Source organism: uncultured Veillonella sp. (assembly GCF_900545795.1).
Taxonomy (GTDB): domain Bacteria; phylum Bacillota; class Negativicutes; order Veillonellales; family Veillonellaceae; genus Veillonella_A.
Genome location: NZ_URAR01000010.1, coordinates 1 through 90,521 on the forward strand (window position 1 = coordinate 1; position 90,521 = coordinate 90,521).

At 40.5% G+C, this 90,521-nt stretch carries 78 protein-coding genes and 4 tRNA genes; 15 read left to right on the plus strand and 67 right to left on the minus strand.

The window, feature by feature from the left end; all coding sequences use genetic code 11:
• Positions 1–315: 315 nt before the first annotated feature.
• From QZR90_RS05845 to recQ, 17 genes are all read right to left on the minus strand, one after another.
• Positions 316–391 (minus strand) — tRNA-Lys (locus tag QZR90_RS05845).
• Between the two features lie 4 nt (positions 392–395).
• A tRNA-Gln gene (locus tag QZR90_RS05850) sits at positions 396–470 on the minus strand.
• A gap of 7 nt (positions 471–477) precedes the next feature.
• A tRNA-His gene (locus QZR90_RS05855) sits at positions 478–553 on the minus strand.
• Positions 554–685: 132 nt separating this feature from the next.
• Positions 686–1,534, minus strand: coding sequence for a polyamine aminopropyltransferase (speE, locus tag QZR90_RS05860; protein WP_295789787.1), 849 nt, complete (start codon positions 1,532–1,534; stop codon positions 686–688).
• 12 nt (positions 1,535–1,546) lie between these two features.
• Positions 1,547–2,194 carry a hypothetical protein gene (locus QZR90_RS05865; RefSeq protein WP_295789789.1) on the minus strand — a complete coding sequence of 216 codons (648 nt, stop codon included), beginning with the start codon at positions 2,192–2,194 and terminating at the stop codon, positions 1,547–1,549.
• Positions 2,195–2,224: 30 nt separating this feature from the next.
• On the minus strand, positions 2,225–2,656 hold the full coding sequence (locus QZR90_RS05870; protein ID WP_295789790.1) for a peptidylprolyl isomerase: 432 nt from the start codon (positions 2,654–2,656) through the stop codon (positions 2,225–2,227).
• Positions 2,657–3,358 carry a tRNA threonylcarbamoyladenosine dehydratase gene (locus QZR90_RS05875; protein WP_295789792.1) on the minus strand — a complete coding sequence of 234 codons (702 nt, stop codon included), beginning with the start codon at positions 3,356–3,358 and terminating at the stop codon, positions 2,657–2,659.
• Positions 3,359–3,426: 68 nt separating this feature from the next.
• Positions 3,427–3,798, minus strand: coding sequence for a VOC family protein (locus QZR90_RS05880; RefSeq protein WP_295789794.1), 372 nt, complete (start codon positions 3,796–3,798; stop codon positions 3,427–3,429).
• Positions 3,799–3,954: 156 nt separating this feature from the next.
• The gene (locus tag QZR90_RS05885) at positions 3,955–7,323 is read right to left on the minus strand and encodes an SMC family ATPase (protein WP_295789796.1); all 3,369 of its coding nucleotides are present in this window, start codon (positions 7,321–7,323) and stop codon (positions 3,955–3,957) included.
• Positions 7,320–8,522, minus strand: a complete 1,203-nt coding sequence (locus tag QZR90_RS05890) for an exonuclease SbcCD subunit D (RefSeq protein ID WP_295789798.1) — start codon at positions 8,520–8,522, stop codon at positions 7,320–7,322. The genes QZR90_RS05885 and QZR90_RS05890 overlap by 4 nt, the downstream gene beginning before the upstream one ends.
• Positions 8,523–8,589: 67 nt before the next feature.
• The gene (locus QZR90_RS05895) at positions 8,590–9,423 is read right to left on the minus strand and encodes a deoxyribonuclease IV (protein WP_295789801.1); all 834 of its coding nucleotides are present in this window, start codon (positions 9,421–9,423) and stop codon (positions 8,590–8,592) included.
• 195 nt (positions 9,424–9,618) lie between these two features.
• A complete protein-coding gene (locus QZR90_RS05900; protein WP_295789802.1) occupies positions 9,619–10,038 on the minus strand; it encodes a Fur family transcriptional regulator in 420 nt (139 codons plus the stop codon).
• Positions 10,039–10,290: 252 nt separating this feature from the next.
• The gene (locus tag QZR90_RS05905) at positions 10,291–11,883 is read right to left on the minus strand and encodes a DEAD/DEAH box helicase (RefSeq protein WP_295789804.1); all 1,593 of its coding nucleotides are present in this window, start codon (positions 11,881–11,883) and stop codon (positions 10,291–10,293) included.
• Between the two features lie 183 nt (positions 11,884–12,066).
• Positions 12,067–14,538, minus strand: a complete 2,472-nt coding sequence (locus tag QZR90_RS05910; protein ID WP_295789806.1) for a Tex family protein — start codon at positions 14,536–14,538, stop codon at positions 12,067–12,069.
• A 66-nt stretch (positions 14,539–14,604) separates the two neighbouring features.
• Entirely contained in the window at positions 14,605–15,093 is a 489-nt protein-coding gene (locus tag QZR90_RS05915; RefSeq protein WP_295789809.1) for a dihydrofolate reductase, read from the minus strand.
• A 54-nt stretch (positions 15,094–15,147) separates the two neighbouring features.
• Positions 15,148–15,939, minus strand: coding sequence for a thymidylate synthase (locus QZR90_RS05920; RefSeq protein ID WP_295789810.1), 792 nt, complete (start codon positions 15,937–15,939; stop codon positions 15,148–15,150).
• 42 nt (positions 15,940–15,981) lie between these two features.
• Entirely contained in the window at positions 15,982–17,817 is a 1,836-nt protein-coding gene (recQ, locus tag QZR90_RS05925) for a DNA helicase RecQ (RefSeq protein ID WP_295789812.1), read from the minus strand.
• Positions 17,818–18,259: 442 nt separating this feature from the next.
• Here recQ and putP point away from each other — a divergent pair, with 442 nt between their 5' ends.
• Complete coding sequence (gene putP / locus QZR90_RS05930; protein WP_295789814.1) at positions 18,260–19,741, plus strand: sodium/proline symporter PutP; 1,482 nt, start codon at positions 18,260–18,262, stop codon at positions 19,739–19,741.
• 80 nt (positions 19,742–19,821) lie between these two features.
• On the opposite strand, the gene QZR90_RS05935 is transcribed toward putP, so the two are convergent.
• Positions 19,822–21,522: a WG repeat-containing protein gene (locus QZR90_RS05935; protein ID WP_295789816.1), complete on the minus strand. Its 1,701-nt coding sequence runs from the start codon at positions 21,520–21,522 to the stop codon at positions 19,822–19,824.
• A gap of 484 nt (positions 21,523–22,006) precedes the next feature.
• Positions 22,007–25,540 (minus strand): pyruvate:ferredoxin (flavodoxin) oxidoreductase, encoded by a 3,534-nt coding sequence (nifJ, locus tag QZR90_RS05940; protein ID WP_295789818.1) that lies wholly within the window; start codon positions 25,538–25,540, stop codon positions 22,007–22,009.
• A 729-nt stretch (positions 25,541–26,269) separates the two neighbouring features.
• On the opposite strand from nifJ, the gene QZR90_RS05945 reads away from it, so the two are divergent.
• Positions 26,270–27,196 carry a LysR family transcriptional regulator gene (locus QZR90_RS05945; RefSeq protein WP_295789820.1) on the plus strand — a complete coding sequence of 309 codons (927 nt, stop codon included), beginning with the start codon at positions 26,270–26,272 and terminating at the stop codon, positions 27,194–27,196.
• A 52-nt stretch (positions 27,197–27,248) separates the two neighbouring features.
• Positions 27,249–27,662, plus strand: a complete 414-nt coding sequence (locus tag QZR90_RS05950; RefSeq protein ID WP_295789822.1) for a hypothetical protein — start codon at positions 27,249–27,251, stop codon at positions 27,660–27,662.
• A 429-nt stretch (positions 27,663–28,091) separates the two neighbouring features.
• Here QZR90_RS05950 and citF read toward each other — a convergent pair whose 3' ends face one another.
• The 18 genes from citF to moaC form a co-directional block, all read right to left on the minus strand.
• Positions 28,092–30,932, minus strand: coding sequence for a citrate lyase subunit alpha (citF, locus tag QZR90_RS05955; protein ID WP_295789823.1), 2,841 nt, complete (start codon positions 30,930–30,932; stop codon positions 28,092–28,094).
• Positions 30,933–31,052: 120 nt separating this feature from the next.
• Positions 31,053–31,931: a LysR family transcriptional regulator gene (locus QZR90_RS05960; protein WP_295789825.1), complete on the minus strand. Its 879-nt coding sequence runs from the start codon at positions 31,929–31,931 to the stop codon at positions 31,053–31,055.
• Positions 31,932–32,152: 221 nt separating this feature from the next.
• The gene (gene pyk / locus QZR90_RS05965; RefSeq protein WP_295789827.1) at positions 32,153–33,901 is read right to left on the minus strand and encodes a pyruvate kinase; all 1,749 of its coding nucleotides are present in this window, start codon (positions 33,899–33,901) and stop codon (positions 32,153–32,155) included.
• A gap of 125 nt (positions 33,902–34,026) precedes the next feature.
• Complete coding sequence (locus QZR90_RS05970) at positions 34,027–37,443, minus strand: DNA polymerase III subunit alpha (protein WP_295789830.1); 3,417 nt, start codon at positions 37,441–37,443, stop codon at positions 34,027–34,029.
• Between the two features lie 3 nt (positions 37,444–37,446).
• On the minus strand, positions 37,447–38,229 hold the full coding sequence (locus QZR90_RS05975) for a M48 family metallopeptidase (RefSeq protein WP_295789832.1): 783 nt from the start codon (positions 38,227–38,229) through the stop codon (positions 37,447–37,449).
• Between the two features lie 2 nt (positions 38,230–38,231).
• Positions 38,232–40,043 carry a translational GTPase TypA gene (gene typA, locus QZR90_RS05980; RefSeq protein ID WP_295789834.1) on the minus strand — a complete coding sequence of 604 codons (1,812 nt, stop codon included), beginning with the start codon at positions 40,041–40,043 and terminating at the stop codon, positions 38,232–38,234.
• Positions 40,044–40,249: 206 nt separating this feature from the next.
• Positions 40,250–40,693 (minus strand): cupin domain-containing protein, encoded by a 444-nt coding sequence (locus QZR90_RS05985; protein WP_295789837.1) that lies wholly within the window; start codon positions 40,691–40,693, stop codon positions 40,250–40,252.
• A 68-nt stretch (positions 40,694–40,761) separates the two neighbouring features.
• Entirely contained in the window at positions 40,762–41,067 is a 306-nt protein-coding gene (locus tag QZR90_RS05990) for a heavy-metal-associated domain-containing protein (RefSeq protein ID WP_295789839.1), read from the minus strand.
• A gap of 75 nt (positions 41,068–41,142) precedes the next feature.
• Positions 41,143–41,382 carry a twin-arginine translocase TatA/TatE family subunit gene (gene tatA / locus QZR90_RS05995; RefSeq protein WP_295789841.1) on the minus strand — a complete coding sequence of 80 codons (240 nt, stop codon included), beginning with the start codon at positions 41,380–41,382 and terminating at the stop codon, positions 41,143–41,145.
• Positions 41,383–41,553: 171 nt separating this feature from the next.
• On the minus strand, positions 41,554–42,303 hold the full coding sequence (gene pgl, locus QZR90_RS06000; protein ID WP_295789844.1) for a 6-phosphogluconolactonase: 750 nt from the start codon (positions 42,301–42,303) through the stop codon (positions 41,554–41,556).
• Complete coding sequence (gene zwf, locus QZR90_RS06005; RefSeq protein WP_295789845.1) at positions 42,288–43,817, minus strand: glucose-6-phosphate dehydrogenase; 1,530 nt, start codon at positions 43,815–43,817, stop codon at positions 42,288–42,290. Before zwf ends, pgl begins: the two co-directional genes overlap by 16 nt.
• Before the next feature lie 381 nt (positions 43,818–44,198).
• Positions 44,199–45,386: a multidrug effflux MFS transporter gene (locus QZR90_RS06010; RefSeq protein WP_295789847.1), complete on the minus strand. Its 1,188-nt coding sequence runs from the start codon at positions 45,384–45,386 to the stop codon at positions 44,199–44,201.
• A gap of 609 nt (positions 45,387–45,995) precedes the next feature.
• A complete protein-coding gene (gene rpsI, locus QZR90_RS06015) occupies positions 45,996–46,388 on the minus strand; it encodes a 30S ribosomal protein S9 (protein WP_295789849.1) in 393 nt (130 codons plus the stop codon).
• 23 nt (positions 46,389–46,411) lie between these two features.
• Positions 46,412–46,852, minus strand: coding sequence for a 50S ribosomal protein L13 (rplM, locus tag QZR90_RS06020; protein ID WP_295789851.1), 441 nt, complete (start codon positions 46,850–46,852; stop codon positions 46,412–46,414).
• A gap of 164 nt (positions 46,853–47,016) precedes the next feature.
• Complete coding sequence (gene murB / locus QZR90_RS06025; protein WP_295789853.1) at positions 47,017–47,952, minus strand: UDP-N-acetylmuramate dehydrogenase; 936 nt, start codon at positions 47,950–47,952, stop codon at positions 47,017–47,019.
• Entirely contained in the window at positions 47,939–48,292 is a 354-nt protein-coding gene (locus tag QZR90_RS06030) for a YlbF family regulator (protein WP_295789855.1), read from the minus strand. Before QZR90_RS06030 ends, murB begins: the two co-directional genes overlap by 14 nt.
• Positions 48,293–48,354: 62 nt before the next feature.
• The gene (gene trmL, locus QZR90_RS06035; protein WP_295789856.1) at positions 48,355–48,849 is read right to left on the minus strand and encodes a tRNA (uridine(34)/cytosine(34)/5-carboxymethylaminomethyluridine(34)-2'-O)-methyltransferase TrmL; all 495 of its coding nucleotides are present in this window, start codon (positions 48,847–48,849) and stop codon (positions 48,355–48,357) included.
• 81 nt (positions 48,850–48,930) lie between these two features.
• Positions 48,931–49,410, minus strand: coding sequence for a cyclic pyranopterin monophosphate synthase MoaC (gene moaC, locus QZR90_RS06040; protein ID WP_295789857.1), 480 nt, complete (start codon positions 49,408–49,410; stop codon positions 48,931–48,933).
• A gap of 95 nt (positions 49,411–49,505) precedes the next feature.
• Between moaC and QZR90_RS06045 the strand changes: the two genes are divergently transcribed.
• Positions 49,506–50,177, plus strand: a complete 672-nt coding sequence (locus tag QZR90_RS06045) for a metal-dependent hydrolase (protein ID WP_295789858.1) — start codon at positions 49,506–49,508, stop codon at positions 50,175–50,177.
• A gap of 188 nt (positions 50,178–50,365) precedes the next feature.
• Here QZR90_RS06045 and QZR90_RS06050 read toward each other — a convergent pair whose 3' ends face one another.
• From QZR90_RS06050 to QZR90_RS06105, 12 genes are all read right to left on the minus strand, one after another.
• The gene (locus tag QZR90_RS06050) at positions 50,366–50,734 is read right to left on the minus strand and encodes a helix-turn-helix domain-containing protein (RefSeq protein WP_295789859.1); all 369 of its coding nucleotides are present in this window, start codon (positions 50,732–50,734) and stop codon (positions 50,366–50,368) included.
• A 117-nt stretch (positions 50,735–50,851) separates the two neighbouring features.
• Complete coding sequence (purD, locus tag QZR90_RS06055) at positions 50,852–52,129, minus strand: phosphoribosylamine--glycine ligase (protein ID WP_295789860.1); 1,278 nt, start codon at positions 52,127–52,129, stop codon at positions 50,852–50,854.
• A gap of 61 nt (positions 52,130–52,190) precedes the next feature.
• Positions 52,191–53,720, minus strand: a complete 1,530-nt coding sequence (gene purH / locus QZR90_RS06060) for a bifunctional phosphoribosylaminoimidazolecarboxamide formyltransferase/IMP cyclohydrolase (protein ID WP_295789862.1) — start codon at positions 53,718–53,720, stop codon at positions 52,191–52,193.
• A 48-nt stretch (positions 53,721–53,768) separates the two neighbouring features.
• Complete coding sequence (purN, locus tag QZR90_RS06065) at positions 53,769–54,386, minus strand: phosphoribosylglycinamide formyltransferase (RefSeq protein WP_295789864.1); 618 nt, start codon at positions 54,384–54,386, stop codon at positions 53,769–53,771.
• Positions 54,370–55,434: a phosphoribosylformylglycinamidine cyclo-ligase gene (gene purM, locus QZR90_RS06070; RefSeq protein ID WP_295789867.1), complete on the minus strand. Its 1,065-nt coding sequence runs from the start codon at positions 55,432–55,434 to the stop codon at positions 54,370–54,372. Before purM ends, purN begins: the two co-directional genes overlap by 17 nt.
• Positions 55,421–56,842: an amidophosphoribosyltransferase gene (gene purF / locus QZR90_RS06075; protein ID WP_295789869.1), complete on the minus strand. Its 1,422-nt coding sequence runs from the start codon at positions 56,840–56,842 to the stop codon at positions 55,421–55,423. The genes purM and purF overlap by 14 nt, the downstream gene beginning before the upstream one ends.
• Positions 56,843–56,854: 12 nt before the next feature.
• Positions 56,855–57,559, minus strand: coding sequence for a phosphoribosylaminoimidazolesuccinocarboxamide synthase (gene purC / locus QZR90_RS06080; protein ID WP_295789871.1), 705 nt, complete (start codon positions 57,557–57,559; stop codon positions 56,855–56,857).
• A 97-nt stretch (positions 57,560–57,656) separates the two neighbouring features.
• Entirely contained in the window at positions 57,657–58,148 is a 492-nt protein-coding gene (gene purE / locus QZR90_RS06085) for a 5-(carboxyamino)imidazole ribonucleotide mutase (protein ID WP_295789872.1), read from the minus strand.
• A gap of 190 nt (positions 58,149–58,338) precedes the next feature.
• On the minus strand, positions 58,339–58,953 hold the full coding sequence (locus QZR90_RS06090; protein WP_295789873.1) for a hypothetical protein: 615 nt from the start codon (positions 58,951–58,953) through the stop codon (positions 58,339–58,341).
• 28 nt (positions 58,954–58,981) lie between these two features.
• On the minus strand, positions 58,982–59,488 hold the full coding sequence (locus QZR90_RS06095; protein WP_295789874.1) for a YbjN domain-containing protein: 507 nt from the start codon (positions 59,486–59,488) through the stop codon (positions 58,982–58,984).
• Positions 59,489–59,923: 435 nt separating this feature from the next.
• Positions 59,924–60,499 carry a xanthine phosphoribosyltransferase gene (locus tag QZR90_RS06100; protein WP_295789875.1) on the minus strand — a complete coding sequence of 192 codons (576 nt, stop codon included), beginning with the start codon at positions 60,497–60,499 and terminating at the stop codon, positions 59,924–59,926.
• 57 nt (positions 60,500–60,556) lie between these two features.
• Positions 60,557–61,438, minus strand: coding sequence for a LysR family transcriptional regulator (locus tag QZR90_RS06105; protein ID WP_295789877.1), 882 nt, complete (start codon positions 61,436–61,438; stop codon positions 60,557–60,559).
• A 385-nt stretch (positions 61,439–61,823) separates the two neighbouring features.
• On the opposite strand from QZR90_RS06105, the gene QZR90_RS06110 reads away from it, so the two are divergent.
• Together QZR90_RS06110 and QZR90_RS06115 are read left to right on the plus strand one after the other, a co-directional pair.
• Positions 61,824–65,564: a phosphoribosylformylglycinamidine synthase gene (locus QZR90_RS06110; RefSeq protein WP_295789879.1), complete on the plus strand. Its 3,741-nt coding sequence runs from the start codon at positions 61,824–61,826 to the stop codon at positions 65,562–65,564.
• 229 nt (positions 65,565–65,793) lie between these two features.
• Positions 65,794–67,032 (plus strand): FprA family A-type flavoprotein, encoded by a 1,239-nt coding sequence (locus tag QZR90_RS06115; protein ID WP_295789881.1) that lies wholly within the window; start codon positions 65,794–65,796, stop codon positions 67,030–67,032.
• A gap of 156 nt (positions 67,033–67,188) precedes the next feature.
• On the opposite strand, the gene QZR90_RS06120 is transcribed toward QZR90_RS06115, so the two are convergent.
• The gene (locus QZR90_RS06120) at positions 67,189–67,524 is read right to left on the minus strand and encodes a zinc ribbon domain-containing protein YjdM (protein ID WP_295789882.1); all 336 of its coding nucleotides are present in this window, start codon (positions 67,522–67,524) and stop codon (positions 67,189–67,191) included.
• Between the two features lie 402 nt (positions 67,525–67,926).
• Between QZR90_RS06120 and rbsK the strand changes: the two genes are divergently transcribed.
• The 7 genes from rbsK (at position 67,927) to QZR90_RS06155 (ending at position 74,876) form a co-directional block, all read left to right on the plus strand.
• A complete protein-coding gene (rbsK, locus tag QZR90_RS06125; RefSeq protein WP_295789884.1) occupies positions 67,927–68,817 on the plus strand; it encodes a ribokinase in 891 nt (296 codons plus the stop codon).
• Between the two features lie 2 nt (positions 68,818–68,819).
• A complete protein-coding gene (gene rbsD, locus QZR90_RS06130) occupies positions 68,820–69,233 on the plus strand; it encodes a D-ribose pyranase (protein WP_295789887.1) in 414 nt (137 codons plus the stop codon).
• A 172-nt stretch (positions 69,234–69,405) separates the two neighbouring features.
• Positions 69,406–70,887, plus strand: a complete 1,482-nt coding sequence (locus tag QZR90_RS06135) for a sugar ABC transporter ATP-binding protein (protein ID WP_295789889.1) — start codon at positions 69,406–69,408, stop codon at positions 70,885–70,887.
• Positions 70,887–71,822, plus strand: a complete 936-nt coding sequence (gene rbsC, locus QZR90_RS06140) for an ABC transporter permease subunit (RefSeq protein ID WP_295789891.1) — start codon at positions 70,887–70,889, stop codon at positions 71,820–71,822. The genes QZR90_RS06135 and rbsC overlap by 1 nt, the downstream gene beginning before the upstream one ends.
• Positions 71,823–71,831: 9 nt before the next feature.
• A complete protein-coding gene (gene rbsB / locus QZR90_RS06145) occupies positions 71,832–72,740 on the plus strand; it encodes a ribose ABC transporter substrate-binding protein RbsB (RefSeq protein ID WP_295789893.1) in 909 nt (302 codons plus the stop codon).
• Positions 72,741–73,183: 443 nt separating this feature from the next.
• On the plus strand, positions 73,184–73,696 hold the full coding sequence (locus QZR90_RS06150; RefSeq protein ID WP_295789895.1) for an Lrp/AsnC family transcriptional regulator: 513 nt from the start codon (positions 73,184–73,186) through the stop codon (positions 73,694–73,696).
• Positions 73,689–74,876, plus strand: coding sequence for an aminotransferase class I/II-fold pyridoxal phosphate-dependent enzyme (locus QZR90_RS06155; RefSeq protein ID WP_295789896.1), 1,188 nt, complete (start codon positions 73,689–73,691; stop codon positions 74,874–74,876). The genes QZR90_RS06150 and QZR90_RS06155 overlap by 8 nt, the downstream gene beginning before the upstream one ends.
• A gap of 184 nt (positions 74,877–75,060) precedes the next feature.
• Here QZR90_RS06155 and QZR90_RS06160 read toward each other — a convergent pair whose 3' ends face one another.
• The 14 genes from QZR90_RS06160 to QZR90_RS06225 form a co-directional block, all read right to left on the minus strand.
• Positions 75,061–76,626, minus strand: coding sequence for a nitrite/sulfite reductase (locus tag QZR90_RS06160; RefSeq protein ID WP_295789899.1), 1,566 nt, complete (start codon positions 76,624–76,626; stop codon positions 75,061–75,063).
• A 247-nt stretch (positions 76,627–76,873) separates the two neighbouring features.
• Positions 76,874–77,467 (minus strand): hypothetical protein, encoded by a 594-nt coding sequence (locus tag QZR90_RS06165; protein ID WP_295789900.1) that lies wholly within the window; start codon positions 77,465–77,467, stop codon positions 76,874–76,876.
• 11 nt (positions 77,468–77,478) lie between these two features.
• Positions 77,479–78,486 (minus strand): flotillin-like protein FloA, encoded by a 1,008-nt coding sequence (gene floA / locus QZR90_RS06170; RefSeq protein ID WP_295789903.1) that lies wholly within the window; start codon positions 78,484–78,486, stop codon positions 77,479–77,481.
• Positions 78,487–78,567: 81 nt separating this feature from the next.
• Entirely contained in the window at positions 78,568–79,032 is a 465-nt protein-coding gene (locus tag QZR90_RS06175; protein WP_295789905.1) for an NfeD family protein, read from the minus strand.
• A gap of 105 nt (positions 79,033–79,137) precedes the next feature.
• Complete coding sequence (locus tag QZR90_RS06180) at positions 79,138–79,470, minus strand: zinc ribbon domain-containing protein (protein WP_295789907.1); 333 nt, start codon at positions 79,468–79,470, stop codon at positions 79,138–79,140.
• Between the two features lie 13 nt (positions 79,471–79,483).
• Entirely contained in the window at positions 79,484–81,043 is a 1,560-nt protein-coding gene (locus tag QZR90_RS06185; protein WP_295789908.1) for an AAA family ATPase, read from the minus strand.
• Between the two features lie 28 nt (positions 81,044–81,071).
• Positions 81,072–81,512, minus strand: coding sequence for a hypothetical protein (locus QZR90_RS06190; protein ID WP_295789910.1), 441 nt, complete (start codon positions 81,510–81,512; stop codon positions 81,072–81,074).
• Entirely contained in the window at positions 81,509–81,751 is a 243-nt protein-coding gene (locus QZR90_RS06195; protein ID WP_295789912.1) for a hypothetical protein, read from the minus strand. The genes QZR90_RS06190 and QZR90_RS06195 overlap by 4 nt, the downstream gene beginning before the upstream one ends.
• Positions 81,752–81,834: 83 nt before the next feature.
• The gene (locus tag QZR90_RS06200; RefSeq protein WP_295789914.1) at positions 81,835–83,538 is read right to left on the minus strand and encodes a hypothetical protein; all 1,704 of its coding nucleotides are present in this window, start codon (positions 83,536–83,538) and stop codon (positions 81,835–81,837) included.
• Between the two features lie 46 nt (positions 83,539–83,584).
• A complete protein-coding gene (locus tag QZR90_RS06205) occupies positions 83,585–84,115 on the minus strand; it encodes a hypothetical protein (RefSeq protein ID WP_295789917.1) in 531 nt (176 codons plus the stop codon).
• Between the two features lie 228 nt (positions 84,116–84,343).
• Positions 84,344–84,772, minus strand: a complete 429-nt coding sequence (locus QZR90_RS06210; RefSeq protein WP_295789918.1) for a hypothetical protein — start codon at positions 84,770–84,772, stop codon at positions 84,344–84,346.
• A gap of 331 nt (positions 84,773–85,103) precedes the next feature.
• A tRNA-Ser gene (locus tag QZR90_RS06215) sits at positions 85,104–85,194 on the minus strand.
• A 101-nt stretch (positions 85,195–85,295) separates the two neighbouring features.
• Positions 85,296–86,222, minus strand: a complete 927-nt coding sequence (locus tag QZR90_RS06220; protein WP_295789920.1) for a hypothetical protein — start codon at positions 86,220–86,222, stop codon at positions 85,296–85,298.
• Positions 86,223–86,493: 271 nt separating this feature from the next.
• A complete protein-coding gene (locus QZR90_RS06225) occupies positions 86,494–87,159 on the minus strand; it encodes a helix-turn-helix domain-containing protein (protein ID WP_295789921.1) in 666 nt (221 codons plus the stop codon).
• A gap of 268 nt (positions 87,160–87,427) precedes the next feature.
• On the opposite strand from QZR90_RS06225, the gene QZR90_RS06230 reads away from it, so the two are divergent.
• Positions 87,428–87,931 carry a site-2 protease family protein gene (locus QZR90_RS06230; RefSeq protein ID WP_295789923.1) on the plus strand — a complete coding sequence of 168 codons (504 nt, stop codon included), beginning with the start codon at positions 87,428–87,430 and terminating at the stop codon, positions 87,929–87,931.
• 172 nt (positions 87,932–88,103) lie between these two features.
• The gene (locus QZR90_RS06235) at positions 88,104–88,568 is read left to right on the plus strand and encodes a low molecular weight protein-tyrosine-phosphatase (protein WP_295789926.1); all 465 of its coding nucleotides are present in this window, start codon (positions 88,104–88,106) and stop codon (positions 88,566–88,568) included.
• Between the two features lie 204 nt (positions 88,569–88,772).
• Here QZR90_RS06235 and QZR90_RS06240 read toward each other — a convergent pair whose 3' ends face one another.
• From QZR90_RS06240 to QZR90_RS06250, 3 genes are all read right to left on the minus strand, one after another.
• A complete protein-coding gene (locus QZR90_RS06240; protein WP_295789928.1) occupies positions 88,773–89,627 on the minus strand; it encodes a pirin family protein in 855 nt (284 codons plus the stop codon).
• A complete protein-coding gene (locus QZR90_RS06245; RefSeq protein WP_295789930.1) occupies positions 89,611–90,045 on the minus strand; it encodes a MarR family winged helix-turn-helix transcriptional regulator in 435 nt (144 codons plus the stop codon). Before QZR90_RS06245 ends, QZR90_RS06240 begins: the two co-directional genes overlap by 17 nt.
• A 269-nt stretch (positions 90,046–90,314) precedes the next feature.
• Positions 90,315–90,521: AzlD domain-containing protein (locus QZR90_RS06250; RefSeq protein WP_295789932.1), on the minus strand; the 207-nt coding region annotated here is incomplete at its 5' end.

Here is a 90,521-nt window from a genome sequence, read left to right on the forward strand (position 1 = left end):
TATGTTCATTTCGTATTGAAATGATTACCTTACATTGTTCAGTTTTCAAAGATCTATCAGGCTTTTTTAACGTCGGTCCCTAGCGACTTAATTATTTTACCAATTTTGTTTTTTCTTGTCAACTACTTTTTAATGCTTTTTTCAAAACTTTTTTCTTTCATAAAAACTTAGAAATCAGCTAATAGTTCACATAAAACAACTCGGTCATCTAATCATTCCGTTACCTACTACACTCTATAATGTATATAAATTACACATAGTATACTAGGCCCCACAAAAAGAAAGAAAAATGCTGACCGAGGTCAGCATTTTTAGTGGTGACTCACCCGCGACTCGAACGCGGGACACCCTGATTAAAAGTCAGGTGCTCTGCCAACTGAGCTAGTGAGTCATACTGGCAGGGGCGGCTGGGATCGAACCAGCGCATAATGGAGTCAAAGTCCATTGCCTTACCACTTGGCGACGCCCCTAAAAATGTGGGGTGAGTAGTGGGGATCGAACCCACGCATAACGGAGCCACAATCCGCCGTGTTAACCGCTTCACCATACCCACCACTGTGGATTTACAGGGAACAGTGCCCCGTAACGAAAATTAGTATATCACCGCCACGGGGACTCTGTCAACACCTTTTTTACAAATTTATAAATTCTTTTATTCGAGCCTATAACAAGTTAATAACTAGACCTATTTACTCTCTGCAATCCCCAAATACTCTTTTACAAAATTTGGCAATGCAAAGGCTGCTTTATGAATCTCTTGATTATAATACTTCGTTTTGAAATTCTGCACTCTATTAGGCTCCCATGCAAGTGGATTATACGTCTTAGAGCCTAGTGTAAAGCAATGCATGCCTGTTGGGTAAATAGGAATATAAGACATGAATAAATTAGTATAAGGGAAGTGTTTGTCCACAAAACCAAACACTTTCTTTACTAATGGCTGATGCATCATAGGTGATTCTGTCTGTTGTACAAATAAACCATCAGGCTTCAATGCTTTTAATGTATTAGCATAAAACTCTTCTGTAAAGAGTCCTTCCCCTGGTCCAATAGGATCAGAACAATCCACAATAATAACATCATATGCATTTTCAGCTGCTTCCATATGAGCAATGCCATCGCCAATTTTTACAGTCAATTTAGGGTGATTGTTAATCATTGCGTCTGCTATAGTCGGTAAATATTCTTTAGCTAATTCTACTACTTTACCATCAATTTCTACCATTGTAACAGATTCAACACAGTCATGACGTACGCATTCTCTAGCTACGCCACCATCACCACCACCAATAATCAACACATGTTTTGGATTCGGATGCAAGAACAAAGGAATATGAGCAATCATTTCATGATAGAAAAACTCTTCACGCTCAGATGTTTGAAACACGCCATCTAGGACTAGCATATTGCCGTATTCTAAGCTATGTGCTACTTCGATAGTCTGAAACTCTGAAGCACCTTTATATAAAATTTTATCTACTTCTGCTCTTAATGTTAAATGTTCTGATTGACGTTCTTCAATCCATTGCGTCATATCCAATTCCTCCTAAACTACTTTACTTGCTGTATTTAACTTTTGAACATACGCAAAACTACCGCCTAAGATAGTATCCTTCAACCATTTAGTTAGTGAGAATTCACGCGCTATTTCTTCATCATATACAACGCATCGCACATCGTCTCCATCATCAGTTAACTTTACAATAGGTACCCAATGCCAAGTAGACAATTCTTTTTCACGTCCTCTATGACGATTTAAAAATGCCACTGGTGAGTCATTGCCTAAACCTTGTTTAATAAAATTAACGACTTCGGAAAGTGGTGCACGACTTACAGCAAAAGGATAAATACCCATCATTTTAACCGTGTAGGGCAAACCCTTATCTTTAATATAGTTTTCCAAACCTTCTTCTAGCCATTGTGTTTTATATAAACCACCACCAAAACGGGGCTTTACATAATTAAACACTTCTTCCATACGCTTTAAGGCTGCTTCGCCATCAGCGCTGGTATTTAGATCAAGAATTTGATCGCGAAATTGTACATAACTAATTAACTGTGTTGCCGTTGTAGGGCCACAACCAGCTAATCGTTGCCAATCATCGTGGTACCATTCTTGGTTGTATCCATAGGAGTGGCGCCCATCTTTTTCAACCTGCAACCACTCTGGATGTTTGATTGTCAAACTTTCCATACCAGGTCCAACCCTCTTTTTCTTCTCTTACTACGCTTCAACAACTTCCACAGAAAGCATGCGGTCGCCTTGATTAATGCGGTCTACAATATCCATGCCTTCAATAACTTTACCAAATACAGTGTGAACTCCATCTAAATGAGGTTGTGGCTCATATACAATGAAGAACTGGCTGCCACCAGTATTAGGACCGCGATGTGCCATAGATAAAGCACCACGATCATGTTTGTGTGGGTTGCCTACTAATTCATCTTTGATTGTATAGCCAGGACCACCTGTGCCATTACCATTAGGGCAACCACCTTGAGCTACGAAACCAGGGATTACGCGATGGAATGTTAAACCATCATAGAAACCTTCCTTAATTAATTTTTCAAAATTCTCCACTGTACCAGGAGCTTCTTTTTCAAATAATTCGATTTTAATATCGCCTTTTTCCATATGAATAATTGCTTGTTTCATTTATTCTACCTCCAATAAAGTTCGTAATACATAACTAGCCAACATAAGTCCAGAAACAGAAGGCACAAAGCCACAAGAGCCTGGACTTCTGGAGTCATCATCGCGAGTTGGCGTCATTGGTTTTTCCGTCGAAAACACTACTGGTTGACGTTTAATGCCACGCTTTCTAAGCTCACGGCGCACCACTTTTGCCAAAGGGCAAGTATGGGTTTTGCTAATATCAGCAATAGTCAACATTTCTGGATGCATTTTATTGCCTGTTCCCATAGAAGAAATACAAGGAATACCTAGTTTCTGACACTCTTCGATAATAGCTAATTTCGCCGTTACCATATCTATAGCATCAATAACAAAATCCACCTTAATATCTTCAAAAAACGTAGGATACTCGTCCTTGGTATACACAATATCATATGTGTCTACTACCATATCAGGGCGAATGGATAAAGCGCGCTCCTTTGCCACTTCTACCTTACGGCGGCCAATGGTGGCCTGAGTAGCAATAAGCTGACGGTTTAAATTACTCACTGTTACTTTATCCCCATCAATGAGTACTAAGCGACCTACGCCGGTGCGTACTAATGCTTCCATAGCAAAACCACCAACGCCACCACAGCCAAACAAGGCTACGGACTTGGTCCCCAAATCCGCCATTTTTTCTTTTCCCACTAACCACTCTAAACGAGTAAACATATGCTCCATGCTCAAACTCCAACAATCTCAATCAAACGATGTATTTCTTATTTCTTACTCTTAACTTTTATTTAAAATTAACGCTTAGCAGGAATTACTTCCAACCAATATCCATCTGGGTCAGCGATAAAATAAATCCCCATATTAGGATTTTCATACACAATGCAACCCATTTCTTCGTGTAATTTATGAGCCCCTTCATAATCATCCACTTTAAAGGCTAAATGGAATTCATTGTCCCCTAAATTATATGGACGATCCCAGTCGCGAAGCCAAGTTAACTCTAATTGATGAGGGCTATCTGGACCATCTAAATATACAATCTTAAACGCTCCATCTTCTGGTTCAATACGACGACCAGGTTTCAAACCTAAGGCTTTGTCATAAAAAGCTATGCTCTTGTCTAAATCTTTAACATTAAAATTATTGTGAGCCATAACGAATTTCATCCGTAACCACTCCTTTCAAACTATTACATTTTATAGTTATATACGATTAATATACCGTCCCTTATATCCTACTAAATACAAGGGTACTGCGTATATAGTATCATATTTTTCTATATATTGCTATATTTCGATATAGTGAATTCCTACAATCGACTCTTACGGCACCACAAATTTCGCTACACTACCTTGTTCCACTGGTTTCACTTCTAAGTGCGCCGGAATTCTAGATTTTAGCTCCGGCACATGAGATATAATCCCCACCAGGCGACCACTAGCTTGTAATTCTAAAAGGCTTTCCATAGCTACATCTAATGAATCAGGATCCAAGGTTCCAAAGCCTTCATCAATAAATATGGTATCTAAATGAACGCCACCTGCATATGCTTGAATCACATCAGCGAGCCCCATGGCTAGAGATAAAGAGGCTAAAAAAGTTTCCCCACCTGATAAAGTATTCGCCGGTCGCGCTACGCCCGTATAATTATCGAATACAGATAAATCTAATCCGCGATGTCCTCGCCCTAAACCTTCCACTGGGGTCCGCTGTAATTCATAACGCTGACGGCTCATGCGCCGAAGCCGTAAATTAGCAGCACTCACTACTTCCTCCAATATGGCCCCTAGAACATAGAGCTCAAACGTTACACCACGCAAGCCTGTAGTTCCACCATTAGCCATATCAGACAAATTATACAAAAACTCGCTGCGCTTAGTAATTTCCAAATTATTTGCCACTAAGGCAGTATATTGAGCCAGCACCTTTTTTAAACGCGCCACTTCTTTTTCATTTACCGCCACAGCTTGCAAACCAGTTTCATACGCAGCAGCTAATTCTTTGACCACTTCTTCTGTAATTTGAACCGGCATAGATTCGCTTTTAAAAGCCTCCCCTGCCTGTTTACCTTCAACAGTTATGTCCAAAAGCGTGTCCGAACCGCCTAAATCATTAACGCCACGCTCATCTATAGCAATCCATTCCGCTTCCGCTATGGACAGCGAAGACTCAATAGTTTGCCTTTGCTTTTCTAATTCATCAAGGCGAGTTCGCACCTGTACGCAAGCTTCTTTATATCGTTCCCACTGTTGCTCTAGTGCGTGCTGCTCATCACTAAGTTGGACTAATTCATTCAAACGCTCATCACTTAACCCAGCCTTTTCTACAGCCTCTACATACTGCTTACGAGCTGCAGACTGCGCTTCTAAGCTATTATCCAACTGCTCTCTTAGATTCACTTGATTGGCCAAACAGGTCGTGTGTTCTCTATCAATAGCCTTCCACTTTTCATCATAAGTGTTTAGCTCTTCTTTATACTGTTTAAGCCATGACTCGATCTCTTTTCGTTTAGCCATCCACGCATTCCAATCATCAGTCGGCATATAACGACTCAAAGTCTCAATACCGCTTGTCAGTGCTACCTGCTGATTCTTTAGCCCCTGATAAGCCACTTGTACCGCATCAAGCTCTGCTTGCAAAGATTTTTGACTCTCCTCGCTCTTCTGTAACCGCTGTTCCAGCGTGGCCAAGTCGTTTCGTCCATTTTGGATATGAGCTAACACAATTTCATACGTCTCTAAAGCCTGTTCAAGCTCATGAATAGGTACAACACAGGCTATAGAGGCCTGTATAGTATGAGTAAAAAGGGCCTTTTCTAAGCTCACTAGACCATAGATTTTGCCATCTACTAAATTACTAGCTACTAAAGACTCCATAGAGCCTAATCGTTTTACGACTTCAGCCTTAGCATCTATAATCCCAAGAGCTTTTTCCCACGCTTTAAAGTCTTCATTCCAACTATCTATCCACAGTTCTACCTGATGCTGCGCTTGCTCACAATGCTCAGCACCGGCCTTGACTTGCTCTTCAATGTGATTCCAATTTGTCTGCGCCCTAGAATGAGCACCTAAAGCCTCTTTATAGGCTAACTCCAACTGCGCTAAACGGTTTTTATCAAACTGCTCTGGATAAATGGCTTTTTTAGGATGATCTGAGGAGCCACAAACAGGACAAGGTTCATTTAATACTAAACGTTCTGCTAAAACAGCCGCCTCTTGTTGTGAGACTAGTTCCTTTTCTAATAAAACAGCGTGCTCCGCCTCAAGCTCAGCAGTCTTAGCCTTAGCTAAGACTAGTTCCGCACCCTTAGACCTTACCAGCAGTTCTTCATACTGTTTCCATCCGTCTTGCCAACTGTCCCAAGCTCGTCGCCCTGCTTGACACTGCATTTGCATTTGCAAATATAAGGCTTCATGCTGAACTAATTCACTTAATTGTGCACGAGCCTCTTGATCTCTTTCCAATTCCTTAGCCTTTAACTCTGAGGTCTTTTGCTGTGTTTCAATTAGCTGAGCCTTAGCATCTAACTGACTATTTAAATTTCGCAACTCCGCCTTCTGTTGCAAAAGTTCATCATATTTTTCTTGAATACTATCAGCTTGTTGTAAAAAGCTTTGATAGGATTCATATTGTTCTTTTTTATCCTCTAGACGTTTTCCGACCAACTTAAGTTCTTCGACTTGAGACTCTATATCTTTTTGAGTCACTTCTAAAGCTTGTAATTTATGCCTTAAACGTTCCTCCGCTTTGACTAAATCAGCATATTGAGCCTCATGTAAGCGAATTGTTTCAAAAGCCTTTAACTGCGCCAATGTCTCCCCTAAGGATTGCATTGCCTCATCCTGAGCCGCTAAGTCTGCCTCGTTTTTTCTTTCTAAAAGTAAGGACTCTTCCAGCTTACGTTGTTGTTCCTTAAGCTCAAACACAAGAGCTGCTTTGTCATAGCGCGCTTTCAGTCCCTTTAAAGCTGCTGCTGAAGCTTGCCACCCTTTATCTTTTAAAGCTAATAATTCCTCTAGTTCTACTTGCGTACTCACTTGTTCGCTATGCAATAAATACTGCTGCTCATCAATTACACTCTTAGCTGATGCAACAACTTGATTGTATTCTTCCTTTAACAATTCTTGCAGTCGTTTAAAAATATCTGTTTTAAACAAGCTATTCATCAATGCTTCTCGTTCAGAAGTAGGCGCAACTAAAAGCTTTCTAAATTCCCCTTGAGGTAAGAGAACAACTTGCAAAAACTGATCCACTCGAAAGCCCAAAATCTCTTGTATTTTATTAGCAATATCAGTGCGGCGACTACTGTATTCTTGCCAAGCATCATCCTCCCAAAACCAAAGGATGGCGGTGGCTTCCACCTCGCGCGTCCCTACGCCGCGTTTTTTCTTCAACGTTTGCTTCGGGGCACGCTCAATTTTATAACGCCTATCGCCAATAGCAAACTCAAATGTCACCACTGTCGGCATCGTATCCGTCGCATAATCACTACGCATAGTCTGTCCATTGCGCAGACGTCCACTAGTCTCGCCAAAGAGAGCAAATACCATGGCATCTAAAATACTCGTTTTACCAGAACCAGTGGGGCCAGAAATAAGGAACAAACTATGCTTCTTTAAATCTTCAAAATTTAAAGTCGTGGTGCCACTAAAGGGGCCAAAGGCACTAATATTTAATGATATAGGTCTCATCCCTTGTCCTCCTTTAAAATACGCTCCCACAAACCACTTATATACTGATGCTCTTCAGCAGATAAAGGTTCAGACCGCACAGCTTGAGTAAATTGTTCAAATAATTCTTGCTCAGATAGCTGTTTATACTGTACGTCCTTTGCCTCTTTTTCCTGTACTAATCGTCCCGTTAACTCAAGACTCATAGCTAACGGATAGGCCGCACGAAGTCGCGCCATGCCGTCAAGTACAGGAGCTGTATCAGTAAGACGGAACAAAATATAATCTTCTTTATGTTGCGCTTGTAAATCAGCATTTAATAGTAAATCATCAAAACGACCTTCTAACACTACTACATCATGCAATGGTTTTATAGGTACTTCTTCAATCGAAACAGTGCCATCAGGTCCTAAATCCACAATAGTAAAGCTTTTTTTATGATGTGCTTCATCAAAAGAATACTTCAGTGGCGAGCCACTATAGCGAATGGATTCACACCCCATTTTTTGCGCTCTATGAATATGCCCTAAGGCTGTATATTGAAAAGGGGTAAATACCTGTACATTAATATTTGAAGACCCTCCAATAACAAGAGGGCGCTCAGATGCAGAAGTTTCACTGCCTGCCACCATTACATGTGCCATAGCAACTGCTCGTGCCCCTAGAGGCACTGTAGATTGCATATAGCAAGACCACGCCGCATAAGTAGCGCCATACTCAGCCACTACATCTGTATCAACAATGGGTTCGGATAAAGTGCCTTCAGCCTCTAACTTAGCTTGTAATACCTCCAACTCATGTTTTACTGACCGCGGTTCCGTAAAAGGGAAGGGGCAAAAATATACTGGCCCCGTAGCATCTTCCAGGCATAGCGGTGCTAAGGCTCGATTCATACGCCCCCAGATATGAACCCCCATAGGCGACAATAAATCTTTATTGATTTCTAAACGCTCCGCACTATCATGATTGCCCCCAATCACGAGTACTGGAATTTTAAGCTCTAATGCCACCTTAGCTAGCACCATATCCCATAATTCTACCGCTTCCACGGGCGGTACTGCGCGATCATATACATCACCTGCTATAATCACCACATCAATTTGAGCCTCTTTTAATAGCGAGAGAAATTGATGCTCCAATACATAGGCCTGGTCTTCAGTCAAATGACGAGCGTAGAAAATCCGCCCTAAATGCCAATCACCAGTATGTAATATCCTCATAGAATCTCCTTACCTACTTCACCAGGATTTATTCATGCTTCATATTGTACAAATTAATCCTATACTATTACCCCTTGTACATGCTCCGCAAGAGGGCAATTTCTTTTGCATACCCTTCCAACTCATTAGGCGTTTCTAAATAAAATGGTAAAGCTTTAAATGCTTCATGATTAATAATACGCCCAATGGCCTCTAAACCAATGTGGCCTTCCCCAATTTTTTCATGGCGATCCTTATGCGCACCGCGAGGATTTTTAGAATCATTTAAATGTATAGCATGAAGTCGGTCCAAGCCAACAATTCGATCAAACTCCGCCACCACTTCGTCCAGATTGTCTACTACATCGTAACCACCTTCATGGATGTGACACGTATCTAAGCATACGCCCATATGCTCTTTGAGCTTAACGCCATCAATAATGCGGGCAATTTCTTCAAAGGTCCGTCCCACTTCAGTCCCCTTCCCCGCCATAATTTCCAATAGCACCGTCGTCTGCATGCCTTCAAAGAGCGTTTCATTCAAAGCTTCTACTATATATTCAATGCCTTGATCTACGCCTTGTTTTACATGACTGCCAGGATGAAAATTATATAAATGACCTGGTAAATATTCAAGACGTTCCAAATCTTCGCGCATCATATTCTTAGCAAAGCCACGAAGTCCTGGATCAGCAGCGCAAGTATTCATCGTATACGGAGCATGGCCTAAAATCTTGCCAAAATTATGCTCCTTAGCAAATGCTTCTAAAGCCTTCATATCAGCTTCGTCAAAAGCACGCGCTTTACCGCCACGAGGATTGCGCGTGAAATACTGGAATGTATTGGCACCTAAACTAAGCGCCTCCTCCCCCATATGTAAATAGCCTTTACTAATTGATAAATGACAACCAATCGTTAACATCTATACTCTCCTTTAATAATATAAATTTTCTAAAGAAATATACTCAATACTAGTATAACAAAAAAGAGCCTTCTGAACTGCCTAAAAGTTAAACACTTTACCTCGCAATTCCTACGGCTCTTTTCTTTGTAAATTTGTTTTCAAATTTGAAGTTATCCCATGCTAACACAGGGCCTCTACAAAAGCCCCAGTCTATTAATGTAGACCTTTATGTTGACAGTCTGGGCAAACACCTTCAAATGTAATCTGTTGTCCTGTTACTTTATAACGACTCAAAGTCTCTACGTCATGGAAAATCTCTTCCATGTCCATGCCATCTAAATCATCAACACGATTGCACACTGTACAGCGCAAATGTGGGTGATTATGGGTGTCCCAATCATAACGACTGCATTCGTCGCCAATATCTAGCACTTTCACAAGGCCAATTTTTTCAAAAATTTCCATGGTCTTATACACAGTGGCTAAACTCATGGTTGGATGCTCGTTGCGCAAACTTTGGTAAATCATTTCCGCTGTTGGATGCTCATTTTGCCCATAAAGCACTTGATAAATCGCAATTCGTTGAGGCGTTACTTTAAAGCCTTCAGAACGTAATTTTTGAGCAATATCCATTTGAATCAACCTCTCCACTCGGATGTAAATAAATACGCACTACTCAGTACAAATTTGCTAATAAATACCCTTAATGAAGAATAATTATTATTAAGTAATTATATCAAAGTCATCAATTTTTTGCAAGATTAAACCCTTAAAATGATACGATTGAACCCGCAAAATAATCTACATTTTGCGGGTTCTTCTTATATTTTACCAACATATTGTATATGAAGTCCATCATACTAAAAGCTGGTATATATCTATTAATTAGTCTTTAAAGTATGGTTTAAATGCACCGCTTTGATTGTTGCGGTTTTTATTGCTGTCGTTATTTTTACGACTATAGCCATTGCTCTTGCGATTATCGCGACCGCGGTTTTCTCCGCTTGCACGGCGATCATCATAGGAGCGAGCGCTGCGGCCCTCACCTTTTCGGCCATCACTCTTGCGACCATCGCCGCGGCGGTTGAAACGGCTATTACGCTGTCCATCACGGCGGCGCCCATCTTTGCCAAATGTGCGTTTTTTACGAACGCGAAGTGGCGCTTCTTCAGTGATTTTAACCGGTGTAGTATCTGGCTCTTTAGTAAGTAATTTAATAGCCGCTGCTACGAGACTAACGGAGTCAATATCAGAGAGCAGTTCTTCAGCACTAGCGCGATACTCTTTTAAATTTTCAGTATCTTCTACCATGTGAATTAAGCTTTGAACAGCTAATTTTTGTTGCCCTTCTAATACTTCACCTAAAGATGGAGCACGACGGCGAGCAATTTTACGCTTAGTTAAACGCTCAATGGCATGGAGATGTTCCATTTCACGAGGAATAACAAAGGTGTTAGCCATCCCTGCTTTACCAGCACGACCAGTACGACCTACACGGTGTACATAGCTTTCTGGATCCTGTGGCAAATCATAATTATATACATGAGTTACACCACTAATATCAAGGCCTCGAGCTGCCACATCTGTAGCGACTAAAATATCAATAGTGCCTTCACGGAATTGACGAATTACGCTATCGCGTTTTTGTTGAGACAAGTCACCATGAATACCTTCAGCCATGTAACCACGCTTTTTCAAACCTTCTGTTACTTCATCTACACGGCGTTTCGTACGACCGAATACAATAGCGAGCTCTGGCGCTTGCATATCAAGCAAACGGCAAAGTAAATCGAACTTTTGACGGTCTTGTACTTCGATGTAGTATTGCTCGATTAAGTCCATCGTAACTTGTGTAGCCTTCATGCGAATAAGGCGTGGTTCTTTTAAATAATTCTCTGCTAAAGCCTGAATAGCTGGTGGCATAGTAGCGGAGAATAATAAAGTTTGACGCGCTTCAGGTACAGCGCCTAAGATTTTATTAATATCATCCACAAAGCCCATATTAAGCATTTCATCAGCTTCATCAAGTACTACAACGCACACTTTATCAAAACTTACGGAACCACGTTCCATATGGTCCATTAAGCGACCTGGCGTAGCCACGATGATTTGAGGATTTTTACGAAGACTACGGAATTGGCGTTGAATATCCTGACCACCATAAATAGGAAGGGCTTGGATTTGAGTGTGCTGAGCCATTTTATTAAGCTCTTCAGCTACCTGAATAGCAAGCTCACGAGTTGGCGATAAAATAAGCACCTGTACGGCACGAAGATTTTCATCAACCTGCTCTAAAGCCGGAATACCAAAGGCTGCTGTTTTGCCGGTACCGGTCTGAGCCTGGCCAATCATATCAAGGCCACTCATAGCCACTGGAATCGCTTCCTGTTGAATCGGCGTAGGTTCTTCAAAGCCCATATCATTTAACGCACGTAATATGGGTTCACTAATCTGTAATTCTTCAAATTTTTCAAGCATGAACTGTATAAGTCCTCCTTATTTAAAAACATTTTATTATCTATATAATTAATCAAAAACTATTATATCTAAATTGATGTATTATCTATTATAACACAGAAGACGCATAATAGCCAAACAAGAAGTGATTTTCTTGTTTGGCTATATAGATATTCTTACACTATGCTTATTTTTTTACTATACTTATTTCTTCTTACTATAGGTAATCGTAATATTATTATTCACAAAAGGTGCCGGTTCACGATGACGATTTCCACGGCCCTCACCATTACCTGAGCGCTGCCCACCTTGACGACGTCCCTGGGCATTGCGATTATTTCGCTGACGGCGATCATTTTGTTGATTGCTAGCTTGTTCACCACTTTGGCGTCGGCCCTCACGGTTAGCCCCCTTCGAGCTATTCGATGTATTAGATCTATTAGAGCGACGAGAATTATTGGACTGATTAGCCTGATTGGACGCTCCGTCACCACGAGCCGCTTTCTCTTTATCGCGCAAAGCTTTCATGGATAGGCCAATGCGATTTCGTTCTGGCTCAACAGAAATAATTTCTGCTTCAATAATATCGCCTACCGCCAAAACATCAGAAGGATGTTCATTGCGACGGCAAAATTCACTGCGATGAAGAAGTCCATTGACTTTGAGACCAAAATCCACGAAGGCACCAAAGTCAACTACATTATGAACTGTGCCTTTTACTACTGTACCTACTTTGACATCTTCAAGACTCATAATATGTTTACGCGTCATAGGTGCTGGTAAGTCTTCACGCGGGTCGCGACCTGGCTTAGCCAATGCCTCTAAAATATCACGCACTGTAGGCACCCCAGCATCCAATTCACTAGCTAAACTTTCAGCCTGCACATCACCTAACTTAGCAAGTAGTTCTTCGTGCGCTGATTTATCAGTAAGCTGAACCAATTGGAATCCCAATTTATTAATAATTGCTTCCGCTAATTCGTATGACTCTGGATGAACTGGCGTATTATCTAATGGATTCACACTATCTTTAATACGCAAGAAACCTGCACATTGAGTAAATGCAGCCGGTCCTAAGCGCTTAACTTTTAAGAGCTCTTTACGAGACGTGAACGTACCCACATCTTTACGATAATCTACTATATTATTAGCTACAGCGCTACTAATCCCAGCTACATGCTGCAAGATAGCTGGTGACGCCGTATTGAGTTCTACGCCTACATGGTTTACTACCGTTTCCACCACTTGATCTAAGGTAGCAGTCAATTGCTTCTGATTCACATCATGTTGATACTGTCCTACACCAATCGATTTAGGATCGATCTTAACTGCTTCTGCCAATGGATCTTGTACGCGACGCGCAATAGACACAGCACCGCGGATAGATACATCTAAATCAGGTAATTCTTCAATAGCAAGCTTAGATGCGGAATAAACAGATGCGCCCGCTTCATTAGTGATAATGTAATGACAATCTAATTGCTCTGCCTCTATCAAATTAGAAACAAATTGTTCGGTTTCATAAGACGCTGTACCATTGCCAATGGAAATAAGTGTTACCTTCCACTTGCGAATCTTAGCTGGCATATCTTTTTTAGCTGCTTCTATGCCACGTTCACCAGAAGTTAGATGGTAAATTCCTTGGTCTAATACATTGCCCTGTGCATCAATAATGGCCATTTTACAGCCCATGCGATAGCCTGGGTCAAGGCCCATAATTACATGCCCTGCCAATGGTGGTTGAAGCAATAAATTGCGAAGATTCGTGCCAAACACTTTAATAGCTTGCTCATCAGCCGCTTCAGTTAAGGTCTTACGAATCTCTCGTTCTAAAGCCGGTAAAATGAGTCGTTTATACGCATCCGCTACCGCTTCCTCACGATATGTTGCCAAAGCTGGTGCTCCATCGCTTGGGATTTTGCTCAACATATACGCAATATATGTATCATCGCTAGCATTTAGACTCACCTTTAAGGCCCCCAATTTTTCACCGCGATTAATAGCGAGAATTCGGTGTGATGGCATTTGATGGATAGGCTCTTCATATTCATCATATTGCAAAAAGCCTTTTTTTACCTCTTCATCATCCCCTGTAAGAGCTGCTGAAATAGTATCTTTCTTCCACATAGACTCACGTAAATAGGCGCGGAAATCGGCGCGATCACTTACATCTTCGGCCAAAATATCCATGGCCCCCTGCAAGGCTGCCTCTACAGATTCCACCGCATCAGTAATGAATGGACTAGCTAGTTCGTCTGCACTGGCCTTATTATCACTACCTGCTTTCCATAATAAATCCGCTAGTGGCTCAAGCCCTGCTTCTCGCGCCATAGAAGCACGCGTGCGCTTCTTAGGACGATAAGGTAAATACAAGTCTTCTAGCTCTTGTAATTTCATAGCATTTTGCAAAGCCACTTCCAGTTCAGGTGTCATTTTCTCCTGTTCTGTAATCGAGCGAATAATCTCTTCACGGCGACTCTCTAAATTGCGTAAATATTTAATACGTTCTTCAATTTCACGTAATTGCTCATCCTTTAATTCGCCTGTTTTTTCTTTTCGATATCGAGCAATAAAAGGTACGGTATTCCCTTCATCCATAAGTTCAACAGCTACTTTTACTTGCCAATCCTTTACACCCAGTTCACCGGCTATATGGTGAGCCATTTTTTCTAACATGTACTACTTCCTCCAACAATTTTATTTCTATCCTTAACTAGGCTATAAGAGTCTTCCCTAGCATTACTATATGCGACTGTAAATAACAAAATCAAACGCTACCTCATCGGTCTCATCTGATCCTGTCATACGCACCGACTCCATAAATTCATCTGCCATAATCGGTGGGAATAGGGCATCCCCGTCATAGTCTTTATAAATCTCTGTCACATAAAGACGGTCTGCATAAGGCATAAGACTCTTGTAAATCTCAGCGCCTCCAATGCAGAACACAATATCATTTAATTTTTCCGCTTCTGCTACAGCTTCTTCAGGGCTGTGAAATACGCGCACCCCTTCATATGGTGGTACATAATCTGCTTGACGAGTAATCACCCAATGCTCCCGTTTAGGCAATAAGAATGGCAAAGACTCCAAAGTCTTACGCCCCATGATGATAACATGACCTGTGGTCAACAATTTAAAATGCTGTAAATCCTTAGAAATATGCCAAATTAACTTATTATCCTTCCCAATAACGCCATTGCTGGCACGCGCCACGATCATCGCTAACATAAGACACCTCCATCAACCTAACCAATACATTTTATAGTCCCTGCATTCTACGTCTTATACGGCTACATCCATAGGCAGTTTACCTAAATGCTCATAACCTTCAAGTTTTGCATCATCTGGTGTAATCCCATAGAAATCAGTTACGTCAGGATTAATCCAAATCTTCGGCGCTGCTAACGCTTGGTCACGACGCTCTAATTGTGTTTTTAATGCGTCCACATGATTTTCGTAAATATGGGCATTATTAATAATATGGGTAAAGCGACCAGGTTTTAACCCACTCACTTGAGCAATTAAGCATACTAATGTGGCATATTGGGCCATATTAAATGGCACGCCTAAGCCCATATCACCACTGCGCTGTACAAGCATACAATTGAGGCGGTCTCCAGCCACATCCCAAAGAGTCTCATAAGCGCAAGGTTGTAACGCCATGTCTGGCAAATCTTCAATATTCCAAAGTGTTACAATCATGCGGCGACTTTGAGGGTCCTCTTTAATCATGCGCAATAGATTGTCTACTTGTTTATACTTTGCTAGCTGATAACCATAAGCCTTGCCAATAGTGCCATCTTCGCGCATCCATTCATCCCATACATGAACGCCCATAGCTTGCAATTCTTTTACATCATTACTCTGCTTTTGCCAAATCCAAAGCAATTCTTTTAAGGCTGTTTTAAATGCTACAAACTTAGTTGTTAAAATAGGAAATTCCTTAGCTAAATCAAACTGCATCACTTGATGAGGCAATTTGTATGTAGGGATGCCAGTGCGATTATTTGCATAGTATCCATCCTTTAAAATGCGCTCAATAATATCTAAATACTGTGTATCCGCACTACTCATGGTGGTTCTCCTTTATCATAACCAATTTATATATTTATCTGACTACTTATACTGACTAATAACAGCTAAAAAGGACAGGCCAAACTCTTGTAATTTAGCATCGCCTACGCCTTTTATATTGCTCAAATCCGCTAAGGTTCGCGGTCTAGTAGAAGCCATATCAATTAAAACTGTATCTGGGAAAATTAAATATGGTGGTACATTCTTAATTTCACTAAGTTTCTTTCGATGTTCCCTAAGTACATCAAACAGACTTTTCTTGCCACCGCGACTTCGCTGTGCTGCCCATTGTTTAGCCATACCTCCAGCTCCAGCAGTTCGATAAGGTTCTTCACGCACTGTTACGACTTGACGTCGCACTTCTTGTACTGTAGCCTCACCTTCGAGCACAGCTTCACCAGCGGGCTCAATACTTAATATAGGGTACTTCCCTGTAGCGCAATGCAAATATCCTAAGGATACAAATTGACGGATTAGACCTTTTATATCCTTGTCATCCATATCGCGCAAAGCGCCAAATACAGGAAGGCGATCATATCCATATTTGACAATGCGATCCGTCCGATTGCCGGCTACAATATCAGCAATCATCGCAGCCCCATAGCGCTCTTCAGTATCTACAATGGCCTTAAATATATATTTAGCTTCCTTCGTCAAATCACGGAGCTGCCCTTTATTTTTACAAGAGCTACAATTATCACAACGCGTCCATTGTACTTGCTCACCAAAGTAATTGAGCATATATTTGCGCAAACAGTCCGTAGTAAAGCAATAGTTAATCATTTGCTGCAATTTAGTCATTTCAATGCGCTGGCGAGCCGGCTCATGAACAGATTCATTGATTAAATACTTATGAATCATCACATCGCGCCCACTATAGAGGAGTACGCAAACAGCAGGCCCCCCATCACGGCCAGCACGACCGGCCTCTTGGTAATAACTCTCCATATTGCGCGGCATTTGATAATGCAATACATAGCGTACATTACTCTTATCAATACCCATACCAAAAGCACTGGTGGCAACCATGATTTTCACCTTATCATAAGCATAGCGCTCTTGCTGTAATTTACGCACTTCATCAGATAGACCAGCATGGTAATAGCCAGCTTCATAGCCATGCTTAATAAGTTCTCCGTAAATCTTTTCCACATCCTTGCGCGTGGAGCAGTAAATCACACCATTCTCATCTTTATGAGCTTCTACAAATTGAAGTACATAAGGTAACTTACGACTCGGCTGCACTACGGAAAATGCTAAATTAGGACGGTCAAAGCCGGTAATATGAACTCGAGCTTGCGTAAGGCCTAAGAGGCGCTTCATATCTCTCTCTACTTCTTGTGTAGCACTTGCTGTAAAAGCACCCACAACAGGGCGCTTAGGCAAACGCTCTATAAAAGGCCCAATCAATTGATAGGAAGGTCTAAAGTCATGCCCCCATTGTGACACACAATGAGCCTCATCTATTATTACTTGTGAAATAGGCAATTCACATAAAAAGTTTTGAAAATATTCTGATCCTAGTCGCTCTGGAGCTAAGTATAAAAGTTTTATTCGCCCAGCTCGCAACTGACGCATGAGGGCTACAACTTGATCTTGCTCAAGAGTGCTATTCATATAGGCTGCCGGAATATGTTGTAGGCGCAGGCCTTCTACTTGATCTTGCATAAGCGAGATGAGTGGAGAAAATACAATAGTCAGCCCTTGCCGCAATAGCGCTGGAATCTGGAAGCATATAGACTTCCCCGCGCCAGTAGGCATAATGGCTAATATATCTTGCCCTGCCAACAAGGACGCTACCGGTACCTCTTGAGCTGGTCTAAAGGAAGAATAGCCAAAAAATCGCTCTAATGCTGCTTCAGCTGCCTTATGTGCCATCTCATCACGTCCTTTACAACAAAATCAAATCTAGCTAACTTTTGCCTTATTGGCTATCTTATTATTTTATCATTTCTACTAACTTCGGGCAAACTATGAAACCTTCAATTTATCCTAAAATTCCTGATATTTCTGGCGGTCTTTATTTTAAACTTAATAGTTTCACCTTTACTAATACCTGTTGTTAGGTCTTCTCCAAGCGTGCTATAAAAAACTCCTAGCATTGCTTAAAATATCTCCTCAACATCGCTTAAATAGCTCCTTAACATCTCTTACACGTTATTCTTCACATGGCTTAAAATTTATCCTTAATATCTCTTAAAGGCACTTCTTAACATCTCTTAAAATTTCTATAGACTTTATTCTTATAATATAGTAGGACGCCCCCTATTTATGGTACAATATACTAATATTAAACTTTATATAAAGGAGGGTACTGCCTATGTACTCACAAATTTCCATCATTATAGCCTTTGCCATATATTTAGGGCTCATGATGTATATTGGAATTTATTATTATCGAAAATCTAAAAATCTAAGCGATTATATTCTAGGTGGACGCCAATTAGGCCCCTGGATTACGTCTATGAGTGCTGAAGCATCAGATATGAGTGGCTGGATGCTAATGGGATTACCAGGCTTTGCCTATAGCACAGGGATTTCTGCTATTTGGATTGCTCTCGGCCTCGCTGGTGGTACCTGGCTCAATTGGGCTTTTATTTCCAAAAGGCTCCGCAACCACACCGAAGTGGCTAGCAATAGCTTGACTATTCCAGATTATTTAAAAAATCGCTTCCGCGATCACACTAAAATCCTGCCTATCGTATCAGCCCTATTCATAGTTATTTTCTTCCTCATTTATACATCTTCAGGCTTCGTAGCAGGGGGCAAACTATTTAATACCATCTTTGGTCTCGATTATGTAACGTCCTTATTAATTACTGCCGGGGTTGTTATTTTCTATACCTTCTTAGGTGGCTTCCTTGCTGTTAGTTGGACTGATTTAATCCAAGGCACCATGATGTTCTTTGCCATTTTAATTGTACCAGTTACAGCAGCCTTCATGATGGGTGGCCCCACTGATACGATGAATCTCATCGCTACCGAGTTCCCTCAAGGCCTATCTATTTGGGGGCCGGAAACAGACACCTTTACGTTAGTCATCGGCATTATTTCCTCTCTCGCTTGGGGCCTTGGTTATTTTGGTCAGCCTCATATTTTAGTGCGCTTTATGGCCATCTCCAGTGCCAAAGAACTAAAAAAAGCAACTAACATTGCTATGGTTTGGGTAATTATTTCACTTATAGCCGCGGTTGTCGTTGGTCTTGTCGGTAAAGTATACTTAACAACACCACTAGAAGGGCCTGATGTGGAGCGCGTGTTCTTAGTTATGAATGAACAACTCTTCCCTCCATTTGTGGCCGGCCTCATTTGGTCTGCTGTACTTGCTGCTATCATGAGTACAGCTTCTGGTCAATTGCTCGTAACCGCCTCTTCAGTAGCACAGGATTTATACAAAAATATTGTGCGTCACAAAACTAATGATTATGAGCTCGTTATGATTAGCCGTATTACAGTACTTGTGATCTCAGCCCTAGCCCTTTGGCTTGCGCTAGATCCTAGCAGCTATATTTTAACCATGGTTGCCTATGCTTGGGCAGGCTTTGGTGCTGCCTTTGGTCCAGCGATTCTGCTTTCGCTTTTCTGGCGCCGTATGACCTTAAAGGGCTGTGTTGCTGGCGTAGTCGTAGGTGGCTTAACGGTGCTCATTTGGAAGCAATTTGGTTGGTTTGGACTCTATGAAATCGTACCGGGCTTCATTCTTTCCACCCTTGCCATTTATATCGTGAGCCTACTCGATACACCACCTTCAAAAGAAATTACTGATGAATTCGACGAAGCGCAACGCATGCATATTCTATAATAAAATATAACAATCTATGCTAAGACACAATGCATAAAAAAGGCGACTTACCAATTGGTAAGTCGTCTTTTTATCTGTCTCTAACGAATCATCATAGTCGCATTACCTACTGGCAATACAAAGCGAAGATTTTTATAGCTTGGCTCAACAATCCAATGTCCATGCGTATCCATAATCCCCCACTTGCCATCTACGCGAACAGCCGAATAATAGGACACAAAGTTAGACACATCTTGAATCTTTACATCCTTTGCTTCATATACCACTTGACCAGAAGTATCAATAATTTTATACCCGGTGAATCCAGATCCTAATAAAGAATCATCTACAACCCAGGCATAGCCTTCAGCACCAAAGAAACTATGTTTTGCCCCTTTAGACAAAGTAAACATTTCTTGTCGTTGCGGTTCCATTTTATACACATGTTTAACATCAGAGCTTTCAGCAACGATATATCTATCGTTCATAAAGTCTATGGAATTGTAAATAAATGGCAACACCTCGGTATTGTCATTATAGTTTAAAACACCTCGTTTTTCAGTCATCGTATTTTTCAGTGCAATATATGGATCAAAAAGACTAATGCTATCTAGTTCATAGTCTCCAAAAGGAATTAAGAACTCACCTTGACGATTAACTACAGCTAATTTATGGTCATTTTCAATAATTGTACCGAATGGCATCATCGGATATACAAAATCATTCTTACTATCTACTACCACTCGACCATCTCGGTCAATATAGCCTCGTTTTACTTTATCGCGCACTACAGTCACTCCGCCAAAGAAGTGATGATGACGATGGTCCCAAAAATCATCGTATCCATAACCATGACCTATACCAAGGCCAATGCCATCACTGCCAAAGCTTATGCCAATCCCTGTATCATGGCTACCGCCAAAACCACCAAAAGCAATGCCCGCAATAGCACCGAGTAAATTAAAACCAGATGCTTTGCGTTGAATTTCAGCTAAACCATTGTGATAAGGAGATACCGAATCTGCATTAACCGTAAATAATTGCGTGCCCGTACTATCAATAGCTACTATTTGGCCTTTTTCATTCTTTACAAAAGCGCGGTCTTCACTAAAATCAGTGTATATATCCTTATATTGCGGTGCAATCACAATCTCTTCACTAATCGTCCTAAAACCATAACGCTTAGTTTTTTTATCTTTAAATGGCAAATATACATCAGATTCATAACGAGTCTCTGTTACCTCTGGTGCTAGTACACGCACCCCTACATATCGCTTAGCTTCAGTAGTTTCTCTACTCTCTGGCTGGCCCTTATCACTACTACCAGCTTCGTTAGTTGATCCATTCTTGCGTTCTGTCTCCTCGTTTACCTTATTCTTTTTATTTTCTTTGTTCTTCTTTTTCTCTACAGGATTACTAAAAACAAGCGCGTGCCCTCGATTAGCTGACTCTACAAATTTATACTGTGCTGGTACAATTTCACGACCTTGATTGTCGATTAAGCCATATCCATCCTTAGTTTCTACAATAGCCAAAGCCGTAGGCACTGCTTTATAATCCTCTGCTGTAGCTCGTCCTGATTCATCTGGATCTACTAGCCCTTCAGTTAGGGCTACAGCCTTGAAGTTTTCTAAACTACTGAGAGGCTGTTCATTAATATATTCTACCTCATCACTAAACACGACTGTCTTAGGCAAATAAGTTACGGACTCCGCAATAGTCGCCTGGCTCTCACCCCAGCCTAAGCAAAATGTACAAACAGCGGCTAATAGCCATGCCTTGGAACGCTTTGATGACTTCATATTAGGCCTCCTTGCAAATAATATAGCAAAATCACTATAAAACAATACTATTACATATACACATAAATGCATATATACATCTACACATACATTTTAGCTTATTAGTTATTTTTAAAAGATGTAAGTAAACTACTTGTGAATAGTCTAGATATGAGTAATCTATTTATAAGTAATCTAGTTATGAATAAACCACGTTTATAGAAGCTACTTTTGAAAAAGCTACTTTTTATACTCTGCGTTTGAATAATCTACTAATGATTAACCTCCTTCGAAATAAGCTACTTTTATATTTCGACACAAACTTGGTTTTGTCCTTTTAATACTATGTATTTAAAATAAGCAGATAAGATTAAGTATTTAATATTCGGCCTTTAATCTTAAGTATTAAATAACAAAAAACCACAAGCCCCTCTTTCGAGAGTCTTGTGGTTTTTATTTACTTCAGTTTATGACTATTGAACAGTCTCACTAAGCCAGTCTAAGATTATAGAATTTCTTCAAAACCTTTTTGTAGACGAACATAAGATTGACGGCGTTCTTTAGCATCAGCTTCAGTTTTTGCGAATAATTCTTCAGCAATTTCTGGAGCAGCTTTCTTCAAGGAAGCATAACGAACTTCATGCATTAAGAAGTCACGGAAGTTTTCAGTTGGTTCTTTAGAATCAAGGCTGAATGGGTTTTTACCAGCAGCTTTAAGAGCTGGGTTGTAACGGTATAGATCCCAGTAACCGCAAGCAACTGCACGGCGTTGTTCTTCTTGAGCACCGCCCATACCACCTTTGATACCATGGTTAATACATGGGGAGTAACCAATGATTAAGGATGGTCCTGGATATGCTTCAGCTTCAGTGATAGCTTTCATTAATTGGTTTTTGTCAGCGCCCATGGATACTTGAGCTACATATACATAACCATAAGACATAGCCATCATGCCAAGGTCTTTCTTCTTAGTACGTTTACCGGAAGCAGCGAATTGAGCTACAGCAGCTGTATGAGTGGATTTGGAGGATTGACCACCAGTATTGGAGTAAACTTCAGTATCGAATACGAATACATTGATGTCTTCGCCAGATGCTAATACATGGTCAAGACCGCCGAAGCCGATATCATATGCCCAGCCGTCACCACCGAAGATCCATTGGGAACGTTTAACAAGATATTGTTTCTTATCAAGCATTTCTTTAATGTCTTCAGTTTGTTCAGCTTTTTCAAGTTCAGCAACTAAAGCAGCTACGCGTTCACGAGAACCTTCGCCTTGGTCTTTAGCTTCTAACCAGCCTTCGATAGCAGCTTTTAAGCTTGGAGCAGCAGTTTCAGCAACTTTTTCTGCAGTTTCAGCTAATTGAGTGCGGATTTTCTTAGCACCAACTAACATACCATAACCGTATTCAGCATTATCTTCGAACAAGGAGTTAGCCCATGCTGGACCATGACCTTGTTGGTTTTTAGTGTATGGAGAAGCTGGCATGGAAGCGCCCCAGATGGAGGAACAACCAGTAGCATTCGCAATAACCATACGGTCACCGAACAATTGAGTAATCAAACGAGCATAAGGAGTTTCGCCACAACCTGCGCAAGCGCCGGAGAATTCGAGCAATGGTTGTTCGAATTGGCTACCCTTAACTGTATCTTTCTTCATTGGATTTGGTTTAGTTGGTAAGTTAACTGCATAATCCCAAGTTTCTGCAAATTCCATTTCTTCGTCGATTGGACGCATTTCGATGGCTTTACCTTTAGGGGATGGACAAATGTTAACACAGTTGGAACATCCTAAGCAGTCAAGTGGAGATACGGCAATGCGGAATTGTAAGCCGTCTTTGCTGCCAAGAGCTGGTACAGCTTCAAAGTTTGCAGGACCGTTTTTAACTTCTTCTTCAGTAGCAAGAATTGGACGGATTGTAGCATGTGGACATACGAACGCACATTGGTTACATTGGATACAGTTTTCTTTAATCCAGTGTGGAACGAATAATGCAGCACCACGTTTTTCGTAAGCAGCAGTACCAGAAGGTAAAGTACCATCTTCATGAGTTGTGAAAGTACTTACTGGCAAGTCATAACCTGCTTGCGCATTAACTGGTTGGCAAATGTTTTCCACATAGCTTGGGCAAGATTGGCAACCTGGTTTAACAGCAGCAGCTTTTTCATCAACAGCATTTTTCCAGTCAGCTGGAACGTCGATTTTAACTAATGCGTCAACACCTTTGTCGATAGCCGCGTTGTTCATATCAACAACGTTTTGACCTTTTTTGCCATATGTTTTTTCTACGGAATCTTTTAAGTATTCAATAGCTTTATCAACAGGGATAATGTTTGTCAATTTGAAGAATGCAGCTTGACAAATCATGTTGATACGACCACCAAGACCGATTTCTTGAGCGATAGCAGCAGCGTTGATAACGTAGAAGTTCAATTCTTTTTCTGCAATGGTACGACGAAGCTTAGCAGGTAATTTTTCAGCTAATTCTTCTGGAGTCCAAGTACAGTTCAATAAGAATGTACCGCCTTTTTTGATGCCACGAAGTAAATCGTATTCGTGAACATAGGATTGACGATGACAAGCGATGAATTCTGGTTCAGTTACAAGGTAAGGTTTGTTGATCGGAGTCTTACCAAAACGTAAGTGAGACATAGTTACGCCACCAGATTTTTTGGAGTCGTAATCGAAGTATGCTTGAGCATACATGTCAGTGTAGTCACCGATGATTTTGATAGCAGACTTGTTAGCACCAACAGTACCGTCGGAACCGAAGCCCCAGAATTTACAGCCAGTTAAGCCTTCGTCTTTAATGTCAACGCCTTCAACGCGTTTTAAGGATAAGTTAGTTACGTCGTCTTCGATACCTAAAGTGAATTGACGTTTAGGAGCGCTAGCTAACATGTTGTCAAATACAGCTACGATATCGGAAGGAATAACGTCTTTGGAGCTTAAGCCATAACGGCCAGCGAATACTTTAGCGTTAACATCATGTTGTACTAAAGCAGCTTGAACGTCTAAGAATAAAGGTTCAGCCAATGCACCTGGTTCTTTTGTACGGTCTAATACAGCGATGCGTTCTACAGTCTTAGGAAGAGCTGCGATGAAACGATCAGTTGCAAATGGACGGAACAAATGAATCTTAACAAGACCAGTTTTGCGGCCTTGAGCGTTTAAGTAGTTAACAGTTTCTTCTACAACTTGGCAGCTAGAACCCATAGCTACGATAACGTCAGTAGCATCTGGAGCACCGATGTAGTTGAATAATTGGTAGTTACGGCCAGTAAGTTTGTTGATTTCAGCCATGTAATGTTCTACTACATTTGGAACTTCTAAGTAGAATGGGTTAGAAGATTCACGATGTTGGAAGTAGATATCAGGGTTTTCTGCAGTACCACGAGTTACAGGGGAATCTGGATTCAAGGCACGTTGGCGGAATTCTTTAACAGCTTCCATATCTACTAATGGTTTTAAGTCTTCATAGTCAAGAACTTCGATTTTTTGAATTTCATGGGAAGTTCTGAAACCGTCGAAGAAGTTAATGAAAGGTACGCGAGTCTTAATTGCAGTCAAATGTGCAACTGGAGCAAGGTCCATAACTTCTTGAACAGATGCTTCGGAAAGCATAGCACAACCAGCAGCACGAGCTGCCATTACGTCTTGGTGGTCACCAAAGATGGAAAGTGCATGAGCTGCTAACGCACGAGCTGCTACATGGAATACGCCTGGAAGTAATTCACCAGCCACTTTGTAAAGATTTGGTAACATTAAAAGTAAACCTTGAGAAGACGTAAATGTAGTTGTCAAGGCACCTGCCTGTAAGGAACCGTGTACAGCGCCTGCAGCACCAGCTTCAGATTGCATTTCTACAACTTGTACTGGATGACCGAAGATGTTTTTACGGCCAGTAGCAGCCCATTCATCAACATGTTCTGGCATTGGAGATGATGGTGTAATTGGGAAAATCGCAGCTACTTCGGTAAAACCGTATGCAACGTGAGCCGCAGCCTGGTTGCCGTCCATAGTTTTCATTTTACTCATGTTAAAAAAGCCTCCTTAAGCATTAAAAATGAGTTGTACACTTGCTTACCCTTATTATCTCAGGAACAAATTCCCCCGCACCTAGCGCATCTATATAATTCGTTGCGTGTAAATAGCCTATAGTATACTAGTATATTGAATACACTATAGGATTGACTAAAACGCAATATATTATGTAATACACCGGGCCAATCGCCTCTTCAAAGGCATTTCTATACTCACTAAGCAACATATACTGTTAGAAATTAATGCATTATATGTCGTATTTTTCGTAAAAGCATTGCCTATCTTGCAAAAATGTAATAATATAATACTATTAATACTCATTTACAAGAGGAGGACTTATTTCATTCCTAAAATAACAAATCGATATAGCCTCATACGTTCATTATACAATTATAGAATTGAGATAGCAATATGAAGGCAACGTGTTGGTTTGCTAATTATGAGATTATCAATTTACTTTTATTCATAGGTCCTTTACATTTACTCATACATTTAAATGTATCGATTTAATTGCATTCTTATTAGTTGTATTAAATGTTTTATTGAGTTTCTCTCTTGTTGTATATTGAGAATAGGACCTGTACCATACATAGTAGGTAGTATCAATTCTACCTAGTATTGTATTCCGTAATTTGAATCATTTTATTATATTCTAGTTAGTTGTATTACTTTTATTAGCATTACAATTATTTTTAATTTTTCTTAAGATACTCGAGGTGTACCATGGACTTTCATCATTTAAAATACTTCGTAGAAGTAGCCGATCAAAAAAGTTTTAGTAAGGCAGCACGCAATCTTCATATCTCGCAATCTGCAATCAGCCGTACTATTAAAGCATTAGAAGATGAATTGGGCGTGGTTCTCTTCATGCGTAATGCCAAATCAGTAGAATTAACTGATGGCGGCACAATTTTCTTAACTCACGCTAAACGCGTAGTATTCATGTTTGAACATTTAAAAGTAGATTTCGAAAACGAATTCCGTCTAGAACAAGGTTCCATTCTTATTGGTTTACCACCTATTACGGATGCACCAATTTTCGCCCAACTTCTTGGGGAGTTCAAACGTGCCTACCCTCAAATCGAGCTTGGGCTTTATGAATATGGCTCTAAAAAAATCGAGCTCAACGTACAAGAAGGTATGGTAGATATTGGCATCATCTGTACTAAGCCAAATCCAAAAGAATTTGAATCCTTCTATTTAACTAGTGATCCACTCTCTGTTGTATTACCACGTGATAATCCATTAGCCAAAGAAAAGGAAATTTCTCTTGAAATGCTAGCGGACGAATCCTTCGTAATCCATAAAGATGACTTCAATCTTCATGATGAACTTATCAAAGCGTGTAAACACGCTGGTTTCCAACCACATGTAGTATTTGAAACAAGCCAACGAGACCTCATGTTGCAAACTGTAGGTGCGCATTTAGCCGTGGCTATCCTTCCTAGTCGCCTCTGCCCTACTAAGGGAGAGAATACTAAAATCGCGACTAATGTAGTAGTCCGTCCATTAGTAAAACCAGAAATTACCCATACATTGTATGTAATCTGGAAGAAAGGTCACTACCTTTCCCACGCATCTCGCTTATGGTTAGACTTTGTAACGGCTAAACTTCCATTGCCAACTATTGCTAATCCTGAAATAAAATAAAATAAAATAAAATAAAATAAAATAAAATACTATATAGAAGGAACACTATCTTATGAAACGGTCTACCGTTTATAAAACTGTCATTTCATTACTCTTTGCAGTACTCATAGGTTTTATCGCCTATCAACAAGCTCAAATTGACGAACTTGCCACCCGCGTATACGGGGAGCATAATATGAGCGATTACGATAGCTTTGACTACCGCATCACAAATCTAGAACACATTAGTAACAACCATGCGGCTCGAATCAAAACCTTAGAAAAAGAAGTCTGGCTATTAAAAAAGCAAAACAATGCCCTTCAATGGCGCATTATGCAACTTGAGTGGATCCATCCCGAACTAGCAGTCCCTCAAACAACGCCAATTAATACAGACAATTATATGAAAGACTTTGACCCTAACCCAGGTAAAGTACCAAACCCTATGAAACCTGGTGAATCCATCTTCAAAGAAAAGGGTCAATAAAAACCATAAAAGCCTGCGCTTTGTAGCGCAGGCTTTTTCTATTTCACCTCTTCGTCGCCGCCTGCGTTAATAAAAATTCCCTCTCCTCGCTATAAGACAAGCCTTTTATGGTGAACACAAAGTGTGTATAAGGCAAACTCTATTCGGTCAGATTTTACTAATTAGTTATAAAAAAGAGCCTCTATATACATATAGCGACCATCCGAGCTTGACGATCATAAGACAAATTTCTCCTCCCCATCTTAATAAGAAACGCCTCTCCAATAATGCCAATAAGATAGAAAATTTGCTAGAGCCCCCGATAACGCTATAAAAAAGAGACCCATTGTGTATGTAACGACCATTCGAGCTTGACGAGTTGGGAGTAAATACACAATGGGTCTCTTTACTAATATTTAACTGATAATATTTTCTATCACAAAACGCGCATTATCGGAGAGGCTTTCTTACTTTATCACCTATGCCCCCACGCCTTTCCTCCACAACAGCCACTACATCGCCCTCATCTTGACTCACTTTCACAGTATCGGGCACGCCTACCAAATCATGGGCCAGACGTTGTAGTTCTTGAATGGTATAGATAGGTAAATTAGAGTCTTTCAAACGTTCGATTAAATCTGTTCGTGCCGGATTAATAGCAATCCCCCGCTCTGTAACTAACACATCAACAGACGAGCCGGGAGTAATTACCGTTTGTACCTGATCTACAATCATAGGCAAACGACCACGCGTAAGAGGACAAGTAATGACGGTGCATTTAGCCCCTTCAGCAGTGTCACTATGCCCCCCAGAAGCCCCCATCAATACTCCATTAGAATCAGTTAAACAGTTTACATTAAAGTTTACATCAATTTCTGTAGCTCCCAAGAAGACTACGTCTAGATAATTTGTCATGCAATCAGTCCATGGATTTGCGTACATGGACGCACTGATTTCAATATGGTTTGGATTGGTCGCTAAGGAGTGCGCTGCCACTGTATCAAAGGATTGGGTATCATAAATGGCCTTGATTAAGCCTTCTTCCAATAGGCCCGTTAAAATCCCGGTAGCACCACCGATGCCAAAACCTGCAGTAATCCCTTTAGCACGCAAACTGTCGCCAATATGCTTGGCCACCGTAAGCGATGCACCACCAGCACCTAACTGGAAGGCAAAGCCTTCTTTAATAATATCCGCTTCATTTAAAAATTGCCCTACTAGTTCAGCAATTTTCTGTTGCACTGGACTTTTGGCAAAACCAATAGCGCCTGATGCAATACCTTCTGCATCGCCAATTTCATCCACTACAACTACATAATCAACATCAGTTTGTGGCACCGATGGATGAGGCACAACATCCACTAAATTATCGGTAATAGCCACTGTCGTATCTGCATAATGAGAGTCCACCATAGCGTAACCTAATGAGCCACAAGCAGATTTTCCCATAGAACCAGTAAAATTCCCACGGTAATCACAGGTTGGAGCCCCCATAAAAGCTACATCAATATGAAGTTCGCCACTAACAATAGCTCTAACACGGCCCCCATGAGAACGCACTACTAAAGGACGCTTTAAAGCTTTAGGATTACATGTTAAGTATTTTCCTAACTCATCTCGCACACCGGAAGTTTCTAAGGCGGTAACAATACCAGCTTTAATATAATCAATGAGAAACTCGTGACAAGGACTCAAGGAACTTGCAGCAATAGTTAAATCCTTAATGCCTCGTGCCTTAATTGCTTCCATAACTAATCTCATAACATAATCACCATTTCTAAAATGATGGTGGAATGATATAGTCATGCCGTCAGCTAGACCAGTTTTTTCAATCGCCTCGTCTAAAGATGCCAATACTTTTCCCTTCTTATAAGTATGTTGGACACAGGCTTCACTTGCCTTTATAGATTCATTTGTTTCGCCAGCTAATTGTACTTTAATCCCCGCAGCCCGTGCTTTATCTATAATGCGCTGCGCTCTCACTACTATCGGCTTATCAATCATTTTACCGTCAACCGCTAATACGCCCTTATTATTAGCCACTGCATCAGCATAAGCATTCAGCACCTTCACAGAGTATGCAATCTCTTTATCACTTGGGGTAAAAACCTTATGCGCTAATGCAACTTGCGTAGGATGAATACAGGATTTTCCATCAAATCCAAGGGATTTTATGTAATTAACCTCTTCAAGGAATCCCTCTGTGTCTTTCACATCAGAAAACACTGTATCAATGCATCGGATGCCGGCCTCACGAGCAGCAAGCAAAATAGTTTGACGCGCAAAAGTAAGCTCTACAGCGGGCTTTGATTTTCCAGTCCTAAGATCTGCGCGATAATCTTCTGCCCCTAGTGCAATGCCAATGACACGTGGTCCGTGACAAATCTCACGCACATTGTAAAGACCTTTCACCGACTCAATGGCTACAATAATGTTAATTGAACCTTCAGGCCAGCCCATTTCCTGCTCAACTTCAGCAATTTTATGTGCCACTAATTCCACTTCTGACACGTCTTCAGTTTTAGGCAGACGAATCAAGTTAGGCTTCGCTCGTACAATCACATCTAGGTCATCTAAGCCAAAGGGAGTCTGTGTAGGATGATTGATACGTACCACTGTTTCTGATTTAAAAGGAATAGCCTTTAACATCTCTGCTACTAACAAGCGAGCTGAATCTTTTTCATCCACAAAAATAGAATCTTCTATATCAAACATTAAGCTATCAGCACCATATACATCGGCACTATTGAGCATTTTAGGCGTGTTGCCAGGTACGAACATCATGCTCCGAGCAAGTCGTTCTTTAGCCGCTTCCGTAAGAGCATTCTCGGAGTTAACTGTGGAACTTTTTACTGTTTCCGCTATCACATTGCGGGAATTATCGCTAGGACTCTTTATCGCCGCCGAAAGTGCATGATTCAAATTATCTCGGGCATACTCTATTTCGCTCTGTATTTCACGCTTTATAGTCCTCTCTATTTCATCCTTTATTGCACCCTCGATGTCATCCCCATATTCATCACTAAGAGTTTTTGCTCGATTTAAAGCCGCTAATACGCGCGCCTTAATAGTATAATCCCAGGCTCCTTGATCCTGTGCCACTACTCGAACACCGTCAAAACCAGCTTCCACAATGGTTTTACGAATCAATTCCTCTATATGAGCTCCATATTGTGTTTGCACCTTGGATTCTAATTCAATTTCAATCCCTGATTGCTTAGGAAATACGATGATTAGGATATCTTGTTTTTCTGCAAATCCTGCCTTTGCTTCGCGCCGAATAGATAACATACAAAAGCCTCCCTATCTCTTTTACAAGTGAAATATAAGTAATTAATCTTTTTCAACTTGTATTATATACTGCCCAGTATACAAAAGATAATAGAGAGGCCCTATAGTGGGTATAAAATTTTATTTTACTACCTTGTATTTCTTGTAGTAGTTTTCTAAGAAATCAGTAAATGTTTTTACTGCAATGAGCTTTGTACTCATTTCACTATAGTACAAATAGGTAGGTCTAACAATAGGTTCACCATTTTTATGAACTATAGGTTTAATAAAGAGCTTGTCTTCAATGCAACTGCCTAGACCTAAATAAGGTAAAATAGCCCAGCCTAGCCCTTCACGCACAAATTGCCGACAAGTCACCATGGAGTCAAGCTCCATAGATGGCATATAGTTTGGAGGTAAATTTTCATCACACCAGTTCGATATGATCATTGATACTGATGGGTCCGTGCGATATTGAATCAAAGGTAACTGAGCCAATTCATCAATTGTAACCGGCTCTTTATAGACTAAGCAATACGGTTCTTCAAATAATGGTTTACTATGTCCATTCCCTTCTCCTCGCGCAATGGCCACCATGACCTCACCAGCATTAAACATCTTTTTAACCTGCGCACTATAGCCTGTTTTCACCTTCACACGAATGCTCGGATATTGTTGCGAAAATTCTTTTAATAGGCGCGGCAGCTGATAGTCCGCAAAGTTAATAGACGAGGCTAAGGTCAAGGTCCCTTGAATTTGCCCACTCATTTCCCCCATAGTTTGTTTTAATTGCTCTAGCTCCGCCAACATATGCTGACAATAGGTATAATATAGTTCACCTTCCGGGGTAAGCACAATACCTTCATTAGTACGAATTAATAAGGGATGCCCCATAGCATTCTCCATTTGCCTTAGGCGGTAACTTAAGGCTGGTTGCGATAAAAATAATTTATCTGCTGCCTTAGTTATATTACCTTCTGCTACAACGGTTACAAATGTTTGCCAATCCCTTGTATCCATGAATCTCTATCTCCTTTCCTAAAATTTTTGATGCCCTCATCGCTAACAATTCATAGTATGATACTAGAGTTTTAAAAGTAATTGCAAAAATAGGGACTTCGAAAAGTCCCTATTCAATGTGTTTCTATATATAGTTTACCAATTTTAAAGATTTCAGGCAATATGCATTTAAATGAACTATTATCTAAATCTTAGCCCTATTCGCTAAAATAAACTCTTACTTAACGAGCATTGGCAATCCCTTCAAATACTTTGCCGCGAGAACCGTCTACGGTAACTACGTCGCCATCTTTAAGCACCGCTTCTGGTCGATCAGCACCGAGTACAACTGGAATGCCAAAGTTAATGCCTGCAATTGCCGTCGCTGACGTATATCCATCTTCAACTGCAATAATAGCACTAGCCATCTTAGCTAAGCCCATAAGTTCTGGTTCCAAGGAGCGAACGACTAAAATATCGCCAGCGCGGAATTTATCTTGTGCACCAGCTACATCTAAAGCCATGCATACACGGCCAGTTGCGGCCCCTTTGCCAATACCATTGCCTTTAATGATAGCTTTGCCTACTACATGTACGCGAATCATATTCGTAGTGCCAGATGAACCGGATGGAACACCAGCTGTAATCACTACTAAATCACCAGACTCAATACGGCCTTCCACTAAAGAAGCAGAGATAGCACTTTGTACCATTTCATCAGAGTTAGCATGTGGTGCACTCTTTACAGCTTCTACGCCCCAATATAATTGAACGCGGCGAATCGTTTCTTCATGCGGTGTAACCGCCAAAATGCGTGCATTCGGACGATTGCGAGCAATGCTCATAGCTGTCTTGCCACTTTCAGTGCAAGTAATCACCGCTGCTGCACCAAGGCTCTTCGCCACTGTTACTGTAGCATTACTAATGGCATCCGTAGTTTGCACTTCATCGAGATCAAGTTCATGATCAATATTGCAATATAAAGTAGAATGCTCTGTTACTTCTGCAATGCGCGCCATAGTTTGAACAGCTTCTACTGGATATTTACCGCCAGCAGTTTCGCCAGATAACATAACGGCATCAGTGCCGTCTAAAATCGCATTAGCCACGTCACTTGCTTCAGCGCGAGTTGGACGAGGATTTTGCGTCATAGATTCTAACATCTGAGTCGCTGTAATAACTGGTTTGCAAGCTTTGTTACATTTGCTAATCATCATTTTTTGAAGCACTGGCACTTCTTCAGCTGGAATCTCAACACCTAGGTCACCACGGGCTACCATGAGACCATCGGACATGCGTAAAATATCATCTAAATTATTAAGACCTTCTTCATTTTCAATTTTAGAAATAATCTTAATATCAGTACCTTCTTCTTCTAAGATACGGCGAATGGCCACAACATCACTACCGCGTTGCATAAAAGATGCCGCCACATAGTCTACACCCATTTGGCACCCAAAGCGAAGATCTGCTTTATCGCTTTCAGATACTGGTGGCAAGCTAAGCGGTACGCCTGGAACAGCAACGCGTTTGCGATCGCTCATAGGGCCACTATTCAAAATAGTAGTGTAAATTTCAGTGCCTTCAATTTTATCTACATGGAGTGTTACTAAACCATCAGATAATAAAATATTGCAACCTACTTTTACATCATCTACTAAGCCTTTATGATTTACGGAGCAAATTGTTTCATCACCTTCTACATCACGCATAGTGAGGGTAAATGGTTTGCCCGCTTCAAGCATGACTTTGCCAGCCTTAAATAAACCGAGACGGATTTCAGGGCCCTTAGTATCAAGCATGAGCGCCACAGGAATACCTGTTTTCTTGGACGCTTCACGAACAGCATTCATACGCTTTGTATGTTCATCATAACTGCCATGTGAAAAGTTAAAGCGCGCCACATTCATGCCCGATTCGAGCATGCGCTCCAATACGCCGGGCGCATCTGTGCTAGGTCCAATAGTACATACAATTTTAGTTCGTTTCATAATAGATTCCTCTCTTAAAGTCATAGTTGTGCTAAATTTTATGTATCCCCTCATAAAATTTTGAATAAGCTAACATACACTTTATGTCTATCTATCCCTTTATACAGAATATTATACAATACGAACTATACGATTTCTACACTATTGGGCCCTAAAATCTTCTCAATTTCACTGCAAATTTTTGGTCCCGGAGTGAAATAATACGCTTTTGCTACGCCCATACGTTTTTTCTGTCGATGTAAATAAAAGACTACCGGCACGGTTCCTTCCGCAGGTATGAGCAATTCTTTTAATTTAGCACTCGCTTCTGGTGTATCAAAGCCAGGGCGAATATGAAGGATAATTCCCTTCGCTTGATCATAAGCTCTCTTCAAGGGACCAATTTGGTCCGCAATGATTTGCACGCCTTTTTCATCCGCATCAATGCGCCCTGATACACGCACGGCCATATCCACCGCTAAATAAGCCTGACTCCGTTGATATGTTTGAGGGAACACCACGATGCTAGCAGAACCAGAGAAATCTTCCAACCGGATAATGGACATCAAATCATTGCGCCGCGTAATTTTATCTACCTTATCAACAATGAGTCCGCCCATAGTTACTGTTTTCTTATCATATTGTTCTGGATTGTCGTGCAAGCGACCTAATTCAAATAATGAGTTCAATTCCTCTTCATAGGCCGTCAAAGGATGGCCTGTAATATAAAAGCCAGTATATTCCTTTTCATCACGAAGTTTTTCTTCTTCTGGCAAATCTTCTAAATTAGGCGTCACCAATACTTCACTAGTAGCTCCTTCATCATCGCCAAAGAGGCTCATTGTTCCTAAAGCTTGGTCTTTTTGATACTTTTGTCCCAAGTTTTGAGCCATTTCATACATATGTAAGAGCTGGTTGCGATTTTCTTTGAAGCTATCCATGGCGCCACTACGAATTAAACTTTCTAATAAACGCTTATTCACCACTTTAGATTCTACGCGTTTACAAAAATCTAAAATTGAAGTGTAAAGGCCATTGCGCTCCCGTTCTTTTAGCAATGTTTCAATGGCATTGTCGCCCACACTCTTAACACCGCCAAGGCCAAAGCGAATAGCGCCATTTTGAACGGCAAAGGACTGTTCCCCATAATTAATATCAGGCCCCAAAACATCAACGCCATGCTTCTTACAAGCATTAATGTAATAGGTCAATTTATCTACATTGGTCATAAAGCTAGTCATCGTAGCAGCCATGAATTCAGGGAAGTAATGAGCCTTCAAATACGCTGTCTGATAAGCAATATAGGCATAGGCAGCGCTATGAGATTTGTTAAAACCATAGCCTGCAAAGTATACCAAGAGGTCAAATACTTCATTGGCAATGGATTCTTCAATGCCATTCTTCTGAGCCCCTTCTACGAAAGATTGACGTTGCGCTTTGAGAACAGATTCTTTTTTCTTCCCCATCGCACGGCGCATTAAATCCGCTTGACCTAAGGAGAAACCGCCCATAGCAGAAGCAATCTGCATAACCTGTTCTTGATATAAAATAACTCCAAAAGTATCTTTCAAAATAGGTTGTAATAGAGGATGCAAATAAGTAATTTCCATCTCTCCATGACGGCGTTTGATAAAGTCTTCCACCATGCCACTGCCTAAAGGGCCTGGACGGTACAATGCCACTAGCGGGATTAAATCTTCAAAATGCTCCGGTTTTAAATCCATCACAAGCTTAGTAATCCCTTCAGACTCTAGCTGGAACACCCCGGCTGTATCGCCTTTACAGAGAATATCGCAGGCTGCCTTGTCATCTAAAGGAATGCGATCTAAATCAATATCTATGCCATGATTTTCTTTAATAAGCTTCAATGCATCGCCCATAACGGTCAAAGTACGAAGCCCCAAAAAGTCCATTTTTAAAAGGCCCAGTTCTTCAATATTATCTTTATCATATTGCGTTACAAAGCCCGTATCACTGGCATTTTGCAAAGGTACATGTTCCTCTAAAGGCGCCGCTGAAATTACGACCCCTGCTGCATGCGTAGATGCATTGCGAGCAATGCCCTCTAGCTTTTGCCCATAATCAAAGAGCTCTTTCACTTGTGCATTAGTATCATAGAGCTGCTTTAACTCTTTCCCTTTTAAAGCCTTCTCCAAAGTAATGCCCAATTCATTGGGAATCATCTTGGCATATTTATTTACATCTTGCAATGGTAAATCGAGCACACGCCCCACATCACGAATAACGGCACGCGCTGCTTCTGTACCGAAAGTAATAATCTGAGCCACTCGCTCTTGCCCATATTTTTCTGTTACATAGTCAATAGCAAGACCACGCTTTTCATAGCAAAAGTCAATATCAATATCAGGCATGCTAATGCGTTCTGGATTTAAAAATCGTTCAAAGAGCAAATCATACTTCAATGGATCTAGGCCTGTAATCCCTAATAAATAAGCAACTACAGAGCCAGCCGCACTACCGCGACCAGGACCTACTAAAATATCATGTTCCCTTGCATAACGCACATAGTCCCATACGATGAGGAAGTAATCATCAAAGCCCATTTGCGCAATGACACCCAGTTCATAATCCAAGCGTTCCATCACATCAGGACGAGGCTCATCACCATAGAGACGAGGGATTTCTCGTTCGCAAAGATAGCGCAAATAAGAAGAAGCCGTTTCACCTTCTGGTACATCAAAACGAGGTAAATGATGTTCATCGAAGTTAAATTGTACATTACAGCGCTCCGCAATGCGCAACGTATTTTCCAAGGCTTCTGGCACATGCCCGAAGAGTTCCGCCATCTCATCGCCACTCTTCATATAAAATTGGTCATTAGGGAACTTCAAGCGATCTGTTTCCGCCACCTTTGCCCCTGTAGCAATGCACACTTTGATATCCTGTGCATCTGCATCTTCTTGTAGCACATAATGAAAGTCATTAGAGGCCACTAACCCTACGCCATATTCCTTGGCGAGATTAATCATCACCTCTTGTGCCTTAGCTTCCGCTGGTAGTCCATGATTTTGAATTTCTAAGAAGAAATTATTTGTCCCATATATATCAATATATTGCTCCAAAGCGCGCTTAGCACCGTCCACATTATCTTGTAAAATATATTGCGGAATTTCCCCTTGAATGCACGCACTCAAGGCAATAATGCCCTTGCTGTATTGACGTAATAATTCATGGTCTACACGAGGCTTACGGTAAAATCCTTCAGTAAAGCCGCGCGATACAATTTTAGTTAAATTTTGGTAACCTTCCATCGTTTCAGCTAACAAGATTAAATGCTTCAACCGTTCATTTTTACCATTTTGCATTTCCTTGGTAAAGCGGCTACCTTCTGTCACATACACTTCACAGCCCATAATAGGCTTAATTCCTGCACTAATAGCCTCTTTGTAAAAATAGATGGCACCGCACATATTACCATGGTCAGTAATCGCTAGCGCTGGCATATTTAGCTCTTTAGCGCGCGCCACCATCTGAGGTAGGCGACTAATGCCATCCTGCAAACTATATTCTGTATGTCCGTGCAAATGAACAAATGGTCTCATACCTTACCTCCCTCTAAAATAGGTATTTAACTCCTTCCGGATTTCCTTCCATCGAGGCATAAACTGAGCTACTACCGCCCAAAAACTGGGCGAATGGTTGGGATGAATCAAATGAGCAAATTCATGAACCATCACATATTGTAAAAAACGAATGGGACCGCTGAGTAATTGTTGGTTTATCATAATGCGCCCCAAAGCTGGTGAGCAAGAGCCCCAACGGGTCTTAGCCTTAGCGACACGAAACGTAGGGCGTTGAATATCATATCCGGCCCGAATAAAGGCTTCATATACAGCACCACCAACGCGAAGCACAACTTCTTCCATTAGACCTTGTAAAAACTCCGTCATAAGAGCCGCCTTCTCAGGCACACCCATGTGATCCTTTATAAACATATACAGTGTATCTGGCCGCGACTCACTCCAACTGACATAGGCCTTTCTACCTGGAGGTGAATAGCGCACCACAAGCGTCGCTACATGTCCCAGGATGCGAACTTTTTCACCATTTACATATTGTAAGCTCCGTCTTACCTTAGGCACTGCACGTGCTCTTGCTTTTCGCAAAAAGTCTTTATGTCCTTCTACAAACTCGCGCACAGTACTTACAGATGTTCTAAAAGGCACCGAAACAGAGACGGTGCCTTCAGAGTTAACACGAAGATTTAAATTTTTTACAGCCTTCCAGGTCACCGTATAGGGCACTGGTCGTCCATCAATAATAACTTCGTAATGTTCTATTTTTTTACTAGTGCTACGAGCTTGCAAATCTTGTCGTAGTCCACTCATACTTATTTGTTATTCTTAGCCGCTTTAGCACGAGCAGAACGATCAAGAATAGCCTTACGCATGCGAATATTCTTAGGTGTTACTTCAACGAGCTCATCATCATTAATCCATTCAAGAGCTTGTTCCAAGCTGAAAATGCGAGGTGGCACTAAGCGAACCGCTTCATCAGAGGAGCTAGAGCGCATGTTAGTAACATGTTTTTTCTTACATGGGTTAACATCCATGTCGGATTCACGAGTGTTTTCACCAATAATGCGGCCTGTATATACAGGTTCGTTTGGACCGATGAATAAAGTACCGCGATCTTGTACAGAGTTCAAGCCATATGGTGTAGTTTCGCCATCTTCAAAGGCTACCAAGGCACCGCGTGTACGGCCAGGGATATCACCTTTAAATGGTGCATAACCATGGAATACATGGTTCATAATACCATTACCTTTAGTGCTAGTTAAGAACTGTGCACGGAAACCGATTAAACCACGGGCAGGAATGATAAATTCCATACGAAGATAACCAGCTAATTCGTTCATGTTAATAAGTTCAGCTTTACGAGCGCCAAGGTTTTCCATAACAGTACCCATAAATTCTTGAGGTACGTCAATTGTTAAATATTCTAATGGTTCGCATAATTGGTCATTAATGCGTTTGTAAATTACGCGAGGTTTACCTACTTGTAATTCATAGCCTTCACGGCGCATAGTTTCGATAAGTACAGCTAAGTGCAATTCACCACGGCCAGATACTTTGAACGCATCTGGAGAATCTGTTTCTTCAACCTTCATAGACACATTAGTTTGTACTTCTTTGAACAAGCGATCACGTAAATGACGGCTTGTTACAAAATCACCTTCACGACCAGCAAATGGAGAGTTATTAACAGAGAACATCATAGCCAATGTTGGTTCGTCAATGGAGATTGATGGTAACGCTTCTGGATTTTCCACGTCAGCTACAGTTTCACCAATGTTGATATCTTCAATACCAACGAACGCAGCTATATCACCCATAGCTACTTCATCAGTTTCTACACGATTTAAGCCATTGTAAGTATATACGCGACCAACTTTTGCTTTACGAGTGCTTTCGCCATTCATAATTGCTACTTGTTGACCAGTTTTCAAACGACCACGAACTACGCGACCTACCGCAATTTTACCTACATATTCATCATAATCAAGAGTGGTTACCATGAATTGCAATGGGCCATCAATGTCGCCTTGTGGTGCTGGAATTTCTTTAATAAGCACTTCAAATAAAGGCTGCATATCTTTGCCTTCATCATCCATAGATGCTTTAGCAATGCCATCACGAGCAGATGCATACACTACTGGGAAGTCTAATTGGTCATCGTCAGCTTCAAGCTCCATGAACAATTCTAATACTTCGTCTTCTACTTCATGTACACGTTGGTCAGGACGGTCAATTTTGTTGATAACTACGATTGGTTTTAGTTTTTGTTCCAATGCTTTACGAAGTACGTATTTTGTTTGTGGCATTGGACCTTCAAAAGCGTCAACTAAAAGAAGTACACCGTCTACCATGTTAAGTACACGTTCTACTTCGCCACCAAAGTCAGCATGGCCTGGAGTGTCAACGATATTGATTTTTACGTCGTTATGCATAACAGCCGTATTTTTAGACAAAATAGTAATCCCGCGTTCACGTTCCAAATCATTGGAATCCATTACGCGTTCTGCCACTTTTTCATTTGCTCTGAAAATATGGCTTTGTTTTAACAATGCGTCCACCAAAGTTGTTTTACCATGGTCAACGTGTGCAATAATTGCAACATTACGAATATTTTCGCGAATCATGTAAGCCTCCCATTAAGCTACTATTTATACATTTTTATGAATACCCGAAAACAAAGGAGTTTCGGACTATCTTCATCCTTAAAGACAACAGTTAATTATAGCACAAAATCTATATATCGTCTATAGAACAGCACGATTTTATTGACATTGAACCATATGCGTTTATAGAATAAAGCAACGCATTGTATGAAGTTCTTTATAGGAACTTAGCAGCTTTCTAAAAATTCTTTCACCACAGGATTTTCTTTCATCGCTTCTATTTGCTCCGCATCAGGAATTTTAACCTTGTCACGGTCAAGATTAACTAAGCATAAAAAGCCTAAATAATCGCCTTTGTTAGCACGAAATTGGTGAATTGTATGACTCGGTACCTCTATAAAGTCACCAGCTTTTACATCAGTTACAATTTCACCTAATAAACATTGCCCCTCACCGCGGAAAATCATAACCATATGAGTGTGCTCATGATGTTCCAAAGTAGAATACCCACCTGGTTTTACTTCAAAATAGCGAAATTGGCAAGGAATATCAAAAGCGCCATTGAATAGCACCTGTCGTGTCACATCTTTAAATGGACTTCCATCTTGTTTATATACCAATGTATCTACATCCTCCCAGGTATAGCCTGTATCATCAAATCGCTTAATCATTCTTGCCCCCTATTATGACATTACAAACCTAAATAAAGCCCGCTGCTAAGCAACGGGCTTATACCTTCTTATTTAAATAGACGTTTCAACGTACCTACTAAGCCCCCATGTGTATGGGCCGCTTCAGATACAGAGGCTACATCAAAACCAGTTGCATCAATAGCCGCTGAAATAGCGTCAGCTGTCACTTTACTAGCATCATACGAAATTGTTACATCCTTAGTTTTTAAATCTACATCGGCAGACATAACACCAGGTAATCCTAATACCGCTGTTTTTACTGTATTTTCACAATTGCTACACATCATACCAGGAACATTAAAAACTTGTTGATGTGCATGGCCAGTACTGCCGCAACCACAATCTTTACACATAAGTCTAAGACCTCCTCAAAAGTAGCTCCAAAGGCCCCTCACAGTCATTGTGGGGGCCTTTCATGAGCAGATAAATTATTCAACCTCTTTGTGCTTTTTCTCGTTCACTTCGCCTGCTTCCACATCAATTGTTTCCGTCTTGGCAACGTCAGATACTTTTGCATCAGTTTTCTTTTTATCAGAACTTACTGCATCTTTAAATTCATTGATGCCCTTGCCGATGGCTTTGCCTACTTCTGGTAGCTTACCTGGGCCGAATACAACTAATGCAATCACTAGCACTAAAATTAACTCTTGGGTGCCGAAATTAAACATATGCTTCACCTCGTTTAGCTACTAACAACTACGTCCATCACTTCTTACTCTTACAGTGTACCACGAAAAGAAGTTCTATGGCTATAGAATCATAATAGCGAATTTTCATTTCAAATATATTATTTTATCAAAGGGGGTATATACTGCTTGCAGGCTCATCCCCTAAATCTGTTAAGCTTTTTTAGCCGCCTTATCCACGTACCATTCTACTACATCTTGAGAGAGTACGGCCCCTGGTAATACATGGCCTATGCGTTCTTGCCAAGTTTCATCAGCATAATCCTGGCGCTGACGAAGCACGCGAGATAGAGCACTCGCTTTAGAATCCCCTACAACTGTAAACCACACATGCTTAGCTTTAGATAAAAATGGGAAGGTCATAGTCACGCGCTCCCATACCTTGCCATCTAACACTGGAGCAATCTTGCGGTCTTCCACATGTAAGGCCTGCGATTTGGAAAATAAAGACGCCGTATGACCATCGTCACCAAGCCCTAAGAGAGCCAAGTCTAAGGAATCTTTTTCACATGCTCTAAGCACCATATCTACTTCTTTTTCATATGCATCAGCTGCTTCTTCTACAGTGCCATCATTCGTTGGTACTGGATAGAAATGACAGCTTGAGCCAATATTTCCAAATAAGCGCTCTTTGGCACGGCCAAAGTTATTATCAGGATCGCTATGTGGTACAAAGCGCTCATCCACCCATAAGAAGAAAATATTCTCCCAATCAAGCTTTGTACGATATTCATCTGTATTAAGCAATTCAAACAAAGTATTTGGCGTAGTTCCACCTGAAATAGCCACTACACAAGAGCCAGTCTCTTTAATACAAGCCTCTGTAAAGGCCATAAAAGATTTTGCCACTTCCTCTGCTACTTGCTGTGGCGTATCAAACATATGAATTAAATCTTGCGCCATGATAAAGAGCCTCCTTCTAGAATTTCATTTGCTTCCTTAGGACCTTCACTGAACGATGGATAGAAGCAAAGTGGCACTGCATCAAGATTTGCTTCCCAAGCATTTAATAATGGCATGAACAATTTCCAAGACGCTTCCACCGTATCATTGCGAACAAAGAGCGTTTGGTCACCTAATAATGCATCTAAAATTAAGCGTTCATATGCATCTGGAATATCAACCCCCTGCATAAAATCACTATAAGAGAAGTCCATCTCCAAGGTATTCACACAAAGCTTTGAGCCTGGTGATTTCACTTCAATAGATAGGCCCATCCCTTCATGGGGCTGCATGCGAAGTAACAAGACATTTTGATTAAAATCTTTTGGACGAATTGGTTTAAAAATAGAATGAGGAATTGGCTTAAAGGTAATCGCAATTTCACTGGATTTCTTAGGCAAGCGTTTACCGGTACGCATATAAAATGGTACGCCACGCCAGCGCCAGTTATCTACAAAGAGTTTTAACGCTACATATGTTTCCGTCTGAGAACGCGGTGCTACCCCTTCCTCTTTACGATACCCAAGGGCTGGATTTTCTGGATCTACCGACTCTACATATTGACCACGTACAGACATATGACCTAAATCTTGCCCTTCCAATGGTCTAATAGAAGAGATTAACTTCGCAATTTCATCGCGATATGCATCAGCTTCAAATATCGCTGGTGGCTCCATAGCGATTAAGGAAAGCATCTGAATCATATGATTTTGGAACATATCTCGTAAGGCCCCGGCCTTATCATAATAACCAGCACGCTTTTCTACGCCCAACTCTTCAGCTACGGTAATCTCAACCTTTTCAATGTAGGTATGATTCCACAGCGGTTCAAAAATAGAATTAGCAAAGCGGAGCATCAAAATATTTTGTACTGTTTCTTTACCTAAATAATGGTCAATACGATATGTTTGAGACTCTTTAATGTACTGCTTTAACGCCTGATCAAGAGCCACAGCACTTTCTAAATCATGACCAAATGGCTTTTCAATAATAACGCGTTTCCAACCATCGGTCTCATCAAGAAGGCCTTCTTCATGCAAGCCTTTTACGATTGGTTCAAACATGGCTGGTGGCATAGCTAAATAAAAGAGAGCATTATGCTCTGTGCCATGCTGACCAGTAACACGATCTAACTCTTCATCCAAGCGAGCAAAGGTATCAGGTTCTGTATATTGACCAGCTACATAGGAAAATCGTTCAATAAATGATTCATCTAAAGAACCTTCTCCGTTTAAAGATTGGCGCACTTCTTCCTGAAATTCTTCATTGCTCATCTCTGTACGCGCTACACCAACTACGGCAAATTGCTCAGGCAATAAATTGCGCTTGTACAAAGCAAAAATAGCGGGTAATAATTTACGCTTAGTCAAATCACCAGAGGCGCCAAAGATTACAATAGCACCTGGTCCGGGTGCTGTATCGATACAAAGTTGCTCACGGCAATTATATGAAACTGTCATTGGTCCTGCACTCATTATAAATAATCTCCCATACTTCTCAATAACATTTAACTTTCAATAATATTAACATTTAGTTTTTAATAATCTTCAATAGCATTTAATGTTTAAAAACAATTAATAACATATTAATCGTTACCTATATTATACACTATTAAGCAATAGGTATAACATATTCCATGCATATTAATAGAATGTTTTCTATCCATAATAATATATCTTTATCATAGCATAAGGCCGTTCGTATGTCATCAAAAAAGCACGAGTCTACTAGACTCGTACTTCTTTGTTAAACGTGTGTTTGTTTTGATTTTGTTTTGGTTTTGTTATGCATTTAAATTAAGATGTTTAATATATTTTTGACTTTCATCAAAAGCAGTTGTTTTAAATTTTAGCATACTAGTTTGTAACTTCTATATAGTTAGGATTAATATAGTCCTTCATACTGATTAAAGATCCAATATGTTCTACCACTATGATAATAGCAAGGGCCCACATAGAATGACCGCCGCCAAGTCCTACCAACGGAGCCGCTAAAGCACCTGCTAAGAAAGAGATAACACCTAGTAAACCAGATGCACTACCGGACAGACCTTTTTGTGAATTAACGCCACCAGAAAAACTCAACGGCAAGGTAATACCACAAGTACTAATTAACAGCATCAAGACAATCATAATCATCCAAGGACTTTCAGGTTGCATCACTTCGACTAAGATAATTAAGAAGCCTACAAATAAGCCGGCAACATTACCATACCATAATATTTTGTCTTCCCCGACTGTTTTGCAAAGACGTCCAAATACTTGAGCCGAAATAGCCAAACAAGCGGAGCAAATACCAAAGAAAATACTAAACTCAGTTGGCGTTAATGTGTAAATTTCTTCTAAAATAAAAGGGGAGCCACTAATATAGGCGAATAAGCCCATAGAGGCGAAACCTTGTATCAACAAATAACCGCGATATTGAGGAATATTCCAAAGGGTTTTCATGCCTTTTAACGAAGCAGAAAGACCACCAGTAATACGTTGTTCTGGCGCTAAAGTTTCAGGCAAGCTAACCATAGTCCAAACAGCCCCAATAACACCGCAAATACCTAAAACAATAAAAATTGCTTGCCAATCAAAAGCCTGTAGAATGAGTCCCCCTAATACGGGACCAGCAATCGGTACTACAGACGCAATCAGTACAAGTAATGCGATAAACTGTGTCAATTTATTACCTTCATACGTATCACACGCAATGGAACGGGCTAACACGATACAGCCTGCACCTGCTAAGCCTTGCACAAATCGCCAAAACAAGAACATTCCAAGGGAACCTGATGTAGCACATAAAAAGGATGCTATAGCAAAACCACCAAAGGATACAATAGCAGGCTTTTTACGTCCAATTTCATCACTCCAAGGCCCCATCAAGACTTGCCCTAAGGCGAGTCCAATAAAACATGTGGTCAAACTTAATTGTACCCCCGCTGCCGTACTTCCTAATTCAGAAGCAATGGTTGGCAAGCCGGGGATATAAATATCTGTACTTAATGGCCCAATGGCGGCCATAAAACCTAATAAACATATAACAACTATATTCATTTTATACACTACCTCCTATTGATTACATACTTAGTATAACAAGATATAGCGTATCCGTATAATACCAAAAGCAGCCTCATAGTATAACAAAATTGTTATACCAGAGACTGCTTTTTTAGTTAAACATTTATATGTTTATAACCTTTATAGCTTTATCATAGTCATAGCTTTATTGTAATCATGATATTTCTATTATAGCTATAGCATTTATATTATAACTATAGCCTAGGCATATCATCATAAGCGATACGACTCTATGCCAAATGACCTATATACCCTGTCTAATCAAGAGTCTACTCATAAGACCTATTTTATAAAGTCTTCATCACTCACAAACTATTGAGCTGCATTCATAGATTGACGCATTTCATGTACAAGCTTTCGTATAATGCACACTAACCCAAGTATCTCAAATTAACTATATTTACTTCAAATATTTCAAACTCAAACATTTTAGTTTAAGTCTTGAAGACTAAGATATTTTAACTAAGATGTTTTTACTAAGCTCTTTTTACTAAACTCTTTTTACTAATATATTTTTACTCCTACCAAGACATAAAAAAGAAACCCCACAAACACGAGGTTTGTAGGGTTTGCAATTTATAAATATTAACGTTTCGAGAACTGAGACGCTTTACGAGCTTTCTTAAGACCGTATTTTTTACGTTCTTTCATACGTGGGTCACGAGTCAAGAAACCAGCTTTTTTAAGGGATTGACGAAGTTCACCATCAACACCTAATAAAGCACGAGAGATGCCGTGACGAATTGCACCAGCTTGGCCAGATGGGCCGCCACCAGAAACGTCAGCGATAACATCATATTGTTCCACAGTGCCTGTTAACACTAATGGTTGTTTAATAATTAATTCCAAAGTTTTACGACCAAAGTAATCGTTAAGATCACGTTTGTTGATTGTAACTTTGCCTGTGCCCGGTACCAGACGAACTCTGGCAACGGAAGATTTTCTACGACCTGTACCGTAGTACTGAGCTACTGCCATGTATATGTTCCTCCTCCCGGTGATTACCGAATATCAAATTCCAAAACTTCAGGTTTTTGAGCTGCATGTGGATGCTCTGCACCAGCGTAAACATTAAGTTTACGGTAAATTTGAGCACCTAGCTTGTTTTTAGGAAGCATACCACGAACTGCCATTTCAACAACGCGTTCTGGATGTTTTTCTAACATGCTACCAGCAGTAACAAAAGTGGATCCGCCTGGATAACCAGAATGACGGAAATAAGTTTTTTGTAATAATTTTTTACCTGTTAAACGAACTTTTTCAGCGTTGATTACGATAACATGGTCACCAGTATCAACATGTGGTGTAAAAGTTGGTTTATTTTTGCCCCGAAGAACTTTAGCTACTTCGGCAGCAAGGCGTCCTAAAGTTTTACCTTCAGCGTCAACAACATACCATTTCCGTTCTACAGTGTTCGGATTGGCCATATATGTAGTTTTCATGCTGCTAATTCCTCCTCATAACGACTACTTCACCAAAAAGCATCATGCTCTCCTTCCGGGGCTAATGGAATAAGATACAAATGCTTACCGAAATATTATACTCAACTTACACTAGGTATGTCAAGCTATTTCTTCCCATATTTTCAATATATACGACTTTTAGCTTATTCTTCGACGCGATTGCGACCAATAATGCGCACTTCTGTCTCTAGCTTAACGCCATGAGCCTTTTCTACCCGTGATTGCACTTCGCGGATTACTTGAAGCACGTCACTGGCACTGGCTTCGCCCTTATTTACAACAAAGCCTGCATGTTTAGTAGACACTTCCGCATCACCACATGCTAATCCTTTTAAGCCAGTCTGCTCGATTAAAGTCCCCGCATAATAGCCTGTAGGGCGCTTGAAAGTAGAGCCAGCACTAGCATATTCTAATGGTTGCTTACTGGTGCGTCGCTCTGTCAAATCCTCCATGGCAGCTAAAATATCAGCCTGCACACCTGGAGCTAAATCAATTTCCACTTCAGCCACAATCTCATGACTTTCATGAAAGCGGCTATGACGATAAGCAAACTCTAAGTCTTGTATAGAATATTCATTAATTTGCCCCGTAAGACTAACAGCCCTCACTTTAGTGACTACTTGGCTCATTTCGCCACCATAAGCACCTGCATTCATAAATACAGCACCGCCTAAAGTCCCCGGGATGCCAATAGCAAATTCAAGGCCCGTCAAAGAATTGTTATAGGCAAATTCCGATACTTCTTTAAGCATAAACCCAGAGCTAACCAATAGCGAGTGCCCTTTACAATCAAGGGTTTCCTTCATATGACATAGAGAGACTACGACGCCTTGAATGCCACCATCTAAAACGAGCACATTAGAACCGCTCCCTAAAATAGTCAAGGGAATGTCTGCCTTGGCCACAGCTTGCATAGTCTGGCTTAGCTCAGTTAATGTTCGCGGCATAATAAATAAATCTGCTGGTCCACCAATTTTAAAGGTCGTATGCTCTTTTAAAGGCTCATTTCTAAGTATTTGCTCCGCCCCTAATAGAGGACTTAGCTCTTCATATAATACTTCAAGCTTATTTTTTAGCATTTTCTAGTATTTTCATTCCTTCTGTAATTGGTTCACTGATAATGCGATAAATGTCATTGGATACTTGGCTCCAACGCACATGAGCTTGTAAGTATTTTTGAGCGCTTGGATTAGCTTGAATCATAGGCATTAATTCTTCTTGTTTTTTAGCGAATTCTTCCGCTTCAGGAGCTTCTGCCATTTTAGCATATTCCCATTGCATTTGTTGTACTAAGAAGCGTTCCACTAAGCCTTTTGCCACACCATTGTCTTCTACTTCCTTAGTGGCCTCCATAAGCTCTTTGTATTCTTCACTTTCACGCATCGCTTTTTGTAATTCATAAGCCTTATCGTAATTCATAATAATCCACCTTTCATATGTAATATAATTTATATTAAAGTCATTCCATCACAAGATGAGTCTTATAAAGACTCCACACTAGGTACTCCAGCACCTAAATTCTTCAAGTCAGGGAAATTTAATTGACGCATAGCCTCGTAAGCTATAATGGCCACAGAATTGGACAAGTTCAAAGATCGCGCCTCATCTACCATAGGGATGCGAATGCAAGTATCCAAATTAGCAGCAATTAAATCTTCTGGCAAGCCTTTAGTTTCCTTACCAAATACCAACATGTCGCCTATTTCATACTTCATCTCTGCATAGGTATGTTTAGCTTTAGTTGTGGCATAAAAATAGCGACGATCAGGATAAGCATCATATACTTCTTGTAGATTTTCATGCACCTGTACATCTACTAAATGCCAATAATCAAGGCCTGCACGTTTTAAATATTTATCATCAATAGAAAAACCCAACGGCTTTACTAAGTGCAAAGTCATGTGATTCGCTGCACATAGCCTAGCAATATTGCCTGTATTTCCTGGGATTTCTGGTTCTACTAATACGATTTCCATTAATAAACCTTCTTTTTTCAAAATTATCTAACATCTTATTTTACCTAATTATAGGCTGAGCTTCAAGCTAAATTTAGCTCTTTACTCTTCAGTGCGCTTAAAATGGCCACTCTTGCCGCCCATTTTTTCTACTAAATATACAGGCCCCATGACCATGTGCTTATCAATGGCTTTACACATGTCATATACTGTAAGAAGCCCTACTTGTACCGCTGTAAGAGCTTCCATCTCTACACCTGTACGTCCTTTTGTCTTTACAGTAGCCTCAATGCGCACAGCACGACGAATTTGATCGAGCTCACAAACTACATTCACATTCGTCAAGGCCAAAGGATGGCATAGAGGAATAAGATTTGATGTCTGCTTTGCCCCCATAATGGCAGCCAATTGAGCTACAGCAAGTACATCACCTTTCTTTACCATGCCGAGTTCAATCCGCTTATAAATATCCTCACTAATAGAGATAAATCCTTCCGCTACCGCGACACGCTCAGTAATGTCTTTGGCCCCCACATCAACCATGCGCGCATTTCCTTGCTCATCAAAATGTGTTAACTCCATGTATATATCCTTCCTTCGTTATATCTAATATTTTAGATTTATGGTATACTTAATACATATAATTATATTATACATTACACAAAGGAGGTTTTTCCATGCGCGTAACACTTACCTATTACGGCCATTCTACTTTTATGCTCTCTCAAGGTGATGTATCCATCGTATTTGATCCATTTTTCAATGGCAATACCTGGAATATTGCTGAGCCAAAAGATATTAAATGTCAATATATTTTTGTAAGTCACGGCCATGATGACCATTATGGCGATGCTGATGAAATCGGCAAGGCCAATGATGCTTTACTCATCTCCACAGCTGAAATAGCCCACAAAGCAAGCGAAGCAGGACTCCGTGCGCATGCCATGCACCTCGGTGGCAAATATGATTTTGAATTCGGCTCCATCCGCATCACACCAGCCTTCCACGGCGCTGGTATTCCTGGAGGACATGCAGCTGGTTGCATTATCAATTTCTATGGCAAAACAGTGTATTTCGCAGGTGACACCGCCTTCTTTAGCGATATGAAATACCTCAATCGCTTTGGCCAAATCGACTATGCCTTGCTCCCAATTGGCGATAATTTTACTATGGGCGTAGAAGATGCCCTCTTAGCAGCATCTGTCATTAAAGCGAATACAACAATTCCAATTCACTATAAAACTTGGCCTTTAATCGACAAGGACCCTCATGAATTTGTAAACACCTTACAAAGCGAATACAAACAAGCCGGCCTTGTTGTTGATCCAGGTTCGACTATCGAGCTATAAGCCAAGAAAGCAGCACACCTTACCGAAGATCTTTAAATAAGATAATTCTTAATATGTAAAGGCCTGCCTCACTTCATTTGTATCCAATATAGAAAATATTCTATTGTATAAAACAAAAAGCACTTCTCCTAGCAGGACGGAATGTCTCCGCCACTAAGAGAAGTGCTTATTTTTTTACACACCGTAGCCTATTGGCCATCCTTAGGCTCATCTGCTGTTGAACCAAGTTTCTCAAAAAAAGTCTGTAATAATTTCTTCAATTGTTGTCTCTGCGAAGGCTTCAACACATAAGTTTCACCACTAAATGCAACCTCTTTGTTTTTTATTGCTGCCCACAAATCGATAATCGGCGATATAGTGGAATCTACTTCCGCCAATTCATCCAAAGAAACACCATAATACAAAGCCAGCTGTTTTAATGTTTCTAAATCAGGTTCCCTATAGCCTGTTTCATAGTTAGACAATGCTGCATTGCTAATACCAATGCTAGCTGCTACTTCTAGCTGACTCTTCCCCGTTCTTACTCGAGCTCTTTTAAGATTTTTATATAACGCCATACTTACCGCCCCACTCCATTGGCTATAATACTACATGGTAAGAGATGAACTCTCTTTCTATTATAACCCGATTTTGAAAAACAGTTAAGTAAAATATTGCGTATTTACAAATTATTTTTATGAATTTATATGTTTAAATGCTTTTTGCCCTATATCCTTGCGGTATTGGCAGCCATCAAAATGAATCGTATCAACTCGTTTATAAGCGATATCCAAGGCTTCTTGTAAGGTCTCACCTAAGCCCACTATGCCTAAAACACGGCCACCAGCAGTTTCAAAGTGACCATCTTTATACACCGTGCCAGAATGGAATACAGCCGATGACGTGTCATGCGAAATAACATCTCCAGAAATAATATCACCCTTATGAGAGCTCTCTGGATAGCCTTTTGAAGCTAAAATAACACAAGCTGCAGCTCCATCATGCCAAGTCACATCAGCGGCATCAAGACGCCCGTTAGCACAATCTAACATGACTTTACCTAAATTACCTGCAAATAAAGGCAGAACAACCTGCGTTTCTGGATCACCAAAGCGCGCATTAAATTCTACCACCTTTGGCCCTTCCTCAGTAATCATCAAACCGGCATAAAGACAACCTACATAAGGCATGCCTTCTTTTTTCATGGCTTCAATCATAGGATTTAAGATTGTGCGCTTTGCTTCCTCTAATACATCAGCTGTCATTACTGGAGCTGGCGCATACGTGCCCATACCACCCGTATTAGGCCCTTTATCACCATCAAAAATACGCTTATGGTCTTGAGATGAAATCATAGGCACTACGCGCTCACCATCAGCAAAAGCCAATAATGACGCTTCTTCACCTACCATGAATTCCTCAATAACTACAGTGTGTCCCGCATCACCGAAGCGATTCCCTGCTAGCATATCATCTACAGCATCATATGCTTCGTCTTTAGTCATCGCTACAACAACGCCCTTACCAGCAGCTAACCCATCAGCTTTTACTACAATAGGGGCGCCTACTTCATCGATGAAGGACTTAGCTGGTGCCACCTCAGCAAATACACCATAAGCAGCAGTAGGAATATTATATTTTTTCATTAAATCCTTGGCAAATACTTTTGACCCTTCTAATTGTGCAGCACCTTTGCTCGGCCCAAATACAGGAATATCTGCTGCTCGCAGTACATCACTTAAGCCAGCCACTAAAGGCGCCTCTGGTCCTACTACAACCAAATCAATATGGTGCTCTTTGCAGTATGCCACTACAGCTTCTCCATCTTGCCAATCTACAGGCGCACAGATGGCCACTTCTTCCATAGCTTTGCTCCCCGGCAAGGCATGAACCACCTCCACCGACGGGCTTGCCTTTAAGCGCCAAGCCAAGGTATGCTCACGGCCACCAGAACCAATTACGCAAACGTTCATATGTCCTCCGAAAAATCACATATTCTAAAACAATTATCTATTAAAGCCCGTAAGCAGTCAATTAATGTTTAAAGTGACGCACATGAGTAAATACCATAGCAATGCCTGCCTTATCAGCTTCTGCAATGGATTCTTCATCACGAACCGAGCCACCAGGTTGAATAATCGCTGCAATGCCATGAGCTGCTGCAGTAGCTACTGTATCGCCAAATGGGAAGAACGCATCGGAAGCTAACACAGCACCCTTCGCTTTTTCACCAGCTTGCTCTAATGCAATGCTAGCAGAGCCTACGCGATTCATCTGACCAGCACCAACACCTAAAGTGGATTTGCTGTCTGCAACTAAAATAGCATTTGATTTCACATGTTTTACTAATTTCCAAGCAAAGCGAAGTGCCTTCCATTGCTCTTCAGTAGGTTGTGTCTTAGTCACTACTGTATAGCTTGCTTCATCTTCCACTAAATCATCTTCCGTTTGAACTAATAAGCCACCAGATACTTTTTTCACAACTACTTGACCAGCTACTGGGCGTTCTAACTCAATGAGTCGAATATTTTTCTTCGCTTCTAAAATCGTTAATGCTTTTGTGGAGAATTTAGGCGCCATAATAACTTCTAAGAAGATTTGGCTCATTTCAGTAGCAGTTGCTTCATCTACTTCACGGTTTAATGCTACAATGCCACCAAAAGCAGAAACGGAGTCAGCTTCATAAGCTTTTACATACGCATCATGAAGATCTACACCAATAGCTGCGCCACATGGATTAGTATGTTTAATAATGCAAGCTGCTGGGTCTTCAAATTCCCATACCATATTCCAAGCTGCTTCCATGTCTACAATATTGTTATAGGACAGTTCTTTCCCATGAAGTTGTTTCATAGCCCCCATGCCAGTAGCTGCGCCAATTTCTTTATAGAATACCGCTTTTTGATGTGGATTTTCACCATAGCGAAGATCTGCCACTTTTTCATAGGCTTGTAAATATTCTGGAGGGAACGGAGTTTGTTCTAATTGTTCACTGAAATAATTAGCAATTGCTGTATCATAAGCGGCTGTATGAGCAAAAGCTTCTTTTGCTAAAGCAAAACGGAAGTCTTGGCCAAGATCACCATCTGCTTTAAGGCGTCCAATCACTTCGCCATAGCGCTCAGGATTTACTACAATGCCTACAAACTTATTATTTTTTGCTGCTGAACGAACCATCGTAGGACCGCCAATATCAATGTTTTCAATAGCTTCAGCTAACTCTACATTTGGTTTAGCAATGGTTTCGCGGAATGGATACAAATTAACTACCACTAAATCAAGCGGTTCCATATTGTGTTCCTTCATAGCCGCTAGGTGATTCTCATCATTGCGCACGGCTAAAATTCCGCCATGCACCATAGGATGTAAAGTCTTTACGCGACCATCCATCATTTCTGGGAAATGAGTTAACTCTTCTACTTGATGAACTGCGATGCCAGCTTCATGAATCGCTTTATACGTTCCACCAGTAGAGTAAATATTCACACCTAATGCTGCCAATTCTTTAGCAAACTCAACAACGCCAGTTTTATCTGATACACTGATCAATGCATTCTTTATCATTTATATCCTCCTAGATATTCTAAAAAAAGCAAAAGGACTGCCCGAAGGCTAGTCCTTTATGTGCACTATATGGTCCTTGATCACTAGTTTGTCATCACAAAAAAGGGCTAGGGCCTTTTTATACGTTTTATGTTCTTCTGGTAAAATACGTGCCGCTAAGGTATCCTCTGTATCCTCAGCATATACGGGCACTACAGCCTGCATAATAATCGGCCCTGTATCCATACCCGTATCCACAAAGTGAACCGTACAACCACTCACTTTCACCCCTGCCTTGACAGCTTGCCCTTGCGCATGTAGGCCTGGAAAGGACGGCAATAGGGCTGGATGGATATTTAAAATCTTATTTTCATAAAGAGCGATAAATGTAGGACCTAATAAGCGCATATAGCCGGCTAATACAATGGCATCAGGCTCATACGGTGCAATTACATCAAGCATAGCTTGCTCAAATTCATCTTTCGAAGCATATGCTTTGCGCATCACCACATGGGCTGGTACGCCCCATTCTTTAGCGCGATCTAGCACTTTAGCATCCTGCTGGTCTGTCACTACAACCACTACTTCGCCATTGATTTCTCCAGCTTGCATAGCCTCATACAAAGCAGCAGCATTGGAGCCACGGCCACTAGCAAAAATAGCAAGCTTTTTAGCCAACGAAGTCACGACCTTCCATAATAACGCGTTCGCTTTGACCCTCTTCTACACGGCCAATTTCATAGAACATTTCTGCATGCTTAGTTAAGTTTGCTTTTACGGCCTCCACATTGTCAGGGCTTACCACTAAAATCATGCCAATGCCCATATTAAATGTGCGGTACATTTCCTTAGTATCTACATCGCCCCACTCTTGAAGCTTTTTAAATACAGGAAGCACAGGCCAAGCATCTGCATTAACGCGAGCGCTCATGCCGTCTGGTAAAATGCGCGGAATATTGTCATAGAAACCACCACCAGTTACATGCACCATGCCTTTCACAAGACCTTTGCGAGTTAATGGCAATACAGCTTTAGGATACAAGCGCGTAGGAGTCAACAACTCTTCTCCTAGCGTTTTGCCAAATTCTGGTACTTCATCACTTAAGTTCATCCCTTTATGGTCAAATACAATTTTGCGCACTAAAGAGAAACCATTAGAGTGTACACCGCTGGATGGTAAGCCAATTAATATATCACCAGCGGCAATATACTTACCAGTAAGCAAGCGTGGCTTATCTACAATCCCTACAGCAAACCCAGCAATATCATAGTCATCTTCTGCATAGAAACCAGCCATTTCAGCTGTTTCACCGCCGATGAGAGCGCAGCCAGATTCTTCACAAGCACGAGCTACCCCTGCTACAATATTGGCAATTTGCTCAGGCACCACTTTGCCTACCGCAATATAGTCTAAGAAGAATAAAGGCGTAGCCCCTTGTACTAAAATATCATTTACACTCATAGCTACACAATCTTGACCAATAGTATCATGCTTATCCATCATAATGGCCAAACGAAGCTTAGTGCCCACGCCATCTGTACCAGATACGAGCATAGGTTCCTTCATGTCGAAACCAGCTAAGGAGAACAAACCTCCAAAGCCACCAATATCGCCTACTACACCTTCAGTATATGTGCGTTTTACGGCGTCTTTCATCAATTCAACAGCTTTATTACCTGCATCAATATCAACTCCGGCGTCGCGATAGGTGATACCTTTTTTATTCGAGCACATATTTGCCTCCCTCATCTTGTTCATCTGGAACTGTTACTGCATAATCACCATTAAAGCATGCAAAGCAAAGATCTGCTTCTGATACGCCACTCACGGCTCTGCACAAACCTTCACGACTTAAATAATGGAGCTTATCAGCTTGAATGTATTCACGAATTTCCTCCACCGTATGGGTGGCTGCAATTAACTCTTTGCGCACCGATGTATCAATGCCATAGTGACATGGATATTCGATAGCTGGGGAGCTAACGCACATATATACTTCTTTAGCACCTGCTTCTTTGAGCATACGCACAATAATACCACTAGTTGTACCACGCACGATGGAGTCATCAATGAGGACAATGCGTTTTCCTTTTACTACATCAGTCACTGCATTGAGCTTCATGCGCACAGCCAATTCACGTTGCGCTTGATCTGGTTTTATAAAAGTACGGCCCATGTAGCGATTCTTAATTAAGCCTTCCCCAAATGGTATGCCTGATTCACGGGCATAACCAAGTGCTGCGGTAGTACCAGAGTCAGGAATCGACATAACTAAATCGGCGTCATACTTTGTTTCACGAGCCAATTCACGGCCCATATTAAGGCGCGCCTGATACACACTTTGGCCATCAATTTCACTATCAGAACGTGCAAAATAGATATATTCAAACACGCAAAGAGCTTTATTAATTTGGTCTTTAGATTCCACAAACAAACGGCTGCGCACGCCAGAATCATCGATTACCACCATTTCACCAGGTTCAATGTGACGAATGAATTCTGCCTTAATAGCATCTAACGCACAAGTTTCAGAAGATAATACATAGCCATGTTCCGTCTTGCCTAGGCAAAGTGGGCGGAATCCATTAGCATCACGCACGCCAATGAGCTTGTCATTAGTGCTAATTACTAAGGAAAAAGCCCCATTAATACGGCGCACCGCTTCAATAATGCGGTCTTCAGTGCTTTCAGCTTTTGAGCGCGCAATTAAGTTTACAATAACTTCTGAGTCCATCGTTGTTTGGAATATAGACCCTGCATCTTCTAATTCACGACGAATATCTAAGGCATTCGTCAAATTACCATTGTGAGCTACGGCCATATCACCACCTTGATAGTGGATAACAAGGGGTTGAATATTTTTAGGGTGATTAGAGCCTGTAGTGGAATAGCGCACATGGCCAGCTGAAATAAAGCCTTTAGTTTCAGGTAAAGTTTTAATAGCTTCTGTCAATAAACCCATACCTTTAGTTACTTCAATATTATTGCCATCACTAATGGCAATGCCGACGCTTTCTTGCCCGCGATGTTGCAAAGCAAAAAGGCCCCAATACGTATAATTACCTACATTTAAATGGCGGTCGTATATGCCGAATACGCCACATTCTTCATGCCACTTGTCAAAAATAGAGTCGTAATGCATTATAATCTCCTATTATGCACGTTCACCAGTTAAACGGAACAACATTTCCTTGTACGCATCTTCTACATTGCCAAGATCGCGGCGGAAACGGTCCTTATCAAGTTTTTCATTTGTTTTGCTGTCCCAGAAACGGCAAGTGTCAGGGGAAATTTCATCGCCAAGCAATACTTCACTATTATGAACACCAAATTCTAATTTAAAATCTACAAGAGTTACATTTTTTTCTGCTAAGAAGTTTTTAAGTACTTCATTAACCTTCATAGCATATTTGCGAATTAAGTCCAATTGTTCTTTAGTAGCCCAATCAAGTGCTAAGATTTGATCTTCATTTACAAATGGATCTCCTAAATCATCATTTTTGTAGCAGAATTCTAAAATAGGTTGTTTACAAGGAGTCCCTTCTTCAATGCCAAGGCGTTTGGACAAGGAGCCAGCTACAATATTACGAACGATAACTTCTAAAGGTAAAATCTCAAGTTTCTTTACTAATTGGTCGCGATCATCGATGCGTTTAATAAAATGATTTGGCACACCTTCTTTAGTAAGAAGATCGAAGAAGAAGGCAGAAATTTTATTATTCAACACGCCTTTATCGTGAATTGTGCCTTTTTTCTCCCCATTAAATGCAGTCGCATCATCTTTATAATGAACTAAATATTCATCTTTGTTTTCAGTTTCAAATACTTGTTTAGCTTTTCCTTCATACAACATGTTCATAATTCGTTCCTCCTGTAAAAATAAATATGTGGCTTTTATATATAAGTCTTATGGGTTTACTTTTATGCCTTTAGTTAACCCTTGTATACTTCAGTGCTTATGCGTTTAATTCTGCTTGTAATTTTTCATTTTTAGCGAGTACAGCTTTGGCCATATCTTCGCGATAAATTTTATATTTTGCTTGTAATTCAGCATTTTGAGCTGCTCCAATTTGAACGGCAAATAAAGCGGCATTCTTCGCTCCATCTACAGCCATAGTAGCTACTGGCATACCTGATGGCATCTGTACAATAGCAAGCAATGCGTCAATGCCCTTCAAGGCAGTAGCATTTAAAGGAACACCAATAACAGGTAACACCGTAAAGCTAGCAATAACACCTGGCAAATGCGCCGCTGCGCCTGCCCCAGCAATAAAGGCGATAGCGCCTTCTTGTTCCAAACGAGTTACAAAAGATTTTACTGCTTCTGGTGTGCGATGTGCAGAAGCGATGACCATTTCAAAGTCGATGCCAAATTCTTTAAGTACATCTGCGGCCTTCTTCATAACTGATAAATCAGAATCACTGCCCATTACAATGCCAACTTTCATTTTATTCCCTCCTATAATGTACTTGTCCACTCAACGTGTTTTAGAATCTATAATATATGTTAAATTCTAACAAACACCCCCTCATTAGTCAATATAATAATCGAATATTTATTTATTTGATAATGTTAATGTTCGCAACATTCCGAACTATATCAAAAATGACTCCTCGTAAAATAAGGAGTCATTTTTGTCACAACAAGCCTGTATCCTTAGCGGATTCTACTTGCTCATTTCTATGTAATTGTGATGATACGGCCGAGGAAGCCGCTTCTGATGCCGTGCCAGTGGGCGCAACACGACGTTCCTCAATCGTATCTAATTCATCATGGTCATGATGATGTTCTGCAAAAGGTTCTGGCAAGCGCGCTAATTGCATAGCTGCTTGCAATTTAGGCACAATGCTATCAATATACTCTATAATAGAGTTCATCAAGCCATATAAAAGTTGTGGTACAAACTCATCTGAACGGCTCATATACACGCAGTCTAGATAAAAAGTTTGATCACTATCTTCTACATAAAATTTAAACTTTTTATACTCTCTATTGGCCTCATTGGCAAATTCCATAAGAGCGCTGCGATTAGTATCAGTAACAATACCGCCACCAACAACCACGCGAATAACCGTGTAAATAGACGAATCTAAAATAACATACAAAGGCATAGTCCCCATGGCTGTGTCCAAGTACGAACGGTATAAAACAGTCTCTTCTTCGTCGCCAATGGCCTTGATGTCAAAACAAGAAATGTCTTCCTCTTTTAAAAATCGGTTAAATAAGTCTCGCTTTTTATTCTTTAAACTCATCATTACCTCGCGCTTACGTCAATCAATCTTAGTTTTGAGTTGTTTTTTCTTTTTTCACACGTAAGTTGGTTCTGCCTTTTTTAGCTGGTTTAACTTTAGTTGTGCCAAGCACATTGTCAATGATACCAGCATAGAACTCTTGAATATGAGGTTCTACCACTTCAATCAAGAGCGCCATAAGAAGGCCTGGTTCGAACTCTTCACCAGCTGGATAGCTTACATCTAAATATACAAAGCCATCTTCAGAGCTTACATAATATTTGAAAATCTTAAAACGACTGTTTAAATCATTTAAGTATGTGCTCACTTCTTCACGACGATCAGCTGGCACTGGTGCATTTGTTACAACTAAACGAGCAAAGTTAAATACAGTGTCATCAAGCACTACGAAAGTAGGAATTTGTTGCTCGCCTACATTGAAGAAGCCACGATATACAACGGAATTTACTTGGTCTTGTACTTCATCCTTAGTAAACCAGTTTTCTACATTACGTTCTTTTAAAAAGGCATCAAATTTTTCAACTTTTTTATTCATCAATAAACTCCCCATAAATACACAGACCTTATCGGTCCCATACTATAAAATAAACATTAACTAATGAAACTACACATTAATTAGTGGTAGTATCTACACTCTATTATATAATGAGTAAAATATTTTAGCAATTTTTAAAATAACAAACCTCAAAACTTCTTATAAAACTAAACCTATTCCACCTAGTTAAGCAAGCAAAAAAGGGAGGCTTCGCCTCCCTTTTAATTCGTGACAATTAATTTATTATTTTTATATATTACCCCGGCACGCCAAGAAAGAGCACTCACATAGATTATGTAGGCCAATAAAGCTATAAGCATATCAAGCATATAGTATGCACCTGCTATGAGATATATTCTCTATACGATCCACCAGCTAATAATATAAAAATTATGCAATAATTTGATTTTAATCAGCTTACACTGCGTATTTAAATTAGTCTTCTAAAAATACGCATTTATTATCTTCAAACTTCTTAATGCGCACTAAAGACTCTACATTATAGCCGGCACGCTCTAAACGCTCACGACCTGGTTGGAAAGATTTTTCAATAACAATAGCAATCCCTTCTACACTATCACCAGCGCTTTCTACGAGCTTCACAAGGCCCATAGCAGCTTCACCACTAGCTAAGAAATCATCGATAATAAGAACTTTTTCACCTTCAGGTAAGAATTTCTTAGAAATTGTTACATCATAATTCTCTTCTTTTGTATAAGAATATACAACAGAATGATATACATCATCAGTCATAAGAATTGATTTTTTCTTGCGTGCAAACACAAGTGGTACATCCATTTCAATAGCCACTTGTAATGCCACTGCAATACCTGACGCTTCAATGGTAACAATGCGTTGAATGCCCTTGTCTTTAAAGCGATTCGCAATTTCCTTGCCAATAGCTACAAATAGTTTTGGATCAATTTGATGATTCAAAAAGCTATCTACCTTCAACACGCGATTATTCAATACAATGCCTTCTTCTCTAATTCGTTCTTTCAAGAGTTCCATCTCTGCGTCTCCTCCATGACTTACTGTTACGATAAATTGATTGATTACAATACCTTATCACTTTCTAAGCAGAAGGTCAATAAATTTTGCCGCCCCTTGCGAAACTGGCATTAAGCGCGAACGCACTAAGGCCACTTTGCGTGGAGGTACAGTCATATCTGTTTTAATCTCTACAACGCGACCTTCTTTTATCTTTTGTTTCACTAACATATCAGGTACTAAGGAAATCCCCATATTAATTTCAACTAGATCCATAAGCACATCTAAGCTACCTAATTCAAAAGATGGCTTCTTACATGCATTGTTCGTCAATTGATCAAAGAAGGATCGACTTGCCGCCCCTTGCGTAAGCAATAATAAAGGCTCTTGTAATAGGCGATTCAAATCAATCACGCCCATGCCTTTATAGAAAGGACCACCTACAAATATATCTTGTACCGTCAATAAGTCGATGACTTCTAATTGAGGATTTAATTCTAACCCTTCATAGGTATTGACAATAGCGATTTGCGCTTCACGATTTTCCACCATTTCCACACATTGTGGTGATGGGCGATTCGTGATTTGAAGGCCTGTATCATGTTCTTGTTCCTGCCATTTTTTGAAATAAGGAAGCAAGAAATGCCGGCATAATGTATCGGTAGCTGCTAATTTTAGACTTTCTTGTTCATGCGTCATGCGCTCTTGTAATTGAGTGACCCCATTGTCTAAAATTGAAAACGCTTTTGCCACTGTATCAAACAATTCTTTACCTTCTGGCGTAAATGCTACTGATTTAGTAGTACGCTCAAACAAGGTAATTTCTAATTCTTTCTCCAATTGTTTAATACTTTGGCTAATGGCAGATTGAGATACACCAAGATCCTTAGCTGCTTTGGAGAAGGAAAGGTGTAAACCAACGCCTAAAAACGTGCGATACAAATCTGTTGAAATACTCATACTGCAATAACTCCTTTTAAACCACTACCACTCTTTGATTATTACACGCATGTATAATAATCACCCCTTATCAATTATTAGTAATACTTAATTACTTCTAATTAATTTTATCTTTACTAATAAGTCTAAACCGTATATACTAGAATTGTCAATAAGGTTAAGCCCCAGAAGTATAGCTGGCAAGCTTGTTTCGCCTAATAAACGCTAAGCAAATTAGACATATTTGTAAAAGCTCAAAATTACGAAACCTGTCCTATACTAGGTAGTTTTCTCAATGCATAATAAATAAAAGAACAAACTTTAATTTATTATAGCTATATTATACTATATTTGGGGTTTGCACAATAGTTAGTAATCATGGCTCATACGTAAGAGGAGGCTCATTATGTCAATTTACCGCATTTTTGTCCGCAAACGTACGGCTTTTGCTCAAGAAGCACAAGCTATGTTGCACACAATTCGTGAAGAATTATGTATTCCTGCTGAAGGTGTAACCATTTATGAGCGTTATGATATTGAAGGTGTCAGTGCATCTGATTTAGCTGAAGCCAAACAATTAATTTTCTCTGAACCACCAATAGATGAGCTATTTGAAAGCTTACCTGAAGAAGATAACACACATATAATTGCTACTGAATATGTACCTGGTCAATATGACCAACGTGCGGACTCTGCAGAACAATGTCTAGCTATGCTTACATTAAAATCTGGCGCCACTGTGCGTACAGCACGCGTATTTTGTATTACAGGGAATCTTACTGAAGACCAATTAAATAAAATAAAACATTATTATATTAATCCTGTAGACTCTCGTGAAGCGTCACTTGACTTACCTACTAGTTTACAGCTTGAAGTAGAGCCTGCAAAGCCTGTAGCTATTTTAGACGAATTTACGTCCAAGTCTGACGAAAAACTACGCGAACTACGTCAAGAACTAGGCCTCGCTATGAGCCAAGAGGATATTCGCTTAATTCAAGATTATTTTAAAAATGAAGAGCATCGCAACCCAACCATTACAGAAATTCGCGTACTCGATACCTATTGGTCAGACCATTGCCGTCACACTACATTTATGACGGAATTGACTGATATTACCATTGATGAGGATCCACTTACCGCACCAATTAAAGCAGCTCTTGCCGAATATATGGCCGGTCGCCAACAAATTTATACAGCCAAAACTAAGGCGCGCACCTTAATGGATATGGCTACCTTAGCTGTTAAGGAACTAAAATCACAGGGCCAATTGCAAGAAATTGATGAATCCGATGAAATCAACGCCTGCACCATTATCGTGCCTGTTGATGTAGATGGTAAAACAGAAGAATGGTTATTGCTCTTCAAAAATGAAACTCATAACCATCCTACAGAAATTGAACCATATGGCGGTGCAGCTACTTGCTTAGGCGGTTGTATCCGCGATCCATTGAGTGGCCGTGCCTATGTATATCAAGCGATGCGCGTAACCGGCTCTGGCAATCCACTCACTCCATTAGAAGAAACCTTAGAAGGTAAATTGCCACAATCTCAAATCACCACCGGTGCTGCTCGCGGCTATAGTTCCTATGGCAATCAAATCGGTCTAGCCACTGGCGAAGTAAAAGAATACTATCATCCAGGCTATGTAGCGAAACGCATGGAAATCGGCGCCGTAGTGGGTGCTGCACCGCGCAGTAATGTACGCCGTGAAGAACCAAAACCAGGCGATATTGTTGTTCTCTTAGGTGGTAAAACAGGTCGCGATGGCTGTGGCGGTGCTACTGGTTCTTCTAAAGAACACGACTTAACATCCCTCGCTAGTTGCGGTGCGGAAGTACAAAAAGGTAATCCTCTAACAGAGCGTAAAATTCAACGCTTATTCCGCCGTGCAGAAGTAACTAAACTCATCAAGCGCTGTAATGACTTTGGCGCTGGCGGCGTATCCGTAGCCATTGGCGAATTAACCGATGGTCTACTCATCAACTTAGATACAGTACCTAAAAAATATGAAGGCCTTGATGGTACTGAATTAGCTATTTCCGAATCTCAAGAACGTATGGCCTGTGTCATCGAAGCTAAGGACTGGCCTCAATTTGAAGCCTTCTGTAGTGAAGAGAACTTGGAAGCTACTGTTGTCGCCGATGTCACTGACACTCACCGCCTCACTATGACTTGGCAAGGCCAAAACATCGTAGATATTTCTCGTGACTTCTTAAATACTAATGGGGCTAAACAAAGTCAAAATGCTCATGTCACTGCACCGGCTAGCACCTATTTCCAAGCGCCAGCTGTAAGTGATATAAAAGCGCATTGGTTAGACACTATGGCCGATTTATCAGTGACCTCCCAGCAGGGCTTAAGTGAACGCTTTGACAGCACAATTGGAGCCGGTACAGTTCTTATGCCATTTAGTGGGCTCTACCAAAAAACACCAGTACAAGGCATGGTAGCTAAACTACCAATCCTTCACGGCGAAACTAAAACAGCTAGCATTATGACCCATGGCTTTGATCCATTTGTCTCCACTTGGAGTCCATTCCATGGCGCTCAATTAGCGGTATTATTATCAGTAGCTAAAATTGTAGCTCTTGGCGGAGATCGCAAAACAGCATACTTAACTTTACAAGAATATTTTGAACGCCTCAATCAGGTGCCTGAAGCTTGGGGTAAACCTGTAGCCGCTTTACTTGGTGCTTATACAGCACAAAAAGAGCTTGGCATCGGCGCTATTGGCGGTAAGGACTCCATGTCCGGTACCTTTATGGATTTAACTGTACCTCCTACCCTTGTGTCCTTCGCTATTACTACAGCCTCCGTCGATGATATTATTTCACCAGATTTAAAAGAAGCCGGTCATGTGGTTCTACACATTGGCGTTCCACGCGAAGCTGATGATACACCAAACTGGGCGCTCTTTAAAGAACAAGCAGACCTACTTTACAAATATAGTAAAGCAGGCCGCATCAGTGCTGCCTATGTAGTAGAAGCGGGCGGTATTGCTGCAGCTCTTACCAAAATGGCTCTTGGCAATGGCCTCGGTGTGGATCTCAACGAAGTCGTAACAGACCATCTATTTGCTCCGCACATGGGCTCTTGGCTAGTAGAAACTGATGCCGCAACAGCCAAAGAGTGGATATCAGCTAATAAATACACTGTAGAAATCGGTACAGTCGTAAGCGAACCGCGCATTGCGCTTGGAGCTACTACACTTACCCTCGCTGAATTGCAAACAGCGTATGAAAAAACACTCAATCCAATCTTCCCACTTCATGCAGAATCTGGTCGAGGTGAAGCCGTTGCCTACATTCACGATGAAGTAGCAGCACCTCGCGTTGCCACTAAAGTGGCCAAGCCTAAGATTGTAATCCCTGCCTTCCCTGGCACAAACTGTGAATACGATTCAGCTCGCGCTTTCTTACGCGCTGGTGGGGAACCTGAAATCGTCCTCATTCGCAATCGTACAGTAGCTGAATTAGAAGAGTCTATTCAAGCTATGAAAAAGGCTCTCGATGAAGCACAAATCGTATTCTTCCCAGGTGGTTTCAGCGCTGGTGATGAGCCCGATGGAAGCGGTAAATTCATGGCGACTCTCTTCCGCAATCCATATTTAACTGAAGCCCTTAACGATTTACTTTACACCCGCGATGGTTTAGCCCTAGGTATTTGTAATGGTTTCCAAGCCCTTATCAAACTTGGTCTATTGCCATATGGCAAAGTAGCACCAATGGATGAAAACAGTCCAACCTTAACCTACAACACGATTGGTCGTCATTTATCTGGCATGGTGCGTACAAAAGTTATTTCCACTAAATCGCCTTGGATGAGCCTTGCTAAAGCAGGTGAAATTTACACTATTGCCATTTCTCATGGTGAAGGTCGTTTCATTGCCTCGCCTGAACAAATCGTGGAATTTAATCGCCAAGGTCAAATTGCCACTCAATATGTAGATATGGATGGCGTAGCTACTTATGATGCGCGCTACAATCCAAACCAATCTGTAGCCGCTGTAGAAGGCCTATTTAGTCCAGACGGTCGTGTATTCGGCAAGATGGGCCATATTGAACGTGTTGGTTATGGTATTGCTAAGAATATTCCAGGCGAAAAAGTTATGCCAGTCTTTGAATCTGGGGTAGCTTACTTTAAATAATCAACGCTATAAAAAGATATTTTCTTTAAGTCGCTAAACATAAAAATATGTTCATAACGCGAATAATTCAAAAATTGCATAAGAAACAGAAAAAACGGCATAGTATATGCCGCTTTTTTCTATAAAATTGGTTGCACTCCATGAAGATACCTAGTATCATAGTAGATGGTGAATAAGTTTAGAGACATAACCAGCTCTTATTATTCTTAACTTGAAAGGATGTAAACATATGCATTGCACACAGAAATTGACAGATAATATTTATTGGATAGGCAGTAATGACTGGGATACAGAGCGTTTTGAAAATCTGTTTCCAATCCCATTAGGCGTTAGCTATAATTCATATTTTATCGACGACGAAAAAACTTGTATCGTCGACTCCGTAGATGACAGCATTCGCCAAGAATTCTTTGACAATGTTGACTATTTACTCAATGGCCGTCAATTAGACTATGTCATTGTTAATCATATGGAGCCTGACCATTGCTCTACTTTAGTAGAATTAATCGATCGTTATCCAAATGTACGTCTTGTAGGCAATCGCACTACCTTCCGTTTATTTGAGCAATTTTATGGTCGCCCATGCCCTGACAATTACTATGAAGTAAAAGAAGGGGATAGCATTAATTTAGGTAAACATACCTTACATTCTTATACTATGCCAATGGTTCACTGGCCTGAAGTTACTTGTACCTTTGAATCTACTACAGGTATCCTCTTCTCCGCTGATGCCTTCGGTACTTTTGGCACTATCAATGGCAATATCTTTGCTGACCAACTCGATTTTGAGCGCGTCTATGAAGATGAAGCACGCCGTTACTATACTAATATCGTTGGTAAATATGGTGTACAAGTTCAAAATGCAATCAAAAAAGCCTTACCTTTAGGCATTAAGATGATTGCACCACTTCATGGGCCAATTTGGCGTACTCCTGAAAGCATTAAGTACATGATTGAAAAATACATGCACTGGAGCACCTATTCAGCTGAAAAGAAAGGTGTTGTTATTGCGTTTGGTTCCATGTATGGGAACACGGCAGAAATGGCACAGCAACTCGCAAAATTATTGTCCCTCCGCGGCATTAATGATATTAAAATCTACGATGTATCTAAAACCAATCCATCCTATATCATTGCTGATGCGTGGAAATATAGCCATCTAGTTTGTATGGCCCCAACTTACAATTTAGCCTTATACCTTACAATGGAAAACTTGCTTTATGAATTAAAAGCACTTAACTTCCACAATCACAAGGTATCTATTGTAGGTAACCATTCCTGGGCCTCTGCGGCTATGAAGCGCATGGTAGAATACTTCACTAATGAATTTAAAGATATGGAAATCATTGGTACACCGCTCGATATTCGCGGCGCTTTACATGCACCACAATTGCCATTATTTGAAAAATTAGCTGATGACATTGCCGCTTCTATTGAATCTACTGAAATTAAAACATTCAGCTTATAATTTATAAACATAAAATCTATAAATATAAAAACCCTAGTACCAATGGTACTAGGGTTTATTTTATATCAGCCAGTCAATAGAAACTACCGTTTCCGATTATAATAGTCTGTATCCGACTATAATGCACTGCGTTCTATTATGACTCTCTATCTTCTATTATAATTTTTTTACAACTTCAGACTTCAAGGCCATAGCGCCAAAGCCATCAATTTTGCAATCAATATTGTGATCACCATCAACGAGGCGAATATTTTTAACGCGCGTACCCTGCTTTAATACAGACGCACCTTTAACTTTTAAGTCTTTAATAATGGTAACAGTATCGCCATCTTGTAGCACATTGCCATTCGCATCGCGCACTAATAGGCCCTCTGCAGCCGCTTCTGCATCAGCAGCGGTCCATTCATGAGCACACATAGGACAAATTAACATATGGCCATCTTCATAAGTATAGCCTTCACCACAATTTGGACAGTTAGGTAATGTTGCCATTTAGTTCCTCCTCAACCTATTATATATATTTCACATATACATACTATTTCTATTTAATGGAATATATATAATTTCACTACATAAGCGAAGATGTTCTAAACATATAATGCTTCAAAACACCAATTCGCTCTAAAATATACATTGACTCTATTATTGTAACAGAAAAAGTTAAAAATTAAAATATGGAGAAATAAAAAGTGTATTCATATAAAATGAAATAAAATATATATTTTACTGTTATTGTAATCTAATTTCACGTAATATTGGCAAAAAGTACACTTTATCTTGAAAAGAGTTATATTTATATTCAATAAATTATTAAATAAAGATTTTAACTATCTTTTAAATTAAAGATTTCTAGTGTATACTAATATAATGCAAAGAAGGTTAAAGGAGGTTACCATGAATAATATAGTAGTTATCGGCAGTTGTAATATAGATATTACCGTGCTTGCGGACAAACGTCCTGCCGCTGGTGAAACAATCCTAGGCAATAGCCTACATGTATCCCCTGGCGGAAAAGGGGCTAACCAAGCTGTAGCAGCTGCTAAGCTAGGTGCTAATGTTACCATGGTTGGCTGTATTGGGGATGACCCATATGGTCAAATGATTTTAGATAATTTACATCAACATCATATTAATACAGATTACATTCTTACATTGCCAGATGAAACGAGCGGTACAGCTCATATTACGCTGGCAGAGGGCGACAATAGCATCATCGTTATCCAAGGCGCCAATGCCCGCGTTGACGAAAGCGTAGTAGATAAAGCCTGGGAGGCTATCAAAAAAGCTGACCTTGTTATGCTACAAAATGAAATTCCCCTCAGCACAATCACATATATTACTAAGCGTTGCCATGAATCAGGCATTAAGGTGCTACTCAATCCAGCACCAGCTGCTAATTTAGATCCACAGGCCCTTGCCAATGCAACCTATATAACACCAAATGAGCACGAGCTCTCAGCCCTCTACCCTAATGGGGACAGCAATGAGACCATTTTAAATAATGCAGGCAAACTCATCGTTACCCTCGGCAGTGAAGGTGTGGGCTATGCTGAAGCAGGCGAACTCCGCCGCGTGCCAAGTTTTAAAGTTGAGCCCGTTGATACAACTGGAGCGGGCGATACCTTTAATGGTGCCTTTGCTACAGCTATTGTAAATAATAAAGACTTAGCTGAAGCCATTCATTATGGGAATGCAGCAGCCGCTCTTTCTATTTTAAAACTCGGCGCCCAAGAAGGTATGCCTACAGCAGAAGAAGTAGCGTCATTTATAGAATCGAGGAAATAATCATGCAAAAAGGTGGTATTTTAAATAGCCATATTGCTAAAGTATTGGCTGACCTAGGTCATACTGATACGATTTGCATCGGCGACTGTGGCTTACCAATTCCCGCAGGTGTTCAAAAAATTGACCTAGCCCTTGAATTTGGCGTGCCTAGCTTTGAACAAGTCGTTCGCCGCTTACAGCAACATATGCAAGTAGAGTCTATTCATATCGCCAGTCCTATGGCCACTATGAATAAACCTAATTATGCAGTCCTAGAAGAGCTCTATCCAAAGACTCGCTACGACTGGAAAGAAACGAGCCATGAAGAATTCAAATTGGCATCAGCTCATTGTAAATGCATTATCCGTACAGGTGAAACAACACCGTATGCCAATGTAATTCTACAAGCTGATTGCATCTTCAATGAAGAAAAATAATAGCGCTCAATAACGAAGATCAACCCTATTGAATAAATAAATAAATCATTGAAGAATAACATCATTGATTAAATAATAGCGTTGAAGACTACCCTCATCAATGAATGAGCATCCTTCTGCCTATTAATCAGAACGTTGTTCTTATTTATACACTAGAAATCAGGAGTTTTACATGGAAATACAAATGACCGGTATTGCCAAGGCCTTTGGGACCAACCAGGTACTAAAGGATGTGAATCTGACCTTAAAAGCCGGTGAGGTTCACGCCTTAATGGGTGAAAATGGAGCCGGAAAATCCACCCTCATGAACATCTTAACAGGCCTGCACAAAGCCGATGGGGGCACTATCTTAGTGGACGGCAAAGAAACTGTATACAGCAGTCCTCGCGAAGCGGAAACACATGGCATTGCCTTCATCCATCAAGAGTTAAATATTTGGCCTAATCTCTCTTTATTAGAGAATTTATATTTAATGCAACCAAAGAAAAATGGACTTGGCTTGCTAGACAAAAAAACTATGCTTCGCGAAGCGCAAGCTAAATGTGCTGAACTTCAAATTGAATTGCCTCTTACCAAAGATGCCAGCGAGTGCTCTGTGGGTCAACAGCAAATGACTGAAATTTTGCGCGTTCTCATGCTCAATGCCAAAGTTGTTATTATGGACGAACCGTCCGCCGCTTTAACAGAGCGCGAAACGGCCACTCTCTTCCGCATGATGCGGCAATTAAAAGCACAGGGCGTTGCCATTGTTTATATTTCGCACCGCATGGAAGAAGTTTTTAGCGAATGCGATGTCATTACCGTCATGCGCGATGGCCACACTATTAGTACTAAACCTGTAGGCGACACGTCAGTAGACGAGGTAGTACGCCACATGGTAGGCCGCTCCATTGATGAGTTTTACCCTGACCGCACGACAGAGCCTGGTGAAGTGGTTCTCACTGTCAAAGATTTAAAACCAAAGAATTTTGGCCACACCATTTCCTTTGATTTGCGCAAAGGTGAAATTCTTGGCGTTGCTGGCCTCATGGGGGCGGGTCGTACAGAAATCATGCGCGCAATCTTCGGTGTCGATGGTCACGATGGCGGTGAAATTACCCTAGAAGGTAAAGAACTTCATTTTAAAAAGCCAGAAGATGCCATCAAAGCAGGCATTGCCTTTATTACAGAAGACCGCAAAGGAGAAGGATTAATTTTAGACTTCTCCATTGGTTCCAACATTACCTTGCCTAATCTCAAGCAAGTGTGCCCCACTCATGTGCTGAACAAAAGCAAATTGGTAAGCTTTGCCGATTCCTTATCTAAAAAGTTGGGCGTTAAAACACAGTCTGTGCATTTGCCAGCATCCTCCCTATCTGGTGGTAACCAACAAAAAGTAGTTATTGCCAAATGGATTGGTTTAGGTCCATCCATCATCATTATGGATGAGCCAACTCGCGGCATTGATATCGGTGCTAAACGAGATATTTATGATTTAATGAATGAACTAACTAGCCAAGGAGTGTCCATTATTATGGTCTCCTCTGAGCTCCCTGAAGTACTCGGCATGAGTGACCGCATCATGGTCATCCACGAAGGGGCTGTGGCTGGCATTTTACCACGTGCTGAAGCCACTCCAGAAAGCATCATGACACTGGCTACAGGAGGAGAATAATGAACACCAATATTACAAGTTTAATAAAAAAATTAGGACCACTCATTGGACTAATTATCTTATTTATCATCATTGCAAGTCTTAATGACAGCTTCTTAGAATTTTCTAATCTTCGCAATTTATTGCGTCAAGTATCTATCAATGCGATTATCGCTTTTGGTATGACCTTTGTTATTTTAACGAGTGGTATCGACTTATCTGTAGGTTCCATCTTAGCTTTATCTAGTGCTATGATGGCTAATTTCATCGTCAATGGCATGAATCCAGAAGTGGCTATCTTGGTAGCTGCTGGCATCGGTATCATACTAGGCGGTATCAATGGTATTGTGGTAGCTTATGGTAAGGTAGCCCCATTTATTGCCACCTTGGCCACTATGACTGTATACCGTGGGGCCACCTTGGTATTTACTAATGGTAATCCGATTAGTGGTTTGACTACAGATCCTCTGTTCCACGCCTTTGGCCAAGGCGATATAGCAGGTCTACCAATTCCAGCTATTACTATGTTTTTATCCTTCCTCATCCTTTGGTTCGTCCTTCAAAAGACATCCTTAGGCCGCCAAACCTATGCCGTTGGTGGTAGCGAGAAGGTAAGTTATATTGCGGGTATTAAAATTAATCGCGTAAAAATCTTTGCCTATGCCTTAACAGGTATGCTCAGCGCCATTGCAGGGGCTATCATTACATCTCGTCTCAATTCGGCGCAACCTACTGCTGGTATGGGCTATGAACTAGATGCTATTGCTGCCGTTGTTCTCGGTGGTACTAGCCTCGCTGGTGGCCGCGGTCATATTGTAGGCACTTTAATCGGTGCCCTCATTATTGGTACCCTCAATAATGGTCTTAATATTCTCGATGTTTCCAGTTTCTATCAACAAATTGTTAAAGGTATTGTTATTCTACTTGCAGTCCTTGGGGACCGCAAAAAAGCGTAGGAGGTTTGTATGAAAAAATTATTAACCGTCATTGCCATTGTAGTTCTCGCTATTGGCGTGCTTGCTGGTTGTGGATCTAATTCCTCAAATAATGCAGGCGGTGACAAAAAACAAGGTACAATTGGTTTCTCTGTATCTACTCTAAATAATCCATTCTTCGTATCCTTAAAAGATGGCGTAGAAAAACAAGCTAATCAATTAGGCCTTAAAGTTAAAATCGTAGATGCTCAAAATGATCCTGCTAAACAGGCTAATGACATTGCGGACTTACTTGAAAGTGGCGTAACAGTTCTCATCGTTAACCCAGTTGACTCCGCTGCGATTTCCACTTCTGTAGAAGCAGCTAATGCGAAAAATATTCCTGTTATTACCGTTGACCGCTCTAGCGACAAAGGTAAAGTAGCAGCTCACATTGCCTCTGACAATGTGAAAGGTGGCGAAATGGCGGCTCAGCTTATCGTTGATAAACTTGGCAATGGCACTAAAGTAGCTGAAATCGAAGGTATCCCTGGTGCTTCCGCTACTCGCGAACGCGGCCAAGGCTTCCACAATGTAGCTGACAAATCTTTAGTGGTAGCTACTAAACAAAGTGCTGACTTCGACCGCACTAAAGGCTTAAATGTAGCAAGCAATATGTTACAAGCTAATCCTGATGTAAAAGCTATTTTTGCTCACAACGATGAAATGGCACTCGGTGCTATTCAAGCAGCAAAATCTGCTGGTAAAGAAGTATTTATCGTAGGCTTTGACGGTACTGAAGATGCTCAAAAAGCTGTACAAGATGGTACATTGGCAGCCACTGTAGCACAACAACCTGAATTAATGGGTACGATTGCAGTGGATACAGCATCCAAAGTAATCAAGGGCGAACAAGTGGACAGCAAAATCCCTGTTGACCTAAAAGTAATTACCAAATAATACTTAACTTTTGTAATACATTAACAATTGTATAGAAACAGATATAGTGAAAAGATGCTGTAATACTAGGCGGAGTTATCCCCAAGATTACAGCATCTTTTTTATTTCTTGTCTTTTTTATTTCTTGTCTTTTCCTTCTTTTGTTTTTACCTCTTATCCCTTTTATCACGTTTAGCTCTTTTACCTCTTTTTATTTCTTAACTTTTTTACTTCTGGTCTTGTTTTCATTTTTCTTTGAGCGTGTGGTTCACCATAGAAGTTGCTTCTTGTTAAATCTCTTCTTGTCATTTATCACTTATATGCATTTTGCATATTTCTCCTCCAGTGATACAATAATACGTATAGCGAATGCTAATCATAGGGTACTGATGCCTTCATTTTAGATTAGCACCTGCTGCGCTTCTTGGGGCCTTGCTCCCCTCTATGTGAAAGGAGATTCTCTTATGAGTAATGAAATTTTAACAATCACTGATAGAAAACTACTTGATTTACTCGCCGCGGACGCGAAATTAACCCATAGCCAACTAGCGGCCATGCTAAACATTGAGGAAGCGGAAGTGGCAGAGCGCATCGCCTTTTTAGAAGAAGAAGGCATTATAAAAGGCTACCAAGCAGTAGTAGACTGGGAAGGCGCTGATGCACATAAAGCAACAGCCCTTATTCAATTACAAGTAACCCCTGAACCTGATCGTGGTTTTGATAAATTAGCTCATCGCATCATGCAATTTGAAGAAGTGGAAGGCGTATATCTCATGTCCGGTGGCTATGACTTAACCGTTATTGTACGCGGCGAAAGCATGCGTGATATTGCCCTTTTCGTAGCTCGTCGCCTCTCCACCCTTGAAGGGGTGCGCGGCACTGGCACTCATTTTATCCTCAGCCGTTACAAAGACCGCGGTATTATTTACCAGGACGATGTGATTAAGGAAATAAGGAGCAATGTTTTCTATGATTAATTATAATGAACTGTTAAACCATGATGTTACTAATTTGAAGCCATCTGGCATTCGACGATTCTTTGATATTGCCAGTGAAATGGATGAAGTAATTTCACTTAGCATTGGTGAGCCTGATTTTCAAACACCTTGGCATGTACGTGAAGCAGGTATTGATGTGTTAGAAAAAGGGCGTACCTGGTACTCCCCTAATCGTGGCTTTATGGAGTTACGCCAAGAAATCCAACATTGGTTTGAACGCAAATACAAGCTCTCCTATGCACCTGAATCTGATATTTTAGTCACTGTTGGAGGCTCTGAAGCAATTGATTTAGCCTTGCGCGCCATTTTAAATCCTGGTGATGAAGTCCTTATCCCAGTGCCTAGTTTCGTATGCTATATTCCCCTTACAGAAGTTGCTAAGGGCGTACCTATCCCAGTAGAAACCCATGCGAAAAATAATTTTAGACTCACCGCAGAAGATATTCGCGCTCATATTACAGATAAGACAAAACTCATCATTTTACCTTTCCCTAATAATCCTACTGGTGCTGTTATGCGCCGTGAGCATTTAGAAGAAATTGCCGAAGTCATTAAAGAACATAATCTACTAGTTCTTTCAGATGAAATCTACAGTGAGCTCACTTATGGCGATACACCACATGTATCCATTGCCAATATTGAAGGCATGAAAGAGCGCACTATTTTAATCAATGGCTTCTCGAAAACTTATGCCATGACAGGCTGGCGCCTCGGCATTGCCCTTGGGCCAAAAGAAATCATTGCGCAAATGACCAAGCTCCACCAATATGGCATTATGAGTGCCCCTACTATTGCACAAAACGCTGCTATCGAAGCCCTTCGTAATGGCGATAAAGATATTGTGTACATGCGCGATCAATATGATATTCGCCGTCGCTTCTTAGTAGATTCATTCAATCAATTAGGCCTTACTTGCTTTAATCCAGAAGGGGCCTTTTACGTATTCCCTAATATTACGTCTACAGGACTTGATTCCGAAACCTTCTGCGAAAAATTACTCTATGCCAAACATGTAGCCGTTGTTCCTGGCAATGCGTTTGGAGACTGTGGTGAAGGCTTTGTGCGCGTCGCCTATGCGAACTCCTTAGCTAATATTAAAGAGGCGGTAAAACGCATTGGTGAGTTTTTAGAGGAATTAAAAGCTGGTACTATAAAGTAATACACAGTAAAATAAACTGTACTTCATTAAAATAAAATACACTGTATTTAATGTCTAATGAAGCCCATAATAAAAAGCCCCCAGAATTAACTGGGGGCTTTTATTTAGTCTAGAGTTTATTTAATCTAGAATTTATTTAATCTAAGATTTATTTAGTCTAGAACGTCTTTAATAAAAAATAAGCTTATATATATTTAGCAGCTAAGGCTCTAAAGTCTTCTTCATGACTCTCAATCCAAGTGTCAAACTCTACATTTGCAGTATTGAGGATAGTAGCTAATTCAGCAATAAATTTAGGAATATCAACTACTGTTACAAGGCCAAGAAGCTCACCAAATTTTACATCATCTAAAGCGTCACTACCGCCAAAGAATAGATTAAATGCTGGCTGTGGCTTCTTATCTACTAATTTGACAGCTCCATGGAACCCAATGCGACCAATTTGATGTGTGCCGCAAGAAGATGGGCAACCAGAAATATGCATTTTAGGTAAATGTTTCGTATCAATACCTTCTGCGTCTAAATGAGTAACTATATCTTGGAATAAGCCTTGTGAATTCTGGAAACCTACTTGGCATCGGCTAGCACCAATACAAGATACAGACATCAAAAAATCGGTTGGCATATGGTCTGGTGTAAGCTTAACAACTTCTTTCGCTTCTGCTGCCGTAAGATTGATGAAATACAGGCTTTCATCACTCGTCAAACGACCTTCCACTGCTTCTAAAGAGCCTGTATAGCGGAGCAATGTTTGGAATGCCGCGCGCTCTGGAGTACCACCTAATGGATGATATAGCACAGCATATAAACCTTTTTGAGATTGTGCTACCACACGACCACCAAATTGAGCTAATTCATCAGCACTTAATTCTTCAGAACCCACTTTAGTGATATTCACAATAGGGACTTCAAAAGATAAATCTTCTACACGACGTGTAAAAGTTAAGAACTTATTAAACACTTCGCGGAATTTCTCTTCGCCCATCTCTGCAACCATATAGCGCGTGCGATTCTTACTGCGAGTATGGTAATCGGCATTTTCAATAAAAGTGCGTACCATAGCTTTAATATAATATAAAATATCCTTTGGATTTACACCTTCCGCCAATACGATGCCTTTACGGGAGTTACCGCCCATGCCACCACCAGCATATACAGTAAATGTACCATCTGCTTGGGCGCGGAATGCCAAGTCCTTAATAGTAGCATGTGTTGAAGATTCTAACCCATTAGTCATAGAAATTTTCAATTTTCGTGGCATTTTAAAATCAGGCACCAAAGTCAACACATATTCACTTGCCACTTGCACATATGGTGTAATATCAAATGGTTCACCTGGTGTTACACCGCGAAGCGGACTGGCCGAAATATTACGTGGATGGTCACCGCCACCACCACGAGAGTAAATTCCTACACTATGGCAGTCTTTGAATAAGTCAATAACAATAGAACCTTGTAGACCATGAAGTTGGATAGACTGTCCCGTTGTAAAATGCACTTGTGGAATTTCATAGCGATCAAATGCATCGGCTATAAAATTCATTTGCGCTCCAGTGATGCGGCCAGCTGGCAAACGCAAGCGATACATAGCGGTTTTTGCGCCTCGCTCTGCATAAGTGCCAAAGGGGCCAGATAAGCCTTTATAATCACCAATAGAAATTTCTTTGTTAAAAAATTGCTCACTGGTCTTTGCGAACACATCGATGTCTTTTAGGAGGCGAGCTTTCACCTCATCAGTTAAAAATCCCATACTTACATCCCTCTCAATCTCTTAGTATACATAGGATTATTTAAAATTTATGCACTATGTTAATCGTAACATGATAAAAAATTACAGTCAACTTGGGGTATATACATCCTTATTATGGCATATAAAAAAGACTGCCTATTACCTGAGTCCTAGAACTTAAGCAAACTTTGTTGATTCCTATCCTAGCTTAAATTCATTATTACAACAGTATAATATTACAGTCTTTTTTATTGTATTACCGTTGCCGTTACAACGCTTTAGGTTTTTCTAAAATCAAGGACCAAGTAATCCCTGCCTTAAGTCCACCTGGTGGCAATTTACCACGCCCATGGGCACCTGGTATATGCATATGCCGACTATGGGTACGCCTTTGCGCATAATCACTTGCCGGCAAAGAATCATTTATACCTTTGTTTCCCTTTTGCTTTACTACTTTTGCCTGATGCTCTACATAGAGTTGTGCAGGCGATTTTTCATACCCTTCTGCAGCAACTGGGGGCTCCATACTAGGGGGTTCTTGAGTTTGATTGAAGGGGTCCTGCCATGTAGACTGGTTCTGATACTCAGGTTGTCTTTCTTCTTTAGACTCAATGCGAATGCCATATTCCCGCTCCATCTCTTCCCAACTACGGGCAGGTCCTTTTTTCTTTACGCCCAGCTCTGCTTCTAAACGATCTTTCCAGGAGCGATTACTGCGCCTATCAGTATTTGATTCGTCAGATTGATATGTTTCTTGCTCATCATAAGTATTGTCATTCTCTTCATTACGGCGCTTATTTGCTTTACTATTTAATATAAAACTGGCGATAATGAATAAAATGGCATAAAGACCTAAATCCATATGAGTCCTCCTTATTTTTGAGTTGTTTCAGACTCTCCTGATAAATCAGTCATTTCATCGCCTGCAATAGTTTCACGCATTTTAGTATCAGCCATAATATTATTCATATTATAGTAATCCATAACACCCATATGTCCTTCACGAAGAGCCTGTGACAAGGCTTGTGGCACTTCAGCTTGTGCCTCCACAACCTTAGCTTGCATCTCTTGCGTATAAGCGCGCATTTCTTGCTCTTTTGCTACCGCCATAGCACGGCGTTCTTCCGCTTTAGCTTGAGCGATCTTCTTATCCGCTTCTGCTTGGTCAGTCATAAGCTGTGCCCCAATATTACGTCCTACGTCTACGTCAGCAATATCAATGGATAGAATTTCAAATGCAGACCCTGCATCAAGACCTTTATTAAGTACAGTACGAGAGATATGATCTGGATTTTCCAATACATCTGTATGCTGTTCAGAAGAACCCACCGTGGTAACAATACCTTCACCAACGCGGGCAATAATTGTAGCTTCCCCTGCACCACCAACTAAGCGATCAATATTAGCACGCACAGTTACACGAGCACGAACTTTAAGTTCAATACCATTTTGTGCCACTGCAGAAATAACTGGTGTTTCAATTACCTTTGGATTAACACTCATCTGCACCGCTTCTAATACATCACGACCAGCTAAGTCAATTGCTGCTGCACGCTCAAAAGTCAAAGGAATCGACGCTCGTTCCGCCGCAATTAAAGCATCTACTACGCGGTTTACATCTCCACCAGCTAAATAATGTGCTTCAAGCTGATTTACATTGACTGTAAGACCTGCTTTGTTGGCCTTAACCAGCGGAAGCACAATCTGCGCTGGTGCTACACGACGAAGGCGCATCCCTACAAGGGTAAAAATCCCTACATTAACACCAGCTGCTAGGGCTGATACCCATAAACCAAGTGGTACGAAATGCAAGAAAATAGAGATGAATATAACTAAACCTGCAATGATAAATATAAAGCTATAATTCATTAATTCTTCCATAAAACGCTCCTTTACTAAATCAAAATGAATAACCTAACAATTCATAAGTGAACGGCTAGGCACACCTTTGTAGTTACACAATTAGTGTTTAGGTCGTACCACAACGCGACCACCGGTAGCTTCCACTACTTTTACTGTAGTCCCGGGGTCTAAAAACTCTCCATCTGTTACAACATCGACTATTTCATCATCAATGAGCACCTTACCAGACGGGCGAAGAACGGTTTGCACAATCCCTTCCTTACCTACTAAGTCCTGCCGAGCATCATTGCCTGTATAGCCTTTTTCCTTAGTTGACTCTAAAGTAAGTGTCAATCTACGGCCAAGGCGGCTGTTAGGAAATAATTTTACACCCCAGATCGTTAATAGTAAAGCTGCAATCGCTACAACCGTTACAATCATGGCAGCCATGGCATCTGCACCTAATGCATAGTATAAAGAACCCAGCAAGGACATCATGCCAATAAGACCAAATACACCGAATCCTGGTACCATAAATTCAATACCAATAAAGATGAGGCCGCCAATAAACAAACCTACTATCATATGCAAACCCCTTTCTAATAATTGATATATATTTATTATACTGTACTCAGATGAGGAAATAATATACTGAGTTCATTTTTAATTATACCAATTTAGAATAGATTATCATTTCCCTTTTAAAATATCCCAAAATGAGCGACGTTTATAGGCAAAATTATTTTTTGTTGAAGGAAATTCATCTACTATTGGCATCGGTGGTGCCCCATAGGCACCAGTCGCCATAGGTGCTTCATCTCCATAGGTTCCAGCTGCCGCATTGGGGGCCACATTATATGCACCATTAGGTGGCATGCCATTTACTGGAGGTGCTTCATTAACCGATGGCATCTCATTCGCTGATGCCACATTAGTCGCTATCATATCTTCCATAGCTGTGCCACATACAGTACAAAACTTTGCATCATCAGCTAGTTGAGATCCACATTTCATACAAAACATATTATGTTCCTCCTTACACTAATACTTTGCGAACCAATTTACTATCATCCATTTCACGGCCCCCAATAGGTACGCCAGAAGCTGGTACAGCACGTTCTCGTCCCCAATCTCTAATGGCTTCAATCTTTTCAGGACTGGTTTTAGATAAAGGCACTACATTTTTTAAGGACGTAATAATTAAATCTTCTGTAAGTTCCAAGCCTTCATTAGCAATGAGACGATATGCAATATCTCGAATGGAAGATTCTAAATCGGCCCCTGTAAAGCCATTAGTGATGTCTACCATCTGCTTCATGAGTTCCTCGCCAACTTCTGATTTTAAATACTTACGTAAATATAGAGTTAATATTTCTTTTCGCTCCTGTTCAGTTGGCAAATCTACGAAAAATAATTCATCAAATCGACCGCGACGCAGTAATTCTGATGGGAGCATGGATACATCATTGGCAGTAGCTGCCACAAAAACTAATTTTTTACACTCTTGCATCCAAAATAAAAATTGCCCCACTAAGCGATTGGTTACTCCAGATGAATCAGAACCAGCACCAGATAATCCTTTTTCAATCTCATCAATCCAAAGCACACATGGTGCCACCTGCTCTGCTGTAGTAAAGGCAGCTTTTAATTGCTGTTCACTTTGACCTACATATTGTCCTTGAACTGTAGCAAAATCCAAGCGATATAAAGGCAATTGCCAACTAGCTGCCACAGCTTTAGCCGTCAAGGACTTACCGCAACCAGGCACCCCTACTAGCAAGATGCCACGCGGTGGTTGCAAGCCACGTCGTTTTAGCTCTTCACGCTTCTCAGCATTTTGCAATTTCTTTTTGTCATTAAGCCAATTCTTTAAGCTCTCTAAACCACCAATATCTAAGATATCCGCTGACACATCAATTTTTTCTAACCCATTGATAGTGGAGACAAGTTTATTCTTCATAAACTTAAGCTCTGTTAAATCAGCCTTAGTAATGCTCCGCTTCGCGATGAGAGAGGCAATAATATTTTGTGCCTCCATCTGGCTCACCCCTGCTAGCGTGCTAGCTGCATCCTTTATGTCATTTTCATCCCATTCAATTTGGATGTCTCTAGAGTACTGTGTCACATTATCTTTAATAATCTGATACATTTCTTCTTCATTAGGAAAATCCAGCTCCACACTCATGCCTAAGCGCTGCAATTGAGGCCAAACGGTACCAGATGTGATAACAATAATTACACCGCCATGAAGCTCTGCCAAGGATACTACATCAAAGAAATAACGCGCTAATAAGCTATCATTTTCAATGTCTGGCACTTCAGTTAACACAAAGGTTAAATTCTCACGTTGGCGAATCTGTTCACTAATAAAATCCAATGCACCCATAACAGTACGGTCTTCATTAATCGTTTTATTAGTAGTTAATTCACTCATCCCTTTGGACATGGTATGCACATAAAAAGGCAAATTTAAATCCCGTGCCACCTCTTTTAAAATATCTGTCGCCCTTGTTCGTTCTATGGTATTAAAAGCAATAAAGGGAATGCGCGCAATAGAATAACGCGTCAATGTTTCAATACATTTTATTTTATCCATACTATCTCCTAAACATTCACTTCAAGGCCTACCCATTTACCTTATTACTGCGCACTAAATGACCAAGTACGCCGCTACGGTCACTTCGGGCAGAGGACTCTAAAGACTGTTGCGTATTATCTGCTGCCTCTTGTACTGCACCTAATAACTGAGCGCGAAAGTCTTCCGGCAATGTTGGAATATTCACTAATTCCTTCAGAAAAGCAAATTCCTTCTTCAGGCCCAATAATCCTTGACTGTAGCTATATTCATCACGAGCAAACTGCATAATTCGATCAAATCTAGCTTCATTTTTCTTAAGTCGATACTCGACCAATGAAAATAGCCGTTTTATAAATCGCTCTGCCACCTCACGGCTTAATTCAATAGAGCCATACTTTAAAGGCTCTAATAATTGCAAATCACAGGGAGCATCTTGTAATTCATCAAAATAATCCATCCACTGCGCATATACTCTAAGTTGTCTCATCGTTTGCGAATCCTCCGCACAGCTACAAGTGGTGGCACCAAGTCCCATTCAGGCAAATTAGATGCAAACTCATCACTGGTCACACCTGTATCGCGAACAGCGCGTACAGGTGTTATGCCACCTTGTTTTCTACTTTTTGCGCCCTGTGCCACACCAGCTACAGGCTTAATCGATTGACTTATGTTATCTTCAACTGACTTTATGGAGTTTCCTTCTCCTATAGGCTTTATTTGACTCATATTAGTATCTCCTATTGATATTATCTCTACTATTAGAACTTGTATGCATTCTACTAAATTACTTATTAGAAATTATATGCGCCCTACCGAATGACTTGACGCACCGCATCATTGCTATTCATAATGAACTGCTTAGTGGACAAGCCATCTAAGAACTGAATCACTTCTTCGGCATGTGAATCTTCTGCTTGAAACTCTCGTTGATAGTCCACGAGCTCCGCTAAAGTACCCTGCAGATACGCTTCTAAATTCATCTGATAGTCTCGATAATGAGCACAAAGCTCTTCCCGTTTCTTATTGATACCATTTACATTACTATAAATACATATAGCTAAAATAATCGTAGCAATAAAGAAGAAGCCTGTACTAAAACCTAATATAATAGAAAGAACTGCTAAGGCAATCATAAAATAGGTGCCACCACCTACTTTTAAAGCATTATAATCAGTAGTAAAGGACGTATCAATGGCATTGCGCAGCGATTCTAATAATTCTAACTCATTGTAGCCATCTGTAGTCACGCCTGTCCAACCATCAATGGATAGTTGATATTCATAAGGCATCTGCATGCGATAGGTAGCCGTTAAATCTTCATAGCTCTCCTTAATCCACTCTTTAGACATAGCAATGGCTAATTTCTGTGTAGATGGATACAAGCTATTATCACGACGAGCCATTGCCACATTAGTTAAATGTTGGGAAAAATCTACAGGCTGCTCATATTCATTAGCCTTTTCCTCGATCTTATCTTCGATGCCTTTAATATAGCCTTTATGCTTTATAATGAGCTCATTTTTCTTAATTTCGCGACGTAATGGCAATTCTTCTTTGTCAAAATTAGTCACTAAATCAGTTAATAAATAATCTACTTGTTCTTCTACACGAGCTGCATTATTTTGTTCTTTATTTATAATCGCTTCAAAATAGGACTTAATATCTCTATGCGTGCGCGCCCACTCTAAGGAGGATTTCATATCAGGCCAATTTGTCACATATTGACTTAAGAAGCGCGTTTCCCCATCGTCAATTTGTGTTTTTCGCTCTTCTAGCGCTTCGGTCCATTGTATTTTTTGTTGCTCTGTAAAATTAGGCTGTAGCTCCAATTCTTGCATCCAACTCATAATGGTTTCTTCGCAAAGCCCTTTGAGATCAGGACCAAATAAACCACTAGAGAAGGCTTCTAGAATGATAATCATTTTGCTTTCCATATGAAGTGGATTTTGCATGCTAAAATACCGCTCCAGCCACTGCAAGCAAGACTCATAGCGACCAGCTCGTCTCGTAATCAATGCAAAGAGCAACGATGTCTTCTCATCATCGCGGCGCAAGCCCTCTTTTAAAGCTTTATCAGCTAATTCTCGGTCATCACTAATCCAAGCTGCCAAAGCAATTAAGCACGGCGCTAGCCAGTATTTAGGTGCATTTAGCATAAGTGTTTCGGTACAATGAGAAATCGTTTCTTTTCTCACTACATTAATATCCACGGCCTGTAAAATCCCCGTTGTATATCTACGCACCTCATCATAGTGACCGAATTCTTTTTCTAATTTTTGTTGTAATTTAATGATTTCAGTATGAGCTAATTGGAGCGCTTTAGCTGCCTGATCTTCTTGTACATAGGCCCAAAATGCCTCTGTTAAATCATCTAACTTCTGCTCTACTCGCGCTACATCCCCTTGCACTTCATACACATCACCATGTACATTCCTAATTTGATCTGATAAATTGCTCAAAGTCCGCTCAATAATCACTAAATTCGCTGCGGATATAATTCTCTGATCTGACATCCCCTTACTCCTTTATTCCTTAATTTATCCTTAAATTATTACTTAGTTATTCCTTGATGTTAATAACTGTCACTGTGCCATCGCTTCGCACAGGCCGCAAGGTTTCATTGTAAACTTCAATAAACTCATATTCGCTGCGCATCGCCAGTCCTCTGGCTCGCTCTAACACACCGGGCATCGGCTCACCACGTTTATAGTGATGAATAATGCCCCCCGACTGCAAATCTAAGGTATGCACTTCGTAGGGCTCCCCTAAGTAGCACTTAGCTACTAAACCAATAGGAAAAACATCTAAAGTTAACTCTGGAAATTCGTGCTGTATGGCTGCAACTACTTCCTCCACATAAGTCTGGGATATTTGTTGCTGTCCCGCATCAAGCTTCCCTAGTAAGGCCACATAAGCTTCACTGCGCTTTTGACGCAATCGTTGGCGCACATCCGCCTCTGTTAATAAACCAGTAGATTGTTTCTGTCCAGTACTATGTCGCTGAAGCTGTAATTCGTCAAATGATGAACGAGTATTCTCTTTTACTTTCTGCCCCAAACTCCCTGGGCGTTGTAATAATGGTTTTGGCATCTAATACATTCCCCCTCATCCTCACACTATTTTAGTTAGCATATAATGTTTTACTTCAATTATTTATAAAAGAATTACATCATATTGTCTTATGTTTAATTTCGTTAACACTGTATAAAAGTCCTTCATTTTACACGCGAAGTCCTTATTATACTTTTGCATTATTAAGATTCACTCTTACCATAACAAAAAACTCGGACAGCTGTGTGTCCGAGTAAAATTATATATCTATGTATTTTCTTCATCGTCTGAATGATTTGTCGTCTTTTCTAATTCCTCTGAACGCTTAATAATATCATCAAGCTTCGCTAGTGTCCTATGGGCTAACTCCGTATCATCAAACTGCTCCTCTAGAACACCATCGATTAAGTCATCAAAATACTCCTTAATAACATTCAACGCTTCGGCCTTAGTAAATTCATTGGTAACCAAAAATGTATCTACTAATTTTTTCCAAACAGCCTTTACATTTTGCCCATACACCTCTAGCGCAGGCTCCTTGTAGTCCTCACCACTGTCTTTATAATATTGACGAATACGCTGGTTTAAGCGTTCACGAATATCACCTGATAGAGGCTCCTCTACAAGCTTATCTTTTACAGATTTCTTCGCTTGAAATGCAGATTTCCCCTTTGAAAAATCATATATATCTGCCATTTCGCCCCTCCTCTAATCTATTCTAAGGTTAACGCCGCCCTACACGAATGCCTTATACCACTATCCTATACTGATACACCAGCACTCAATTTTGCAACAAACTATTATCGCCTAATACGACTACAGTATAATACCATAATTTATAAATACATTACACCGAGACATCATTACAGTATTACAAGAGGACCCGCCATAGAACTACACGCCTATCAATACTGGTACAGGTCAGTATAGTAGTATTTTCTTATCTGTATAGTAAGTTTAAACCTTTAAAAAGTCAATATGGGGAAATAAAAAAGCACTGCCTGATAACTCAGACAGTGCTAATATATGGCGGAGAGAGAGGGATTTGAACCCTCGGTACGGTATAACCGCACACATGATTTCCAATCATGCTCCTTAAGCCGCTCGGACACCTCTCCATAAGTGTACAACGTACTTTGCTATTATAACGAAGAATATTTTCTTTGTCAACAGCAATTTTTTAAACACTTGATGAAGTATGTCCACGGGGCTAAATATCTTACATTAATCCTTCTAAATTCGGCAATCCTGTAGGCGTTGGCCCCACCAATAACAAGCAAACTGCAGCCAATATAGCCATAGCGATAGCCGCATAGGAGAATCCACCTTGTTTGCTGTATTCATAAGCACCAAAAGCACGTGTGCCTAAAGCGGCCCCTACTGCTGCAATAAGAGATGGCATGGCGAAAATATTATGAAGTGAATACATTGCCACCGCACCAAATAAAGCAGCAATAACAGCAATTAAGGGGAATAATGTATCCATAGCGGATCGTGGCGTGCGACCTAAGCCTTTTAAATAAGTCGTAAACTCTAAGCCAAAAGCCCCTAAAAAGAAAGACGCAAAACACCAAAGTTGCATCCATGCACTGCGCCATGCATTGCGATAAGCCCCAGCATACCAAGCAACTTCTGTAATAGCAAGGATAAGGAAACCAACAACGCCATAATAGTATTCACTTGGAATCCATGGTAATATCATAACACCTAAGACAGTCCAAACAGTAGCTATAACAGTCAAAAGAAAGACCTTGTTAAAGGAAGGCCGTTCTCGTTCATCAATCTTGCTATACACAACTGCACCGAGTTCTAAAATAAAGCAGAGAATAAAAAATACCACAGAAACAGGCGGTGCAATAAAAGCTAAAATTAAAGAAACAACTAAAGGCAAGGCCAATCGCCATCCCTTAAAGAAGGATAAGTTTTTCATATCGAGACGCATATCCTGTGTTTCTAAAGTAAAATTATTGTACACTACAAAAGTAAGCATAAACGCCACTGTTTCAATAGGCGTGGCGCCCCAATAAAGCAAAGTAGGTACGAGTAAAAAAGACATGGCTACACCAGTAAAACGCGATACAATAGAGACCACGAAACCAGCGCCTAAATAAGGCAAGGTAGCAAGTAAAATATCAAGAATTTCCATATAAGGCTCCATTCCCCATATAAAGCGAAATAACCTCCCTCCGCTACATATGGAATAAAATTTATGTACTCATTAATTATAAACGAGTTGAGACCATTCAGTCTACCGATGAACGAAATTACTACGCCACCTAGGTGAAAAACTCTAACTATTCTTTACTCGCTATGCCTCAGCCTATGTCTTAAGATTTCTGCTTATTCTTCCATTTAGCTAGCCTGGAGCGCACTGCTGTATACGAACAGCCTAAACTTGAAGCAATTTGTAAAGGGCTTTACCCTTGATTATAGCGATTATAAACTTCAAAAGCATTAATACTTAAATTATGCCCTCTTAATTTTATGCCACGCTCTTTTAAACGTTCCCCAATTGTCCCGGCCTTTACGTGATAAATAGCTTCTAACTCGGTAGTCGATAATCTATGCACCTCATATAAATATGCTAATTCCTCTACATTTACAGCAATCCGTTTATTGCTGTAGCGAATAGGCACTTTTAAACGTCGAAGCGTGGCCAATACAATCCATCGGCTCAAATGCAAAATGCGGCCAATATAACTAGCACTGTGCCCTTCTTCATACATAGTTACAATTTTCTGCTCTACCACTTGAGCCAGTGGCACTAAAGAGGGAGATTTAACTGGCTTTAATACGCCCAGCTTACGCAAGCGATTGGCCAGTGTCGTATGAGAGCAATTGAATCGCTTCGCCAGCTGTTTCACCCCCATGCCACGTTCATAGAGATTCACAACCTCCTTTAAGGGCAAGTCTAATCGTCGGCTGCGGATAGGAATGGCATATTCATGCAATCGTCGAATCACGGTATCTTGGCTACAATTTAACTTTTTTGCAATTTGCCACGAGGAAAGTTTTTCCTCTATATATAATTGCATAAGTAGTTGCTGTGGAATTACGATACGTTGTGATTGTCTTGCCTTCATGATTGGCCTCCCTGTAATAAAATAAGTCTAGCTAAATCATTACCCCCATTATAGTAAGTCTATGTACCGTATACAACCTGCTCCATCGTATCAATAGTGCGTATTTCTTCCCCTATAATCAGTGCGGACTATTAAGATGATATATGAACGCTAATTTCAACTATACGGCTGTGTATTTTGCTTATATCGAAAATTTACGGTATACTATAGAAGTATTATTTATAATTACAACTACAAACTATAATAGATTAAGTACAAGGAGTTACTAATGGACAATTATTATATTATGTCAATGGTTGCGGCTCTTCCAGCAGTCATTGTGGCTATGTCAGTACACGAGTATGCTCATGCGCAAGTAGCGAGTTGGCTCGGTGATGATACACCAGAACGGCTAGGGCGCTTAACCATGAACCCATTTGCTCATGTAAGTTGGCTTGGCTTTCTCATGATTTTATTATTACAATTTGGCTGGGCTAAACCAGTTATTATAAATCCGGCCAATTTTAAAAACAAAAAACTAGGTGATGTCTTAGTCTCTATTGCTGGCCCTATTGCCAATCTCATCGTCGCCTTTATAGCGGCCATATCTTTAGTGCTAGCTTATTACTACAATATGGAATTATCTGATGGCCTTGTTCGCGTCCTTAGATCCATGCTCATTTTAAACATTAACTTTGCCGTATTTAACTTATTGCCTATTCCGCCGCTTGATGGCGCTCATATTGTATCAGCCTTTTTATCACCTAGCTTGCAGATGAAATATTGGCAATGACAACGTTTTAGTTTTATCATTCTCATTATTCTAATTTACTCCCCATTACTCCGCATGATTCTAATCCCAGCGAGTAATTTCATCATGAAAACCTTTAGTGGCTTAGCGGGACTTATTCTCTACGTACTATAAGTAATCTATAGTCTAACATTCTTTTTGCAAAGGAGATTTTATGATTAAAGTTATGTTTGTATGTCATGGCAATATTTGTCGCTCCACTATGGCCGAGTTTTATTTTAAACATCTTGTAAAAGAAGCTGGCCTAACTGAGCAATTTGAAATTACCTCTACTGCCACTAGCCGCGAAGAGATTGGCAATGATACCCATCCAGGTACTAAGCGAAAGCTTAAAGAAATGAATATCCCCTTCGGACCGCGCCGCGCTCGCCAAATCACAGCGACCGACTATAAGCATTTCGACTATATCATCATTATGGATGAAAATAATCGCCGCAATCTAGAGCGTCTTCTCGGACCTGATACGGACCATAAAGTATATAAAATGCTCAGTTTCATCAATGAAACTCGAGATGTAAAAGATCCTTGGTATACAGGTAATTTTGAAGAAACCTACGATGATGTGAGCCAAGGTTGCCAGGCCCTATTAAAAGAAATCCGCAAAGAACATTCAATTTAATATAAAAAAACACGCTACCAACAGTAGCGTGTTTTTTTCTTAGCCTATAAAGCCATATCAGCATATTCTGCTTTCTTTTTAAATTCTCGCTTAGCAAATGGGCAAAGTGCCAAGTCATCTGATTTCTTTCACCTTCATAAACCATACAAGTCATATGTAGACCTCACATTGCTACATTAACTAATGCCCCAAAGCAATCCTTAATTAATAGGCCACCTGCTCCTTAATAAATGTTCCATTTCTTAATTCGTGAAAGGCTTCTTGTACTTCCGCCTCTGTATTCATAACAATAGGTCCTGCCCAAGCTGTTGGTTCTTGAAGCGCCATAGATTGAATATATAAAACTTGCACCGGCCCTTCATTTACCTTAATCGCAACCGATGTACCTTTAGTTAATTTAACGGCCGTTTTCTCCTCAACTAGCTGCCCTTCAACATACACTTCTCCAAGCAAAGTAAAGAGCATAACCGATGCATCTTCAGCCATAGTAAATGTAACGCTTGCGCCCGTCTCCATATGTACATCATAATAGTTTAACGGTAGATGCTCACCTTTAAAACCTTCATGAGTCACTCCATTCGCATCCACATATTGCCCCGCCAACAAACGGAGCATGCCACCATCAAATTTTATTTCTTCAATCTGCTCCCGTTTAATACTATGATAACTAGGTTTAGACATTTTATCTTTCTTCGGCAAGTTTAACCATAATTGTACTCCTAGTAAACGTTCAGCTGCCGGTACTAATTCCTCATGTAAAATCCCTGAGCCTGAATTCATCCATTGCACTTCACCATCGCCAATAGCTTCTTCATTACCTAAACTATCACGATGCACCATATTACCACGAGATACATAGCTAATAGTTTCAATACCGCGATGAGGATGCATAGGAAATCCCGCCGTATACTCATCAGGATTCACACTATCAAAAGAGTCGAGCATTAAAATTGGATCATACTCTTCAATGGTACTATTCCCAAGTACACGGACCAAATTAACACCAGCTCCATCAATAGTTCTAAAGCCTTTTATGGTAGTTTTAATTGTTCTCTTCATCAACTTGACCTCCTAATCTCTTGAGCAAAGCTACTAATTCTGTCTTCTCTGCTACTGTTAATATATCAAAATAGTTGCGAATCATTTCATTATTTTCTGGCACAATCTGGCTAATAATGGCCCTGCCAGACGCTGTTAACTGTAAAATAGATACACGTCTATCTGCCGCATCAGTTAAACGCTCAATATAGCCCATTTTCTCCAAATTATTTATAATCACTGAAATAGTACCAACGCTGCTTAAAATGGCTCGCCGCACCTCACCTACAGTCAAATTCCCCTTGCTATACAAAGCTTCTAGTACCATAAACTGACTAAATGTAAGCTTGTATTTTGCTGCAATATCAGCTGTATTCTTATCTAAAGCACTTACACTGCGATGCAAGCGAATTAGAATATTTTTATCTAAATGACTCATGTAAGCCCTCCTTTTATCTCTAATTAGATATATATGTAAAATAATTAAGTTAGACTCTATATCTAACAAACTACTTCTAAGGATATATGTGCAACCAGCTACTTCTAAGGATATATATCCAGCCAACTACTACCAAGAGTTTATATCTAATTAGATGCATCTAGCTAGATATAGTTTAACCTATAATTATAAATTTGTAAAGTAACAGAAAAAATCCCTCCACCATCCAATCGCTCAATAGAGCCACTGAATCTCAGAGGGATTAATAGTCAATTAAACACAGCTTGTACTAATACCATATAAAACAATGTACTAGACAATATGGACACTAAGAAATTACGCTTATACAAATGAATCCCTACTAATAAAAGTAAGGCTAGTAATTCTGGTAGGCCATATGGATACGCAACTACCATCGTTCCTTTTAAAGCATATACTACGAGTAAGCCCATAACAGCCCCCGGTAGCTCTTTACC

Excerpts from the sequence above, each read along its gene's own strand:
- QZR90_RS06245 (WP_295789930.1), bottom strand. The coding sequence starts at position 90,045 with ATGAGTCATTTAGATAAAAATATTCTAATTCGCTTGCATCGCAGTGTA.
- QZR90_RS06175 (WP_295789905.1), bottom strand. The coding sequence starts at position 79,032 with ATGATAGTAGGTTTGTTTATTGGCGGCCTCATCTTTATTGGTATTGAA.
- QZR90_RS05915 (WP_295789809.1), bottom strand. The coding sequence starts at position 15,093 with ATGTTAGCGATGATCGTGGCGCGTGCCAGCAATGGCGTTATTGGGAAG.
- QZR90_RS05990 (WP_295789839.1), bottom strand. The coding sequence starts at position 41,067 with ATGTGTAAAGATTGTGGTTGCGGCAGTACTGGCCATGCACATCAACAA.
- QZR90_RS06090 (WP_295789873.1), bottom strand. The coding sequence starts at position 58,953 with ATGAGTTTAAAGAATAAAAAGCGAGACTTATTTAACCGATTTTTAAAA.
- QZR90_RS06225 (WP_295789921.1), bottom strand. The coding sequence starts at position 87,159 with ATGAAGGCAAGACAATCACAACGTATCGTAATTCCACAGCAACTACTT.
- QZR90_RS05870 (WP_295789790.1), bottom strand. The coding sequence starts at position 2,656 with ATGAAACAAGCAATTATTCATATGGAAAAAGGCGATATTAAAATCGAA.
- purD (WP_295789860.1), bottom strand. The coding sequence starts at position 52,129 with ATGAACGTTTGCGTAATTGGTTCTGGTGGCCGTGAGCATACCTTGGCT.
- QZR90_RS06185 (WP_295789908.1), bottom strand. The coding sequence starts at position 81,043 with ATGGATAAAATAAAATGTATTGAAACATTGACGCGTTATTCTATTGCG.
- nifJ (WP_295789818.1), bottom strand. The coding sequence starts at position 25,540 with ATGAGTAAAATGAAAACTATGGACGGCAACCAGGCTGCGGCTCACGTT.
- QZR90_RS05900 (WP_295789802.1), bottom strand. The coding sequence starts at position 10,038 with ATGGATATTGCTCAAAAATTACGTTCTGAAGGCTTTAAAGTAACGCCT.
- QZR90_RS05920 (WP_295789810.1), bottom strand. The coding sequence starts at position 15,939 with ATGAGTAGTGCGGATACACAGTATTTAGATATTATTGAGCGCATTTTA.
- QZR90_RS05865 (WP_295789789.1), bottom strand. The coding sequence starts at position 2,194 with ATGGAAAGTTTGACAATCAAACATCCAGAGTGGTTGCAGGTTGAAAAA.
- QZR90_RS05885 (WP_295789796.1), bottom strand. The coding sequence starts at position 7,323 with ATGAGACCTATATCATTAAATATTAGTGCCTTTGGCCCCTTTAGTGGC.
- QZR90_RS06180 (WP_295789907.1), bottom strand. The coding sequence starts at position 79,470 with ATGTTTTGTATGAAATGTGGATCTCAACTAGCTGATGATGCAAAGTTT.
- QZR90_RS06195 (WP_295789912.1), bottom strand. The coding sequence starts at position 81,751 with ATGAGTCAAATAAAGCCTATAGGAGAAGGAAACTCCATAAAGTCAGTT.
- QZR90_RS05895 (WP_295789801.1), bottom strand. The coding sequence starts at position 9,423 with ATGTTAACGATTGGTTGTCATTTATCAATTAGTAAAGGCTATTTACAT.
- rpsI (WP_295789849.1), bottom strand. The coding sequence starts at position 46,388 with ATGGCAGTAGCTCAGTACTACGGTACAGGTCGTAGAAAATCTTCCGTT.
- QZR90_RS06010 (WP_295789847.1), bottom strand. The coding sequence starts at position 45,386 with ATGAATATAGTTGTTATATGTTTATTAGGTTTTATGGCCGCCATTGGG.
- rbsB (WP_295789893.1), top strand. The coding sequence starts at position 71,832 with ATGAAAAAATTATTAACCGTCATTGCCATTGTAGTTCTCGCTATTGGC.
- QZR90_RS06045 (WP_295789858.1), top strand. The coding sequence starts at position 49,506 with ATGCGCGTAACACTTACCTATTACGGCCATTCTACTTTTATGCTCTCT.
- floA (WP_295789903.1), bottom strand. The coding sequence starts at position 78,486 with ATGGAAGAATTAATGAATTATAGCTTTATATTTATCATTGCAGGTTTA.
- zwf (WP_295789845.1), bottom strand. The coding sequence starts at position 43,817 with ATGAGTGCAGGACCAATGACAGTTTCATATAATTGCCGTGAGCAACTT.
- QZR90_RS06115 (WP_295789881.1), top strand. The coding sequence starts at position 65,794 with ATGCATTGCACACAGAAATTGACAGATAATATTTATTGGATAGGCAGT.
- QZR90_RS05975 (WP_295789832.1), bottom strand. The coding sequence starts at position 38,229 with ATGAGTGGACTACGACAAGATTTGCAAGCTCGTAGCACTAGTAAAAAA.
- pyk (WP_295789827.1), bottom strand. The coding sequence starts at position 33,901 with ATGAAACGAACTAAAATTGTATGTACTATTGGACCTAGCACAGATGCG.
- QZR90_RS06100 (WP_295789875.1), bottom strand. The coding sequence starts at position 60,499 with ATGGAACTCTTGAAAGAACGAATTAGAGAAGAAGGCATTGTATTGAAT.
- purC (WP_295789871.1), bottom strand. The coding sequence starts at position 57,559 with ATGAACATGTTGTATGAAGGAAAAGCTAAACAAGTATTTGAAACTGAA.
- murB (WP_295789853.1), bottom strand. The coding sequence starts at position 47,952 with ATGCTAAAAAATAAGCTTGAAGTATTATATGAAGAGCTAAGTCCTCTA.
- QZR90_RS06210 (WP_295789918.1), bottom strand. The coding sequence starts at position 84,772 with ATGGCAGATATATATGATTTTTCAAAGGGGAAATCTGCATTTCAAGCG.
- QZR90_RS06165 (WP_295789900.1), bottom strand. The coding sequence starts at position 77,467 with ATGGATTTAGGTCTTTATGCCATTTTATTCATTATCGCCAGTTTTATA.
- tatA (WP_295789841.1), bottom strand. The coding sequence starts at position 41,382 with ATGTTTAATTTCGGCACCCAAGAGTTAATTTTAGTGCTAGTGATTGCA.
- purE (WP_295789872.1), bottom strand. The coding sequence starts at position 58,148 with ATGAAAGTTGGCATTGTAATGGGCAGTGATTCTGATTTATCAGTTATG.
- QZR90_RS06230 (WP_295789923.1), top strand. The coding sequence starts at position 87,428 with ATGGACAATTATTATATTATGTCAATGGTTGCGGCTCTTCCAGCAGTC.
- recQ (WP_295789812.1), bottom strand. The coding sequence starts at position 17,817 with ATGGCACATAAGGCAGCTGAAGCAGCATTAGAGCGATTTTTTGGCTAT.
- QZR90_RS05890 (WP_295789798.1), bottom strand. The coding sequence starts at position 8,522 with ATGAGGATATTACATACTGGTGATTGGCATTTAGGGCGGATTTTCTAC.
- QZR90_RS06030 (WP_295789855.1), bottom strand. The coding sequence starts at position 48,292 with ATGAATTACGATAAGGCTTATGAATTACAAAAAGCGATGCGTGAAAGT.
- QZR90_RS05910 (WP_295789806.1), bottom strand. The coding sequence starts at position 14,538 with ATGTTAGAAAAAATGGCTCACCATATAGCCGGTGAACTGGGTGTAAAG.
- moaC (WP_295789857.1), bottom strand. The coding sequence starts at position 49,410 with ATGGAGTTAACACATTTTGATGAGCAAGGAAATGCGCGCATGGTTGAT.
- putP (WP_295789814.1), top strand. The coding sequence starts at position 18,260 with ATGTACTCACAAATTTCCATCATTATAGCCTTTGCCATATATTTAGGG.
- rbsC (WP_295789891.1), top strand. The coding sequence starts at position 70,887 with ATGAACACCAATATTACAAGTTTAATAAAAAAATTAGGACCACTCATT.
- QZR90_RS06120 (WP_295789882.1), bottom strand. The coding sequence starts at position 67,524 with ATGGCAACATTACCTAACTGTCCAAATTGTGGTGAAGGCTATACTTAT.
- rbsK (WP_295789884.1), top strand. The coding sequence starts at position 67,927 with ATGAATAATATAGTAGTTATCGGCAGTTGTAATATAGATATTACCGTG.
- QZR90_RS06160 (WP_295789899.1), bottom strand. The coding sequence starts at position 76,626 with ATGGGATTTTTAACTGATGAGGTGAAAGCTCGCCTCCTAAAAGACATC.
- QZR90_RS06110 (WP_295789879.1), top strand. The coding sequence starts at position 61,824 with ATGTCAATTTACCGCATTTTTGTCCGCAAACGTACGGCTTTTGCTCAA.
- QZR90_RS06200 (WP_295789914.1), bottom strand. The coding sequence starts at position 83,538 with ATGTCAGATCAGAGAATTATATCCGCAGCGAATTTAGTGATTATTGAG.
- QZR90_RS06220 (WP_295789920.1), bottom strand. The coding sequence starts at position 86,222 with ATGGAAATTCTTGATATTTTACTTGCTACCTTGCCTTATTTAGGCGCT.
- QZR90_RS05875 (WP_295789792.1), bottom strand. The coding sequence starts at position 3,358 with ATGGAGCATATGTTTACTCGTTTAGAGTGGTTAGTGGGAAAAGAAAAA.
- typA (WP_295789834.1), bottom strand. The coding sequence starts at position 40,043 with ATGATTCGCGAAAATATTCGTAATGTTGCAATTATTGCACACGTTGAC.
- rbsD (WP_295789887.1), top strand. The coding sequence starts at position 68,820 with ATGCAAAAAGGTGGTATTTTAAATAGCCATATTGCTAAAGTATTGGCT.
- QZR90_RS05880 (WP_295789794.1), bottom strand. The coding sequence starts at position 3,798 with ATGAAATTCGTTATGGCTCACAATAATTTTAATGTTAAAGATTTAGAC.
- QZR90_RS05960 (WP_295789825.1), bottom strand. The coding sequence starts at position 31,931 with ATGGATACAAGGGATTGGCAAACATTTGTAACCGTTGTAGCAGAAGGT.
- QZR90_RS06095 (WP_295789874.1), bottom strand. The coding sequence starts at position 59,488 with ATGAATAAAAAAGTTGAAAAATTTGATGCCTTTTTAAAAGAACGTAAT.
- QZR90_RS06155 (WP_295789896.1), top strand. The coding sequence starts at position 73,689 with ATGATTAATTATAATGAACTGTTAAACCATGATGTTACTAATTTGAAG.
- QZR90_RS06150 (WP_295789895.1), top strand. The coding sequence starts at position 73,184 with ATGAGTAATGAAATTTTAACAATCACTGATAGAAAACTACTTGATTTA.
- purH (WP_295789862.1), bottom strand. The coding sequence starts at position 53,720 with ATGATAAAGAATGCATTGATCAGTGTATCAGATAAAACTGGCGTTGTT.
- QZR90_RS05970 (WP_295789830.1), bottom strand. The coding sequence starts at position 37,443 with ATGAGACCATTTGTTCATTTGCACGGACATACAGAATATAGTTTGCAG.
- QZR90_RS05905 (WP_295789804.1), bottom strand. The coding sequence starts at position 11,883 with ATGCTTGAAAAATTTGAAGAATTACAGATTAGTGAACCCATATTACGT.
- QZR90_RS06240 (WP_295789928.1), bottom strand. The coding sequence starts at position 89,627 with ATGAAGAGAACAATTAAAACTACCATAAAAGGCTTTAGAACTATTGAT.
- QZR90_RS05945 (WP_295789820.1), top strand. The coding sequence starts at position 26,270 with ATGGACTTTCATCATTTAAAATACTTCGTAGAAGTAGCCGATCAAAAA.
- QZR90_RS06105 (WP_295789877.1), bottom strand. The coding sequence starts at position 61,438 with ATGAGTATTTCAACAGATTTGTATCGCACGTTTTTAGGCGTTGGTTTA.
- speE (WP_295789787.1), bottom strand. The coding sequence starts at position 1,534 with ATGACGCAATGGATTGAAGAACGTCAATCAGAACATTTAACATTAAGA.
- rplM (WP_295789851.1), bottom strand. The coding sequence starts at position 46,852 with ATGAAAACTACATATATGGCCAATCCGAACACTGTAGAACGGAAATGG.
- QZR90_RS06205 (WP_295789917.1), bottom strand. The coding sequence starts at position 84,115 with ATGCCAAAACCATTATTACAACGCCCAGGGAGTTTGGGGCAGAAAGTA.
- trmL (WP_295789856.1), bottom strand. The coding sequence starts at position 48,849 with ATGGAAATCGTATTAGTAGAACCAGAAATCCCAGGAAATACAGGCAAT.
- QZR90_RS06050 (WP_295789859.1), bottom strand. The coding sequence starts at position 50,734 with ATGGCGTTATATAAAAATCTTAAAAGAGCTCGAGTAAGAACGGGGAAG.
- QZR90_RS06135 (WP_295789889.1), top strand. The coding sequence starts at position 69,406 with ATGGAAATACAAATGACCGGTATTGCCAAGGCCTTTGGGACCAACCAG.
- QZR90_RS05950 (WP_295789822.1), top strand. The coding sequence starts at position 27,249 with ATGAAACGGTCTACCGTTTATAAAACTGTCATTTCATTACTCTTTGCA.
- QZR90_RS05935 (WP_295789816.1), bottom strand. The coding sequence starts at position 21,522 with ATGAAGTCATCAAAGCGTTCCAAGGCATGGCTATTAGCCGCTGTTTGT.
- pgl (WP_295789844.1), bottom strand. The coding sequence starts at position 42,303 with ATGGCGCAAGATTTAATTCATATGTTTGATACGCCACAGCAAGTAGCA.
- QZR90_RS06235 (WP_295789926.1), top strand. The coding sequence starts at position 88,104 with ATGATTAAAGTTATGTTTGTATGTCATGGCAATATTTGTCGCTCCACT.
- citF (WP_295789823.1), bottom strand. The coding sequence starts at position 30,932 with ATGTTATCTATTCGGCGCGAAGCAAAGGCAGGATTTGCAGAAAAACAA.
- purM (WP_295789867.1), bottom strand. The coding sequence starts at position 55,434 with ATGTGCTCGAATAAAAAAGGTATCACCTATCGCGACGCCGGAGTTGAT.
- purF (WP_295789869.1), bottom strand. The coding sequence starts at position 56,842 with ATGCATTACGACTCTATTTTTGACAAGTGGCATGAAGAATGTGGCGTA.
- QZR90_RS05985 (WP_295789837.1), bottom strand. The coding sequence starts at position 40,693 with ATGATTAAGCGATTTGATGATACAGGCTATACCTGGGAGGATGTAGAT.
- QZR90_RS06190 (WP_295789910.1), bottom strand. The coding sequence starts at position 81,512 with ATGAGACAACTTAGAGTATATGCGCAGTGGATGGATTATTTTGATGAA.